This is a genomic window from Paraburkholderia fungorum (assembly GCF_003610895.1).
GTDB lineage: Bacteria > Pseudomonadota > Gammaproteobacteria > Burkholderiales > Burkholderiaceae > Paraburkholderia > Paraburkholderia fungorum_B.
Genome location: NZ_MCAS01000003.1, coordinates 1 through 114,085, shown reverse-complemented (window position 1 = coordinate 114,085; position 114,085 = coordinate 1). Strand labels below are relative to the sequence as shown.

The 114,085-nt window shown below is 63.1% G+C and carries 103 protein-coding genes and 1 pseudogene (1 of these 104 cut by a window edge); 62 read left to right on the top strand and 42 right to left on the bottom strand.

The annotated features are described in order from the left end of the window. The 3 genes from katG to BCY88_RS04530 all read right to left on the bottom strand — a co-directional run. A protein-coding gene (katG, locus tag BCY88_RS04540) for a catalase/peroxidase HPI (protein ID WP_120343094.1) crosses the window boundary here: on the bottom strand, window positions 1–1,394 show its 5' portion. It extends 868 nt beyond the left edge of the window; only the first 1,394 of its 2,262 coding nucleotides appear in the window; its start codon is at window positions 1,392–1,394; the stop codon falls past the left edge of the window. 295 nt (window positions 1,395–1,689) lie between these two features. Beyond that, the gene (locus tag BCY88_RS04535) at window positions 1,690–2,562 is read right to left on the bottom strand and encodes a protein-L-isoaspartate O-methyltransferase family protein (protein WP_120343093.1); all 873 of its coding nucleotides are present in this window, start codon (window positions 2,560–2,562) and stop codon (window positions 1,690–1,692) included. A 48-nt stretch (window positions 2,563–2,610) separates the two neighbouring features. After that, entirely contained in the window at window positions 2,611–4,482 is a 1,872-nt protein-coding gene (locus BCY88_RS04530; protein ID WP_120343092.1) for a cytochrome c biogenesis protein DipZ, read from the bottom strand. Between the two features lie 262 nt (window positions 4,483–4,744). On the opposite strand from BCY88_RS04530, the gene BCY88_RS04525 reads away from it, so the two are divergent. Next, window positions 4,745–5,518, top strand: a complete 774-nt coding sequence (locus tag BCY88_RS04525; protein ID WP_120343091.1) for a response regulator transcription factor — start codon at window positions 4,745–4,747, stop codon at window positions 5,516–5,518. After that, window positions 5,515–7,008 carry a sensor histidine kinase gene (locus BCY88_RS04520; protein ID WP_120343090.1) on the top strand — a complete coding sequence of 498 codons (1,494 nt, stop codon included), beginning with the start codon at window positions 5,515–5,517 and terminating at the stop codon, window positions 7,006–7,008. Before BCY88_RS04525 ends, BCY88_RS04520 begins: the two co-directional genes overlap by 4 nt. A 74-nt stretch (window positions 7,009–7,082) precedes the next feature. Here BCY88_RS04520 and BCY88_RS04515 read toward each other — a convergent pair whose 3' ends face one another. Beyond that, window positions 7,083–7,742 carry a M24 family metallopeptidase gene (locus BCY88_RS04515; RefSeq protein WP_120343089.1) on the bottom strand — a complete coding sequence of 220 codons (660 nt, stop codon included), beginning with the start codon at window positions 7,740–7,742 and terminating at the stop codon, window positions 7,083–7,085. A 193-nt stretch (window positions 7,743–7,935) separates the two neighbouring features. Here BCY88_RS04515 and BCY88_RS04510 point away from each other — a divergent pair, with 193 nt between their 5' ends. Together BCY88_RS04510 and BCY88_RS04505 are read left to right on the top strand one after the other, a co-directional pair. Then, window positions 7,936–8,157, top strand: a complete 222-nt coding sequence (locus tag BCY88_RS04510) for a hypothetical protein (protein ID WP_120343088.1) — start codon at window positions 7,936–7,938, stop codon at window positions 8,155–8,157. A 440-nt stretch (window positions 8,158–8,597) separates the two neighbouring features. Then, window positions 8,598–9,764 (top strand): porin, encoded by a 1,167-nt coding sequence (locus BCY88_RS04505; protein ID WP_120343087.1) that lies wholly within the window; start codon window positions 8,598–8,600, stop codon window positions 9,762–9,764. 115 nt (window positions 9,765–9,879) lie between these two features. Here BCY88_RS04505 and BCY88_RS04500 read toward each other — a convergent pair whose 3' ends face one another. Next, on the bottom strand, window positions 9,880–10,467 hold the full coding sequence (locus BCY88_RS04500; RefSeq protein ID WP_120343086.1) for a TetR/AcrR family transcriptional regulator: 588 nt from the start codon (window positions 10,465–10,467) through the stop codon (window positions 9,880–9,882). 153 nt (window positions 10,468–10,620) lie between these two features. On the opposite strand from BCY88_RS04500, the gene BCY88_RS04495 reads away from it, so the two are divergent. Beyond that, on the top strand, window positions 10,621–11,043 hold the full coding sequence (locus BCY88_RS04495) for a tautomerase family protein (protein WP_120343085.1): 423 nt from the start codon (window positions 10,621–10,623) through the stop codon (window positions 11,041–11,043). 461 nt (window positions 11,044–11,504) lie between these two features. Beyond that, the gene (locus BCY88_RS04490; RefSeq protein WP_120343084.1) at window positions 11,505–12,002 is read left to right on the top strand and encodes an acyl-CoA thioesterase; all 498 of its coding nucleotides are present in this window, start codon (window positions 11,505–11,507) and stop codon (window positions 12,000–12,002) included. A gap of 114 nt (window positions 12,003–12,116) precedes the next feature. Here BCY88_RS04490 and BCY88_RS40675 read toward each other — a convergent pair whose 3' ends face one another. From BCY88_RS40675 to BCY88_RS04470, 4 genes are all read right to left on the bottom strand, one after another. Further along, a complete protein-coding gene (locus BCY88_RS40675) occupies window positions 12,117–13,565 on the bottom strand; it encodes a sensor histidine kinase (RefSeq protein ID WP_120343083.1) in 1,449 nt (482 codons plus the stop codon). A gap of 88 nt (window positions 13,566–13,653) precedes the next feature. Further along, window positions 13,654–14,613 (bottom strand): response regulator, encoded by a 960-nt coding sequence (locus tag BCY88_RS04480; RefSeq protein WP_120343082.1) that lies wholly within the window; start codon window positions 14,611–14,613, stop codon window positions 13,654–13,656. 278 nt (window positions 14,614–14,891) lie between these two features. Next, a complete protein-coding gene (locus BCY88_RS04475; protein ID WP_120343081.1) occupies window positions 14,892–15,464 on the bottom strand; it encodes an energy transducer TonB in 573 nt (190 codons plus the stop codon). Between the two features lie 72 nt (window positions 15,465–15,536). Then, complete coding sequence (locus BCY88_RS04470; RefSeq protein ID WP_120343080.1) at window positions 15,537–16,175, bottom strand: CGNR zinc finger domain-containing protein; 639 nt, start codon at window positions 16,173–16,175, stop codon at window positions 15,537–15,539. A gap of 177 nt (window positions 16,176–16,352) precedes the next feature. Between BCY88_RS04470 and BCY88_RS04465 the strand changes: the two genes are divergently transcribed. From BCY88_RS04465 to pstS, 6 genes are all read left to right on the top strand, one after another. Continuing rightward, entirely contained in the window at window positions 16,353–17,060 is a 708-nt protein-coding gene (locus BCY88_RS04465; protein WP_120343079.1) for an alpha/beta fold hydrolase, read from the top strand. Window positions 17,061–17,126: 66 nt separating this feature from the next. Beyond that, entirely contained in the window at window positions 17,127–17,981 is an 855-nt protein-coding gene (locus tag BCY88_RS04460; RefSeq protein WP_120343078.1) for an alpha/beta fold hydrolase, read from the top strand. 100 nt (window positions 17,982–18,081) lie between these two features. Further along, window positions 18,082–18,852, top strand: a complete 771-nt coding sequence (locus tag BCY88_RS04455) for an SDR family oxidoreductase (protein ID WP_120343077.1) — start codon at window positions 18,082–18,084, stop codon at window positions 18,850–18,852. Window positions 18,853–19,021: 169 nt separating this feature from the next. Continuing rightward, the gene (locus BCY88_RS04450; protein WP_120343224.1) at window positions 19,022–19,405 is read left to right on the top strand and encodes a hypothetical protein; all 384 of its coding nucleotides are present in this window, start codon (window positions 19,022–19,024) and stop codon (window positions 19,403–19,405) included. 335 nt (window positions 19,406–19,740) lie between these two features. Next, a complete protein-coding gene (locus tag BCY88_RS04445; protein WP_120343076.1) occupies window positions 19,741–21,228 on the top strand; it encodes an MFS transporter in 1,488 nt (495 codons plus the stop codon). Between the two features lie 69 nt (window positions 21,229–21,297). Further along, on the top strand, window positions 21,298–22,389 hold the full coding sequence (pstS, locus tag BCY88_RS04440) for a phosphate ABC transporter substrate-binding protein PstS (protein WP_183081274.1): 1,092 nt from the start codon (window positions 21,298–21,300) through the stop codon (window positions 22,387–22,389). 156 nt (window positions 22,390–22,545) lie between these two features. Here the strand turns inward: pstS and BCY88_RS04435 are convergent, their stop codons facing one another. Further along, window positions 22,546–23,481 (bottom strand): LysR family transcriptional regulator, encoded by a 936-nt coding sequence (locus BCY88_RS04435; RefSeq protein WP_120343222.1) that lies wholly within the window; start codon window positions 23,479–23,481, stop codon window positions 22,546–22,548. A gap of 116 nt (window positions 23,482–23,597) precedes the next feature. Here BCY88_RS04435 and BCY88_RS04430 point away from each other — a divergent pair, with 116 nt between their 5' ends. Continuing rightward, window positions 23,598–24,455 carry an oxidoreductase gene (locus BCY88_RS04430; protein ID WP_120343075.1) on the top strand — a complete coding sequence of 286 codons (858 nt, stop codon included), beginning with the start codon at window positions 23,598–23,600 and terminating at the stop codon, window positions 24,453–24,455. A gap of 53 nt (window positions 24,456–24,508) precedes the next feature. Here BCY88_RS04430 and BCY88_RS04425 read toward each other — a convergent pair whose 3' ends face one another. After that, the gene (locus BCY88_RS04425; RefSeq protein ID WP_120343074.1) at window positions 24,509–25,168 is read right to left on the bottom strand and encodes an NADPH-dependent F420 reductase; all 660 of its coding nucleotides are present in this window, start codon (window positions 25,166–25,168) and stop codon (window positions 24,509–24,511) included. Window positions 25,169–25,300: 132 nt separating this feature from the next. Here BCY88_RS04425 and BCY88_RS04420 point away from each other — a divergent pair, with 132 nt between their 5' ends. The 7 genes from BCY88_RS04420 (at window position 25,301) to BCY88_RS04390 (ending at window position 35,620) form a co-directional block, all read left to right on the top strand. After that, window positions 25,301–26,197: a LysR family transcriptional regulator gene (locus BCY88_RS04420; protein WP_120343073.1), complete on the top strand. Its 897-nt coding sequence runs from the start codon at window positions 25,301–25,303 to the stop codon at window positions 26,195–26,197. Window positions 26,198–26,511: 314 nt separating this feature from the next. Beyond that, on the top strand, window positions 26,512–27,111 hold the full coding sequence (locus BCY88_RS04415; RefSeq protein WP_120343072.1) for a DUF2760 domain-containing protein: 600 nt from the start codon (window positions 26,512–26,514) through the stop codon (window positions 27,109–27,111). Continuing rightward, on the top strand, window positions 27,108–28,958 hold the full coding sequence (locus tag BCY88_RS04410; RefSeq protein WP_120343071.1) for an Hsp70 family protein: 1,851 nt from the start codon (window positions 27,108–27,110) through the stop codon (window positions 28,956–28,958). Before BCY88_RS04415 ends, BCY88_RS04410 begins: the two co-directional genes overlap by 4 nt. Further along, on the top strand, window positions 28,955–31,837 hold the full coding sequence (locus BCY88_RS04405; protein ID WP_183081273.1) for an Hsp70 family protein: 2,883 nt from the start codon (window positions 28,955–28,957) through the stop codon (window positions 31,835–31,837). The genes BCY88_RS04410 and BCY88_RS04405 overlap by 4 nt, the downstream gene beginning before the upstream one ends. A gap of 36 nt (window positions 31,838–31,873) precedes the next feature. Beyond that, the gene (locus BCY88_RS04400) at window positions 31,874–32,785 is read left to right on the top strand and encodes a LysR family transcriptional regulator (RefSeq protein ID WP_120343070.1); all 912 of its coding nucleotides are present in this window, start codon (window positions 31,874–31,876) and stop codon (window positions 32,783–32,785) included. A gap of 198 nt (window positions 32,786–32,983) precedes the next feature. Then, window positions 32,984–35,035: an alkyl/aryl-sulfatase gene (locus tag BCY88_RS04395; protein ID WP_120343069.1), complete on the top strand. Its 2,052-nt coding sequence runs from the start codon at window positions 32,984–32,986 to the stop codon at window positions 35,033–35,035. Between the two features lie 36 nt (window positions 35,036–35,071). Beyond that, complete coding sequence (locus tag BCY88_RS04390; protein WP_120343068.1) at window positions 35,072–35,620, top strand: hypothetical protein; 549 nt, start codon at window positions 35,072–35,074, stop codon at window positions 35,618–35,620. On the opposite strand, the gene BCY88_RS04385 is transcribed toward BCY88_RS04390, so the two are convergent. Together BCY88_RS04385 and BCY88_RS04380 are read right to left on the bottom strand one after the other, a co-directional pair. Beyond that, window positions 35,588–36,529, bottom strand: a complete 942-nt coding sequence (locus BCY88_RS04385) for a DMT family transporter (protein ID WP_183081272.1) — start codon at window positions 36,527–36,529, stop codon at window positions 35,588–35,590. The genes BCY88_RS04390 and BCY88_RS04385 overlap by 33 nt on opposite strands. Window positions 36,530–36,710: 181 nt before the next feature. Beyond that, window positions 36,711–37,910: a 2-aminoethylphosphonate--pyruvate transaminase gene (locus tag BCY88_RS04380; RefSeq protein ID WP_404935676.1), complete on the bottom strand. Its 1,200-nt coding sequence runs from the start codon at window positions 37,908–37,910 to the stop codon at window positions 36,711–36,713. Between the two features lie 147 nt (window positions 37,911–38,057). On the opposite strand from BCY88_RS04380, the gene BCY88_RS04375 reads away from it, so the two are divergent. Then, window positions 38,058–38,936 carry a LysR substrate-binding domain-containing protein gene (locus tag BCY88_RS04375; RefSeq protein ID WP_120343066.1) on the top strand — a complete coding sequence of 293 codons (879 nt, stop codon included), beginning with the start codon at window positions 38,058–38,060 and terminating at the stop codon, window positions 38,934–38,936. 41 nt (window positions 38,937–38,977) lie between these two features. Here the strand turns inward: BCY88_RS04375 and BCY88_RS04370 are convergent, their stop codons facing one another. The 3 genes from BCY88_RS04370 to BCY88_RS04360 all read right to left on the bottom strand — a co-directional run bounded on the left by BCY88_RS04370 (window position 38,978) and on the right by BCY88_RS04360 (window position 42,421). Continuing rightward, window positions 38,978–39,724, bottom strand: coding sequence for a glucose 1-dehydrogenase (locus BCY88_RS04370; protein WP_120343065.1), 747 nt, complete (start codon window positions 39,722–39,724; stop codon window positions 38,978–38,980). A gap of 283 nt (window positions 39,725–40,007) precedes the next feature. After that, window positions 40,008–41,030, bottom strand: coding sequence for a histone deacetylase family protein (locus BCY88_RS04365; protein ID WP_120343064.1), 1,023 nt, complete (start codon window positions 41,028–41,030; stop codon window positions 40,008–40,010). 80 nt (window positions 41,031–41,110) lie between these two features. Further along, window positions 41,111–42,421: an MFS transporter gene (locus BCY88_RS04360; protein WP_120343063.1), complete on the bottom strand. Its 1,311-nt coding sequence runs from the start codon at window positions 42,419–42,421 to the stop codon at window positions 41,111–41,113. Window positions 42,422–42,561: 140 nt separating this feature from the next. Here BCY88_RS04360 and BCY88_RS04355 point away from each other — a divergent pair, with 140 nt between their 5' ends. Next, window positions 42,562–43,521: a LysR family transcriptional regulator gene (locus BCY88_RS04355; RefSeq protein ID WP_120343219.1), complete on the top strand. Its 960-nt coding sequence runs from the start codon at window positions 42,562–42,564 to the stop codon at window positions 43,519–43,521. A gap of 153 nt (window positions 43,522–43,674) precedes the next feature. Here the strand turns inward: BCY88_RS04355 and BCY88_RS04350 are convergent, their stop codons facing one another. Then, a complete protein-coding gene (locus tag BCY88_RS04350; protein ID WP_259461235.1) occupies window positions 43,675–44,424 on the bottom strand; it encodes a sulfite exporter TauE/SafE family protein in 750 nt (249 codons plus the stop codon). Window positions 44,425–44,600: 176 nt separating this feature from the next. On the opposite strand from BCY88_RS04350, the gene BCY88_RS04345 reads away from it, so the two are divergent. Both BCY88_RS04345 and BCY88_RS04340 read left to right on the top strand, forming a co-directional pair. Further along, the gene (locus BCY88_RS04345) at window positions 44,601–45,491 is read left to right on the top strand and encodes a LysR family transcriptional regulator (protein ID WP_120343062.1); all 891 of its coding nucleotides are present in this window, start codon (window positions 44,601–44,603) and stop codon (window positions 45,489–45,491) included. Window positions 45,492–45,674: 183 nt separating this feature from the next. Next, window positions 45,675–46,652 (top strand): PDR/VanB family oxidoreductase, encoded by a 978-nt coding sequence (locus BCY88_RS04340; protein ID WP_120343061.1) that lies wholly within the window; start codon window positions 45,675–45,677, stop codon window positions 46,650–46,652. A gap of 73 nt (window positions 46,653–46,725) precedes the next feature. Here BCY88_RS04340 and catC read toward each other — a convergent pair whose 3' ends face one another. The 3 genes from catC to catB2 are packed head-to-tail and all read right to left on the bottom strand — an operon-like array spanning window position 46,726 to window position 49,161. Then, window positions 46,726–47,016, bottom strand: a complete 291-nt coding sequence (gene catC / locus BCY88_RS04335; protein ID WP_120343060.1) for a muconolactone Delta-isomerase — start codon at window positions 47,014–47,016, stop codon at window positions 46,726–46,728. 31 nt (window positions 47,017–47,047) lie between these two features. Continuing rightward, complete coding sequence (catA, locus tag BCY88_RS04330; protein ID WP_120343059.1) at window positions 47,048–47,956, bottom strand: catechol 1,2-dioxygenase; 909 nt, start codon at window positions 47,954–47,956, stop codon at window positions 47,048–47,050. 47 nt (window positions 47,957–48,003) lie between these two features. Then, window positions 48,004–49,161, bottom strand: coding sequence for a muconate cycloisomerase CatB2 (gene catB2, locus BCY88_RS04325; RefSeq protein ID WP_120343058.1), 1,158 nt, complete (start codon window positions 49,159–49,161; stop codon window positions 48,004–48,006). 102 nt (window positions 49,162–49,263) lie between these two features. Here catB2 and BCY88_RS04320 point away from each other — a divergent pair, with 102 nt between their 5' ends. Then, complete coding sequence (locus BCY88_RS04320) at window positions 49,264–50,151, top strand: LysR family transcriptional regulator (protein WP_120343057.1); 888 nt, start codon at window positions 49,264–49,266, stop codon at window positions 50,149–50,151. Between the two features lie 100 nt (window positions 50,152–50,251). Here the strand turns inward: BCY88_RS04320 and BCY88_RS04315 are convergent, their stop codons facing one another. Then, a complete protein-coding gene (locus BCY88_RS04315; protein WP_120343056.1) occupies window positions 50,252–51,172 on the bottom strand; it encodes a LysR family transcriptional regulator in 921 nt (306 codons plus the stop codon). Window positions 51,173–51,276: 104 nt separating this feature from the next. On the opposite strand from BCY88_RS04315, the gene BCY88_RS04310 reads away from it, so the two are divergent. Genes BCY88_RS04310 through BCY88_RS04300 form a run of 3 tightly spaced genes read left to right on the top strand, consistent with a single transcriptional unit; the run spans window position 51,277 to window position 54,410 of the window. Next, the gene (locus BCY88_RS04310; protein WP_120343055.1) at window positions 51,277–52,560 is read left to right on the top strand and encodes an aromatic ring-hydroxylating oxygenase subunit alpha; all 1,284 of its coding nucleotides are present in this window, start codon (window positions 51,277–51,279) and stop codon (window positions 52,558–52,560) included. Further along, window positions 52,557–53,057, top strand: coding sequence for an aromatic-ring-hydroxylating dioxygenase subunit beta (locus BCY88_RS04305; RefSeq protein WP_120343217.1), 501 nt, complete (start codon window positions 52,557–52,559; stop codon window positions 53,055–53,057). The genes BCY88_RS04310 and BCY88_RS04305 overlap by 4 nt, the downstream gene beginning before the upstream one ends. Before the next feature lie 27 nt (window positions 53,058–53,084). Continuing rightward, a complete protein-coding gene (locus BCY88_RS04300; protein ID WP_120343216.1) occupies window positions 53,085–54,410 on the top strand; it encodes an MFS transporter in 1,326 nt (441 codons plus the stop codon). A gap of 7 nt (window positions 54,411–54,417) precedes the next feature. On the opposite strand, the gene BCY88_RS04295 is transcribed toward BCY88_RS04300, so the two are convergent. After that, window positions 54,418–55,929, bottom strand: a complete 1,512-nt coding sequence (locus tag BCY88_RS04295) for a PAS domain-containing sensor histidine kinase (protein WP_120343054.1) — start codon at window positions 55,927–55,929, stop codon at window positions 54,418–54,420. A gap of 249 nt (window positions 55,930–56,178) precedes the next feature. Here BCY88_RS04295 and BCY88_RS04290 point away from each other — a divergent pair, with 249 nt between their 5' ends. From BCY88_RS04290 to BCY88_RS04270, 5 genes are all read left to right on the top strand, one after another. Continuing rightward, on the top strand, window positions 56,179–57,375 hold the full coding sequence (locus BCY88_RS04290; protein WP_120343053.1) for an acyl-CoA dehydrogenase family protein: 1,197 nt from the start codon (window positions 56,179–56,181) through the stop codon (window positions 57,373–57,375). Window positions 57,376–57,424: 49 nt separating this feature from the next. Next, complete coding sequence (locus BCY88_RS04285) at window positions 57,425–57,802, top strand: hypothetical protein (RefSeq protein WP_120343052.1); 378 nt, start codon at window positions 57,425–57,427, stop codon at window positions 57,800–57,802. Window positions 57,803–57,823: 21 nt separating this feature from the next. Then, window positions 57,824–58,339, top strand: a complete 516-nt coding sequence (locus tag BCY88_RS04280; RefSeq protein ID WP_120343215.1) for a nuclear transport factor 2 family protein — start codon at window positions 57,824–57,826, stop codon at window positions 58,337–58,339. After that, a complete protein-coding gene (locus BCY88_RS04275; protein ID WP_120343051.1) occupies window positions 58,336–59,463 on the top strand; it encodes an amidase in 1,128 nt (375 codons plus the stop codon). Before BCY88_RS04280 ends, BCY88_RS04275 begins: the two co-directional genes overlap by 4 nt. Window positions 59,464–59,534: 71 nt before the next feature. Beyond that, on the top strand, window positions 59,535–60,278 hold the full coding sequence (locus tag BCY88_RS04270; protein WP_120343050.1) for an SDR family NAD(P)-dependent oxidoreductase: 744 nt from the start codon (window positions 59,535–59,537) through the stop codon (window positions 60,276–60,278). Here the strand turns inward: BCY88_RS04270 and BCY88_RS04265 are convergent. Beyond that, on the bottom strand, window positions 60,268–60,918 hold the full coding sequence (locus BCY88_RS04265) for a response regulator transcription factor (RefSeq protein ID WP_120343049.1): 651 nt from the start codon (window positions 60,916–60,918) through the stop codon (window positions 60,268–60,270). The two genes, BCY88_RS04270 and BCY88_RS04265, sit on opposite strands and share 11 nt — an antisense overlap. A gap of 284 nt (window positions 60,919–61,202) precedes the next feature. Here BCY88_RS04265 and hpaC point away from each other — a divergent pair. Next, window positions 61,203–61,746: pseudogene (gene hpaC / locus BCY88_RS04260) on the top strand (4-hydroxyphenylacetate 3-monooxygenase, reductase component). Window positions 61,747–61,788: 42 nt separating this feature from the next. Here hpaC and BCY88_RS04255 read toward each other — a convergent pair. Continuing rightward, complete coding sequence (locus BCY88_RS04255) at window positions 61,789–62,721, bottom strand: LysR substrate-binding domain-containing protein (protein ID WP_120343214.1); 933 nt, start codon at window positions 62,719–62,721, stop codon at window positions 61,789–61,791. Between the two features lie 352 nt (window positions 62,722–63,073). Here BCY88_RS04255 and BCY88_RS04250 point away from each other — a divergent pair, with 352 nt between their 5' ends. The 3 genes from BCY88_RS04250 (at window position 63,074) to BCY88_RS04240 (ending at window position 67,259) form a co-directional block, all read left to right on the top strand. After that, entirely contained in the window at window positions 63,074–64,387 is a 1,314-nt protein-coding gene (locus BCY88_RS04250) for an MFS transporter (RefSeq protein ID WP_120343048.1), read from the top strand. Between the two features lie 53 nt (window positions 64,388–64,440). Then, window positions 64,441–65,904, top strand: coding sequence for an amidase family protein (locus tag BCY88_RS04245; RefSeq protein WP_120343047.1), 1,464 nt, complete (start codon window positions 64,441–64,443; stop codon window positions 65,902–65,904). A 152-nt stretch (window positions 65,905–66,056) separates the two neighbouring features. Further along, a complete protein-coding gene (locus BCY88_RS04240) occupies window positions 66,057–67,259 on the top strand; it encodes a porin (protein ID WP_120343046.1) in 1,203 nt (400 codons plus the stop codon). A 99-nt stretch (window positions 67,260–67,358) separates the two neighbouring features. Here the strand turns inward: BCY88_RS04240 and BCY88_RS04235 are convergent, their stop codons facing one another. The 3 genes from BCY88_RS04235 to BCY88_RS04225 form a co-directional block, all read right to left on the bottom strand. Then, window positions 67,359–67,739, bottom strand: a complete 381-nt coding sequence (locus BCY88_RS04235; protein ID WP_120343045.1) for a copper resistance CopC family protein — start codon at window positions 67,737–67,739, stop codon at window positions 67,359–67,361. 14 nt (window positions 67,740–67,753) lie between these two features. Then, window positions 67,754–68,650 carry a hypothetical protein gene (locus BCY88_RS04230; RefSeq protein ID WP_183081271.1) on the bottom strand — a complete coding sequence of 299 codons (897 nt, stop codon included), beginning with the start codon at window positions 68,648–68,650 and terminating at the stop codon, window positions 67,754–67,756. Between the two features lie 103 nt (window positions 68,651–68,753). Then, on the bottom strand, window positions 68,754–69,233 hold the full coding sequence (locus BCY88_RS04225; RefSeq protein ID WP_404935674.1) for a DUF2946 domain-containing protein: 480 nt from the start codon (window positions 69,231–69,233) through the stop codon (window positions 68,754–68,756). A gap of 131 nt (window positions 69,234–69,364) precedes the next feature. Between BCY88_RS04225 and BCY88_RS04220 the strand changes: the two genes are divergently transcribed. Further along, on the top strand, window positions 69,365–70,720 hold the full coding sequence (locus BCY88_RS04220; RefSeq protein WP_120343043.1) for a TAXI family TRAP transporter solute-binding subunit: 1,356 nt from the start codon (window positions 69,365–69,367) through the stop codon (window positions 70,718–70,720). An 18-nt stretch (window positions 70,721–70,738) separates the two neighbouring features. On the opposite strand, the gene BCY88_RS04215 is transcribed toward BCY88_RS04220, so the two are convergent. From BCY88_RS04215 to BCY88_RS04205, 3 genes are all read right to left on the bottom strand, one after another. Next, window positions 70,739–71,500, bottom strand: a complete 762-nt coding sequence (locus BCY88_RS04215; RefSeq protein ID WP_120343042.1) for a ProQ/FinO family protein — start codon at window positions 71,498–71,500, stop codon at window positions 70,739–70,741. A gap of 96 nt (window positions 71,501–71,596) precedes the next feature. Continuing rightward, window positions 71,597–72,961, bottom strand: coding sequence for an ATP-binding protein (locus BCY88_RS04210; protein ID WP_120343041.1), 1,365 nt, complete (start codon window positions 72,959–72,961; stop codon window positions 71,597–71,599). Continuing rightward, a complete protein-coding gene (locus BCY88_RS04205) occupies window positions 72,961–73,620 on the bottom strand; it encodes a response regulator (RefSeq protein WP_120343040.1) in 660 nt (219 codons plus the stop codon). Before BCY88_RS04205 ends, BCY88_RS04210 begins: the two co-directional genes overlap by 1 nt. 215 nt (window positions 73,621–73,835) lie before the next feature. Between BCY88_RS04205 and BCY88_RS04200 the strand changes: the two genes are divergently transcribed. From BCY88_RS04200 to BCY88_RS04190, 3 genes are read left to right on the top strand one after another with little or no spacing between them, the layout of a single operon-like run. Beyond that, window positions 73,836–75,314 carry a TolC family protein gene (locus BCY88_RS04200; RefSeq protein ID WP_404935673.1) on the top strand — a complete coding sequence of 493 codons (1,479 nt, stop codon included), beginning with the start codon at window positions 73,836–73,838 and terminating at the stop codon, window positions 75,312–75,314. Continuing rightward, window positions 75,304–76,449, top strand: a complete 1,146-nt coding sequence (locus BCY88_RS04195; RefSeq protein ID WP_120343039.1) for an efflux RND transporter periplasmic adaptor subunit — start codon at window positions 75,304–75,306, stop codon at window positions 76,447–76,449. Before BCY88_RS04200 ends, BCY88_RS04195 begins: the two co-directional genes overlap by 11 nt. Next, window positions 76,446–79,496 (top strand): efflux RND transporter permease subunit, encoded by a 3,051-nt coding sequence (locus BCY88_RS04190; RefSeq protein WP_120343038.1) that lies wholly within the window; start codon window positions 76,446–76,448, stop codon window positions 79,494–79,496. Before BCY88_RS04195 ends, BCY88_RS04190 begins: the two co-directional genes overlap by 4 nt. 214 nt (window positions 79,497–79,710) lie before the next feature. Here BCY88_RS04190 and hpnK read toward each other — a convergent pair whose 3' ends face one another. Genes hpnK through BCY88_RS04175 form a run of 3 tightly spaced genes read right to left on the bottom strand, consistent with a single transcriptional unit; the run spans window position 79,711 to window position 82,159 of the window. Continuing rightward, a complete protein-coding gene (gene hpnK / locus BCY88_RS04185) occupies window positions 79,711–80,535 on the bottom strand; it encodes a hopanoid biosynthesis-associated protein HpnK (RefSeq protein ID WP_120343037.1) in 825 nt (274 codons plus the stop codon). Beyond that, window positions 80,525–81,805: a bacteriohopanetetrol glucosamine biosynthesis glycosyltransferase HpnI gene (gene hpnI / locus BCY88_RS04180; RefSeq protein ID WP_120343036.1), complete on the bottom strand. Its 1,281-nt coding sequence runs from the start codon at window positions 81,803–81,805 to the stop codon at window positions 80,525–80,527. Before hpnI (BCY88_RS04180) ends, hpnK begins: the two co-directional genes overlap by 11 nt. 12 nt (window positions 81,806–81,817) lie before the next feature. Further along, on the bottom strand, window positions 81,818–82,159 hold the full coding sequence (locus BCY88_RS04175) for a hypothetical protein (protein ID WP_120343035.1): 342 nt from the start codon (window positions 82,157–82,159) through the stop codon (window positions 81,818–81,820). A 354-nt stretch (window positions 82,160–82,513) separates the two neighbouring features. On the opposite strand from BCY88_RS04175, the gene BCY88_RS04170 reads away from it, so the two are divergent. Together BCY88_RS04170 and BCY88_RS04165 are read left to right on the top strand one after the other, a co-directional pair. Continuing rightward, window positions 82,514–83,173, top strand: coding sequence for a response regulator (locus tag BCY88_RS04170; protein WP_120343034.1), 660 nt, complete (start codon window positions 82,514–82,516; stop codon window positions 83,171–83,173). Then, the gene (locus tag BCY88_RS04165) at window positions 83,173–84,573 is read left to right on the top strand and encodes an ATP-binding protein (protein ID WP_120343033.1); all 1,401 of its coding nucleotides are present in this window, start codon (window positions 83,173–83,175) and stop codon (window positions 84,571–84,573) included. Before BCY88_RS04170 ends, BCY88_RS04165 begins: the two co-directional genes overlap by 1 nt. On the opposite strand, the gene BCY88_RS04160 is transcribed toward BCY88_RS04165, so the two are convergent. The 3 genes from BCY88_RS04160 to hpnJ form a co-directional block, all read right to left on the bottom strand. Then, on the bottom strand, window positions 84,555–85,547 hold the full coding sequence (locus BCY88_RS04160) for a flippase-like domain-containing protein (protein WP_120343032.1): 993 nt from the start codon (window positions 85,545–85,547) through the stop codon (window positions 84,555–84,557). The two genes, BCY88_RS04165 and BCY88_RS04160, sit on opposite strands and share 19 nt — an antisense overlap. Window positions 85,548–85,627: 80 nt before the next feature. Beyond that, window positions 85,628–86,812: a bacteriohopanetetrol glucosamine biosynthesis glycosyltransferase HpnI gene (gene hpnI, locus BCY88_RS04155; RefSeq protein ID WP_120343031.1), complete on the bottom strand. Its 1,185-nt coding sequence runs from the start codon at window positions 86,810–86,812 to the stop codon at window positions 85,628–85,630. Continuing rightward, window positions 86,809–88,230, bottom strand: a complete 1,422-nt coding sequence (gene hpnJ, locus BCY88_RS04150; RefSeq protein ID WP_120343030.1) for a hopanoid biosynthesis associated radical SAM protein HpnJ — start codon at window positions 88,228–88,230, stop codon at window positions 86,809–86,811. The genes hpnI (BCY88_RS04155) and hpnJ overlap by 4 nt, the downstream gene beginning before the upstream one ends. 402 nt (window positions 88,231–88,632) lie before the next feature. On the opposite strand from hpnJ, the gene BCY88_RS04145 reads away from it, so the two are divergent. The 3 genes from BCY88_RS04145 to BCY88_RS04135 all read left to right on the top strand — a co-directional run bounded on the left by BCY88_RS04145 (window position 88,633) and on the right by BCY88_RS04135 (window position 91,493). Beyond that, entirely contained in the window at window positions 88,633–89,709 is a 1,077-nt protein-coding gene (locus tag BCY88_RS04145) for an aliphatic sulfonate ABC transporter substrate-binding protein (RefSeq protein ID WP_120343029.1), read from the top strand. A gap of 87 nt (window positions 89,710–89,796) precedes the next feature. Continuing rightward, window positions 89,797–90,699, top strand: coding sequence for an ABC transporter permease (locus BCY88_RS04140; protein ID WP_120343028.1), 903 nt, complete (start codon window positions 89,797–89,799; stop codon window positions 90,697–90,699). Further along, window positions 90,696–91,493: an ABC transporter ATP-binding protein gene (locus BCY88_RS04135; RefSeq protein ID WP_259461234.1), complete on the top strand. Its 798-nt coding sequence runs from the start codon at window positions 90,696–90,698 to the stop codon at window positions 91,491–91,493. The genes BCY88_RS04140 and BCY88_RS04135 overlap by 4 nt, the downstream gene beginning before the upstream one ends. A gap of 129 nt (window positions 91,494–91,622) precedes the next feature. On the opposite strand, the gene BCY88_RS04130 is transcribed toward BCY88_RS04135, so the two are convergent. After that, window positions 91,623–91,826 (bottom strand): cold-shock protein, encoded by a 204-nt coding sequence (locus BCY88_RS04130; protein WP_007181784.1) that lies wholly within the window; start codon window positions 91,824–91,826, stop codon window positions 91,623–91,625. A 373-nt stretch (window positions 91,827–92,199) separates the two neighbouring features. On the opposite strand from BCY88_RS04130, the gene BCY88_RS04125 reads away from it, so the two are divergent. Further along, entirely contained in the window at window positions 92,200–93,645 is a 1,446-nt protein-coding gene (locus BCY88_RS04125) for an NAD-dependent succinate-semialdehyde dehydrogenase (RefSeq protein ID WP_120343026.1), read from the top strand. Window positions 93,646–93,804: 159 nt separating this feature from the next. Then, window positions 93,805–94,404: a GNAT family N-acetyltransferase gene (locus tag BCY88_RS04120; RefSeq protein WP_120343025.1), complete on the top strand. Its 600-nt coding sequence runs from the start codon at window positions 93,805–93,807 to the stop codon at window positions 94,402–94,404. A 99-nt stretch (window positions 94,405–94,503) separates the two neighbouring features. Here BCY88_RS04120 and kdgT read toward each other — a convergent pair whose 3' ends face one another. Then, the gene (gene kdgT, locus BCY88_RS04115; RefSeq protein WP_120343024.1) at window positions 94,504–95,526 is read right to left on the bottom strand and encodes a 2-keto-3-deoxygluconate transporter; all 1,023 of its coding nucleotides are present in this window, start codon (window positions 95,524–95,526) and stop codon (window positions 94,504–94,506) included. Window positions 95,527–95,830: 304 nt separating this feature from the next. Here kdgT and kduI point away from each other — a divergent pair, with 304 nt between their 5' ends. From kduI to kdgR, 3 genes are all read left to right on the top strand, one after another. Next, a complete protein-coding gene (gene kduI, locus BCY88_RS04110; protein WP_120343023.1) occupies window positions 95,831–96,667 on the top strand; it encodes a 5-dehydro-4-deoxy-D-glucuronate isomerase in 837 nt (278 codons plus the stop codon). 67 nt (window positions 96,668–96,734) lie between these two features. Beyond that, on the top strand, window positions 96,735–97,490 hold the full coding sequence (kduD, locus tag BCY88_RS04105) for a 2-dehydro-3-deoxy-D-gluconate 5-dehydrogenase KduD (RefSeq protein WP_120343022.1): 756 nt from the start codon (window positions 96,735–96,737) through the stop codon (window positions 97,488–97,490). A gap of 135 nt (window positions 97,491–97,625) precedes the next feature. Further along, complete coding sequence (gene kdgR / locus BCY88_RS04100; protein WP_120343021.1) at window positions 97,626–98,507, top strand: DNA-binding transcriptional regulator KdgR; 882 nt, start codon at window positions 97,626–97,628, stop codon at window positions 98,505–98,507. A gap of 6 nt (window positions 98,508–98,513) precedes the next feature. On the opposite strand, the gene BCY88_RS04095 is transcribed toward kdgR, so the two are convergent. Further along, window positions 98,514–99,068 carry a cytochrome b gene (locus BCY88_RS04095; protein WP_259461233.1) on the bottom strand — a complete coding sequence of 185 codons (555 nt, stop codon included), beginning with the start codon at window positions 99,066–99,068 and terminating at the stop codon, window positions 98,514–98,516. A gap of 682 nt (window positions 99,069–99,750) precedes the next feature. Here BCY88_RS04095 and BCY88_RS04090 point away from each other — a divergent pair. Continuing rightward, the gene (locus tag BCY88_RS04090) at window positions 99,751–100,143 is read left to right on the top strand and encodes a hypothetical protein (RefSeq protein ID WP_120343020.1); all 393 of its coding nucleotides are present in this window, start codon (window positions 99,751–99,753) and stop codon (window positions 100,141–100,143) included. 78 nt (window positions 100,144–100,221) lie between these two features. Further along, entirely contained in the window at window positions 100,222–100,470 is a 249-nt protein-coding gene (locus BCY88_RS04085; protein ID WP_120343210.1) for a hypothetical protein, read from the top strand. A 127-nt stretch (window positions 100,471–100,597) separates the two neighbouring features. Here BCY88_RS04085 and BCY88_RS04080 read toward each other — a convergent pair whose 3' ends face one another. Next, window positions 100,598–100,846 carry a hypothetical protein gene (locus tag BCY88_RS04080; RefSeq protein ID WP_120343019.1) on the bottom strand — a complete coding sequence of 83 codons (249 nt, stop codon included), beginning with the start codon at window positions 100,844–100,846 and terminating at the stop codon, window positions 100,598–100,600. Between the two features lie 772 nt (window positions 100,847–101,618). Here BCY88_RS04080 and aceB point away from each other — a divergent pair. From aceB to moeB, 9 genes are read left to right on the top strand one after another with little or no spacing between them, the layout of a single operon-like run. Beyond that, on the top strand, window positions 101,619–104,132 hold the full coding sequence (aceB, locus tag BCY88_RS04075) for a malate synthase A (RefSeq protein WP_120343018.1): 2,514 nt from the start codon (window positions 101,619–101,621) through the stop codon (window positions 104,130–104,132). A 36-nt stretch (window positions 104,133–104,168) separates the two neighbouring features. Next, entirely contained in the window at window positions 104,169–104,432 is a 264-nt protein-coding gene (locus BCY88_RS04070; protein WP_120343017.1) for a MoaD/ThiS family protein, read from the top strand. Window positions 104,433–104,473: 41 nt separating this feature from the next. After that, a complete protein-coding gene (locus BCY88_RS04065) occupies window positions 104,474–104,713 on the top strand; it encodes an acyl carrier protein (protein ID WP_120343016.1) in 240 nt (79 codons plus the stop codon). 33 nt (window positions 104,714–104,746) lie between these two features. Further along, window positions 104,747–105,808, top strand: coding sequence for a LuxE/PaaK family acyltransferase (locus tag BCY88_RS04060; protein WP_220669653.1), 1,062 nt, complete (start codon window positions 104,747–104,749; stop codon window positions 105,806–105,808). Continuing rightward, window positions 105,805–106,572, top strand: coding sequence for an enoyl-ACP reductase FabI (gene fabI, locus BCY88_RS04055; protein ID WP_120343014.1), 768 nt, complete (start codon window positions 105,805–105,807; stop codon window positions 106,570–106,572). The genes BCY88_RS04060 and fabI overlap by 4 nt, the downstream gene beginning before the upstream one ends. A gap of 47 nt (window positions 106,573–106,619) precedes the next feature. Continuing rightward, window positions 106,620–107,381, top strand: coding sequence for an SDR family NAD(P)-dependent oxidoreductase (locus BCY88_RS04050; RefSeq protein ID WP_120343013.1), 762 nt, complete (start codon window positions 106,620–106,622; stop codon window positions 107,379–107,381). Then, a complete protein-coding gene (locus BCY88_RS04045) occupies window positions 107,378–108,799 on the top strand; it encodes an AMP-binding protein (protein WP_120343012.1) in 1,422 nt (473 codons plus the stop codon). The genes BCY88_RS04050 and BCY88_RS04045 overlap by 4 nt, the downstream gene beginning before the upstream one ends. Further along, window positions 108,796–110,031: an acyl-CoA reductase gene (locus BCY88_RS04040; protein WP_120343011.1), complete on the top strand. Its 1,236-nt coding sequence runs from the start codon at window positions 108,796–108,798 to the stop codon at window positions 110,029–110,031. Before BCY88_RS04045 ends, BCY88_RS04040 begins: the two co-directional genes overlap by 4 nt. 17 nt (window positions 110,032–110,048) lie before the next feature. Continuing rightward, window positions 110,049–111,155, top strand: a complete 1,107-nt coding sequence (gene moeB, locus BCY88_RS04035; RefSeq protein ID WP_120343010.1) for a molybdopterin-synthase adenylyltransferase MoeB — start codon at window positions 110,049–110,051, stop codon at window positions 111,153–111,155. On the opposite strand, the gene BCY88_RS04030 is transcribed toward moeB, so the two are convergent. Together BCY88_RS04030 and ilvA are read right to left on the bottom strand one after the other, a co-directional pair. Beyond that, window positions 111,131–112,303, bottom strand: a complete 1,173-nt coding sequence (locus BCY88_RS04030; RefSeq protein ID WP_120343009.1) for a 4-hydroxybenzoate 3-monooxygenase — start codon at window positions 112,301–112,303, stop codon at window positions 111,131–111,133. The two genes, moeB and BCY88_RS04030, sit on opposite strands and share 25 nt — an antisense overlap. A 267-nt stretch (window positions 112,304–112,570) precedes the next feature. After that, the coding region (ilvA, locus tag BCY88_RS04025) for a threonine ammonia-lyase, biosynthetic (protein WP_120343008.1) at window positions 112,571–114,085 on the bottom strand (1,515 nt) is incomplete at its 5' end.

The following is a 114,085-nucleotide window of genomic DNA, read 5'->3' as shown; positions in this document are numbered from 1 at the left end:
GCATCGATCAGCGGGTGGTCGACCGCCGGAATCGGGTCCTGCCACAGCAGCTCTTCGGCCGGCACTTCCGGACCGAGGTAGCGGGCGCGCGGTCCCATGTCGCGGTGGGTCAGCTTGAACCACGCACGGGCGAAGGCGTCGGCGAGCTGGTCGGGGTTCGCGAGGAAGCGCCGCGAAATCTTCTCGTAGACGGGGTCGAAGCGCAGCGAGAGATCGGTGGTGAGCATCGTCGGCCGCTGCTTTTTCGTGGCATCGAATGCATGCGGAATCGTTTCGCCGCCATTCTTGGCGACCCACTGGTTCGCACCGGCGGGGCTCTTCGTCAGTTCCCATTCGTGGCCGAACAGGTTCTCGAAGAATCCGTTACCCCACTTGGTCGGCGTGCTGGTCCAGGTGACTTCCAGACCGCTCGTGATCGCGTCGCGCCCGCTGCCGCTGCCGTAGCTGCTCTTCCAGCCCAGCCCCTGGTTCTCAAGTCCGGCGGACTCGGGTTCCGGCCCCACGTTGCTGGCGGGACCCGCGCCGTGCGTCTTGCCGAAGGTGTGGCCGCCGGCGATCAGCGCGACCGTCTCCTCGTCGTTCATGGCCATGCGTCCGAAGGTTTCGCGGATGTCATGAGCCGCGGCGAGCGGGTCGGGATTGCCGTCCGGACCTTCCGGGTTCACATAGATCAGGCCCATTTGCACGGCGCCCAGCGGATTTTCCAGATTACGTCCGTGGTCGTCGCGGCTGGTTTCGCTGCCGTGCAGTTCTTCGTCGGCGACGATCACGCCTTCGTCGTCGTCCTTACCGGCTGCGCCCTTGCCATAACGGACGTCACCGCCCAGCCAGGTCTTTTCGTTGCCCCAGTAGACGTCGAGATCCGGCTCCCACGTGTCCTCGCGGCCACCCGCGAAGCCGAAGGTCTTGAAACCCATGGTTTCGAGCGCGACGTTGCCGGTGAGGATCAACAGGTCGGCCCAGGAAATTTTCTGGCCGTACTTCTGCTTGATCGGCCACAGCAGACGGCGAGCCTTGTCGAGGCTGACGTTGTCCGGCCAGCTATTGAGCGGCGCAAACCGCTGCTGGCCGCGCCCGGCGCCGCCGCGGCCGTCGCCGGTACGGTACGTGCCCGCGCTGTGCCAGGCCATGCGAATGAATAACGGACCGTAGTGGCCGAAGTCGGCCGGCCACCAGTCCTGCGAATTCGTCATCAGCGCCGCGAGGTCCTTCTTCACCGCAGCGAGATCAAGGCTCCTGAAAGCCTCGGCGTAGTTGAAGCTGTTGTCCAGCGGGTTGGACTTGCTGGAGTGCTGGCTGAGCAGATCTAGCCGCAGTTGCTTTGGCCACCAGTCACGATTCGTCGTGCCGCCACCGGCGGTATGGTTGAACGGGCACTTTGCTTCGTTTGACATGCGCTATCTCCTTGAGAGGACATACCCACTTGGTCTGCTACCGCATCCGGCTCCTTGGGGTGCACCGCCGAACCGCGCCGGCGGGCTGGCCGGAAGTCACATAGTGGGCGCTTTTTGTGTACCACTGTTGACTACCCGACGCGCATGCTTTTCGTCCGATGACGCGCGTCGCGGCGTGCATTGGGCGAGTTGGACTCGCGTCGGCAAACGACTGCAACTTGAAATATACGTGCGACCGACCGTCAATTGAATGCGATTCTCGCAATGCCGTTGATAGGTCTCGACTATAACGTGATTAGTCGTAAGCAAGCGCCCAGCGTGCCGCACGCAACCAGCATCGCTCGTCCGGCAGGTCGCCGGTGCGGTACAAGCGCGTCACGCGACGCCAGCCGCCCTTTTGAAAGGCGGCGCCGAGCGCCGCTTCCGACGCGTCATCGCGCCCTCCTTCACCTTCGCACGGATAGAGGGCGACCGTGGAGATCCAGGCGGCGAGGTAATGATCGCCCTGGCGTTCGATTCGAAATACCGCGCCGTAGTTGGAAAGCCAGGCGGCGGCGCCAGGAGACCAGATATTCTCGGTGGTGAGGGGAAGAATCAACCTGCCGCCGTCGGTCAGGCGATCGAGCCAGATGTCGGCAGGATGGGTCACGCCCGCGTTGACGTAGATGACGTCCGCGGGATCAAAGGACATCGAGAAGCCATCGCCCTCAAGCACCTGAACATTTCCCGCATGCGAGAAATTCGCGGCCGCGCGGCTGGCTAAGCCTGCATCGAATTCGATGGCCGTGACCCTGCCCGCGGGGCCGGCGAGATGGGCCATGATGGCGGTGTAATAACCGACACCCGCGCCGATATGAACGACGTGGTCGCCGGCTCGAATCCCGGCGCTGGCGAGAAGCGGCACATGGTAGGACGGCATGCCGTTGTTGAGGCCGCGCTCCGGAACGATGCCGATCAGAACATCGGCGTAGACACGGACGGGGTCGCCGTCAGGCGTGGAAAAGTAGCCGGCGGGGCACAAGATCGGCCACGGCCCCGGACCCAGATAGCGTTCGCGTTCGACAGCGGCGAAGGCCGCCTCGATGCCCGGATTTGCAATGCCCGCTGACGCCATGAGCCGCCGGGCATACGCCCGGCGGACTGCGGCAAGCTCCTGCTGACGATCCATTTACCGACCTGTGGATGTGACGTGGCGATTCACGCCATCCCATTCAGGTTAGCCGAAAGTAAAGGCATACGCTTGCACGCCCGGGTCCAGAAACTCGATCGAGAACGTGTGATCCGCAACATCGCCGGATTGCCGCACGAGCTGGTAAAGACGCTGCTCGGTGACGGTGCCGGTGCCGTCGGCCGCGACGTCCGTGCCATGCGCGCTGCCTGGCGCCGCGCCGTCCACGCTGACACGGAAACGCACCGGTTTGCCGTCCTTGTCCGGACCGAGCACCAGATGCAGATCGCGTGCGTGGAAGCGATAGACGATCCGTCCGGACGCGGCCGTGAGCGTTGCGTGTTCGGCGCCCACCTTCCAGGCGCCGGCCAGTCCCCAGTCGTTGACGTCGAGCTGCGACGGCACCGCGTAGGTGTGAACCTTGTCCGGCGTTGCGCCGCCGGGCGACGCGAAATTCTCGGCACGCTGGTAGCCGATATAGGTTTCCGGCGATTGCATATCGGCGCTGTCGGCCGCTGCCTGCACACCTTGCGCGCTGGTGCCGGCAATCCCGAGTGCGATCTTCGACACGTTCGCGTGGCCGGCCTCGATCAGCAGTTGCTGAATCACCTTTTCCGATTCCGCATAGTCGCCTTCGCCAAAATGGTGATAGCGAATCTGGCCTTTGCCGTCGACGAAATAATGCGCCGGCCAGTACTGGTTGTTCAGGGCGCGCCAGATCGCATAGTTGTTGTCGATCGCGACGGGATAATCGACGCCGAGATCGTGGACGGCCTTCTTCACATTGTCGATATTGCGCTCGAAGGCGAATTCCGGTGCATGCACGCCGATGACGACGAGCCCCTGGTCCTTGTACTTCTGCGCCCACGCTTTCACGTACGGCAGCGACCGCAGGCAGTTGATGCACGAGTAGGTCCAGAAATCGACCAGCACGACTTTGCCGCGCAGGTCCTGAACCGTCAGCGGCGGGGAATTCAGCCACTGGACTGCGCCGTTCAAGGTCGGCAACACGCCTTCCACGGGCAATGCGGCCGCGCCGCCAGGCGCACCTGGCGCACCCTGCGAGGTCTGCATCATCGCGCCGGTATCGCTTGCATCCGCGGCCGCATTGGCCGTTATCACGCCATTGCTGCCCGCTCCATTGGCCGACGCGTTGACCTTGCTACCGCCCGCAGCGGGATTGCCTGGCGTCGCACCGGGCGACAGCCTGTCGACCAGTTTCTGTTCGATGCCGCCCGTGGCGATGGTCGATACACGCGCCAGCACACCGGTGTCGAGCCCGAGTGAAATCGCCACCACGCCGAGCAACATCGCCGCGCCGATCCCGCGGCGGATCCATTCGCCCGCGCCCAGCGAGCGCTTCATCGCCGTAAACACCCGGCCGCCGATCAGCAGCGCCACCGCGAGCGAGGTCGCGGCGCCGGCCGCATAGGCCACCAGCAACAGCGTGGTGCCGACGCTTGCGCCGCGCAATGCCGCGCCGGTCAGCACGAGGCCGAGAATCGGACCGGCGCACGGCGCCCACAGCAAGCCGGTCGCGATGCCCAGCAGAAAGGACGAACCCACGCGAACCTGCTGGCCGTCGCCCTGCGCGAAATTCGACAGGCGATTACCGGCGCTCACGAGCGGGCGCATCAGATGATCGGCGAAACGCGGCAACAGCAGCGTCAGGCCGAACACGGCGAGCAAGGCGATGGCGAGCCAGCGGCCGTACTGGTTGGCCTGCGCGACCCACCCGCCGCCCACGGCGGCGAGGGTCGCGACGACGGCGAAGGTCAGTGCCATGCCGGCCAGCAAGGGCAGGCCGCTGCGCACGAAGGGCTGGTCGGCGCGCGCGAAGACGAACGGCAGCACCGGCAGGATGCACGGGCTGAGGATCGTCAGAGCGCCGCCAAGATAGGCGAGAACGATGAGTAACATGTCGATTCCGGGCGTGGTTGTCAGTCGGTCAGGGTGGGTACGCAATGACGTACGGTCAGGTACGGTCGGGTACGGTACGAATCAGCGGAAAGTGCCCACATCCTATGGCGCGGGGGATATCGAAGTCCTCACGAAAAGTTAAATTAAATGTGATAACTCGCCGGCCGGAAATTTTGCACAATGGCGCAACGGCCCGCTTTTTGCGGGCGCCCTTTCCTTCCACCGCATTCACCCCCGCTCTTATCCGCGGCCAAAACCCTCCATGGACCAAGCAAAGCGCATCCTGATCGTCGAAGACGACGTCGACATCGCCAACGTGCTGAGCCTTCATCTGCGCGATGAGCGTTACGAGGTCGTGCACAGCGCCGACGGCAACGAAGGGCTGCGCCTGCTGGAGCAAGGCGGATGGGACGCGCTGATCCTCGATCTGATGCTGCCCGGCGTCGACGGTCTGGAAATCTGCCGGCGCGCCCGCGCGATGACCCGCTATACGCCCATCATCATCACCAGCGCGCGTTCGAGCGAAGTACACCGGATTCTCGGCCTCGAACTCGGCGCCGACGACTATCTGGCCAAACCGTTCTCGGTGCTCGAACTGGTTGCACGCGTCAAGGCTTTGCTGCGGCGCGTCGAAGCCATGGCGAAAGATTCGCGTATCGACGCGGGCAGTCTGCAGCTCGCCGGGCTGACGATCGACCCGCTGACGCGCGAGGCGGCGGTCGAGGGCAAGGCCATTGAACTGACGCCGCGCGAATTCGACCTGCTGTACTTCTTCGCGCAGCATCCCGGCAAAGTGTTCTCGCGCATGGACCTGCTCAACGCCGTGTGGGGCTATCAGCACGAGGGCTACGAACACACCGTCAACACCCACATCAACCGGCTGCGCGCCAAGATCGAGGCCGATCCCGCCCAACCCGAGCGCATCCTGACCGTCTGGGGACGCGGCTACAAACTGGCCGTGCCCGGCACGCCGGCTGAAGGAACCGGGGCCGGGACCGGGCCCGCGCCGGCCGGCACCCTGAAGGACGCGCCGTGAATCTGACCCTGACCCAACGGCTCTCGCTCGTCTTCTCCGCGCTGCTGCTCGCATGCTGCGGTGCGTCAGCATGGCTGCAGATCCGTTCGAACGATCTGCACGAAAAAGAGGTCGTGCAGAGTCTGTCGAAAGATCTCGCCGACCATATTGCGCATCGCACCACGCTGATGGACGCCAACGGTTTGCGGCCTGACGCGGTGCGTCAACTGTTCGGCCAGTTGATGCGCGTGAATCCGAGCGTCGAGGTGTATCTGCTCGACAACCAGGGGCGCATCAAGGGCGACGACGCCCCCGCGGGTCACGTCAAGCGCGCACAGGTCAATCTCGCGCCGATCCGCCAGTTCATCGCCGGGGACGCATTGCCGATTCTCGGCGACGACCCGCGCAGCGCCGACGGCAAGAAAGTGTTTAGCGCCGCGCCACTGCAATTGAATGGACAAGCACCCTCCGGCTATATCTATGTGGTGCTGCTCGGCGAGGAACACGACGCGCTCGCCGCGCGCGTCGACGCTAATTCGGTGCTGCGCACCACGCTCTGGTCGATGGCGCTGGTCGCCTTGTTGGGATTGCTCGCGGGTTTGACGGCATTCGGCCTGATCACGCGGCCGCTACGCCGCCTCACCGACGCCATGCGCCGCTTCGATGCCGATGGCGAACCCGCCCAGCAGCCGGCGGTGCCGCGCTCGTCGCCTGCCGGGCGGCGCGACGAAATCGCCGTGCTGGAAGCCACCTTCGCGCAGATGGCCAATCGCATCGGCGACCAGTGGCGTGCGCTGACGCGGCAGGATCAGCAGCGGCGCGAGCTGATCGCCAATATTTCGCACGATCTGCGCACGCCGCTGACCTCGCTGCACGGCTACCTCGAGACGCTGTCGCTGAAAGCCGACACACTCGGCGAAACGGAGCGCAAACGCTATCTGGCGATCGCGCTTGCACAGAGCGTCAAGGTCGGACGGCTCGCCCAAGCGCTATTCGAGCTGGCGCGGCTCGAACACGGCAATGTGCAACTCGCGCTCGAGTCTTTCTCGCTGGTCGATCTGGTCCAGGATGTCTTCCAGAAGTTCGAGTTGCCGGCGGAGGCGCGGCATATCCAGTTGCGCGCCGATTTCCCGCCGCGCCTGCCGGCCGTCAACGCCGACCTGGGAATGATCGAGCGCGTGCTGACGAACCTGCTCGACAACGCGATTCGCCACACCCCCGCCGACGGATCGATCAACGTCGATCTCGCGCACAAGGACGGCAAGGTGTCGGTCACCGTCAGCGACACCGGGCCCGGCATTCCCGCGGCACAGCGCGAGGGCCTGTTCGAGCGTCCGTTGAATTCTGGCGGCGCGCATCGTGGCGGCGGACTCGGACTGCTGATCGTGCAGCGCATGCTGCAATTGCATCACAGCCAGATACGCCTGCTCGAGCACCCGGGTACGGGCTCGGCATTCTGTTTCGAGCTGCCGATCGCCGAGAAATTGACTGTCGCCGGTATCCTGCTCTGAGCGATCATCCGGCTGCTTGCCCGGATGCGCCGCGGTACGCCACGGTACGCCACGGTGGCAATGACAAGACGTGATCAGACCAGCAAGTCCTCATAGAACGACCCAAACGGCCGGGTCGGATGGGCAAGCTGGATTTCAAGAATCCACAGGCCGGCGTCCGGACACTCCGCGAAATCGCCCAGGTTTCCTGCTTTGTAGATCGCGTGCGGAAAGTCGCTGACACGGTGGCCTTTGATATCCAGATTCAGACGCCACCCGAGCGCCTCCGCACGCTGCGCGGCGAAGTCATACAGCGCCTTGCCGCCCGCGCGCGTCGAGCGCCAGTGGTGCTCCACTTCGTCGAACACCGTTTTCGCCGCATCGGCGCAAGCTTTCATCCCAGCATCATGGCCGACGACAAACGTCGCGCCCGCATCGCCTTCGTGCTGATCCCAAACCACACCCAGGTCGACGAAGAAAATATCGTCTTCCTTCAGACGCGGGTCGCCCTCCGATTGCTGCTTGAACGTTTTCAGCGTGTTCTCGCCGAAGCGCACCAGCACCGGATGCCAGATACGATCCATGCCCAATTCGTTCAGCACGGTCTTGCATTCGGCCGCCGCCTCAGACTCGAGCATGCCCGGTTCGACCTTCTGCGCGAGCCGGTTCACCACTTCCCACGTTCGGCCTTGAGCATATTTCATCGACTCGAGCACGTACCTGCTTCCGACCGCCTGTTTCGCCGCTGCTTCCATGGTTCCTCTCCGGTTATATCCGTTCGAATATAACGGAAAGTGACCAAAGCCGCCGCCATGTGCGTATCGATGTGTAAACCAGGCTTTCTACAATAAACATACCGGTATGTGGGGCGCCAGATTGCCTGAAGAATCTCCCCCGCCGGTGATGGTCGACCGGAGGCTGCGCGCCCGTTGCGCGCAAGGATTCCACATGAAAACTGAACGTCTGGAAGCGAATGAAGACCCGCAGGAAACGACGGGCAGCAAGGTGTGCGTCGCGCTTGCGGCGATCGGCACTCTGGCCGCGGTTTTCGGCATCGCCATTTGCGTATTTGGTCTTGTCGAGTTCAATCAGACGAAGGTCCTCATCGGCGCGGGCGTCATCGTTGTGTCGACGATCTCCTACATTCTGATGCTGACGGGCGCCAAGTGACGATCGACGTGTGCCCTGCTCCCGCAACTTGCTCCAGAGCCGCTGCGAACGCGGCCATCGGGAAGTGTGCCGTGCTCCCCTGAGCCACGGGTATGTGTCATAAAGGCGACAATTTCCTTTGAAACTGTTTACGGATAGATGACGGCTCGATATATTCCGTCAAACACAACGGGACAGACGTTTCGCTTCACTCAAAGACGCCACACGCCAGATAGATACGCCGACGCTCCGGCGCCTCCGTCACCCGCTGGCGACAACCTCGTACAACGTGGTTTTCGCTGCGCACCCGTTTGATCGCACCCTCCCGACATTGATCTCACTCCTGCGCGGCCTCGCGCGGCTTTGTCGTGGGCGTCCGGTCCGCATCGCTTGCCAACCCGGGTCCACGCCGTGCTCTCGAATACACGCGGCATGGACACCTTAAAAAGAAGAAGGAAAAAATGAAGAAGACTATCCTCGCCACCGCCGTGCTCGGAAGCATCTCGCTCAACGCTCATGCACAAAGCAGCGTCACGCTGTATGGCCTGATCGACGCCGGTATCAGCTACGTGAACAACGCGAAGACCGCCACCGGTCACGACAGCCTCGTCAAGTACGACGACGGCGTGGCATCGGGCAGCCGTTGGGGTCTGCGCGGCACCGAAGACCTCGGTGGCGGCCTGAAGGCGCTGTTCGTGCTGGAAAACGGCTTTAACAGCGGCACGGGTGCCGCTGGCCAGGGCAATTCGATGTTCGGCCGTCAGGCATTCGTCGGTCTGTCGCAAAACGGCGTCGGCTCGCTGACGTTCGGTCGCCAGTACTCGTTTTCGACGGACTATCTGGGCGGCAACTACTCGACCGGTGGTCAAACCGTCGCGGGTAACTACGCTTACCACATCAACGACGTCGACCAGCTGACCTCGAGCCGCATCAACAATGCAATCAAGTTCAGCAGCGCGAACTTCTCGGGCTTCACGTTCGGCGCGTTGTACGGCTTCTCGAACCAGGCTGGCGCATTCGCCGGCGCACCGGCAAGCGGCACGGCCGCAGCACCGGTCGCAGGTTCGTCGCGCGCATACAGCTTCGGCGTGAACTACGCAAACGGCCCGTTCGGCGTGGGCGCTGCCTACACCGACATCCGTTACCCGAGCCAGGCTACGACGACGCAATCCTCGACGTCCATGGCCAATGTGACGACGGGCAATATCCGCGATCTGCGCACGTTCGGCATCGGCGGCCGTTACTCGATCGCCGCTGCAACCCTGTGGGCGTTGTACACGAACACGCGCTTCGCGCCGATCACAGGCGCTTCGACCACGTTCGCCGCGTACGAAGCAGGCGCGAAATACGCCTTCACGCCGGCGCTGACGGCAGGTGCGGGCTACACGTACATGCACCTGAGCGGCGCCAAAGCGGGCCATTGGAACCAGGGCGATCTGAGCGTCGACTACGCGCTGAGCAAGCGCACGGACGTGTACGCACTGGGTATCTACCAGGTCGCTGCAGGCCACAACGGCACGCAGGACGTGCAGGCACAGATCGGCTCCAGCGCGAGCTTCTTCGGACCGTCCGGTTCGGGCGCGGACAGCCAGCTGGCATTCCGTGTCGGCGTGCGCCACCGTTTCTGATGCAAGTGTGCGTGCGATAGCGATTAACGCTCGCACTTAAGCAATACGCCGATCCGTCGACACCCTGAAGCAAATCACGCCGAACGGGTGTCGGCGGCAATCGGTTGCCGCCTTTCTATCGCGGCAAAGACTCGACGCCCAGGTCGAGCGCGGCCTTGCGGACCGCCGCGGCAATCTCGTCGCTGAGCGCCGGATCCTTGACGGCTCGCGCGAGTGTCACTCCCCCCACCAGCAGCGCCAGCAGCGCGGTCGCTTCCTCGCGCCGGGCCGCCGGCTTGCCTTCGAGCCCTGCCGCCACGGCTTCGATAATCGAAGCCAACTCCGTCTCATAGGCCTGCCGGGTTTCGTCATCGGCACGAGCCACTTCGCTCGAGAGACTCTGCAAGGCGCAACTCTCGGCAATATCGCAGGTGCGGCGCTCTCCCAGGTAGAAGTCGATAAACCACGCGCGCCAGTTGCTTCCCATCTGTTCGCGGGCCTGCCCGACGCCTCGTCGCAGGTCATCGAGACCCACGACCACCGCCTCGCGAAAAGCCGCCGCTTTCGATTTGAAATGGGCGTAAAACGCGCCCGACGTCACGGCGGCGTCCTTCGCCAGGCCGTCCACGCCCGAACCGCCAAACCCGCGGCTACGAAATCCCCGGCCCGCGCTCGCGAGAATCCTTGCCCTGCCTTCTTCCTTCTTGCCAGCCCGATGTGCCATTGCGCACGTCTCCAGATAACGATCGCTATTTAGTTCTTGACGACATCACGATCGTTATGAAATTATCGCGACATCACGATCGTTATATCGCGGCCGTGATGCAGGCGCAACAACTCTGATTCGACTAACCCGTTTGATCCAGGAGTGACAGCAATGCCTATTTCAGTCCACATCACACAAGGTCTTCTCACCCCGCAGGGAGAACGTGAAGTGTTGCCGCTCGTCACCGATGCGCTACTCAGCGCGCACGGCTTGACCGGCAACAGTTTCATGACCCCGAACGTCATTGGTCATCTGATCGTCAGCCCGGAATCGCAGAGCTATGCCGGCGGCAAGCCTCAATCGCTGGCCGTGGTGGAAGTGAAGGTTCCGGCGGCCACCTTCCCGAACACGGAAGTCAAGCAGGCCTTCGTCAGTGCGGCCACGGACATCATCGACCGGCTCAGCGCAGGCTCTCATCCGCGTGAGCGAACCTTCGTCAATGTGACGTATGCGGTTGAGGGTGCATGGGGTATCGGCGGCAAAGCGTATACCGACGCCGAACTGGGTGAGGCCATACAACGCGGCGCCAGCTGACGGGCCGCTCAGGTACGACGGGAGACACGCCGGGCGTAGTGACGAGACAGGCGTCAAACGACCGGCACTTCACGATTGCCTGCGAACAAGCCTTCGATTGCCGCGCCTGATGCGATCTGGGTAAAGCGGTCGAAGGCTTGCGCTACGGCACAACTCGATCCCGGCGATCACAACGTCAGTGCTTTCATTGCGTTGTTTCGCCGAAGCTTCGGTACGCCGCCAGGGAGCTCGCCAGGCGCCCGCCGGGGGCCATTTCGCCGCGACCGTCGAACCTGATGGCAACGCGCTCCCAGCGTCGCCATGGAACGGCGCAATCACGAGCGCCCTGCTTTTTTCTGCACGACATGTTTGCCAGCCAATAGCCACGCAGCCCACATCCCCAAGAGAATGGGATGTGCCTGCCATATAGGGAGGCATGCGAGGTTGCCGCAAGCAGCCATTCCTGCATAAAGGAAAATCGTATGTTGATGCGTGAAGCAATCCCTACCGCCCTGACCCGAGGCTCCGCTCTTCTTTCGGAAGACCCGATCAGCCCGTCCTCGCTCAAGACCTTCCATCATTCGTTCGACATCTATCTGAAGGACTCGAACGCGTTCATGAATACCTATTTCTCGCGCTACTTCGAGTGGCAAGGTGTATGCCGCGAGCGGTGGTTTCATGAGTGCATACACAACGATCTGCTGGGCTCGGACGGCATGTTCGTGACCAAACGCGCGCACCAGGAGTATGTCCACGAAACCTTCCCTTTCCAGCGCGTGGATTGCTATCTGAACACGGTGCAGGTCAAGCAGTGCTCGGCCTACCTGCTGTTCCGCTTTTGCGTGGATGGCCGCGAGGTTTCGCAGGGCTATCAGCAGATCCTGTATGCCGGACGAGACCGGAAGATCAGGCGCTTCCCGCAAGGAATCGTTGAACGGGTCAAGGAATATGAACTGCCATGGACAGCGCTAGCCGCCTGATCACAACGACCGACTTCTCGCCGTTAAGTTTTTCCGCCGGGTTTTGTCGTGGGGGGTCACCGCTATCTTTCACCGCCAGCTTCCACGCCTGACCTTCACCCTTAACTTACAACCTTAGACTTTCACTTTTTGCCGCCGGCGCAAAGAACGCGCTGGCGGTTTGATCAGGGCGCGGTCCGCCGGCGAACCCGGCACCGGCAGGCGCACGGTAAAAGTAGTGTGCGCGCCGCGCGTCGAACTACATTCGATACTGCCGCCCAGAAGCTCCGCCGCGCGACGGCAGAATGCGAGTCCCATGCCCGCGCCGCTTCCGTGCCGCTTGGTCGAGAAGAAGGCGTCGAAAATATGCGGCAGCACGTCGGGCGCGATGCCCGGCCCGGTGTCGCGGAACCGCAGTACGCAGAAGCCTTGCTCGTGAAACGCACTGATCGCGATCTCGCCCTCGCCGCTCACGTGAATGGCGTGCAACGCGTTCTTCAACAGATTGAACAGGACAAAAACCGCCAGCGTGTCCGAACCCGAAAAGCACAACGCCGCGTCGATCGGCGCTACCGTGACGCGTGCGCGCTCGTCACCACGGAAGGGATAACGCTCGAGTGCCGATGCCACACATAGCTGCATGGAATGAGGGGTAAAGCGAGTGCGGTCCAGACGATCCAGCGTGAACGATGCGAGGGCCATTTCGACCATCGCGCTCGTGCCTGACACTTCCCTTCTGATCGCCGTGGCGAGCTGGCTGACGCGTTCGGTTTGCCCGGCGTGCACTTCCTGATCGTCGTAAAGCCCGTGTGTGACGGCCAGCCGGTAGCCTTTGAACACGTGCGACCACACGCTGGCGATTTCGTCGGCGTGCATGGCGATCGTCGCGAGCGGCGTGGCGATTTCGTGTGCGATTGTCGCTGCGATCGCATAGGGGTGAATCAGGTGATAGCGAACGATCGTGATCGCGAGAAGCCCCAGGCTGAGCGCGATAAACAGCACCCCTGGGGGATAGAACGTATAGCCGTAGTTGACCGCATAGTCGACTGCCGCGAGCGAATAGACGCAAAGGCTCGCGAGGCACAGATCGAGACGTCTGCGCGCTTCGGCGCCGGCCTGCTTGCGGGCGGCGAGCAGAAGCTGTCCGCTGCGGCCGGCAAGCAGCACGGTCTGCAGTACGTGCAAGGGATGCAACGGCCCGGCGCTCGGATAGTAGCCAAAGAAGTAGTGCCGGTAGCCGGCGACGACCTCGTCGCCGGGCAAGAGCACGGCGAAAACCAGACACAAACCGTAAGACGCGAGCAATATCGGCTGCTCACGGCGCCTCGCCGCCACCTCCGTGACGAAGTGATAGAACGTGGTTGGCAGGAAGAGAATGAACAGATAACCGACCCGCACCAGCACGCTCGCAATGTGGGGATCGTGCGTCTGGAACAGCAAGGTCCATGTGCCCTGCCACGCAAAGGTCGCCGCGCACATCAACAGGAATGGCGCGGACAGACGGGTCACCCCCTGGGTGATCAGTACGTAAAGGCCGAACACCACGAACAGCGCAGACACAAAGGCGGTCGGAATGGCGTACATGTGGCTCGATGTGTCTCGGAACGTGGGTCTATTACGGCATTTTCACAACAGCGTGGGCGTACAGGCTAATCCCTCGTCGATGGGCCTGCTAGTTCCTGCTACTGCGCCACTGTGAAAATGTCAGTGTATTCAGACCTACGTCGGTCGAATCTATTCTGGTCCAGCCATAAAACGCGTCGTCCCAACCCGGGATTGTTTGCGGCTTGACAGTCCTGAAATCCACGCCGGGACGAAACGCCAGGTGTGGCCAGAAAACCGGCATGGCCTCGCGTACCGCCATCTGCTTCAACAGATCCGCCGGCCCGTTCTCATCCGCCACGATCTCGGCCTGCGTGATCCAGTCGTTCTCTGCCCATGCGAGGAAAACGCTCGGGTTGCCCGCACGATCGAACATCAGGATCGAATTCTGCTCCGGACGCCAGTAGTATTCGACGATGCCTTCAGCGGCAACCACCGTATCGATCGCCTTTCTGGTTCGCGGGTCGCAATAGGTCATGCCGTTATCGCCCAGGCCCAACCAGCCCGCCTCTGAACAATGCCTGTTTCTGGCGTCTTTCAGAAAATGAACCAGGCGGTTGGCCGAATCGGCATCCGTCTTTCTCAGGTACAGATCGACGATGCCGGCGTTGAAAGCCTTTACCGCGACGGTCTCGTCCGCGACGCCGGTCAGCAGTACTTTCGCACAGCGTAAATTGGATATGGACGAAAGGAATTCGACACCGCTCAGTCCGGGCATGTCGTAATCGACCACAACCGCGGCCACCTCTGCAAAGCGTGAATCCCGGGCCAATACGTCTCGATCCGCCGAGCTTTCGACAAACCGCTCGAGACCTGTCTCCGTCAGACCGGCTGACGATGGTGCGAACGCCAGCGAATTCTCGCGCGCATTATTGCGGATGAAAGCGAGTGCGGTTTGAGCCCGCGTGAAAAACAGATTGGTGGAAATATCCGGAAAGAATCGGCGCAATGCATCGAGGTAGCTGTCGCTGTCGTCCACGAAAACGACAGATGCCGGATAGGAAACAGGGGGTCGAATAAAATTGTTCATGTTTTTTACGTGGAATATGTGGCGCGCCTCGCACCGGCTTACACGCCGGTTTCTCTCACATTGGCTCCCGGGCCGATTCCCGCTGAACCGTATAGTACAAGGGTCTTCGCATGAACAGTGCAAACTTGCGCGGCCTTTCTGCCATAGTATGCGAATGGAATAATTTGATTTCGCTCGAATCGGATCCAGTCGATTATTCTGCCGCAGTCGCGCAGAAGTTGCAGATGCCCGATTCGGGGATGGCCTTCGCTGTGCCCTTCACCACTCTTGCAACAGCACTAACGGCAAGCCGTGACGCCGTCCACTGTCGTGCAGTGACGTATCGACCAATGGCTTTCACCCGTAAGCGCCGGGATCCCCGAGCTGCCGCCAATGCCGGGCGCACGAGGCTGAGGCCTGAAATGAAGGTCGATTCTCGAGAAATCGTGCTTCGCCGGTGCCGCGGGTAACGGTGAGACAGCCGCTATCGCACGTTGCACGGCAGTGTCCCAGGACTGATTGCCGCTGGGGCGCAACGGCGCAATCGAATTGACCGAACCGTCCGCGTTGAGCCGGATAGAAATAACTGCCTCCGGGTTGTCGGCAACGCTGCCTGATTCGACCAGCAGATTGCTGGCCAAAGCACAGCCCACATAGCGGCGCCATTGCAATCCGGTTAGCTGATCGCGCGCAGGGGCCGGCTCGCCGCTGTCTGCCGCGCGCGCGAGGCAGCGACTGGATACATCCGCAGCCGATGGCAGCGTGGGCGCGTTCTCGCCTTCGGGACTGGTCGTCGTGCATGCCGCCAATAGACATAGCGGACACAGCACGAATGAGACAAGGGCAAGCAGCCAGCGATTGTTGTTATTCATCTGTGATTCCACTTGGCAGTCATTCAGGGCGCCGGCTCGCGATCCCCGGAATCCGCGCGCCGGCCCCGAAGCTTACACCTGACCGCCCTCCTGCTCCCTGAGGCGCTTGCGGTGAGCCGCAACCTTCGCGCGGTTGCCGCAGATCGCCATGCTGCACCAGCGGCGCGCGTGACCACGCGTGTGATCCGCAAACATCAACGTGCACTTCGGCCCTTCGCACGCTTTCACGTAGGTGAAATCCTCCTCGCATACCAGCCTCGCCAACACCTCGGCGACCGGCATCAATAGCGACTCGGGCGCTTGCCAGCGCCGGTTCGCGCGCAGTTCGAAACTCGTCACGCCGCCCGATGCGTTCGCCACGATTTCGCCGTGCTGCTGGTCCTGCGCGAGCAGTTGATTCAAGGGTGCGAGCTCACGCAAGTCTTTGGCGAGCAGAGGCCGCCCCTTCCTCTTCCTGACGAAAACCCTGAACCATTCGCGCAGTTCACGCGCGCGCGCCGCAATCTCGTCGAGTTCGGCCGCCGTCGACTGGACCCGCATCGCCTCGAGCACCGTGCGGGGCACGAGCGCCGCCTGGTCCAGCCAGGCAAGCAAGCCCTCCCCGTCACCGATCCAGTCGACTGGCTCGTCCACGGGCGTGGCAATCGAATTCAGGAAATCGAGGCCGGGTGCGTCGGCCACCAGTATCGCGGGCATCTGACGGTAGTCCATTTCTCGTGACGAATATGAAGTAACGATAATGACATAGTAACCACTAAAAACGCACTTGACAAGTTACACGACTCGTTTGTAACCTGTAAATACGAATTTATCAGGTTACAAAGAAGACAACGCATCGCGATACATCTGAATCGCAAGCGGCGTCCAGGTCCGTCAAAGGAGCGAGAAATGTCGATCGGCAATGTGAGCGTGGTGCTGGTGCACGGCGCGTGGGCAGACGGTTCGAGTTGGAGCAAGGTGATCGAACGTCTGAAGGCAAATGGCATTCGGGCAGTCGCTGCGCCCTTGCCGCTCAGCGCGCTGCATGACGACGTGGCCGCGCTCGATAGAACACTGGAACGCATCGACGGTCCGGTCGTTGTCGTGGGGCATGCCTACGCGGGCGCAGTAATCGGCGCGACGCGCGCCGACAACGTCAAGGCGCTGGTCTACGTCGCCGCTCTTGCGCCTGCCGAAGGCGAAACGGTGAGCGACGTGTTCTATCGCGGGGAAGCGCACCCGCTCGCGCCCAGGCTGGCGCCGGATCGGCATGGCCAGATATGGCTGCCCGAAGAAGCCTTTGCGGCGGCGTTCGCACAGCACGCGAGCGCACAGGAGTTGACCGTGCTCGGCGCGGTTCAACGGCCCATTTCGGCTGCATGCATTGGCGAAGTGCTTGGGCGCCCACTCTGGAAGAACCGGCCAAGCTGGTTCCTGATCGCCGGGCAGGACCGGATGATCAATCCTGACACGCAACGTTTCATGGCACAGCGCATGAACGCGCACGTGCATTCATACGAGGTCGATCACACACCGCTAGTCACAGCGCCTGACCTCGTCACCGATGTCATTGTCGAAGCGGTCCGTGCTGTCTCGACTTCATCTTCGACTAGTTAGCAATACGAAAAACCTGTCACACCAATCGGCACTCGCCGCCTGCCATTCCCTATCAGGAGTCAACTCATGTCCGCCATTGCCTATCGTTTTTCCGACGTCGACGGCGTCAAGGTGTTCTATCGCGAAGCGGGTCGTCCGAACGCACCGAAACTGCTGCTTCTCCACGGCTTTCCGAGTTCGAGCCACATGTTTCGAGACCTGATCCCCCTGCTTGCCGAGCGTTTTCATATCGTCGCACCCGATCTGCCGGGCTTTGGTCAGTCAGACATGCCGGAGCGCAGCGCTTTTGCGTACACCTTCGACAACATCGCCAACGTTATCGAACGCTTCACCGAACAGATCGGCTTCGATCGCTTTGCCATGTACGTATTCGACTACGGCGCGCCGACCGGGTTTCGGCTTGCACTCAGGCATCCTGAGCGGATCGCCGCAATCATCTCGCAGAACGGCAACGCGTACGAAGAAGGTTTGAGCGACGGCTGGAATCCGATCCGCGCGTACTGGCAGGATCCTTCACACGCCAATCGCGAGGCGCTTCGCGCCATGCTGACTCATGAGGCGACCGTGTGGCAGTACACGCATGGCGTACAGGACACGACTTCCGTGTCGCCAGACGGCTACTCACTCGACGAGTTCTATCTGAATCGGCCGGGTGCCGACGAGATCCAGCTCGATCTGTTCGGAGACTATCGGAACAATGTCGCTTTGTACCCGGCATTCCAGCAGTATTTCCGCAGTCACCGGCCGCCATTCCTTGCCGTGTGGGGCAAGAACGATCCGTTTTTCCTGCCACCCGGCGCCGAGGCATTCAAACGCGATATACCGGATGCCGAGGTGCGTTTCTTCGACACCGGCCACTTCGCGCTGGAGACTCACGCGGCCGAGATCGCCGCGGCGATATCCGGATTTCTTGTCCGCTGACCGGCAAACGCGGCATGGCGGCGGTTCGTTGAATCGCCGCTCGAGCGGCCAATCCACGTGTTAATTCACGCGTAAATCCACGTGTTAAAGGAGAAAGGAAATGTCCAGCAGGGTAGCTATCGTGACCGGCGCGAGCCAGGGTATCGGCCGTTCGACCGCCATCAGGTTAGCGCGGGATTTTGCGTCGGTCGTGCTGGTAGCGCGCAATCGCGAGAACCTCGCGCAGACCGCGAACGACGTCAAGCAGGCCGGCGCCGAACCGCTCGCCATCGACCTCGATCTGTCCGAACCGGAGGCCGCACAGCAGGTCGTCGATCAGGCGCTGGCGGCATTCGGGCAGATCGACGCGTTGCTCAACATCGCGGGCGCGGTGCCGCAGATCGATGTCTTCGACATGACCGACGATCAATGGGACCGTGGCCTCGCGCTCAAGCTGCATGGCGCGCGGCGCCTGACGATCGCGGCATGGCCATCGCTGAAGAAAACCGCGGGATCGGTGGTGCTGATGTCGGGTAACTCGGCCTTGTTTCCCAAGGCACCGTACGCAGCCGTTGGCACGATCAACGCAGCGATCGTGGCGCTGGCGAAAGCCTTCTCGGACCGGGGGATTGCCGACGGCGTACAGGTCAACAGCGTGCTGCCCGGCCCGGTGATGACCGGTCGGCGGCAATCCTATCTGGAGCACTGGGCGCCGCTGCACGACATGACAGTCGAAGAAGCCACCGCGCGGTTTCCTCTCGAAGCGGGAATCGCCCGATATGGTACGCCCGAGGAGATTGCCGAACTGATGGCGTTTATCGTGTCGCCAGCGGCTCACTGGATGACGGGCTCGACGTTGCGGATGGACGGTGGCGAGGTCAAGTCGATCTGAGGCTGGGGCGCGTTATGTCCGAGCGTGACGGGATCGGGTCGGCTGGAGCATTCGCCAGATGTCGCGCTCAAGAGAGAAATATCGCTTGACGACGGATTGACACCCACTGCCAAGGCCGGCGAATTTGTGTAAGCTCATCTTCGCTTTTATCGTCACGGACTTCGCGGCAATGCCCTCTTCCATCCGCAACTCGCTCCTCTGGATCTTCGACGCGTTCGAGCGCGATTCGACCTATATCTGCAAGCGGATGTTCGGCAGCGACGCCGCCTATATCGACGGCCTGCTGTGTCTGATCGCAGCCGATCGCGACAAGCCGTGGAATGGTCTGCTGGTGTGCACATCACAGGATCGGCACGCCGCGCTCATCGAGGAAATGCCCGCACTGCGGCCGCATCCGGTACTCGGCAAATGGCTCTATGTGCCGCAAGACGACCTAGCGTTCGAACCCGTCGTGGAACGGATGACTGCGCTCGTGCTCGCACGTGATCCGCGCATCGGCGTCGAGCCGAAGCCGCGCAAACGAAGCGGAAAGTCCACGTTGCCAAAGACGTAAGCATCGTTCGCTCGTACCGAACCTGTCAGCAGGTTGCACGGGGTGAATCCCCATCGGCGTCGCGAAAAGATCGCAATACGCGAGTATTGGACCGAATGTTTTACGACAGGTTTGTGTCATCCGAACGACACCCACGGGCGGCACCATGTCAGTGCTGGCTGCCCACGGGGTCGGTTCCCCCATCTCCCCGCCTGCCGTGCATCAGCCAGATGTCCGATTCCAGATTCGCGCGCCGCTGAGAGGCGCAGGATGCGCGGCGAACAACGCATGCGTGCCCGATTACGACATACTTTCGATCGCCCGTGCTACCGCTGCAGTTCCACAAGGAGCAAGTTATGCATGATGTGGCAGATTCCGAGGGTTTGCGGCAGGCCAATGTGAAGTCGGTCCAGCAGTACATTGACGAACGCCCAATCTGGCCCGACGGCACCCGTCTTCCGACCGTGCCGATGACAGGCATGCAATGGCGCATCTGGTCGCTCGCGGCAGCGGGTAAGTTCTTTGAGGGATTTGTCGTCTTCATGACCGGCGTGGCGCTCCCGCTGATCTCGCGGGAGTTCGGCATTGGCGCGGCACAGAACGGCCTCATCAGCGCCGCCAGCCTGATGGGCATTCTGGTCGGCGCGGTGGGTCTGGGCGGCATGTCCGATTACTTCGGGCGCAAGCGGATGTTCATTGTCGAGATGATCATCTTCGTCGCGTTTCTGGTGCTGCTGGTGCTGTGCACCAACTTCACCTCGCTCGTGATCTGTCTGTTCGGACTCGGCGTGGCGCTCGGCTGCGACTATCCGACCGCGCATATGATCATCTCCGAAAGCATCCCCAGCAGCGCACGCGGCAAACTGGTGCTGGCGGCGTTCGGCTTCCAGGCGCTCGGCGCACTGGGCGGCACGGCGGTCGGCTTTCTGGTCCTCTCGACCATCCCGACCCTCGACGCGTGGCGCTGGATGTACGGCACCGCGATTATCCCGGCGCTGGCGGTGACCATCGGCCGCTTCTTCATCACCGAAAGCCCGAGCTGGCTGCATATTCGCGGCGCGGTCGATCGCGCGGAAGCTGCTGCAAAACGCCTGCTGGTACGTACGCCGCAGTATCCGACCAGCATCGCGCTGTCGCGTGAACTCGACAATGCCGCCAGCGGCCACGGCGGCAAGCAAAGCTTTTTCGCGCTGTTCGCGAAGCGCAACCTGCGCGCCACGATTCTTGCCTCGATACCGTGGTTCCTGCAGGATCTCGGCACCTATGGCATCGGCATTTTCACGCCCACCATTCTCGCCGCGGCGTTCGGCAGCAAGCCGGATCATGTGCGCAGCATCACCGATCTGATTCTCAACGACATCCTTGCCGCCAAAGGTGCGGCCCTGATCACGATGCTGCTGATCGTCGGCATCATTTTCGCGGTCATCCTCGCGGACAGGGTCGGGCGGATCTGGCTGCAGGTGATCGGCTTTATCGGCTGCGCGGCAGGTTTGCTGATTGCTTCGTTCTCCGATGGTTTTGAAGGTTCCACCAAGACCGTGGTGATTTTCGCCGGCTTCATGCTGTTCAACTTCATGACCAACCTGGGGCCTAACGCGCAGACCTATCTGCTGGCGGGCGAAGTGTTTCCGACCGCCATTCGCGGCACGGGTGCGGGGTTCGCCGCAGCGGTCGGCAAGATCGGTGCGGTCGCAACGGCCTTCCTGTTCCCGATCCTGCTGACAGGTATCGGCACCGGTCCCCTGCTCTACATTCTCGTGGGCACGTCGATTCTCGGCGCGGTGGTCACATGGCTGTTCCGCATCGAAACAAACGGCGTGAGCCTTGACGAGATTGGACGCTAAGCGCGTTCACAGCCCGCCATGGCGCCTGCACACACCCGACGGATTCCCCGTATCGCGACGGAGACACGCATGACTGAGCAACACAAGAACCCGGTACTGCGCTCGCGCTGGCGGCATATCGCCGGCGCGCCGCTGTGCGTTGCCGCGCTCACCTTGATGACCGGCGCATTGGCCAATGCACAGGACCTCACGCTGAGCGAAACCGGCTCGACCTTGCTGTACCCCTTGTTCACGACCTGGGTGGATGCGTACACCAAATCGCACCCAGGCATTCACGTGAGCACCGGCGCGACCGGTTCGGAAGCCGGTATCCAGCAGGCCCTGACGGGCAAGGTGCAGATCGGTGCGTCCGACGCCTACATGTCGGATGCCGATATGAGGCAGCACCCGCAGATCATCAACGTCCCACTCGCCATCGCCGCGCAGACGGTCAACTACAACCTGCCGGGCCTCAACGCGACGCATCTGAAACTGGACGGCCCGGTGCTCGCCGGGATCTACACCGGCGCGATCCGCAACTGGGATGCGCCGCAGATCGCGGCGCTCAACCCCGGCGTGGCCTTGCCTCATCACCCGATCGTGCCGATCCATCGGGCCGACGGCTCCGGCGATACGTTCGTGTTCACGCAATTCCTGTCGTTCTCGACGCCCGCCTGGGAAAGCGACAAGGGCTACGGCACGAGCATCGCGTGGCCCGCGGTGCCGGGCAGTGCAAGCGCGGTGGGCAATGCCGGCATGGTGCAGGCGCTGCAGTCGACACCGTGGTCGCTCGGTTACGTCGGTGTCAGCTTCACCGACAAACTCGCCGAGGCAAAACTCGGTACCGCGGCGCTCAAGAACGGAGCGGGCGAGTTCGTCTTGCCCAGCAAGGACACGATCACGGCAGGTGCCGCCTCGCTCGGCCCGCGCACGCCGCCCGACGAACGGCTGAGCCTCGTGTTCGCGCCGGCATCGGGCGCCTATCCGCTCGTCAATTACGAGTACGCGGTGGTGTCGGCAAAACAACCCGACGCCGCGACCGCCGCCGCGCTGCGCAGGTTCCTGCTGTGGACCATCGTGCCGTCGGAGACGAACGAGGCCTACCTCGATACGGTGCACTTCATTCCACTGCCGCCGCATACGTGGGAGCTGAGCCAGGCGCAGATTCAGTCGATCAAATAGCGCTCTGCCGGCGGCGTGCCCCCCTCACATGGGGACGCCGCCACCCGGCGCTCATGGCCGCAATGCAGCGCGGACAAACACCGTCGTGCGTATTGATGTACCAAGGGTGTGCCAAGCGGAGTGTGCCAAGCGTGAACCTGAAAACCGGGCACCGGCTCAACGCGCCGCACGAAGCTCGGCCGGCTCGAAGTAGAAATTCGTGTTTCCCGCGAGGCGCCCGACCATGAAATCGATGAACGTCCTCACGCGCAGCGGCTGCTCGGTTCGGTGTCGGTAGTAGATGTAGATGGCTTCACGCTGCGTGACGTGCTCGACAAGCAGCGGAACAAGCTGGCCTCGCCTGATCGGCACGGTCGCCGAAAAGCTGCCGAGTTGACCGATTGCGAGCCCGGCCAGCACGGCCTGAGTCTCCGCGTCCGTATCGTTGACGCATAAGGTGGTCGCGATGTCGCGATAGACGATCTCCTCGCCGATGAGAAACTCCCACGGCGCCTGCTTGCCGGTATTCGCCCGCCGGTAGCCGGTGCAATGGTGGGCGTCGAGTTCGTCGATGGTCCGCGGCGCGCCATGCCGCTCGATATACGCGGGCGAGGCGCAGACGATCAGTTGAATCGGCAGGAGCCGGCGCGCGATCGTGCCGCCCGAAGGCGGCGAGCCGCCGCGAAATCCGACGTCGGCGCGATCGCCGACGAGGTCGGTGAAGAGATCGTCGAACTGCACGTCCAGTTGCACATTCGGATGCAGTTCGGCGAATTCCATGAAATACGGCCACAGCACGGTCTGCCCCATGGCTCTTGGCGCGCTCACCCGCAGCGGCCCGGCAATCTCGTCTTTCGCGCGCCGCGCGTCGTCGAGTGCCGAGGACAATACGGCCAACGCGGGTTTCACGCTTTCCAGCAGTCCCTGCCCCTCCTCAGTCAGGCTCAGCTTGCGCGTGGTTCGATGGAAAAGCCGAACCCCCAGCGCCTTTTCCAGTTGCATCACCGCGTGGCTCGCGGCCTGCGGCGAGATGCCCTGGTCCACGGCCGCCTTGCGCAGGCTACCCAGCGCCGCGGCCCGGACGAATATCGTGATCGCGCGAACTTCGTTCATGGCCATTCGGATTAGCAAATAAAAGTTGATTATCAGTCTACCAATCCATGGCTAGTTTGTGCCAATCGCCCCTCCTATGATTCGTTCACTTCCACTCGAAACGTAGGAGCAACATCATGGTCAACCCAGCCAACAACAGCTTCAAGCGCGTCTGGTTCATTACCGGCGCCTCGCGCGGCCTTGGCGCCCTGATCGCTCAGGCGGCGCTCGCCGACGGCAATGCGGTCGTTGCCACCGGCCGCAATACCGCGGCGATCGCCGAGCGCTTCGGCGACTCGCCGGCCCTCCTGCCGCTGGCGTTGGACGTGACCAACGAAACTCAGGCGAAAGCCGCGGTTCAAGCCGCGGTGGAACGATTCGGCCGCATCGACGTTCTGGTCAACAACGCGGGATTCGGTCTGCTTGGTGCAATCGAAGAGTCCAGCGACGCCGACGTGCGCCGTATGTACGACACGAACATTTTCGGCCTGCTGAACATCACGCGCGCCGTTTTGCCGGTGATGCGCGCGCAGCGGGCGGGTCACGTCATCAATATGTCGTCGATCGGCGGCTACCGGTCCGCCGCCGGCTTCGGCGCCTATTGCTCGACCAAGTTCGCGGTGGAAGGCCTGACCGAGGCATTGCACGCCGAACTCAAGCCGCTCGGCATTCACGCCACCGTCGTGGAGCCGGGATATTTCCGTACCGACTTCCTCGACGCGTCGTCGCTCGTGGTGGCCGGGAACGTGATCGCGGACTATGACGAGACATCGGGCAAGGTCCGCCGGCTCGCGACCAGCCTGAACCACAACCAGCCGGGCAACCCGGATAAGCTCGCGGCCGCCATGGTCGAACTGGTCGATGCGCAAACGCCGCCGCTGCGGCTGCCCCTTGGCACCGACACCCTGAAGGCCATCGCCGAGAAAAATGCCTACGTCACCGAGGAAACCGAAACGTGGAGGACGTTATCGGCATCGACTGATTTCCCTGCCTGACTTTCCTGCACGATAGCCGGCCGAGATCGAACGGGCCGGCGCTGAACGCCGGCTCAGCGCCGCCAGGACCCATGCGGCAGCTCGACGTCCCGTCGCGCCGCAGCCAGTCCTTCGACGATGCCCGCCCGATCCAGCGGAATGCAGTAAACCGGCTTCGCACGCTCGAAGCGCCAGCTGTCGGCGAGCGTCCCGGCATCGACCGGATCGAAGCCGAACTGGTCGACGAGTCCGCTCACCACCTCTCTGGCCTGCGCATCGTCGCCGGCCAGCGGCAGTGCCCGGCGGTCCCCCGCGCCGGCCGGCTTGCCGTGCGTTTCGAGATCCCTCGCCAGAATCGCATTGAAAGCCTTGACCACCTTCGCGCCTGGCAACGCGGCGGCCAGCATCTGGCTGGTGGTCGTCGAGCCGCTCTCCAGCGCCTCGATCCGGCCGTCACGATCGGGATAGTGATTGCACGTGTCGATCACGATCTTGCCGTCGAGCGCCGCAACCGGCAGCGCACCAAGACTTCCGAACGGCACGGCGACAATCACCACGTCGCCGAACTTCGCCGCCTCTTCTGCCGTGCCGAGCGCACAGCCAAGCGCCGCAGCCGTGCTGGTCAGTGTCTGCGGACCACGGGAATTGCTGATCATCACTTCGTGACCCGCGTTTCTGGCGAGCGCCGCCATCGCGCGGCCGATAAAGCCGGCGCCGAGAATGCCTATCTTCATGTTTCACACTCCATGTCTGTCTGAGGATCGCTCCGTTGAGCCACGCCCATCGGTGAGAAGCACTATGATTCAAAACTTCAACCGGATAAATTGGCAAAATTCGACGGCTGTCGAAACTGTGAGTGGGGAATAATGGATCGTTTGACCAGCATGGCCGTGTTCGTGAAAACCGCCGACAGTGGCTCGTTCGCCGCGGCCGCGCTCGCCTTCGGCATCTCCGCGCAGATGGCCGGCAAGCATGTCGGCACGCTGGAGGAACGTGTCGGCGCGCGTTTGCTCAACCGCACCACGCGCCGCCAGAGCCTCACCGAGATCGGCCAGATTTTCTACGAACGCTGCAAGGCGCTGCTGGCGGATGCCGAAGCGGCCGAATCGGTCGCGCAGGAACTGTCGGCCTCGCCGCGCGGGCGTTTGCGTATCACCGCACCGGTGACTTTCGGCACCTGCTGTCTGGCCCCCATGATCACGCGCTACCTGAAGGCGCATCCCGAGGTACGAGTCGAACTGGCGCTGACCGACCGCTTTGTCGACCTGGTCGACGAAGGGGTTGAAGCCGCGATCCGGCTCGGCTCGCTATCGGATTCGTCCTTGATCGCGCGGCCCTTGATGCCGTACCGGCTGGTCGCATGCGCATCGCCCGGCTATCTGGCCGAGCATGGCGAGCCGGCTACACCGCAAGCGCTGACGGCGCACGAGTGTCTGAGCTTCGTCTACACGAGCTTGCCGGTCGAGACCGAATGGCGTTTTGCCGATGCGCACGGCCAGCACGTGGTGCCGATTGCCGGCCGCTTTCAGGCCAACGACGTGAAAGCGCTGCTGGCCGCCGCCCTGCACGGCGGCGGCGTGATACTCGCGCCCGAAGTGGCGGTGAAAGACGAGCTCGCGGCAGGCCGGCTGGTGCGCCTGCTAAAGGGCTATCAGGCGCCCGCGCGCCCCATGCACCTGGTCTTTCCAGCGAGCCGCGTCACCCCGAAACTGCGCGCGTTTATCGACCAGGTGGTGGCCGAATTCGGACCTCACGCCGTATGAAGTCCGCCGCCGGACATTCCCGGCGACCACCCTGCACCACCCGCCAATCTCCGTCGATTGACCGCTAGAATTGCCGGCTTTGTCCGCTTTGGGCGCGCGACAAGGCAAAATACGGGTTTGCGCGCGCGAAATGCACTGCGATGCACCACGACGCACCGCAAATCCGGATGAATCAGACCTCGGCGGCTTGCCGGCCGCCGACCCTCGCCATCACGCATGACAACGGCCCAGCAAGCCAATCAGGCGCGCCGGGCCCGTCGCATGCGGCGCAGCCAGGACAGCTCGTCCTTTAACAGAGCCCCTCAGGAGCATTCATGACAGATTCGAACCCCTCTTTCCTCGGCAGGATTTCACTCGCCGTCGGTACCTTTTTCAGCATCCTCGGCGATGGTGAGTTCGCCGCCGGCGTGCTACGCCTGCGCAATGGTGGCTCCGGCGCCGTTGGCAGTGCCACTGCCGCGCGCCCCGCAGCCGCCCCCACGCCGGCCGCGGCGCCAGCCCCCGCGCCTCAGCCTGCGCCCACGCTGAAGGAAGCGAGCCCGGACGCCGCGCTCCAGTTGCTCGGCCTGCTGCAACGCGACGCGCGTTTCATCGATTTCGTGGAAGAGGACATCAAGAGCTATAGCGACGCCGACATCGGCGCCGCCGCCCGCCTCGTGCACGACGGCTGCCGCGCGACGCTGCGCGAGCATTTCAGCATCCGTCCGGTGCGCGACGAAGCCGAAGGCAGCCGCGTGACGCTGGCCGAAGGTTTCGACGCCAGCGCGATTCGCCTGACCGGCAACGTGGTCGGCAAGGCGCCGTTCAACGGCAGCATCAGCCATCGCGGCTGGCGTGTCGACGAAGTGCGTCTGCCGAAGCTGGCCGATAGCCATAACGCCAGGGTGATCGCACCGGCCGAGGTGGAGCTATGAGCGGCGCGCGTTTCTCTATCGGTATCGACCTGGGCACGACGCACTGCGCGCTCTCCTACGTGGACACCACAGCCAGCGACGGCGAAAAGACCACCCAGGGCGTGCTGCCGGTCGCTCAACTGACCGGCCCCGGCGCGATCGACAACCTCGATCTGCTGCCTTCGTTCCTCTACCTGCCGCATCCCGACGAACTCGCCTCAGGCGACCTGTACCTGCCCTGGACCGGCCAGCGCGAATTCGCCGTCGGCGAGTTCGCCCGCAGCCGCGGCGCGGCCACGCCGATCCGGCTCGTGTCGAGCGCCAAGAGCTGGCTGTGCCATCCGGGCGTCGACCGTCGCGCGGCGATTCTGCCGAACGACGCGCCGCGCGAAGTCGCGCGCGTGTCGCCGCTCGAAAGCTCGGTGCGCTATCTGACCCATCTGCGCGAAGCATGGGATCACGCGCATCCGGACGCGCCGTTCAGCCAGCAGGACATCACGGTGACGATCCCCGCGTCGTTCGATCCGGCCGCGCGCGAGCTGACCGCCGAAGCTGCGGAAGCCGCCGGTTACGGCCGCATGACGCTGCTCGAAGAACCGCAAGCCGCGTTGTACAGCTGGATTCAGAAGAGCGGCGGCCAGTGGCGCAAGCAGGTCAAGGTCGGCGACATCATTCTCGTGGTCGACGTGGGCGGCGGCACGACCGACCTCTCCCTGATCGCCGTGATCGAGCGTGAAGGCAATCTCGAACTGCATCGCGTCGCGGTCGGCGAGCACATTCTGCTGGGCGGCGACAACATGGACCTCGCGCTGGCTCACGTGGTCGCGCGCAAGCTCGCGGCCCTTGGCACCCAGGCCGACGCGTGGCAACTGCGCGCCCTCACTTACGCCTGCCGCGCGGCGAAGGAAACGCTGCTGAGCGACCCGTCGGCCGAGACCGTGCCGCTCGTCGTGCCGAGCCGCGGCTCGAAGCTGATCGGCGGTTCGATCCGCACCGAACTGACGCGCGCGGAGCTGACCCAGACGATCCTCGAAGGCTTCTTCCCGCAGGTGGAGAGCGCGGCGCGTCCGGTGAGCCGCGCGCGGGCCGGTCTGACGCAGCTCGGCCTGCCGTATGCGCAGGACGCGGGCATCACGCGGCATCTGGCGGCCTTCCTTGGCCGCCAGGTGGGTGCGCTCGCCGAACTCGAAGGTTTGCGCGATATCGCCACCGCCGAAGGCGCGAGCTTCCTGCACCCCACCGCGGTGCTCTTCAACGGCGGCGTGTTCAAGTCGCCGCTGCTGGTCGAGCGGATCATGGGCACGCTCAATGGCTGGCTCGGCGCAGAAGGCGCGCCGCAAGCCCGCCTGCTCGAAGGCGCCGATCTCGATCTCGCCGTGGCACGCGGTGCGGCGTATTACGGCTATGTGCGCCGCGGCCAGGGCGTGCGCATTCGCGGCGGCACGGCGCGCGCGTACTACATCGCGATCGAATCGGCGATGCCCGCCGTCCCCGGTCTCGAGCCGCCGGTGCAGGCACTCTGCGTCGCACCGTTCGGCATGGAAGAAGGTACGGAGGCCGAATTGCCGGCGCAGGAGTTCGGGCTGGTGGTCGGCGAGCCGGTGCACTTCCGCTTCTTCGGATCGTCGGTGCGTCGTCAGGATCAGGTCGGCACGCTCCTCGATTTCTGGGGTCCCGAGGAACTGCAGGAACTCGAAGAAATCCAGGCGACGCTGCCGTCGGCCGGCCGCACCGCCGGTGAAGTCGTGCCGGTGAAACTGCATGCGCGCGTGACGGAAGCCGGCACGCTCGAACTCGAAGCCGTACCGCGCGGCACCGACGAGCGCTGGAAGGTCGAGTTCGACGTGCGCGGCAGCGCCAATGCATGACGGCGATGAAGCGCTATAGCGTCGGCATTGATCTCGGCACCAGCAACACGGTGCTGGCATACGCTGCGGCGGGCGATCCCGAAGTGGGCTCGCAGGAGATTCACGTCTTCGAGATCGAGCAGCTGGTGAGTCTCGGCGAAGTCGCCGCGCGGCCGCTGCTGCCTTCGGTGCGGTATCACGCGGCGCCGGGCGAGCTGAGCGCGGGCGATCTGCCGTTGCCGTGGCGCGCGGCGGACGGTTCGGATAGCAGCACGCCCGGCCGGATGGATGAGGCCGGTCAAGCCGTCGTGATCGGCCGGCTCGCGCGCGCGCTCGGCGGCCAGGTGCCGGGACGGCTGGTGGCGAGCGCGAAGAGCTGGCTGTCGCACGCTTCGGTGGACCGGGTCGCGCCGATCCTGCCGTGGGGCGCCGCGGACGATGTCCGCAAGGTCTCGCCGGTCGAAGCCAGCGCGAGCTATCTGGCGCACGTACGGGCAGCCTGGAATCAGCGCTTTGCGCACGCGCCGCTCGAGGCGCAGGACGTCGTGCTGACGGTGCCCGCGTCATTCGACGAAGGCGCACGGGCGTTGACGGTGGAAGCGGCGCGCATGGCGGGCCTGCCCACGCTGAGGCTGCTGGAAGAGCCGCAGGCCGCGTTCTACGACTGGCTGTTTCATCACCGCGAGCAGCTTGCAACCGAACTCTCGGACACCCGGCTCGTGCTGATCTGCGACGTGGGCGGCGGCACCACCGACCTTACGCTGATCGAAGTCGGCATGCGCGACGGCGAGCCAGAACTCACGCGCATCGGCGTGGGCAACCATCTGATGCTGGGCGGCGACAACATGGACCTCGCGCTCGCGCACCGGGTCGAGGCGCGTTTGCCTCAGACCGGCAACGAGCGCACGCGTTTGTCGGCGGCGAGTCTGTCGCAACTGGTCGAACGTTGCCGTGGCGCGAAGGAACAACTGCTCGGCCCGCACGCACCGGAATCCGCTTCGATCACGCTGCTCGGCGCGGGCGCGAAGCTGATCGGCGGCGCACGCACGGTGCAGGTCACCCGTGAGGAAGTCGAGCAGATCATGGTCGACGGATTCTTTCCGGCGGTGGCATCGCATGAACGGCCCGGCAGGCCGCGCGGCGCGATCGTCGAGTTCGGCCTGCCCTATGCCACCGACGCGGCGGTCACGCGCCATATCGCGGCGTTTCTAAGCCGCTTCGCGGCGCAATCGCGCAAGGCGCTCGGTTCTGCTTCGGACTCCTCCGCGCATTGCTCCGATACTGGCGAAGCTCAGGACGAGCCTTTGCCGATTCCCGACACGCTGCTGCTGAACGGCGGCGTGTTTCGCGCCGAGGCGCTCACGCAGCGTCTCGCCAGCACCTTGGGCGCATGGCGCGGCGAGCCGCTCAACGTTCTGCACAACGACAATCCCGACGTCGCCGTGGCGCGCGGCGCGGTGGCATATGCCCTCGCCCGCAAAGGCCTGGCGCCGAAAATCGGTGGCGGCTCGGCACGCAGTTACTTCCTCGCGCTCGACGAAAGCGGTGAAGGCGAACGCGGCATCTGTCTGCTGCCACGCGGCACCGAAGAAGGCCACGAGATCCGCATCGAAGACCGTACGTTCGCGCTGCGTCTCGGGCACCCGGTGCGCTTTCACCTGGCCTCTTCAAGCGCGGACACGGTCTATCGTGCCGGTGAACTGGCCGATCTCACGCAAGGCGATTTCGTTCGACTGCCCCCCATCGCCACGATCGTGCAAACGCCCGGCGCGAGCACGGCGCGCGGCGAAACCGCGGTACAGATCGCCACGTCCCTGACCGAAGTGGGCACACTCGACGTGCACTGCATCGAACTCGACAATCCGGCGCAACGCTGGCTGCTCGAATTCCAGTTGCGTCGTGAAGACGCTCAGGTGAGCCTGAGCGCGGACCCGGCACACATCCGGCAGCCCGCCCTCGACGAAGCGATCGACCATATCGACCGGTGCTTCGGCTCGCGCGCACAGAAAGTGGACCCCAAGGAAGTCAAACGCCTGCGCTCGCAGCTCGAACAACTGCTCGGCCCGCGCGAAGGCTGGAACAGCGCGCTGCTGCGCGAGCTGTTCGGTGCGCTATGGGAACGCGCGCGCCGTCGGCGGCGCTCGGCGGACCACGAACGCCTGTGGCTGAATCTGGCCGGCTATTGCGTACGGCCGGGTTTCGGCTATCCGCTCGACGAATGGCGTGTCGAGCAACTCTGGTCGCTGTTCGACGACGGCATCCAGTATGTCAACGAAAGCCAGGTCTGGTCGGAATGGTGGACGCTATGGCGGCGCGCGGCGGGCGGTCTCGACGAAAGCGCGCAACTGCGCGTGCTCGACGCGATGGCCTATCTGCAAACGGCCGCGCAATCGCGCCACAAACTGCCGTTCGACGTGTCGAAAACCGGCTTCACCGACATGGTCCGGCTCGCCGCGTCGCTCGAACGGATTCCGGTCGAACGCAAGATCGAGCTCGGCGAGTCGGTGCTCACGCGGCTGAAGAAGCCTGCGGAAAATCATCAAAGCTGGTGGGCGGTCGGCCGCATCGGCGCACGGCGGCCGTTCTATGGCAGCGCGCATAGCGTCGTGCCACCGGACATCGCCGCACAATGGCTGAACGCCATCCTCGCGCTCGACTGGAAGAAGATCGACCCCGCCGCATTTGCCGCCGTGCAGATTGCCCGGATGACCGGCGACCGCTCGCGCGACCTGCCCGAAGCGCTGCGCCATACGGTGGTGCGCAGGCTCGAAGCGGCCAATGCGCCGCACGCGTGGATCACAATGGTCAGCGAGACCGTGGAGCTCGACGATGCCGATGAAGGTCGCGTGTTCGGCGAATCGCTACCCGCGGGGCTGAAGCTGATCGCGGCAACACCATGACGAACCTGTCTTAACGAATACGTATTTCGCATCATCATGATCAATCTGTTTCAGGCCATGCAGGCTTTCGTCAAGGTCGCCGACGCGGGCAGTTTCGCGCAAGCCGCAGAGCAGCTCAGTGTCTCGACCTCGGTCGTGACGCGCCATGTGTCGAGCCTTGAAAAGCACCTGGGCATCCGGCTGCTTCAGCGCACCACGCGCAAGGTCGTGCTGACCGAAGCCGGCGCCGACTATGCCGAAGGCTGCCGGGTCGTGCTGGCGGAACTCGAAGAGGTCGAATCACGTGCCACGACGACCTCGAAGGAAGTGGTGGGCGATCTGCGGATCGTGGCATTGGGCAGCTTCTCGCTGTTCCGGCTCACACCACTTTTTGCGGAGTACCAGGCAAAATTTCCCCACGTGAATCTGCGTGTCACGCTCACCGAAAAACGCGTCGATCTGCTGGAAGGCGGCTTCGACGTGGGTATCGTGACCGAGCATATGATCCGTTCCGAATCACTGGTGGTGCGCCGTCTCATCAACTCGCACGTGGTGCCGGTGGCAGCCGCCGCCTATCTGGCCGAAGCCGGTTGTCCCGCCACCCCCGCTGATCTCGCGCGACACCGGGTGATCGCCGCATCGCTCGACGCCAGTCCGCAGACCTGGATATTCAGGAACGGCCACAACGGCAATGACATTGGCAACGAGGAAAGCATCACGCTCGATGCGTCGTTCACGGTCAACAGCATGATCATGCAGAAGCAGGCGACGCTCGGCGCAATGGGTATCGCATTGCTTCCGCTCGAAATGGTCAGCGATGAGTTGCGCGCCGGCACCCTCGTACACATCCTCGGCGAATACACCGTGCTCAACGGTGATGTCGCGGTCTCACTCGTTTATCCAAGCCGCGAATTCGTGCCGCGCAAAATCCGCGAGTTCATCGATCTCGCGGTTAGCTATTTCGAATGACATTACATAAGTAAAAGTTCGGCAAATCAGATTGAAAGCCCGCGCACCGCTGCGCGCTTCGGCAAATTTTTCACGAGAACATTGCGCACCCTCTTTCCATTGACTACGATTACTCGCGCGAACAAACACTCGCGGAAAGTAAAAGCCCCCTAGGCGTTAATCGCCAATGGGACGTCTGGAAAACATGGAGGGTGATCTATGTCGGACGAAAATAATCAGGCTTCCGCATCAAAACGTCGAGGATTTCTGAAGGGTGTCGTTTCAGTAGGCATTGCAAGCGGAATTGGCACCGTTGCCGGAGAGACGCTGGCACAAACCGCGGCCGGTCCAACCGCTACCGGCATCGGCTCCAAGCCCCCCACGAAGGCTACCCGCGAGGCCAACGCGGTTTATGCGAATCAGCTGGCATTCAACGACACGCAAGACTTCCAGGACGCCAGCCGCGGGCTGATCGCGACCTTGCCCGAAGGCGTGATCCCCAGTTCAAAAGGCGGCGCGGCGTGGGATCTCGGGCAATTTTCTTTTGTTCAGGGCGGCCCCGAAAACAACTCGCCCGATTCCGTGAACCCCAGCTTGTGGCGTAACGCCAAGCTGAATATGAATCACGGTCTGTTCGAAGTAGTCGACGGCATCTGGCAGGTGCGCGGCTACGATCTTTCGGTGATGAGCATCATTCGCGGCGACACGGGCTGGATCGTGATCGACCCGCTGATGACAGCCGACGTATCAGGTGTAGTGTGGAAACAGTTAGTCATTCCGCATATCGGCGATAAACCGATCACTCACGTCATCTATACGCATAGCCACGCTGATCACTATGGCGGCATTCGTGGCATTGTCGACGAAGCCGATCTGAAATCAGGCAAGGTCAAGATCTACGCGCCGGCCGGTTTCACCGAGGCCGCGGTGGGCGAGAACGTGATTGCCGGCAATGCGATGAGCCGGCGCGCCGCCTACATGTACGGCAATCTGCTGCCGCGCGGTCCCGCGGGCGTGGTGGATGCCGGACTCGGCAAGACCACGTCGGTCGGCGCGATCACGCTGCTCACGCCAACCGACTTCGCCACCACGACCGGGCAGAAACTGGTGATGGACGGTGTCGAGATGACCGTCATCATGGCGCCTGAGTCCGAAGCGCCGTCGGAATTCATGTTCTACATTCCGAAGTACAAGGCGTTCTGCGCCGCCGAGGACGCGACCCATACGCTGCACAACCTCTACACGCTGCGTGGCGCCAAGGTGCGCGACGCGCTGTTGTGGTCGAAGTATCTGCAGGCCGCCATCGACATGTTCGGCAGCGACATGCAGGTGTTATTCGCTTCGCATTACTGGCCGACCTGGGGCAACGAGCGGATCATCGCGTTCCTGAAAGCGCAGCGCGACATGTATCGCTATCTGCACGACCAGACCATGCGTCTTGCCAACACGGGCTATACGCCGCTGGAAATTGCGGACTCGCTGCGCTTGCCCGATTCACTGGCGCGACAGTGGTATTGCCGCAGTTACTACGGCACGGTGTTTCACGACCTCGTGGCGCAATACAATTTGCGGCTCGGCTTCTTCGACGGCGTGCCGGCGAATCTGCATCGCCTGCCGCCGGTCGAGAACGGCAAGCGCTACGTCGAGTTCATGGGTGGCTCCGCCGCCGTGCTGCGCAAGGCGCAAGCGTATTACGACAAGGGCGAGTATCGCTGGGTGGCGGAAGTGGTGAACCATGTCGTGTTCGCCGAGCCGCAGAACGTGGCCGCCAAACATATGCTGGCCGACGCCTACGAACAGTTGGGTTACCAGTCGGAAGCGTCGAGCTGGCGCAACTTCTATCTGACCGGCGCCATGGAATTGCGCAACGGCGTGCACAAGGTGCCGTTCGGCAGTTCGCAAAGCCCCGACACGATCAAGGCGATGCCGCTCGAGATGTTTCTCGATTATCAGGGCGTCCGGCTGAACGCCGAACGGGCAGCCGGCAAGACCATTTCGTTTAACTTCGTCATGACCGATACGAAGGAAAACTATCTGGTCGGCGTCGAGAACTCCGCGCTTCACTATTCGAAGGGCCAGACTTCGAATAGCGCGGACGCCACCGTCACCATGACCCGCTCGGATCTGAACGACGTCATGATGGGCAACGCCACGATGGAGAAACTCGTCATGAGCGGCAAGGCGAAACTGAGTGGCGATACGAAGAAACTTGGCGAATTCGTGTCGTGGCTCGACAACTTCGACTTCTGGTTCAACATCGTCACGCCCTGAACCCACACCGCATCCGACTACAGGACGAATCCGGCCATGTGCGCTATCTGCGAACTGAAGCTCGAATTCAACGTCGACCATCCGCTGGCCCTCTCGGTGGCGGTGGCGACGCGCAACGCCATCGACGCGGGCACGCTGCCGGAAAGCCTGCTGGATGGCGCCTTGAGCAATGCGAAGATGCGCGCGGCCGCAGTCGACGCGCTACAGGGTTTGACCGCCCGGCTCGAAACATCGAAACCGGCCAGCGAGTTGCTGGCGCTGCCGGATTTCTACGTGCTGCTGATCGAAATCGGAACGTGGGGATTTTTTCACGCTACCGGGCGCGGCTTCGATCCGGACATCACGCCCGAGGCGCCCAACGTGACAGCGGACAATCAGGCTGACCGCGACATCGTCTTCGTGACGTCGGAAACGGCATTGCGAGCCGTGCTCGATGGACGGCTCTCGATCGACGCGGCGTTTGCCGGCGATCTGGTCATGCTCGATGCTGGGGTGGAGCACACCGCACAACTTCGCGCCGTGCTGAACGACGCCCTCGCTGCACCAGCAATCCTACTCGACCCGCTCCCATTGGTGCCCGGATGAGGGCGACAGCGCCGCGGATTGCGGCGAGCTGTCTGCCTGTACCCGTTGCCCGCCCAGACGCTGCGCGCGCTGCCCCGCCAGCGCGTCGAGAATAAGGCCACCCAGGACGATCGCCGCGCCCACGCCTTGCCACGCCGTCAGATGCTTGCCGAGCCACACGATGTCGACCGCGAGTCCCACCATGGGCACCAGCAGTAACAGCATCGAAGTGCGTTGCACGCCGAGCTCTTCGATACCGCGAAACCACAGACCATAGGCGACGATCGTCGCGGCGAGCACAAGATAGCCGAGTGCGAAGCCGTTACGCAGTCCCAACTGCGCGGGTAACGGCTCGAACTGTAACGTGGCCGCGGCGAGCAACACACCGCCTGCCAGCAACTGCCAGCCGGTGAACACAAGCAGCGTATCCGGCCGGTTCCACTTCTTGAACAGGACGATCCCGCACCCCATTGCGGACGACGCTCCGAGTCCCGCCAGTACGCCAATCGGATTGAGCGCGGCAGGCGATGCGCGAACCAGCAAGGCCACGCCCAGCACGCAGAACGCGATCAGCAGCAAACGCCCGGCACGCACCGGCTGGCCGAGCAGCGGCCAGCTCAGCAACGCGGCCCAGAACGGCGCGAGCGCCATGAAAATGGTGATCATGCCGCCGGGCAAATGCGCAGCCGAGACGAAAAACAACCCGAATGTCAGCGAGATATTGACCGTGCCGAGGACGACGATCCGCCCGAGCCACGCGCGTGGCGGCAGTCGGCGGAACAGCAGCAGAATCACGAGACCGGCACCAAGACTGCGCACGCTCGCGATGAAAAGCGGATGACCGGGCCCGGTGGCCTCGCTTGCCGTCAGTGGCATCGTGCCCCACAGCACCGGCGCCAGTGCCGTGATGAACCACCTGATCTTACCCATACCGCATACTCCGCTTCGCATCTGGAAGCGAATTTAGCCACGCCGCGCGCAATTCGAAGCGCACGCGGCGGTATGACGGGAATCACCGCATTAGCGTCGGAAAACGTGCTAAAGGTTCATGCGTCGATGAGCATGACGCAGATCGGATCAAGAATTGCCAAGCTCACGCGGCGCATGCAGTTCACGCCGCTTCAGCCAGCGTCTTGCGCTCTTTAAGCGCCGCCGCCGGTGGCGCGGCGTAATCGACGCCCATCGTCCGTAACGACTGCGCGCAGGCCCGCACCACGCGGCGCATCACCCGTTCGTCTACCTGACCGATGCAACCGATGCGAAAGCTCTCCACCACCGTGAGTTTGCCCGGATAGATGATGAAACCCTGCTCCTTCATCAATTCATAGAAGCGCTCGAATTTGAACGACGCATGCGCCGGCGAGAAAAACGTCACGATGATCGGCGAACGCCACCGCGCGTTCAGCAGCGGCTCGAAACCGAGTTCGCGCATGCCGGCGACCAGCACGTCACGATTGTTCGCATAACGCGCGAGACGTCCGGCCTGGCCGCCTTCGAGCTTGTGCAGACGCAATGCTTCGATAAATGCGGCCACGGTGTGCGTCGGCGGCGTGAAGCGCCATTGACCGGTGCGGTTCATCACGTCCCACTGGTCGTACACGTCGAGCGCGAGCGAATGGCTGCGGCCTCTCGCTTCCTGCAACGCGCGCTTGCGGGCAATCACGAAACCGAAACCGGGCACGCCCTCGATGCATTTGTTCGCCGACGACACGAAGGCCTCGCACGGAATCCGGTTGACGTCGAGCGGCACCGCGCCGAATGCGCTCATCGAATCGATCAGCAGCTTGCGGCCTTTTTTCGCGGTGGCGGCGGCGATTTCTTCGATCGGATTGAGAATCCCGGAGCTGGTTTCACAATGCACCGCGACCACGTGCGTGATACGCGGATCGGCGTCCAGCATGCTTTCGACTTCCACGCCACGCGGCGGCAGGTAGTCGCCCTTGTCGAGCACCGTGCAGGCACGGCCGAGATAGCCGAGCGTCGTCGCTATACGCTTGCCGTAAGCGCCGTTGGCCAGCACGAGCGCGTGACCGTCGCGTGGAATCAGGCTGCCGAGCATCGCCTCGACGCAATAACTGCCGCTGCCCTGGAGCGGCACGCAGTCGTACTCGCTCGCGGTGTCGCCCGCGATCTCCAGCAGGCGGCTGCGCAACTCGGCGGTCATGGCGCGGAAGTCGCCGTCCCACGAACCCCAGTCGCGCAACATGGCCTGCTTGGTCGAGAACGCGGTGGTCAGCGGTCCCGGCGTCAAGAGATACGGCTCGCCCATGGCCGGCTCGGCACACGTCACGCTCGAGGGCGTGGTGGACATTGTCAGGGCGTTGTCGAGCACGCTTTCCATGTTCGGAATCTCCGATATCGCTGTTTCGATGCGTGACACGGTACACAAAGGCCGTCCATTGGTAAAATCGATATAATCGATGTCGATATCGTAAAAACTTATTTCGTTGAGGCACACGTGCAATACGCGCAATTGCGGGCATTTCATGCGGTCGCGGAACATGGGGGATTTTCCCGGGCGGCACAGGCGCTGTCGCTCACGCAGCCGGCGGTGTCGGATCACGTGAAGCGGCTCGAGCAGGACTACGGCGTCAAGCTGTTCGAGCGCGGCCCGCGCGGCGTCGAAACCACCGAACTCGGTGTGCGCCTTTTTAGCGTCACGCGGCAGATGCTCAGTTGCGAACGCGAGGCGCGGCAGTTGCTCGAATCGGCGGGCGGGCTCGAATCCGGCTCGCTCTCGCTCGTCGCGGACGCACCCGATCTGGCGGTCGCGCTGATCGGCGCGTTTCGCAAGCTGCATCCGGGGATCGTCGTGACACTCTCGATCGCCAATGCCGCGGACTGCATGCAGCGGGTGCTGTCAAGTGCGGTCGATGCCGCGATTACCGCCGCCCCGCAGGTGCATAGCCGGCTCGAGTCGCGCGTGCTGCGGCGCGATCCGCTGGTGGCGATGGTGCCGGCCGGCTATCCGGTGGCGAAGAAACGCAAGCTGAGCTACACGGAACTCGTGCAGCAGCCAATGATTTTTCGCGAGCCGCAATCGGTCACGCAGCAGTTGCTGGAGATCGAACTGGTACGCGGGTCGTTACAGGTCGAACCGGTAATGTACGTGGACGGACGTGAGGCGCTGGAGGAAGCAGTCGCGCAAGGGATGGGCGTAGGCGTGATCGCGCGCGCCGAATTCAAGGAATCGCGGCGGATCAGGATGATTCCGCTCCAGGATTGCCAGGTGCGCATGACCGAGTCGCTCACGCGGCTCGCCGGGCGGCCGGGATCGAATCTGCTGGATGCGTTGTTTGCGGTGAAGTTGCCGGGCGCTACCGGGGCAACTCAGTAAAACGCCAGCCGCCGGGCAGGCACAACCCGGCGGCCACCCTGTTAGCGCGAACCGCCGCTTGCGATCAGGCTTTCGCCGGTCAACCAGCGCGAGTCGTCGGAGGCGAGGAACACGGCGACGTCCGCGATATCTTCAGGCTGACCGATGCGGCCAAGCGGGGTCGTGCTGACGGCCCACGCCTCGAAGTCTGAGCCGATAAAGCCGGCGCTATGCGTGCCTTCAGTTTCCACCATGCCGGGATTCACGGAGTTGACGCGAATCTTGCGCGGACCGAGTTCACGGGCGAGTACGCCGGTGATGGCGTCCACCGCGCCCTTGGTGGCGGTATAGACCGCGCTGCCCGGCGGCGTGATGCGGCTGACAACCGAGCTCACGTTCACGATGCTGCCGCCTTCGCCCAGATGCTTCGCCGCCGCCTGCGTGACCAATAGCAGACCCAGCACGTTCACATTGAAGTGCTTGTGGAAATGCGCTTCGGTGATCTCTTCGATCGGCGCCATCTCATACACGCCGGAATTATTGACGAGAATGTCGAGACGGCCATACGTTTCCACTGCCGTGCCGACGATGCCTTGCGCGTCGGCTGCCTTGGACACGTCGCCGGCCACCGCCACCGCCTTGCCGCCCGCCGCGGTGATGGCGGCAACCACGTCGTCCGCACCCGCTTTGCTGGACGCGTAGTTCACCACCACCGACGCGCCCTGCGCCGCCAATGCCTTCGCAATCGCGGCGCCGATACCTTTCGATGCGCCCGTTACAACCGCAACTTTACCTGTGAGCTTGCTCATGATCGTGTGTCCTTTGGATGGAGTGCGTGCGCGCCGACGCGCCGCCGCGAAGATTCGCGGCGCTGGCGTCGATGGAGCTGCAAATGCAGTGGCGCTGTCACTGGAGCCAATGTAGACACACAGCCGTTAGGGATAAAGCGGCTGAAGACGAATAGATACGTCGGATGAGCCGAACAATCGGCGCCACGCGGAATCAGCGGAACAATCGGAATCAATGAAACGGGCGGCAGGGTCCCGGCCCGGCGTTCCGAACCGGCGCCGGCGCTGCCCCCGCCCGCTCCCATCACCGCTTCGACGTAAATCCACCGAAGAATGATCGTGCGTTCGCGTCGAGTGTCTCGACGTGATAGCCGCCTTCCTGCACGATCAGCGTCGGCAGTTCCAGCGCGCCGAGCCGGCCGCCGAGTTGACCGAAACCCTCCGTCGTCACCGCGACCATGGATTGCGGATCGTCTTTGTAGATATCGAACCCCAGTGCCACAACCAGGGCGTCCGGCTGAAAACGGCTGACCACTCGCAGCGCCGCATCAAGCTGCTCGAAGAACACCGCTTCTGACGAACCATGCGGCATGGGCAGATTGACGTTGTAACCCTCGCCTTTCTCCGCGCCACGCTCGTCTTCGAACCCCGCGACTACGGGATAGAAATTGGTGGGGTCGCCGTGGATCGACACGTACAACACGTCGTCGCGGCCGTAGAAAATCTCCTGAATGCCCTGGCCGTGGTGCATGTCCGTATCGAGAATCGCCACGCGCCCATACTTTTGCCGCAGCGCTTGCGCCGCAACCGCTGCATTGTTCAGATAGCAGAAACCACCCGCCGCTTCGGCGCGCGCATGATGGCCCGGCGGGCGGCATAACGCATACGCCTCACCCGCGCCGTCGAGAATCGCCTGCGCGCCGGCCCGTGCGCTTTGCGCGGACCAGTATGCCGATTCGTACGTATCCGCACCGATCGGGCAGCTGCCGTCGGCGAGATAGCGGGCCGCTTGCGCAAGCACGCCGCGCAAGGGATTATTCTCGCGGATGTACACGTTCGACATCACCTCGTCACCCCATTCCGCGGGAATCTTCTTCCACTCGCGGTGCGCTTCTTCGAGAAAGCGCAGGTAGTTCATCCCATGCACCGCAGCGAGCGGCGCGGCGCCGAAGTCCGCCGGTTCCCGCACGTCAAAGCCGAGCTTCTTCACGGCTTCGACGAGTCGCAACGCGCGTTCGGGCACTTCCTGCGGCGTGCGCATCTGGCCACGCGACAGATAGCTGCGCGGATGGTGCTTTAACTGCGCCGGATGAAAAAAAGTCTGCATAGTCCAGTTCCTTGGCTTCAGGCGCAGGCCGGTGCGGCTATCGTCGCACGCGCCGGCCAGCGCTTGGGTCTTACGGTAATTCAGCGTGCCGGCAATGCTTCAGGCGCATCGGCACGACGGTGTTTCAGCGCATCCAGCGCGACGATGCACGACAATGAAATGCCCGCGAGGCACGTGTAAAACACCGCGAGCGGCCACCATTGTCCAACGAATCTGTGGGCGAGCCATGTCCCCGCCAGCGGCGTCAGGCCACCGGCAATCGCACCGCACACCTGGTACGAAAGCGAGATCGCGGAGTAACGCACACGCACCGGAAACACACCGCTGACAAAGCCTGCGATCACCGAATAGAAGCTCGCCATACACACCACGGCCAGTGCAATGCCGACAATCATCGACAACCGGCTGCCGCTTTGCACGAGCGTGAACATCGGATACGGCGAAAGCATCGCGGCAAACGCGGCCAACTTCAGGAACCGCGCGCCGCCGAGCTTTTCAGCGAGCCACGCGGCGAGCGGTTGCGACAGAAACTGGATGATCGCGACCGCGAACAGACAGTCGAGAATCAGCGATTTCGACACGCCGATGTTCTGCGTGGTGTACGAAATCATGAAGGTGTTGGTGAAATACACGCCCGCAATACCGATCGTATTCGCGCCGATGCACAGCGCCACGAGTGCGCCGGAAGAACGGAACACTTCGGCAATCGGCAATTCGACGGTGCGCTTCGCCTCTTTCTCGCGCTGGAATTCCGGCGATTCGTTCACCCCCATGCGGATAAAGACGCCGACCGCCAGCAGCACCGCGCTCGCCAGAAACGGCAGACGCCAGCCATAGGCGATGAAGTCGTCGTGCGGCATCGACGTGACAGCGCGAAATGCGATCAGCGAGAGAATCAATCCGGCCGGGCTGCCCAATTGCGCGAACGAAGCGAAGAAGGTGCGCCGCCCTTGTGGTGCATGTTCGCCGGCCATCAGCACGGCGCCGCCCCACTCGCCGCCCACGGCCACGCCTTGCACCACGCGCAGCAGAACCAGCAGCACGGGCGCCAGCAGGCCGACCTTCGTATAAGCCGGCAGCAAGCCGACACACACGGTGGCGACGCCCATCATCATCAGCGTGGTCATCAAGGCCTTCTTGCGGCCGATGCGGTCGCCCAGGTGGCCGAAAATCACCCCGCCCAGCGGCCGCGCAAAGAAGCCGACCGCGAAGGTCGCAAACGACGCCATCGTGCTGACAAACGGATCGTGCGAGGGAAAGTACAACTCGCCGAACACCAGCGCGGCGGCGGTGGCATAGATGTAAAAGTCGTACCACTCGATCATCGTGCCGATGAAAGCGGCGCTTGCCGCTCGCACGGGCTGACGGGTGGCGGGAGGTGAAGCGTTCATGGCGGCTCCTCAGTCGCGATGCCTGAGATCAGGGCATCTTGTTGAGGTGTTTTATCGCCAGCCATAAAACATTAGTCAAATTTCGGCTTATTATCTCAACTATAAATTCAGCTAATGTTGGAGGCGATGGTATGACTCAGTTGCGCGCGGACGTCACGCGCTTTTTGAATGACAGGCTCGACTGGAACCTGCTGCGCACGTTCCTCGTGATCATGCAGGAGCGCAGCGTGAGCCGTGCCGCGGCCCGTTTGCATCTCACGCAACCCGCGGTCAGCCAGGCGCTCAAGCGGCTCGAAGACACGCTCGGACGCAACCTGATCCAGCGTCGCGGGCCGCACTTCGAACCCACCCGCGCGGGCGAGGAGGTGTACCGGATCGCGAGCGATATTTACGGCCACATGTCGCGGCTCGAAACCGAACTCGACGACCGCAGCGACGACATTACCGGGTCGATCCGCCTCCTCACCGTGAGCCGGATCGACTCCGGCGTCTACGATGAATTCCTCGCGGAATTCCACAAGACCTATCCGCGCGTGGACTTGCAGATCGAAGTGATGCGCTCGTCGGACATCATCTCCTCGTTGCTGCAAAAAACCGCCACCGCCGGCCTCGGCCTATGCCGAACGCCCGTCGACAAACTCGAACAGCGCTGTTTCCTGCGCCAACGGTACGCGCTTTTCTGCGGACGGCATCATCGGCTGTTCGGGCGGCATGCGCTGTCTGTCGATCAGTTGCTGGCGGAAAACTTCGTGTCGTTCACGAGCGACCAGATCGGCGACAGCCTCTCGCCGCTCACCGTGTTTCGCGATCAACGCGGCTTTACCGGACGCATCGTGGCGGCCTCCCCGAGTCTCGACGAAGTGCGCCGGCTGATCTTCGCCGGATATGGCATCGGCTGCCTGCCCGAGCACATCGTGCGCGACGATCTCGCGCAACAACGGCTGTGGCGCCTGCCGCCCGAAGAGGGACTGGTCGACGTCGACATCGATCTGCTGTGGCTGCGCGCGCGCAAAATGAACGCTGCCGAGCAGGCGTTTCTCGACGGTATGGAACGCACGATGCAACGCTACGCGCTACCTGAACGGCTTGCGCCGCGCTGACCGAAGATGGCCCGCGCGGCTTGCCGACTGCCGCGTTTTGCATATGAAGGCGATTTGCGCAGCCACACTGGCCAGCACCGCCAGCGCGCCCAAGGTATCCAGAATAGTCGGCCACACGATGCAACCCTCCCCGGTCCGCGTTCGCCACGCTGATCAAACGAATGCACGCACCAGCAACTGAATGCCCAAGCCGAGCAGACAGACAAAGAACCAGCGCCGGAAGCTCGCCGGACTAATGTGCTCGCGCACCCGCTGCCCGATCCACATTCCGAGCAATGCGGGCACCACGGCGCACAGCGATTCGCCCAGTTCATCGATCGCAAATGCATGCTCGCGCGCCAATCCGAGGGCGAGCGCGATGGTGGATACGGTGAAAGACAGGCCGAGCGCCTGAACCAGATCCTCTTTCTTTAACGCCAACCCCTGCAGGTAAGGCACCGCCGGCACGACGAATACCCCCGTCCCACCTGTGATCGCGCCGGTGACCACGCCGACCGCCGGCGAGAGCCAGCGCTCGTGCCGCGCCGGCACCGAGAAGCGCCACGCCAGCAGTCCGGCCACTGCATACACGGTCAACGCCGCGCCCAAACCGGTCACGGCCCATTCGCCGCCACCACCGGCAATGAACGACGCGGCCGCGAGCGTACCCGCGACAATGCCCGCCATCATCAGCCACAGGCGCTTGACCAGCGCGCGCACGCTGGGCCCCGCGAACAGTTGCCAGACGTTCGTCACGAACGAGGGCAACAGCAGCATCGCGGCGGCCTGCGCCGGCAGCATCAGCGTGCCGAGCACACCCATGGCCACAGTCGGCAGACCCATGCCGGTCACGCCCTTGACGAAGCCGGCCACGACGAAGGTCACGGCAACCACGCTCGCGCGCATTGCAAAGGAAGAGATCATCGGGATGGTGTTCTGAATGTCATGTCCGGATTTTCGATTGCCGGAGCACCGCCCACAATGCGTAAGATACGTACTGTGACTTAGGCTATAACTAAGGCTGAAGCTGAGGCTCAAACCCGGCCGCGATAACTGCCCCAACTGCAGCGCCAACTACTGCGCCAACTCGAATCCACGCCATGCGCTTCGACCTGATCGACCTCCGCCTTTTTCTTCACATCCTTGAAACCGGCAGCATCACGCATGGCGCGGCCCGCGCGAACATGTCCCTGCCTTCGGCCAGCGCGCGTTTGCGCGGCATGGAAGAAGCCTTGGGCGTGCCGTTGCTGGAACGGGGCCGGCGCGGCGTGGAGTCGACGGCAACCGGCGATACGCTCGCCCATCATGCGCGGCTCGTGCTCGGCCAGATCGACCGGATGCAAGGCGAGCTCGGCGAACATCAGGCCGGGCGCAAAGCCTGCATCCGTCTGTGGACCAATACCGCCGCGATCACCGAGTTTCTGCCCGCTGCGGTCGGCCTGTTTTTGCGCGATCACCCCAACGTACAGATCGATCTGAAGGAACGGCAAAGCAGCGAAACCGTGAAAGCGGTGCTGGCCGGCGCGGCGGAGATCGGCATCATCTCGGATTCCGTCGAACACGGCACCTTGCAGACGCTGCCCTTCGCCATCGACAAACTCGTGCTGATCGCCAGCCGTGACGACCCGCTGGGCGCGCGCCGTCGCGTGACGCTTGCGGAAGTGGCCGACCGTGAATTCATTGGCTTGAGCACGGGCAGCGCCTTGCACGCATACCTTGGCGAACGTGCATTGCTGGCCGGGCAACCGCTCAGCGTCCGCGCGCATATGCGAACCTTCGAAAGCGTCTGCTGCATGGTCGAACAAGGCGCGGGCATCGCCATCGTGCCGGCTACGGCGGCGAAACGCTATCGCGGCACGCCGGGCATTCGCACGATCGAACTGACGGACACGTGGGCCACCCGGCAGTTGCTGATCTGCATGCGCGACCTGAATGCGCTGAAGCGGCCGGAAAAGGCGCTGGTGCGGCACCTGGCGGGTGTCCTGGAGTGACAGGTGGGCAAGGCTGACGCTGTATTATCAATCGCATTTATTTCATAACCGATTTTTAATCGATTTGCCTGATTGCCAGTGGTTTCTTATCCTTGATGCACAACCTGCACAACCGGACGCCGCGCAATGCATGGGGCGTCCGCTCTGCTTCTTCCCGTCCCCGCTCATACTGTCGGCAAGATCATGGATAAAACCACCTTAAGCGTGCGCGTCGAAAGCGTGCGTGACGAAGCGCACGGCGTGCGCTCTTTTAGCGTAGCGCGTCTGGACGGACAACCGTTCGAGCGCTACGAACCCGGCGCGCATATCGACGTCACCGGGCCCTCGGGCGTGACACGGCAATACTCTCTATGCGGCGACCCGGATCAACACGAAACGCACCTGTTTGCTGTCAAACGTGAAGCAGCGTCTCGCGGCGGCTCGCGCTCGCTGCACGATGACGTGACGGTGGGCTGCGAACTGACGATCGGCGCGCCGCGTAATCTGTTTCAACTCGCAAGCAGCGCGAGCGAACACATTCTGATTGCAGCCGGCATTGGCGTGACGCCGCTCTTAAGCATGGCATACCGCCTGCTCAGGCAGGAGCAGCGCTTCGTGCTGCATTACTTCGCGCGCAGCGCGGAGCACGCGGCGTTCCTGCCGTTAATGTCGCGCGCACCGTTCAGTCACTTCGTGCGCTTTCATTTCGGCGTCGAGCGGGAACAACTCGACGCGGTGCTGGCCGACTGCGTGGCAGATGCGCGCGAAGGTTCGCACCTCTACACGTGTGGGCCGGCGCCCTTCATGGAGCGTGTGGTGGCGATAGGCGAACAGCGCGTGGCTGCCGAGGCGATTCACCTCGAGCGCTTTGGCGCCGAGCCTGCTTCGGCGGCTAGCGGCGAATCGAGCGCGCTCGATTCATTCGACGTGCGCATCGCCAGCAGCGGCGCAACCGTCCACGTGGACAAACACACGACGATCGTCGCGGCGCTGGCGTCGATCGGCATCGAAGTGGATACGTCGTGCGGAGAAGGCGTATGCGGCACCTGCATGGTCGATGTAGTCAGCGGAACGCCCGAGCATCGCGATCATTGCCTGAGTAAAGCGGAGCGCGCGAGCGGCAAGGTGATCTGCTGCTGTGTCTCGCGCGCGGCCTCGCCGCTGCTGGTGCTCGATCTTTAAGAGCCGGGTTTTGATCGTTGAAAAAGCCGGTGCTGCATTCGCAACACCGGCTTTTTTGCACCCTTGGCGCACCTTAGCGGTCGTCGTCATGGATCGACGATGCATGCCGGCACAACGCGCGCACTTCGACGTCCATATACGGAAACAGCGGCAATTGGCTCAGCACGTCGTGCAGATGCGCGGGGCTTTCCACGTCGAACACGCTGATATTCGCGTAGCGGCCGGCAATGCGCCACAAATGCCGCCACACGCCCTCCTGCTGCAGCTTTTGCGACATCGCTTTCTCATCGGACTTCAGACGGGCGGCGCGTTCCGCGTCCATATCGGACGGCAGCTTGACCGTCATCTCTACGTGAAACAGCATGCTGGTTCTCCTTTTGCTATTTTTTCCTGTCTCAGGCTTCCGCGCGTACGCGTTCCACTTCCGCGCCCGGCAGATTGTCGCGCTCCCTGAACAGGGTGAAGTCGAAATCGATCAGCGCGAACTGGCCGTCCACGCCATACGGTTTGCCTTCCGCGCCTTCGGCCTGCCGGACGGCGGGCACGAGCCCGTCGCGCGTGGCGAAAGCGAAGTCGTCCCACAGATACGGATCGCCGTCGATGTTGATCTGCGTGGTCAGCTTGCGGCAACCCGGTGCCGAAACGAAGAAGTGAATATGCGCCGGACGATGCCCATGACGGCCCAGCTGATCGAGCAGCAATTGCGTCTGCCCCTGCGGCGGCACCGAGTAGCCCACCGGCACCACGCTGCGGAAGCTGTACTTGCCTTCGGCATCGGTACGGATCGAGCGGCGCAGATTGAAGGCCGGCTGCGATTTGTCGAAGTAAGAGTAGTTGCCAAGGTGATTCGCGTGCCACACCTCGACCAGCGCATTCGCGAGCGGCTTGCCGTCTTCGCCGAACACACGGCCGCGCATCACCAGCGTCTGACCAGGATCGGTGCCGTCATCCAGCCGCGCATGGCCGTCGGACACCGGCGCGCCCGCCACATACAGCGGTCCTTCGATGGTGCGCGGCGTGCCGCCTTCGATCCCGGCCTTGGCTTCGGCTTCGTCTATGCGCAGGTCGAGAAAATGCTCGAAACCGAGGCCCGCGGCCAGGAGGCCGAGCTCGCCGCTCTTACCTGCGTCGCCGAGATAATTCAGCGCGGTCCAGAACTCGTCCGGCTGCACGTCGAGGTCTTCGATCGTATAGAACAGGTCCTTGATGATGCGGTTGACGATCTGCTTCGTGCGCGGATTGCCTTCATGGGTGGCGCTGTCGTTGATTTTTTGCAGCAGCGCGTCGATGGCTTGCTTGTTCATGGGGTATCTCCTTCGTTTAATGTTCTGGGCGGTTAGCGAATGAACCGTCAGTTCGTGGTGATGCTTGCGCCCTTGCGCGTATCGCGCCGCAGGCGGTCGATCTTGTCCCAGTCCAGCGTGATGCCCAGACCCGGTCCCTGAGGAAGATGCAAAACAAAATTCTCGTAACGCAGCGGTTCGGTGAGAATCTCTTCGGTCAGCAGCAACGGCCCGAACAGTTCAGTACCCCACTTCAATGCGCCGAAGGTGCTGAAGAGTTGCGCCGAGGCAATCGTGCCCACCGCGCCTTCGAGCATCGTGCCGCCGTACAGGTCGAGGTTCGCAGCAAGCGCAATCGCCGCCACGTTCGCCGCGCCGCTCAGGCCACCCGATTGCGCGATCTTGACGGCGAAGACATCAGCCGCGCGCGCGCTGGCAAGCGCGAAGGCATCGGCCGGGCCGTGCAGGGCTTCGTCCGCCATGATCGGCACCAGCGCGAGATCCGTCAGACGTTTGAGGCCCGCGCGATTCTCCGCGGCAATCGGCTGCTCGATCAGAGCAACGCCCGCGTCGGCGAAACGTTTTGCGGCCCAGATCGCTTCGGATTCGGTCCACGCCTGGTTCACGTCGACCCGCACTTCACCGCGTCCTTCCAGTGCTTTCTGAATCGCCACAACGTGCGCCACGTCGTCGGCCAGCGCGCGCGAACCGATTTTCAGTTTGAATACGCGATGCCGCTTCGCTTCGAAAACACGCTCGGCTTCGTCGATATCGCGGGTCGTGTCGCCGCTCGCGAGCGTCCACGCCACGTCCACCGAATCGCGGATGCGGCCGCCGAACAGCTCCGACAACGGTACGCCGAGGCGCTGCGCCTGGGCGTCGAACAAGGCGGTTTCGAGCGCCGAGCGGGCAAAACGGTTGCCCTGGAACAGCGTGCGCAGTGTCGCCATCGCCGCGCCTGGGCGGGTCGCGTCCATACCTTTGAGCAGCGGCGCGAAATACGTATCGATGTTGGTCTTGATACTCTCCGGACTTTCCTCGCCGTACGCGAGGCCGCCGATGGTTGTGCCCTCGCCCACGCCGACCACGCCGTCGGCGCAGCGAACGCGCACCAGCACGAGCGTCTGGCAGTTCATCGTTGCGACCGAAAGCCGGTGTGGACGAATCGTCGGTACGTCGACGAGAATCGTCTCCACGCTCTCGATCTTCACGGGTGTTGCTATCATTCCTTGCCCTCCTGAACTGCTTTCCTGAGAGCCCCATAGTAGAAACAACCCGCGAAGCAGTCCAACACCGATTCCGACTACTTCCATACCTTAGAGGTATGCATGGAACTTCGCCAGCTCCGCTATTTCATCGCGGTCGCCGAAGAAATGAACATCACGCGGGCGGCTAACCGCCTGCATATGACCCAGCCGCCGCTCAGCCGCCAGATCCAGCAGATCGAGGAAAGCGTTGGCCTCGCGCTGTTCGAGCGCGGCGCCCGGCCGCTGCGCCTGACCGAAGCCGGGCGCATTTTCTATGCGCAGGCAAGGCGTCTCGTCGCTGAAGCCGACGAGCTCGCGCCGCTCACGCGGCGCCTCGCGCAACTGGCCGAGCGCATCGTGATCGGCTTCGTGCCGTCCACGCTGTATGGCGCGCTGCCCGCGGTGATCCGTGCGTTTCGCGAGGCCGCGCCGCATATCGAGTTGTCGCTGATTGAAATGTTCACGATCGAGCAACTCGGCGCCCTCAAAGGCGGCCGTATCGACGTCGGCTTCGGCCGCCTGCGTTTTGACGACGCGCAACTGGCGCGCGAGGTGCTCGTCGAAGAGCGGATGATTGCCGCACTGCCGCAAGATCATCCGCTCGCACGCCAGAAGAAGCCGCTGACGCTTGCCGCGCTCGCGCAGGAAACGCTGATCGTCTATCCGAGCACGCCGCGGCCAAGCTACGCGGACCAGCAGCTGTCGGCCATGCACGACCATGCGCTGGAGCCCAAGGCCATCCATGAGGTCAGGGAATTGCAAACCGCGCTGGGTCTGGTCGCGGCGCAGGTCGGCGTGTGTCTCGTGCCGGAAAGTGTGGAGGGTCTGCGCGCGCATGGCGTGGTGTACCGGCCGGTGCCGGCCGCCAATATCGCTTCGCCGATTATCATGAGCCGGCGCCTGCAGGATGAGTCGCCGGCTACCACGCTGTTGTGCTCACTCGCGCGGGAGCTGTTCAAACGGGTTTGAGGGGCGTGGCCTATCCACGCGGCGTTTTGAGCAGCGTTTTGGGCAGCATTCTGCACGCCCGCAAAGCCGCCCTGCGTCACGCTGACAGCCGAGGCCCTTCTCAACGCTCGTCGAAGCGCCGCACGATATCGCCCATCAGATTGCGCAACCACACGTTGCCCTCGTCCTGGTCGAAATGCTCGTGCCAATGCATCGTGACAGCGGCCATCGGCAACGTGACCGGCAATTCATACAGATGAAACCCGCCGTCCCGATTGAAAATCTGCGCCAGACGCCGCGGCAGGGTCGCGAACAGATCGGTCACGGCCAGTACGCTCGGCAAGGCGACGAAATGCGGCAGTTCGAGCGCGATATGCCGGCCCACCCCTTGCGCGCGAAACGCATCGTCGAGCGCATAGTGGCTATGCTCGACCGACGTGATCTGCACGTGCGACGCGTCCAGAAACGCCTTCATGCTCAGCTCTTTCGTGCGCGGCAAGCCGCGCCGCTTGCGCGTCATGCACACGTACGTCTCTTCGAACAGCGCTTGATGCCGCGTGCGCGCGGTCAGCGTCGGCAGATTGCCGATTGCGAAATCGAGCCGGCTGCCACGCAACGCATCTTCGATTTCTTCGACCGGCAAGGGCTCGATGCGCAATTTCACGCGCGGCGCCTGCCGGTGCAACGCTTCGCAAATCGGCGGCAGATACGCCAACTCCCCCGCATCGGAGAGCGATAAGCGGAACGTGCGTGTGCTCACCGCCGGATCGAAATGTTCCGCGTAACGCAGCGCTTCGCGCACCGTATCCAGCGCCCGCGCGACGATGCTCGACAGTTCGAGCGCGATCGGCGTGGGCTGCATGCCGGCGCGCGTGCGAATGAACAGCGGATCGTCGAACAGGGTTCGCAAACGCCCCAGCGAATAACTGATTGCCGGCTGTGACAGCGCAAGGCGCTGACCCGCCCGCGTAAGGCTGCGCTCCTCGACAATCGCCTGGAAAACGCGCAGCAGATTGAGGTCGACGTGATCCAGCGAATTCATCGAGATATCCATGAGATTGATCTTATATTTTATTTTAGATCAATTTGACGCATATCAGTCGCTCAGCGAGACTTGGCTCCATCGACCACCCACATACCACTCCAATGAGCGAATCCTCATATCAGACCGTCGATGCGAGCGCCTTGTACCAGCGCGCGCAGCCCGACCGCGTCGCCCCTTCGCTGTACTACGATCCGGCGGTTTTCGAAACCGAACTCGAGCGCATTTTCTACAAGACGTGGATCTGGGTCGCGCACGAAAGCGAATTGCCGAATCCGGGCGATTTCCGCACCACCACGATCGGCCGCCAGCCGGTGATCGTGGTGCGCGACAAAACGGGTGCTGTCAACGTGCTGCAGAACCGCTGCCGCCATCGCGGCGCGACGGTCTGCGAGCAGCACAAAGGCAATGCGAAAGGCTTCACCTGCCCGTATCACAGCTGGACCTATGGCCTCGACGGCGCATTGCGCGCGCTGCCCTATGGAGACGGTTATGAAGGCGTGATCGACAAGACCGAGTTGCCGCTCGCGAGTCTGCGCGTGGGCATCTATCAAGGCCTGATCTTCGCTAGCTTCAATCAGGAGATCGAACCGCTCGAAGATTTTCTCGGCGGCGCCAAACCGTGGATCGATCTGTTCATGAAACAGGGCGCGGGCTATCCGATCAAGGCGAACGGCGAGCATCGCTTCCGCTTCAACGGCAACTGGAAGATCCAGCTCGAAAACACCACCGACCTGTATCACTTTCCGGTCGTCCACAAATCGTGGATGAAATCGATCGACGACGAAACCGCCGCCGCGATCACGAGTTTCATGACCAGCGACGAAGCATTCTGCCGCTCGCTCGGCAACGGCCATAGCCTCGCCGTGCTGGTGCCGGAGCTCGTCGATCTCGACCGTGACGATGGCGCGCCGATCCCCGAGCGCTTCGAGGCACTTGCCGCCACGCTCGCAAAAAAGCACTCACCCGATGAAGTGCGCCGCATCGTGCGCTCGCTGATGGGCGTCGGCTTCAATCTGAATCTGTTCCCGAACCTCGCGCTGTCGATGGCGTTTTTCCGCGTGCTGCGGCCCATCTCCGCGAACGAAACCGAAATTCGCCACGTGGCGCTCGCGATGGACGGCGGTCCCGAAGAAGCGAACCGCGTACGCCTGCGTATTCACGAACACTTCCAGGGTCCGTTCGGCTTCGGCAGTCCGGACGATGCCGAAGCATGGGAACGCGTACAGCGCGGCTCGCACGCCGGCCCTGATCTGCCGATCCTCGTGAACCGCGGCCTGAATCGCGAAAGCACGGCGCCGAACGGCGAAAAGACCGCGCACGCCACCGACGAAACCGGGATGCGCGAAGCGTACGCGCAATGGCGCACGATGATGGAGCAAGCATAATGGACCAGAAGAACACCCTGTTCTCGCAGCAGACCTTTGCCGGCGCGATCGAACTGATCTGGCGCGAAGCCGAGTTGCTGGACCGCAAGGATTATCGCGAGTGGCTTTCGTTGTGGGACCCGGCAGGCTTTTACGTGGTGCCGATCGATCCCGCCACCACCGACTTCGCCGCCACGCTGAACTACGCGTACGACGATCAGGACATGCGCGAAAAACGCGTGCAACGCATGCTGTCCGGCTATTCGGCTTCGGCGAGCGATGCCGCCCGCACCGTGCGCACGGTCTCGCGTTTCACGTTGACGAGCGATGCGAGCGACGAGGTCGAGGTGAGCTCGGCGCAACTCATCGTCGCGTACAAACGCGGCAAGTCGACCCTGTTCGCAGCGGATCTTACGCATCGCATCAGTTTCGCGAGCGGCGAGGCGCGTATCGCCCAGAAGGTCATCCGCCTGATCGATTCGACCGAGGCGCTGAGCGCCATCGGCTTCCTGCTGTAAATGACGACACATCCAGCGAGCACGACGATGCAAAACGACACGTTTTCTCCCACGGCCAACTCGTCCGTTATGCCCGTCACGCCCGCGGTGCCGGCAACTTCGCGCGCACTGCGGCGGATCGTCGTTGCCTCCGTGCTCGGCAACGCACTCGAATGGTATGACTTCTTTCTGTACGGCACGGCTGCGGCCCTGATTTTCGGGCCGTTGTTCTTCCCGTTGCACGGCGATCCGCTGATGGGGACCCTCGCCGCCTTCGCCGGCTTCGCGATTGGTTTTGTGGCGCGACCGCTGGGCGGCGTGGTGTTCGGCCACATTGGCGACCGGCATGGCCGCAAAGGCGCGCTCGTCGTAACGCTGATGATGATGGGCGTGGCCACCTTCGGCATCGGCCTGTTGCCGACGTTCTCGCAGATCGGTTTCCTCGCCCCCATCGCGCTCGTCTGTCTGCGCGTCGTGCAAGGCATTGCGTCCGGCGGTGAATGGGGCGGCGGCGTGCTGCTGATCAGCGAGAGCGCGCCCCCTAATCGCCGTGGCTACTATGCGTCGTTCAGTCAGTTGGGCGTGGCGGGTGGCTTCGTGTTGTCGGCGGCCGCGTTTTATCTGGTGCAGCGGCTACCGGCGGAAAGTTTCATGTCCTGGGGATGGCGCGTGCCGTTTCTCGCCAGCGTGCTGATCTTCGGCGTGGGGGTGTACATTCGCCGGCGTCTGCCCGAGAGCCGCGACTTCGCCACGGCCAAGCCGAAGCACATGCCGGTGCTGACCGTGTTGCGCAATCACCCGAAACAGGTGTTGCAGGCCATGGGGTTGCGCGTGGCCGAAAACGGCGGCACGTATATCTTCCTGTCGTTCGTGCTGGTGTACGGCAAGACGATCGGCGTGCCGGTTTCGGTGATGCTCGGCGGCGTGATGCTCGCCATGCTCCTCGAACTTTTCACGATCGTGCTGTGGGGGCGGCTATCGGATGTGATCGGTCGCCGGCCGGTGTATATGATCGGCGCGCTCGGCCTCGTCGTGATCGCGTTTCCTGCGTTCTGGCTGATCGATACGCATGAACCCCTGCTCGTGTTCCTTTCGCTCGCGCTCGGCTTGCCCTTCTGCCACGCCGCGATGATCGGCACGCAGCCTGCGCTGATGGGCGAGCTTTTTCCCACTGAAGTCCGCTATTCAGGCATGGCCTTAGGGCACGAAATCGCGTCGGTCTTCTCCGGCGGACTGGCGCCTTTGGTCGCCATTGCGCTGTACTCGAAGATTCATGCGCCCTGGCCAGTTGCCCTGATGCTGATCGGCTTTGGTCTCATCACCGCGATCACGCTAGTGACCATTCCAAAGAACGTCCACACCACGCATGATTGAGATGCGCTCAGCGGCGAGGCGCGGCGGCGAACGGCAGCGTAAAGCTGCAATGAAGCCCGCCCTCGCGTGCCGGTTTGGCCCAGATTTCGCCACCGTGCCGCGTGACGATGTTCTTGCACAGCGACAAACCAATGCCGTTGCCGCCCGCCTTCGACGAAGAAAAACCGTCGAACAGCCGGCCATGCGCGTCGGCGGGCACGCCTGGGCCGTTATCGATCACCTGGACGAGCGCAAGCTTGCCGCGCAGACCGGTGACCAGGCGCAACTCACCGCGCCGTGCTGCCGCGTGAGAGGCATGAGTATCCGCCGTCGCACCTTCCGTCAGCGCCTCGATCGCATTGAACGCCAGATTCAGCACCACCTGACCGATCAGCACGCGCTCGCCATACACCGGCAAGGCTTCCGGTGCCTGCTCGATGGTGACCGTAATACCGGCATCTTTGGCACGCAACTCGATGAAGTACGCAACGTCCGCGACGATGTCGCGCAGATCGGCCTCAGTCTCGCTCGGCTCGCGCCGGACGATGTAATCGCGCACGCTCCTGATGATGAGCGCCGCGTGCTCGGCCTGGCGATCGGCGCTGCGCAGGCCCCACAACGCGTCTTCGAGTGTGCCGGGTTGGGCGAGCCGCAGGATCGCGCCTTCGATGAAATTACGCACCGCGGCGAGCGGCTGGCTCAACTCGTGCGCAATAGCGGTCGCCATTTCGCCCATCGCGTTGTAGCGTCCCGCGTATTCCAGCAACCGCGCCTCGTGACGGCGCGCCTCTTCGAGCGCGACTTCGTCCGTGATATCGCGAAAGTGCAGCAGGCGGCCGTTAAGGTCGTCTTCGATCTCGATCCGCCTGCAGGTGATGCGCAGCCAGCCTGGCGTGCCATCGCGGCGCGTGATGCGATAACGCTGTGGCGCCGAGGGCTGGATGCGCGGCGCACTGGCGAGTTGCTCAACCAGACGGTCGCGATCGGCTTCGCTGCAATAGTCGCGCACGTCGCCCATTGGCGCGCCCTCTTCCAGACCCAGCACACGCCGTCCGGATTCGCTGACGAATTCCACTTCGCCCTTCGGCGTCAGGACGGCGACGCCCTCGCCGAGATCCTGCATGAATTCCCGCAACCGCGATTCGTAGCGCCGCAGCGTCTGCTTGAGCGTGTCCTCGACGCTGATGTCGCGGAACTGCACCATCACCACCGCCAGCTCGCGCAGCGGCACGTAGGTGGCAATCGCCTCAGACAGCATATCGGCCCCGTTGCGCGAGCGGTAACACCACTCGTAAACCTGCGGGCCTTCGGTGATCGCACGGTCCATTGCGCCGACACCAATCTCACGCCGGTACTTCGGCACCGGGCGGGTCATGTCTTTCGCCTTGAGCGGCAGCAGTTCTTCGAGCGTAAAGCCGAGTGCCTCGCAAGCCGCGCGATTGGCCCACACAATCGCCTTGGTGTCGGCGTCGTGCAGCAGCACGCACAGCGTGAGCGCGTCGAGCAGGCGGTGGAAATCTTCTTCAGCGGGGAAGTTCATCTGACGGGACGGCGAAAAAATTCGATTGCGTATGGAATGGAACATAACACCAGTCCGCGGGATTCGCGTCTGAAGATTTCTTTAGATATCCCGGGCGGGTTACCTAAAAACACACCCCGCGTCCCAATTGAAGCGTTCTTTTTGCATTTCTAGACTGGCTTCACTCTGCATGCATCGTCAGTCACCTCATTCCCCGCGATCTGCATGCCTCGAGTTTCAGCCCACAACGAATCAAGGAGATGCCCCGCCATGTCAGACACCGCCACCGACACTGTTGCCGCCGTCGCGAACGCCAGCCGCGATGCCACGCGCTTGCCGCTTGCCGATGTCATCGCCGAAATCGCGCTACGGCGTGAGGAGTTCGAGCGCCTGTCGCATGTGCCGCGTGATCTGATCGCGAAACTCAAACGCGCGGGTGTATATCGCGCGGCCACACCGCGACGGTTCGGCGGCGATGCGCTCGCGCCCGGCGCGTTTCTCGACATGATCGAACGCATCGCGGTGGCGGATGGCTCGGCGGCATGGGTCGCGAGTTTCGGCTCGGCAAACGTGTATCTCGCGGCCTTGCCGCTGGCGACTCAGGCGCGGATCTACGCCGACGGTCCCGATCAGGTGTTCGCAGGCGGCCTCTTCCCGGTTCAACCCGCCCAGCCCGCCGAAGGCGGCTGGCGCGTGAACGGCACCTGGAAGTTCGCGAGCGGCTGCAAGGGCGCGGATTGGCTCGGCGTGGGCATCGGTGTGGCCGGTGCAGGTGCAGGTGCAGGCGCCCCGGGCCTGTCCGGCAAACCGCGCACCGCCGTGTTTCGTCCGCATCAGGTGGAAATCGTCGAGAACTGGGATGTGGTCGGCATGCAAGGCACCGGCAGCCACGATCTGCGCGTTGACGACCAGTTCGTCGCCGAAGACTGGACTTTCGTGCGCGGCGGCGAACCCTGCGTAGATGAACCGCTGTATCGCTACCCAACGATCGCCTACGCGGCGCAGGTGCTGGCCGTGGTCAATCTCGGTCTGGCGCGCGCGGCGCTCGATGTCGCCAACCAGATGGCCGGCGGCCGCAAGACCACCACCGGCGCGCCGCAACTCGCCGAGCGCGCGTACTACCGGATCGAACTGGCGAAAGCCGAAGCGCAACTGCGTTCGGCCCGCGCATTCTTCTACGACACCACCGACACGGTCTGGCAATCGATCCTCGCCGGCAACCCTGTCACACCCGAGCAGACCAGCCTGCTGCGCCTCGCTGCGACACAGATCGCCCGCGAAGGCGCCGAGGTCGTGCAGCGTGCCTACCGGCTCGGCGGCACCATGGCGATCTACCGTACGCATCCGTTGCAACGCCTGCTGCGCGATGCGATGGTGGTCACCCAGCACGCGTTTCTCGGCGAAGGCAACTACGACGGCGCCGGCGCCGTGTTCGTCGGCGTACCGCCGATTCCGGGTTACCTGTAAGCCATTTTTCCGCATTTGACCGTCAAACGATTTCATGGAGAACTACACAATGTCCGATACCCCGACGCTGCCCTTGCGCGTACTGTTCTGCTGCGGCGTAACGCAGAATTTCTTCGACTTGCCGCGCGAGAAGATCGGTGAAGTCTGGCAGGCTTACGGCAAGATGCTGGCCGCAGTCGAATCGATGGAGGGAGTTCAGGTGCTCGGCATCATGGACGACGACCGCCTCACCGTCGGCAGCGCCGACAACGCGCCGTGGACCTTCTACATCATGGCGGACGTGCGCGATTTCGACACCACGGTCGCAGTGTGCAATCTGTTTCGCACCACGCCGGTCGGCGAGTACAACCTGTGGCGCTACGGCAAGATCGAAGCACGCGTCGGCCGCGCGCTGGCCGTGCCGCCCCAGCACGCCAATGCGGCTTGAACCATGCCGGAGCATGATGCGATGAACGAAGCGCCTGATACGCTGCTCATGTTGAGCGAACGGCTCGCCGCGCTCGAAGCCGAATCCGCGGTGCGCCGCACCATGGCGCGCTATATGGCGCTATGCGATGTGCCCTCGGGTGCGCCCGAAGGCGAAACGCTCGCGGCGCTCTTTGCTGAAGACGCGATCTGGGAAGGCATCGGCCCGTTATACGCGAACAAGTTTGGCCGCCTTACCGGTCACGCACAGATTCTCGCGATGCTCATGCGCTACTTACCGCCGTCACCGCATTTTTCGGTGAATGTGCACTTTCTCACGTCGGAAAGCATCGAGGTGCGGGGCAAAAGCGCGACAGGACGTTGGATCATGCTGCAGGCATCCGGCTATGTCGAAGCGGCGGCCGAGTTGATCTCGGCACGGCTCGAAGTGGATTTCGCGCCCGCGGATAATGGCCGCGACTGGCTCATCACGCACTTTCGCACCGAACGTCTTTTCGATGCGCCCTGGCAAGTCAATGCAAGGAAACCGAACCCATGAACGAGTTTATCCAGACCTTGTCGCTCGGCGGCAGCGGCCCCAGCATCGCGATCAAGGACACGATCGATATCGCCGGTTACGCGACCACGGCCGCCAGCCGTGCGCTGGCCGATACCTCGCCCGCCACCGAACATGCGGATGTCGTAACCCGCTTACTCGACGCCGGCTGGCACATTGTCGGCAAGGCGAATATGCACGAACTGGCATTCGGCATGACTGGCATCAACGACTATGCCGGCACGCCGCAAAACCCTCAGGACGCCTCGAGAATTCCCGGCGGCTCGTCGAGCGGTTCGGCGGCGGCCGTCGGTCTGAAGCTCGCCGACGCCGCGCTTGGCACGGACACCGGCGGCTCGATCCGCGGCCCCGCTGCATGCTGCGGCGTGATCGGTTTGAAGCCGACTTACGGCCGCGTGTCCCGGCGCGGCGTGGCCCCGCGTGAATCGACGCTCGACTGTGTCGGGCCGTTCGCGCGCGAGATGCAAATGATCGTCGCCGCGATGCAGGCGATCACGGCCGACTTCGACCTGCACGCCGCTCAGACGCCACAAACGGGCGCGTGCAACGTCGGCATCGTGCAGGTCGACGCAACGCCGGCTATCCTCACCGCCGTTGCGCGTGCAGCAGACCAAGCAGATTGCAACGCCCGCACGATGGAACTCGCGGGTTTTGCAGCCGCTTTCGAAGCGGGCCTCGCGATCATCAACGTCGAAACCTCGCAGGCGTTCGGTCACCTCGTGGCCAGCGGCAAGCTCGGCGCCGATCTCGACGCACGCCTGCGCGCCGCTGCAAAAACGACGGCCGCGCAGCTCGATGCCGCGGAGTCGGTGCGCCGTCAATTCACCGCGGCCGTCGACCATGCGCTTGAAAGCGTGGACGTACTGATTCTCCCCACCCTGCCCGCGCTGCCCATCACGCTCGACGAGGCACGCAGCGGCACCTCGGTCATCGGCATGTCGTCGTTGATCCGGCCGTTCAATCTGAGCGGCCATCCGGCATTGAGCTTGCCCTTGCCGATTAACGGTTCGCCGCTCAAGGCCGGTTTGCAGATCGTTGGACGCAAAGGCGCGGATGAACAGGTCTGCGCAGTCGCGGCGCGCTTCGAAGCGGCACTCGCCACATGAAGTAGCCCACCGAAACCGGCAACGCACAAAACCGCTATAAAGGCGGTAGTTTTCTCAAGGAAGCGAAACAAATGCAAAACAGAGTTGTACTCGTCACCGGCGCCGCGCGCGGTCTCGGCGCAGCGATTGCCACGCGCTTTCATGCGGCGGGTTACATGGTTGCCATCGGCGATATCGCGTTCGATGCCGCCCACGCCCTCGCTCGCGAATTGAGCGCCGACGGCTCGAGCGCCTTCGCGTTGAATCTCGACGTGACCTCGAAAAGCGCGTTCGAATCCGCACGCGATGCAATCCTGCAACGCTGGGGCCGCATTGATGCCCTGATCAACAATGCGGGCGCATCCAAGGTCGTCCCCGTGATGGAGATCACCGCCGAGCAATTCAATCAGGTCATCGATGTAAATCTGCGCAGCGTGCTGTTCGGTTGCCAGGTGTTCGGGCAGCATTTCGCTGACGCCGGCACGGGCCGCATCGTCAACATTGCCTCGCTGGCGGGACAGAACGGTGGATCGGCCACCGGCGCGCACTATGCCGCAGCCAAAGGCGGCGTAATCACGTTGACCAAGGTATTCGCGCGCGACCTCGGTGCGGCGGGCGTGACCGTCAATGCGATTTCACCCGGGCCGATGGATCTGCCGATCGTGCATGAAAGCGTCGCACCGGACAAACTGAGAGCGGTCATCGCGAATATCCCCGCGGGACGTCTTGGCTCAGCCGATTATGTCGCGGACGTCGCGATCATGCTGGCAGCGGAGAATGCTTACTTCGCGAACGGCGCGTGCTGGGACGTGAACGGCGGTTTGTTCATGCGTTGAATCCGTCCTGGTCCCATACCGCCATCACGTCGCGCACCAGCATCGCGATCGACGCTGCACCGAGCTTGTCCTTGATGCTCGCGCGGTGTACGTCGACGGTTTTCACGCTGATCGACAGATCGGAGGCGATACGCTTGCTGCCCTTGCCGTCGATCACGCCGCGCAGCACCTCTTTCTCGCGCGCCGTTAGCGACGCCAGGCGCTTTTTCAAGTCGCGCTGCTTCTGATCGGCGGCATGACGAAGCTCGGCCAGTTTCAACGCACGCTGCACGCGGTCGAGCATCTGCTGCGAGTTATACGGCTTCTCGACAAAGTCGATCGCGCCGTTCTGCAACGCACGCACCGACATTGGAATATCGCCATGTCCGCTGACGAAAATGATCGGCAGCGTTGCGCCTTGACGGTTCAACTCCGCTTGCACGTCGAAGCCGCTTTGCTGCGGCATGCGCACATCGAGCACCAGACACGCGGGCACGTCAGGATCAAAAGCGCTCAGAAATTCGCCCGCATTGGCAAAACCCGCCGACTTCACGCCGACCGATTCGAGCAGCCATGCGAGCGACGTACGCATGCCGTTGTCGTCGTCGACGATGTAGACGATCGGTGCGAGGGGCGGTGCGGACTGGGACGGGTGGGACATGGAGTAAGCCGGCGCGGTTCGGGAGTGTGCGTTGTCGAAGCGTCTTGCCGGTTCATGATAACCAGTGGAAAAACCGCTGCAAAGCGATAGTTACCCTGTAGCACGGATTAATTTCGCTCGGGCCGCTCCTTCAGGCATGGGCCGTTCAGACACACATTGGGGAAAGCTTTAGACGGATGGGGAAAGACGCTCTCCTCGCCACCGCTCACGCGGATTTTTTTCCGCACATGGATTGATTACGCTTGAATCGAGATCCCCACCGCGCTTTCCGAGGAACCGAGAACATGAAGCCGAACCCGCAATCGAGCACTGCCGCTGACACTGATCTGCCGGCAAAACAGCAATTCCGTCAGGCCATGGCGCACTTGTCCGCAGCCGTGAACGTCATCACGACGGCGGGCCCCCATGGACGTTGCGGCGTGACTGCGAGCGCCGTGTGCTCTGTTACCGATACGCCGCCTACACTGCTCGTCTGTCTGAACCGCTCGAGTGCGATGCACGCCACCTTCGAACACAACCGGCACGTTTGCATCAACGTGCTGCCCGGCGAGCACGAATTGCTCGCACGCCACTTCGCAGGCATGACACAGGTACCGATGGAGGAACGCTTTGGCTGGCCGATCTGGGACGAAGGCACGCACGGGCGTGCCGGTATTACGCGACGCACTCGCGAGCCTGCAGGGAGAGATTGTCGATCTGAAGGAAGTGGGCTCGCACTCGGTGATGTTCGTCAAAACCACCTGCATTAGCGTGCGCACGGACGGCGATGGGTTGATTTACTTCGATCGCAACTTCCACCGCATCAAGCGCGTTGCATCGCAGCAGTGAGCGCACCGGGGTCATCGCGCGAAACCGCAGCGCGCGGTTTGCTCAAACAACGCCCGCGTTATCCGTATCGAACTGAAACGACGGCACAGCCGCGACGGCCTCGACGAAACAGTCGATCAGATAATCGCAGGCCGACGTATTCAGCGCGTCACGCCGCGAGATGATGCCCACCGACACGCGCGGCAATGCCTCACGCACGGGGACCGATATGATCCGCTCGCGAATCCAGTCCGTTTCCAGAAAGCTTTTCGGACAACATGACAGCAGATTGCTTTTCACCGACAGCGAAAAACTCGCGCTGAACGAACTGCACTCCACCACCACGTTCGGCGCCTTGGCGCCATGCCGCACAAAAAAGTCCTGGAGTGACTGACCGATGCTTTCGGGCGTGGTGTTCAGCATCCACTCCGCGCCCTCCAGATCCGCAATCGATCCGGCATTCGCCAATGGGTGGCCTTTGCGGGCCGAAATGATCAACTCACCTTCGAGCAACGAGCGGAACACGAATTCCGGCGCGAGCTTTTTTTCATCGACGATAGCGATCACGAAATCGAGCGAGCCATCGCGCAGCCGGGCCAGCGCCGCCGTCAGAAAACCCTCCTGAACCGAGAGGCGCGTCTTCGGCATGCGCTGCCGGAAAGAGTGAATCGCGCGCGACAGAAACTTCAGCGACACCAGCGGTGTAACCGCACACGACACGGTACCGCCCGCCTGACCGGACAGTTGTATCACGTCGTCTTTGGCGTGCTGCATCTCGGCGAGGATGAGCCTTGCACGCGCACACACGGCCTGGCCGAACTGGGTGAGTTGCGCGCCACGCGCGCTGCGCGACACCAACGGCACGCCCAATTCCTGTTCGAGCTCGCGAATCGCCTTGGTCAACGCGGGCTGGGACAGACACACCGTTTTGGCGGCAGCGCGAATGCTGCCGTGCTGGGCTATCGCCACTAAAGCGCGTAACTGGTTGTATTTCACGGATGAGCGGCCGGATAAGCGTTTTAGAGAAAGACTGCCAATGCTTGGCGTCAGGCAGCGGCTGATAGCGGCTGACAGCGTGAATCGATGGTACACCGCGAGTAAAACGCCGGCCATGCTCCCAAATACTCATTGCTGCACGGACCCCGTGCGTCAAACGCCGCTCCAGCCGGACGCGATAACCCAGCGTTATCACAATAAGAAAAAGCAAATCCGGAACACTTTTTTGACTCCCTAGACTTTTCCTGTCGCCGTCATTGAAAGCGCCCTGCTCGAGCAAAACGCTCTCGAACCGGCTATGCAGCGCTACCGAAGCATCACGGATTGATTCACCTCCAGAGGGATCCCGTCAATGAAGTCATCTTCACTCAGTTCTTCGCTGCACGACGTCGGTCAAAGCGCAAGGCATGGCGCATCGACCCGCGGGCTGATCGTCGCGACGACGATCGGCAACGCATTCGAATTCTTCGATCTCACGGTCTACAGTTTCTTTGCGGTATTGCTCGGCAAGCTGTTCTTCCCGCTCGCCTCGTCGCAACAGCAGCTATTGCTCTCCGTCGGCACGTTCGGCATCGGCTTCATCGCACGGCCGCTCGGCGGGGTGCTGTTCGGCGTGCTAGCCGACCGCTTCGGCCGCATCGCGGCAATGAACCTCACGCTCGTGACGATGGCACTCGGCACCGGCCTGATCGGCGTGATGCCCACCTACGCACAGATCGGCATCGCGGCGCCGCTCGCGATCGTCGCCGCGCGTTTGCTGCAAGGGTTTTCCGCCGGCGGCGAAGTCGGCGTCGCGACCACGCTGCTCGCGGAACGCGCCCCTTGCGCGCAGCGCGGCTACATCACGAGCTGGCAGTTCGCGAGTCAGGGTGCAGCGGCGCTGGCCGGCTCGCTGGTGGGCTTTCTGCTGTCGCATTACCTCGACAAGGCAGCGCTCGAAGCGTGGGGATGGCGCATTCCGTTCCTTGCGGGTGTGCTGATCGCCCCGCTCGGTCTTTATCTGCGTTCGCGCCTGGGCGGTGAAGCCGACGCGCCCGCCGATGCCGCGCGCGATTCCGCCGGCGTGCTGAAAACTGTTCTGCAACGCGACTGGCGCCACGTTCTGGTTGCCCTTCTGCTGGTGGTCGGGGGCACCTCGGCGCATTTCATCGTGATCTATTACATGTCGACGTATGCGATCAAGGTGCTGCATCTGCCCATGGATGCCGCGCTCTGGTGCGGAATTCTCGCGGGCGCGGTCATGCTGGTGATGTCCCCGGTGGGCGGCATCTGGTCCGACACGTTCGGCCGCAAACGCGTCGCCTTCATTTCGCGCGTACTGCTTACCGTGCTCATTCTGCCGGGGTTCTATCTGATCCAGCATTTGCCTTCGATCGGTACCTTGTATCTGGTGGTCTGCGTGCTTGCAGCGCTGCATTCCGTCAACGCAGGCGCGAACGGCGCGATGCTGCCGGAGATGTTCCCGCGCAGCACGCGCGCAACAGGGCTTTCTCTTGCCTACGCCGCGGGCGTGTCCATCTTCGGCGGCTTTGCCCAATTCATCGTGACGTGGCTGATACAGGCGACCGGCAATCCGGCCGCGCCTGCCTGGTACGTCATCGTCTGCGGGGTGCTCTCGCTGGTCGCGCTGCTGTTCGTGACCGACCGCACCCGTCAGGACATCTAGGCAAGCGCACGCCCGTACGTTCGCCATTCACTTTTCAATACCGCGAAATTCTCATGTCAGACACTCTTCATGCCGATACCCCGCTCGCCGCAGGCAGCGAACTTTGCGACCTGTCCGCGCTCACCTTGCTCGATCTGCAACGAAAAAAGGACGTGAGCGCCGTCGAGATATTGAACGCGCACCTCTCGCGCATCGATGCCGTGAATCCGCAAGTCAATGCACTGGTCACCGTCGCCGACGAAACCGCCTTAAGGAGCCGTGCCGCGGAAATCGACGCGCTATGGGCACGCGGCGTCTGGCAGGGCCCGCTCCATGGTCTGCCGGTTTCACAGAAGGACCTGACCGCGACCTGCGGCGTGCGCACCACGTTTGGTTCGAAGGTCTTCGAGCATCACGTGCCTCGCCACAGTGCATTGATCGCGCGCCGCTGCGATGCAGCCGGCGCACTGATGATCGGCAAGTCGAACACGCCTGAATTCGGCTCGGGTTCGCACACCTTCAACGACGTGTTTGGCGTGACGCGCAATCCGTGGAACCTGGGCAAATCCGCTGGCGGCAGCAGCGGCGGCGCAGCCGCATCCGTCGCGTGCGGCATGAATCCGCTCGCCTGCGGCAGCGACATGGGCGGTTCGCTGCGCAATCCGGCCGCGTGGAATGCAGTGGTGGGTTTGCGCCCGTCGCCGGGACGCGTGCCGCGCGCGCCAGATTCGAACGGCTGGGCGACGCTCGGCGTAGACGGTCCGATGGCCCGCGATGTCGCCGACACCGCCTTGCTGCTCAGCGCGATTGCCGGACCGTCCGGCGAAACCGCGACCGAGATCAGCGAACCCGGTTCACGTTTCGCGCAGCCATTGCAACGCGACTTTCGCGGCATGCGTATCGCCATGTCGGTCCAGCTTGCCGGTCTTGCTGTCGACCCCGAGATTCAGCGTGCCGTTCAGGCACAGGCTGCGGTCTTCGAGTCGATGGGCTGCCAGGTGGAATTTGCCGACCCCGATCTCGCCGATGCCGAGGAGGTGTTTCGCATCGAGCGTGCGTGGATGATCGGCAGCCTTGTCGATCGGCTCGATGCCGAAGCACGCGCCCAACTGAAGCCGGAAATCGAAGCGGAGTGCCGCTTGCACCGCTCGCTGTCCGCGGCGGATCTGGGTGACATGTTCGTGCGCAAGACAGCGTTGTTCGAGCGCATGCGCCGTTTCATGGACGACCACGCGTACTACGTGCTGCCCGCCACGCAGATGCTGCCTTTCGATGCCGACTTGCGCTGGCCTACTGAATTCATGGGCACACGGTACGACTCGTACATCGACTGGATGCGCATCTGCTGGTATCTGTCCTCCACCGAATCGCCAGTACTCGCTTTGCCGTGCGGTTTTAGCGCATCTGGCTTGCCGATCGGCTTGCAGATCGCCGGACGTTTTCGCGACGACTGGGGCCTGCTGCAGTTCGGCCACGCCTACGAGGCCGCCGCGGCACACGAGAGGATCCGGCCGCCGCTCGTCGCCGGGCGTCACTAAGAACCATTAAGAAGCACTAAGCGCCGCTCACTCCGAAGCTCTTCCAGTAGCCGGCCTCACCTCCGGCTGCTTGCAGGCAAGCAACGCGTGGCTCGCGGGAGCCGACACGTCCGTCACTTTTTGCACTTTCTCCAACTTGAGCGTCAGACCACATGAAAAAAACGATACTGGCAGTATGTCTCGCGGCACCTTTTCCGGCCTTGGTTCATGCACAGAGTGCCGTCACGCTGTACGGCATTATCGATGAAGGGGTGAGTTATACGAGCAACGCGGCAACGGCCAACGCCAACGGCAGCGTCTCCGGCCACAGCGCGGTTCGCCTGCTGAGCGGCGTGATGCAGCAAAGCCGCTGGGGCATGCGCGGCGTGGAAGACCTTGGCGGCGGCTTGAAAGCGATCTTCATGCTGGAGAACGGCTTTGACGCCAGTACCGGCAAGCTCGGCCAAGGCGGGCTGCTGTTCGGCAAGAAGGCCTGGGTAGGCCTGTCGGGTCCGTTTGGCACGGTAACGCTCGGCCGTCAGTACGACACGAACGTCGATATCCTCGGCCCGTTCGAAGTCGGCGATCAATGGGGTGGCTATACGGCCGCGCATCCCGGCGATCTCGACAACATCAACAACACGAACTCGACGAACAACGCGATCAAGTTCACCAGCAACACATATGGCGGTTTGACGGTTGAAGGCATGGTCAGCCTGGGCGGCGTGGCGGGTGACTTCTCGCGCAACCGGATCTGGTCGGTATCGGCCGGGTATGTGAATGGACCGCTGGCACTGGGCGCAGGTTATCTCGACGTCGCCAACCCGAATACATCGTTCTTCGGCAGTACCGGCAGTCCCGCGGTTACCGTGAACGGTGTACCTGGCAGCAATATGGTTTCGCCGGTTTATTCCGGGTATGCATCGGCGAAATCGCTGCATGTGATTGGCGCGGGGGCGTCGTATCTTTTCGGCGCCGCGACATTCGGCGCGACGTATTCGAATACGAGTTTTCGCGATCTCGGGGATCTTTCTTCCGGGCCGAATCCTGCCGGACTGAGTGGCAATGCCACGTTGAACAATGCGGAAGTGAGCTTCAAGTATCAGATCACGCCTGATCTGCTGTGCGGGGTGGCGTATGACTATACGAAGGGCAGCTCAGTCAAGGGTGCGACGGGCGCGACCTATCAGCAGGTCGCGTCTGGGATCGACTACTTTGTTTCGAAGCGAACCGACGTGTATCTGATCGGGGTTTATCAGAAAGCCTCCGGGACGGATTCGACGGGCAAGCAGGCCGTGGCCGCCATTAATGGGCCTTCTGCGTCGGCCGATGACAAGCAGGCGGTTGTGAGGATCGGGATGCGGCATAAGTTCTGATTTTCTTGCCTGCGCGGCGCCCGGTTTGTGTCTGCCCCGCCACGCTCCGGCGCGCTGCATCATCGCTCACACGATGATGCAGCACGTCACTATTTCGGCCTACTTTACATCGAACGCATAATCCCCGTGCGTGCGATGCCCATCGGAGGCGACCGCTACCCAGTGCACGGTGTAGTGACCAGCGCTCAGTGCGGGCAGCGGCACCGCGATCGCTGCCGCTTCATGCGCGTCGACCACGGCCTTTTCCGTGTTGACCTGTTTGCCGCTCGCGTCGGTAACCGTGAGCGAACTGAAGGCCGGCTCGAGCGGTCCATCGAAGACAATCCTGACCTGCGCGGGCGAGGCCACCGTCGCACCCGCTCCCGGCTCCTGCTTCTGCGGAAACACATGCGCAAAAGCGGCGCCTGCAACAACAAGCCCGGCAATCAGCACCGGCAACTTCACGGTAACCCGCATCCAGTTTTGAAGAACGTTATTCATCGTCAGCTCCTGCTTTACTGAAAGAGAGGTTTGCCGATCGTAGTCGGCGCAACGTCGTCGAAGAAGACATGAGCCTGCACCAGAATCCCCACGTGCGAGCCGCTCGCACGATTGATCGGCACTTGCGCTTCAACACCGAACTGCCCATAGCGATTGATCCAGATAAACCCCGGATTGACCGTGCCGGTTGTCTGCCCCTGGCTCCTCGATAGCGGTATCTCCACCAAGGGAATGACGTTGGCCAACGGCTGCGGCAAGCCGAGGTCGTGCACGTGCTGCTGCAGATACGGCAAGCTGTATTGCACAGTGAAGCCGTAGTTGAACGCGTTCGGCTGTCCCGCGCCGGTGGTCAGCGCCGGCCCGGCTTCACCCGTGATTGCGATCGGCCGCAGATAGGCGAGCGCCGCAGGCAGATCGCCCATGCCCTTGCCCGCATAGACCGTCGGCGAGATCGTCGAGAAGTTGTCCGCGATCGCACGGCTACCGGTGCCGCCGAGTTCGGCATTCACGCCGACCGAGGTCATGAACTCGTGTTCGTCGTTGACATACAGCAGGTACTTCAAGCCGACGCCGAAATTGTCGAAACCACGCGCCTTCGGATTGTTCTGCATCGTATAAGTGCCGTCGATGGAGACCGCCAGTCTCGGCGTGATCAGCTTGTCGTATTCGAAATCGAAGGTGTTGATGCTTTGATCGCCGTTGTCGCCGGGCACGCGCACGTGGCCGTATTGCAGGTTGGCTTCGTCGCCGACACCGGGGTCGTCGACGGCCAGCGTCGACGGAAAGACGCGATCGCCTGCAATGGCATGGGCGCTGGCGAGAGAAGGCGCGACCAGAAGTACGCCGGCGGCCGCCGCGGCGAGCGACGCCGCGCGCAACGGCAGCCCGTTGCGCGTGATTGGGGTTTGCATGGTTCATCCTGTTCATGGGTCGTGACAATACCGGCACGCGTCGACAGACGGACGTGCAACGGCATCGCGATGCGGTCGTTGCATCGCAGCGATGTGACTCGAATCAGGATGTAAGCGGTGGCGCGCGCGGCTGCGCAAAGGTGAGCGGCTCGACGCGCTCGACGCTCTCGAAGCGTGTGGCGACGGTGTGCTGCAACGCGCGCACGGTGACGGAGAACAGTGCCTCGACGCTCGGCACCACGGGCATATGAGCAAGCAGGCTGCAGTAGCCGCAGGCGTCACCGTCGGACATCACCGTGTGCTGGGCGTGCTTGCCGGTGGCGGGGTTCGATGCGTCGTGCTGCATTGCGGGCATGGCGGACATCGACGCCATGGAATCCATGGAATCCATGGACTCCATCGCCGGCGCGGAAGCCATTGAAGGCATCGAAGGCATCGAAGGCATTGGACAGCGCGCGCCTTGCATTTCGCTTTCGTCGCCGCTGCGAGCGGCGAGCGAATGCGAGATCGTGGGCGCGAGCGTGGCCATCAGGATCGCCAACAATCCCAGCCAACTGCCGATCTTCTGATAGGAACGACTCAAGATGCGCCCGGCGACACGATTGGAAACTGCCGTGGATTATGCCATGGCCTATCGTGTGCCTTGGCGAGGCAATGGACAATGCGTGGAGAATGCGGACAATGCCTCATCCCCGCTTCGAGAACGGAGTGTCCATGAAAGTGCATCGCCCGCATCGCCCACGCCTCCCGCATCTGGCGGGCGACCCCGCGCATGCGGAATGGCGCGATCACACCGTGACTTACATCGCCGTGGCCGCGCTTGTCGTGCTGATGGTCACCCTGGTCGTCTGGCTGGTCGATCCGGCGCCACCGAAAACCATCACGATGAGCGCGGGTCCGCACGACAGCTCGTTCCTCGTCACCGCGAATCAGTACAGGAAGATCCTCGCCCGCAACGGCATCACGCTGAAGGTGCTGGAATCCGATGGCTCGGTGCAGAACCTGCGTCGGCTGCTGGATCCGAAACAGCATGTCGATCTCGCACTCGTGCAAGGCGGCGTGGCCGACGGGCTCGATACATCGTCGCTCATGTCTCTCGGCAGCGTGTTTTATGTTCCCGTGGTGGTGTTCTATCGCGGCACGGGCCTGAGCGAGCTTTCAGAACTGGAAGGCAAACGGATTGCCATCGGCCGCGAAGGCAGCGGCACGCGCCTGCTCTCGCTCAAACTGCTGGAAGCAAACGGCATTGCGCCGGGCGGCGACACGGTGCTGGTACCGAGCGACGGCATGCAGGCCGCGACGCAACTCGTGGCGGGCGAGGTCGACGCGGCGATCCTGAACGGCGATTCGGCCACGCGCGGCCTGATGCTGCGGCTCCTGAAAGTGCCGGGCATCTCCGTGATGAATTTCGACGAGGCGAGCGCCTATACGCGTCTCTTTCCCTATCTCGACGAGATCGACTTGCCGCCCGGCGTGCTGGATCTCAAGCGCAAAATTCCGCCCGACACGATTCATCTGATCAGCCCGACGGCCGAACTCGTGGCGCGCAGCGATCTGCATCCGGCCATTTCCGACCTGTTGATCGAGGCCGCGCAGGAGGTGCACGGCATGCCGGGGCTGCTGCAGCACGCCGGCGAATTCCCGAGCCCGGTTGCCCATGAATATCAGATCAGTGAAGACGCGCAGCGCTACTACAAGACCGGCAAGAGTTTTCTATATCGCACCCTGCCGTTCTGGCTCGCAAGCATCGGCGATCGCACGCTGGTGCTGCTATTGCCGATGGCGGTGCTGCTGTTTCCCGCAATGCGGCTGATTCCGGCGCTCTACCGGTGGCGGATTCGCTCGCGCATTTATCGTTATTACGGGGCGCTGATCGCGATCGAACGCGATGCACTCGCCGACTCGACCGAGGAGGAGCGCAAGCGGCTTTTCGTGGAACTCGACGATATCGAGGCATCGCTTAACCGCTTGCGTATGCCGCTTGCATATGCTGACGCGTTCTATGTGCTGCGCGAGCATGTCGGCTTTGTGCGCAGCCGGCTGACGGCGGCACAAGACGGCCGCCCCTAGCCGGGGCGGCGGGTTTCTTTACGCTTCGGTGGAGGCCGAAGGTGCTGCCGGCGGTGTTGCCGACGGGCTTGCCAACGGTGTTGCCAGCTCGACGGCCGGGGTGTCCGTCGACGTGGCCGGCTGCGGGCTTTGCGCGTCAGCTTCCGGAGCAGCCGCGGCTTGCGCTGCCGTATCGGAAGAAGCCGCTGCGACAGAGGCATCGGCCGACGTTTCTGCCGACGCAGCCGCTGCTTTCGCCGCGCCCCTGCCTGCACGATGCGCCTGCAGACGCTGCGCGCCGGCCGCTTCCTGCGCCGTCACCTTGCCGGCTTCACCGCCCGTCAGATCGATCCGCGCGGCGCCTTCGACCAGGCACTTCCAGTAACGGCTGCCACGGCACCACGTCTTGATCGCGTCGCGCAATTCCGCTTCGCTCAGCGACAACTCCTTCGCGTGAACCACGAGGTCCTCGAAGATGCCGACCTTGAGCGGGAGCTTGGGCGCCGGGTTCTTCGGGAACACGTTGGGGAAACGCTTTTGCAGTCTGCCGATCGATTTCACCACCGGGTCCACCGGCCTCGCGTCGGCCGCGGGCCTGGCGTCAGCCGCGGGCTTTGCATCGGCTGCCGGCTTGTGAGCGGGCGCGCCGCGGCGCGGCGACGACGGCTTGCGAGCAGGCTTCGCGCCGGGCTTCGCAACCGGCTTGGCGACCGGCTTGGCGACCGGCTTGACAGCGGGCGCAGCTTCGGCGCGTGCCGCAGCCAGTTGCTTCTTCAGTTCAGCAAGTTGTTCGAAACCCATAGCGCACAATCAATCGAGAAAGAGGGGATTGTAGCAGCGTGTTGCACCCCGGTCCCGACAGCCGGCGAAGCGTTGCACGCCAGTGGCGGCAAACAATCAGCTTTTGACCGCAACTGACGCTACGGGCTCGTGCGCCGCCAGCCCAGAAACCGACACGCACAGGCCAGGCCGCCCTACGTTATTGCGTAGGGAAAGTCCAAGCTGATGCCGCGCGGCGATCCGCGCCACGATCGCGAGACCAAGCCCACTGCCCTCGCCCTGGGCGTCCTCCCCTCGATAGAAGCGATCGAAAACCCGCTCGATTTCGGCCTCCGGTATCCCCGAGCCGCTATCGACCACATCGAACCCCACACGCTCGCCCGCGCGCTTCAGAATCACGTCCACACGGCCACCTGGCGGCGTGTGCCGGATCGCGTTATTGATCAGATTGCCCAGCAACACGCTCATGCCATGCGGTTCCGCCAGCACCGTGTACGTGTCGTAGCCGGCGCGAGCATCTTCACATTCGAGCCCGAGATCGATTTCCGCCGATTCCGCCAGCAGCGACAAATCCCCCACCGCCTGCTCGCCGATCCGGCGCAGGCTCACCGGCACCATCGACGTCACGGGATGCGCGTCTTCGCGCGCGAGCGCCAACAATTGCTGCACCAGATGAATGATCCGGTTGACCCTCTCCTCGACGCGCTCCAGCGTTTGTCCCTCGCCCTTTAACGAACCGTCGCGGGCAGCCGCCTGCAGTTGCAGCTTCAATGCGGCAAGCGGCGAGCGCAATTCATGCGCGGCGTCGGCGATAAACGTGCGCTGCGCCTGCGAAGCGACGTAGAGGCGCTGCAGCAGATCGTTGAGTGAGCCCACCAGCGGTTTGATTTCGACCGGCACGCTGCCGTCCAGACGCAACGGCTCCAGTGAATCGAGCGAGCGGGTGGTGAGCGCGCGCGTCAGCCCGCCGAGCGGCGCGAGCCCTCTTGCCACCACCAGCAGCACCAGCAGGATCGTCACCGGCACCAGCACGGCGAGCGGCCACAGCGTATGCAGCGCCAGTTGCAGCGCAAGGTCCTCGCGCACGGAGATCGGCTGCGCAACCTGGATATAGCGCTCGCGCTGCTGCACGCCGAACGCGCGCCAATGACTCTCGCCGTGCTCGACCGTGCTGAAGCCCTCAGGCAGGCGTGCGAATACCGGCGCCTGCCTCGAGTGATAAATGAGCGTGCCGGAACGGTCCCAGATTTCGATCACGACCCGATCGTCGGCCAGATCGCCCAGGTCGGGGCTGCGATGCTCGCCGTCGCCCGTGCCGGCCAGACTCGACGGCAGCGATAGCGCTATCGTGCGCAATTCGTAGTCGAACAGTTCGCTCGCTTCTTCGCGCGCAGTGTGAAATATGCCGAAGGCGGCCACGCCCGAGGCCGCGGCCAGCCCGAAAATCAGCCAGCCGAGCAGCCAGCGGCGAATCGACGTCATCAGCACCTCTTCAGACGGTAACCCACGCCGCGCACGGTCACCACCTGCTCCGCGCCGATCTTGCGCCGCAAGCTGTGCACGTGCACCTCGATGGTGTTACTGCCCACCTCCTCACCCCAGCCGTAGAGCTTTTCCTCCAGCTCGGCCTTGGTGAACACGCGCGTGGGCTCTTCGATCAACGCCTGCAACAAGCCGAACTCGCGCGGCACGAGCGGCAATACGACGCCGTCTTTGGTGACTTCGTGCGCGGCGGGATCGAGCGTGAGCTCGCCGTGGGCGTAGATGGGCTGCTTCTGGCCGGTGCGCCGCCGCAATAGCGCGCGCACCCGCGCGGCCAGTTCGTCGAGATCGAAGGGTTTGATCAGGTAATCGTCCGCGCCCGCATCGAGGCCGCGAATCCGGTCTTCGACCGCGTCCCGCGCGGTCAGGATGATCACCGGCGCGGCGCCGCCGCTCCTGCGGTAGGCGCTCAGTACTTCGATACCGTCCTTCTTCGGCAAGCCGAGATCGAGCAGTACGAGATCGTATACGCCGTTGCCCAGCGACAGTTCCGCCGCGCGGCCGTCATCGGCCCAGTCGATCGCGTAGCCCGAACGGCGCATCGCGCCCAATACCGTTTCCGCGATCATGTCGTCGTCTTCGACGAGTAGCAGACGCATGGCCTCTCCTCTCTCCAGTTTGCCTGCATTGTCCGGCCCCTTAGCTTAACGCTTCCTTAAGCCCTCCTTAGGGGAAGCTTAGGCGACGCTGAAGGGAGGCTGATGGGACGCTTAAATCTGCGTTAAGCGTGCCTTAAGCTCCCGATCCGCAGAATCGGCACCTGTTCCGGGACATTCGTTCGCGGCTGTCTCACCCTTTGTTCAGGAGCCGGATTTTGCCCGTTTTCAACGCCGCTGCAACAGCCATTTCGGCCGCTGGTTCAGCAACACGACAAGCAGCCTCGGCAGCCGCCTCGTTCACGGCTATTCCCGCAGCACGGTTGCGCGCGCTGGTGCCGCTCTGCGCGATGCTGCTTGGCGGGTGCGCGTGGTATCACCGCGAGCCGCTCGCGCCGCAAGATACGTCGACCTCCGCGCGCGCGCTCGAACGCATCCAGATCGATCCGTCCACCATGCCGTTGCCCGAGTTGGCCGCGCATCGTTTCGACCCCTCCGACGGACTCGATATCGACGAAGTCGCGATGCTTGCGGTGGCGAACAATCCAGACCTGAAACTGACCCGCGACGATCTCGGCATCGCCCGCGCACAGGCCTATTCAGCCGGACTGCTGCCCGACCCGCAACTGAGCGTCTCGAGCGATTACCCGGGCGCGGCCGGCACCACGCGCGCGTTCAATTACGGTCTGAGCATCGACGTGATGGCGATCGTGCTGCGCAGCGCGAACCGGCAATCCGCCGACGCGACGGTCGCCAAAACCGATCTCGGCCTGCTGTGGCAGGAATGGCAGATCGTCGCCCAGGCGCGGCAGTTGTTTATCAAGGCGCGCTTCCAGCAGGACACGCTGCCCTTGCTGCAACAGCAGCGCGATCTCACGCGCACGCGCTACGAACGCATGGCGCAGGCACGCCGCGACGGCAATCTGACCGACGACACACTGAGCGCCGCGCTCACCGCCTACAGCGACGCACGCAAGCAATATACCGATGCCGAACGGGCCGCGGAACAGACTCATCACGATCTGAACGCGCTGCTCGGCCTCGCGCCCGACGTGCAACTGCCACTTGCCGGCAGCGAAGACACGACCGACTTACCCGACGCAACGCTCGATGCCGCGCTTGCGAAACTCGCACAGCGACGCCCGGATCTGATTGCGCTGCAAGCGGGCTATGAGGCGCAGGAGCAGAAATATCGCGCGGCGATTCTCAGCCAGTTCCCGAGCCTCTCCGTGGGTTTCGTGCGAGCGCGAGATACGTCGAACATCTACACCAGCGGCTTCCAGATCAATCTGAGCCTGCCGATCTTCAACCGTAATCAGGGCAATGTCGCGATCGAAAAAGCAACGCGTCAACGCCTGCGCGACGAGTATCAATCGCGCCTGAACCAGGCTTATGCCGATGTCGCTCATTTGCGCGCGGACAGCGTGATTCTCGCGCGGCAGCTGCAACAGACCGAGGCTGCGTTGCCCGACGCCGAGCTCGCCGCGCAGCACGCGGCCGCGGCCTACGCGCAGCACAATCTCGCGCTCGGCGCCTACACCGATGCGCAAAGCGCGGCGCTCACCAAACGTGTCGACGTGGCCACGCTGCGCGAATCGCTCGCCGAACAACGCGTCGGCTTGCAGGTGCTGCTGGGCAGCGCGATCCCCGACGCCTTTTCCTCAGATCAATCCTTTACCGGAACTCATGCGAAATAGCCTACTTTCGGCGTGGCGGCCGCGTATTGCCGCTTGTGCGAGCGCGCTTGCCTGTCTCGCGGTGGCGAGCGCCGCCGTTCATGCAGCTGGTGCGTCCAGCGCAGCCAATACAGCCGATGCGCCGGCCGGCGGCGATGCAGCCGACCAGGCCGTCGTATCCGTGCAAACCGTCCGGGCGCAGCGCGCCGTCATTGCGCAACCGGTTCGTGCATATGGCATCGTCGCGGCGTCCGCGTCGAACCTGACCACGGTGAATCTGCCGTACCTCGCGCGTATCGTGCAGATGCGCGTCCAGGCCGGCCAACGTGTGATGCGCGGCGCGCCGCTTTTTGTCGTGCAAGCCGATCCTGCCGCCGCACTCGCTGCCACGCAGGCGAAAAGCGCCGTGACGCTGGCGCAAGGCGAACTCACACGCACGCAATCGCTGTACGACAACGGACTCGCCACGCAATCGCAACTCGCCACCGCCCGCAAGGCTGCCGACGATGCGCAGCAAGCGCTCGCCGCGCAGAACCAGACGGGCGTCGCATCCGGCAACAAGCTCATCACGGCACCGTTCGACGGCGTGGTTCTGCAGATCTCGGCGGCACAGGGCGATCAGCTGCAAGCCGGCGCAGCAATCCTGCAACTGGCCAGCGGCAACGGCCACGATGCGCGTGCAAACGTGATGCTTGGCGTTGAGCCATCGGACGTCCCCGCTATCCATGCCGGCGACACGGTCACGCTGCACGGCCTGTCCACCTCGCTCGCGAAGGCTGCGGTGGACGGCCGCGTGGTGCTGGTCGGCGCATCGGTCGATCAACAAAGCCAGCTCGTCAACGTCGGCGCAAACGTTCCGCTCGAACAGAGCGCGTTCATTCCCGGCACGCGTGTCAGCGCCGATATCGCGACGCGCAGCGGCACGCATTGGATCGTTCCGCGCGCCGCCGTGCTGAAAGACGGCACGGGCGCGTACGTGTTCCAGATTACGCCGCAAAACAGGGCGCGCCGCGTGGCGGTGGCGATCCAGGTCGAGAACGGCGAGCGCTACGGTGTGGACGGCCCGCTCGACGGCGCGCAAGGTCTCGTCGTCAGCGGCAACTATGAGTTGAAGGACGGCATGGCGGTGCGACCCGACGGAGGCGCGCCGCGATGAATTTTGGTCAATGGATGCAGAAGCACCGGCGCTCACTGCTGTTCGTGATTGCGTTGCTGGCGATCGCGGGCGCCCTGACCGCGTTTCGCCTGCCGATCTCGCTGTTCCCGAACGTCGCGTTTCCGCGCGCCGTCGTCTCGCTCGACGCCGGCGACCGCCCCGCCGAACAGATGGCCACGCTCGTCACGATGCCGGTCGAAGAGGCGCTGCGGCGTGTGCCGAATGTACGCGATGTCGAATCGACCACGAGCCGCGGAGCAGCGGAAATTTCGATCAATTTCGACTGGGGCACCGACATGGCGCAAGCCACGCTGCAGGCTCAGTCGGCAATCAGCGAGATCCTCGCCACGCTTCCCCAGGGCACCGCGATGCAGGTCAGGCGGATGGACCCGACCGTGTTCCCGGTGCTCGCCTATAGCCTGACGTCGAAACAGCAATCGCTGTCGGCGCTGCGCGACCTCGCGCAGTTCCAGATGCGGCCGCTGCTGTCGTCAGTGGAGGGCGTCGCGCGCGTGGAAGTGACCGGTGGCGCGCAGGACGAACTTGAAGTCGCGATCGATCCGGCGCGTCTCGCCGCGTACAAGGTGTCGCTCTCCGACGTGTCGAAAGCGATTGGTGCGAGCAACGTATTGATGGCCACCGGCCGTATTGAGGATCACTACAAGTTGTACCTCGTGATTGCCAACGCCACGATTACGCAACTCGACGAACTGCGCAACGTGGTGGTGTCGGCCAACGGCGCCACGCAAATCCGCCTCGGCGACATCGCGACCGTCAGTCAGGGCGTCGTGCCGCTATGGATGCGTGTCACGGCCGACGGTCAGGACGCCGTGCTGCTCAACGTCTATCAGCAGCCAGGCGCGAACAGCGTGGCGATGGCCAAGGCGATCCGTGCAAAACTCGCTGACTTCCAGCATCAGATGCCGGCGGGCGTGCATCTTTCGAACTGGTACGACCAGAGCGAACTGGTGATCGCCTCGGCCACCAGTGTGCGCGACGCGATCATGATCGGCGTGGTGCTGGCCGCATTCACACTGTTCGCCTTCCTGCGTAACTGGAAGATCACCGCGATCGCGGTCGCGCTGGTGCCGGTCGTGATGGCCGCCACGATCCTGCTGCTCGACGTGTTCGGCATGGGCTTCAACATCATGACGCTCGGCGGGATGGCGGCCGCGGTCGGCCTCGTGATCGACGACGCCATCGTGATGATCGAACACATCGTGCGACGCATGCGCGAAGGCGGGGCACAGAAATTCCATGGCCGCGTGATGGCGGCGGCGCTCGAATTCACGCGGCCGCTTGCCGGATCGTCGGCCGCGACGCTGATCATTTTCGTGCCGCTCGCGTTTCTATCGGGTGTCACGGGCGCGTTCTTCAAGGCCCTCTCGGTGACGATGGCAAGCGCCCTGTTCATTTCGTTTCTCGTCACGTGGCTTGCGGTGCCGATTCTGTGCGACCGTTGGCTCACGCCCAAAGACGCCGAAGAGCACAAGGAAACGCGCTTCGCCTCATGGATGAACCGGCGCTACGGCTTTCTGATCGAGCGCGTGACGGCGCGCCCGCCTCTCGTGCTGCTTGGCCTGTTGCCGCTCATTGTGGTGGCTGCGTTCGCATTCACCCGCGTGGGCAGCGGGTTCATGCCGGGCATGGACGAAGGCGGCTTCGTGCTCGACTATCACACCGAAGCGGGCACCTCCGTGACCGAGACCGACCGGCTGATGAAGCAGATCGAGAGCATCATCCGCGCGAATCCGAACGTCGCCACTTACTCGCGACGCACCGGCGCCGGTCTTGGCGGCGATCTGAACGAGCCCAACAAGGGCGACTTCTTCATACGGCTGAAATCGGGTGGCCGTGAGCCGATCGAAACGGTGATGGAGGAAATCCGTTCGTCAATCGAAACGCAGGTGCCCGGTGTGAGCATCGAGCTTGCACAACTGATGGAGGACCTGATCGGCGACCTGACCGCGGTGCCACAGCCGGTCCAGATCAAGATTTATTCCGACGACCAGACCACGCTCGACACCACTGCCCGCAGGGTCGCCGCACAGATCGGCAAGATTCAGGGCGTGGTGGACGTGAACGACGGTATCAACCCGGCGGGCGACGCACTCGAGCTGCATATCCGGCCGGAGGCGGCAGCGGCTGAGGGCATGGATCCACAATCGATTGCGCAGGCCGTGTCCGACATGGTCGAAGGCAACGTGGCGACGCAATTCCAGCGCGGGCCGAAGACGGTGGGCGTGCGGGTACGTGTGGCCGGCGCACTGAAGCTGACCGATACGCAACTGGGGCAGTTGCAGATTCGCGCACCGGACGGCCATCTGTTCGCGCTGGATCGTGTCGCCGATCAGGTGACGGTGACGGGGCAACCGGAAATCAGCCGCGACAATCTCAAGCGGATGGTGGCGGTGACCGCGCGCATCGACGGCCGCGATCTGGGCTCGACGATTGCGGACGTACAGCGTGTGCTGAGCGATGGGGGCGTATTGCCGGCTGGCGTGTATTACGAACTGGGTGGGTTGTACCAGCAACAGCAGATTGCCTTCAAGGGTTTGCTGACCGTGTTCGGTGCGGCGATTGCGTTGGTGTTTGGGTTGTTGTTGTTTTTGTACGAGCGCTTGCGCGTTGCGCTGGCGGTGATGGCGATGCCCTTGCTGGCCGCGGGTGCCGTATTTATCGGCTTGTGGGTGACGGGTATCGAGTTGAACATCTCCGCGATGATGGGGATGACGATGATTCTCGGCATTGTGACTGAGGTGGCGATTTTTTATGTCTCGGAGTTGCAGGGGTTGATTCGGGACGAAGGTGTTGGGTTTGAGGAGGCGCTTGTCGCAGCGGGGCGGAATCGGTTGCGGCCGATTGCCATGACGACTATTGCGGCGATTCTTGCACTGCTGCCGCTTGCGTTTGCTCTTGGGCAAGGGGCGGCTATGCAGCAGCCTTTGGCGGTTGCCATTATTTCTGGATTGATTGTGCAGTTGCCGTTGGTTTTGTTGCTTTTGCCGGTGTTGTTGAAGTTGTTGATGAAGGAGGGGGGCATTTGAAAATGCTGGGTTTTTTGCCTGCGCGGCGCTTTTTTGTCTGTATGCCTACGGCGTTGGCCTTTTCTTGCTCTGGTTTCTTTGGCCTTTCCTTGCTGTGTTCGTGGTTTATTAGTGTTGCCCCTGTGCGGGGCAACACTAATAAACCATTAACAATTCAAGGAAAGGCCAAAGCCATAAAACCACAACCCAAGCACCGCGCAGGCAAAAAACCACCTCACTTCTTCAAAACATCCCCAAACCCACCAACCCGCCCCCCCAACTTCCGAACCGCCTCGGCGACTCTCGGCGACAACAACGCCTGCAATTCATCCGCATGCCGATAATCCCGCATCCCATGACTCAAAACGCGATCGCCGGCAAGCGCAGGATGACAATAAATCTCCCCCACCCCGTGGGGCAAATCAGCAAGCGCGGTCAACCACGCCGCCTCATCCATCCGTCCACTATCAGCAATCCCAACCACATAATCGTTGTGCACGACCCCAGCCCGATCCAACCTCGCCCGTACCTGCGAAATCCACGGCCGCAACCACAGCGGCGCGCTCACTTCGAATGGCAAACGCATCGCCCGCATCCCGTACTCGCGGCCAATCTCGAGAATCAACCCAAGCACCGTCGGATGCAAATGAAAATGCTTGTGCGTGTTGACATGATCGAGCGTCAACCCCGTCTTCGCAAACGCCTCGAATTGCGCGCGAATCTCCCGCGCCAGCTGCTTGCGAACATGCGGCAGAAAGAAAAACCGCACGCCATCGCGCACCATGTTGTCGCCAAACCGTCCATGCTCGTCAACGAGCGCCGCAATCCCGGCCCGCGGCGTGACGGCGGCGCCGTCGGCCAGCACCAGATGCAGGCCAACCCGCAACCCCGGCAGCGCACGCGCACGTGCTACCGCATCGTCCGCGGCAGGCGCGCCGATCATCAGGCTCGCAGCCGTCAACACACCGTGCCGGTGTGCCTGCTCGACCGCCAGATTCACCCGTTCATGCAAACCGAAATCGTCGGCCGTGACAATCAGCCCGCGTGGCTTAGCCGCCATCCGACGTCTCCATGACATCCATCACACGCAATGCCGCAGGTCGCGTGGTCGCCGTGGCGGCGTCGACCGGCACGCGTTTGCCGCGCCACACCACATGCGAGCCAAACGCGCCCGCGAGCCACTGGAAGGCCAGCAGGACATCTCGCAGCGGCACCAGCAACAGGTCGCGCCAGAACGTGCGCTCGTGACGCGCGGCACGCAAATGCAACAGCATGCGCGCGGCAAAACCGGCCGCCGTGCACGCGCCGCTCATCAGCGCCGCCCACAGATGCAGTCCGTCGAACGGACCGTTCGCGAGGCTATGGGTCAGCCATGCGCCAGCAAGTAGCCACGGGGTCTGGAATGTGATGATCAAGGACGCAAAGCCCAGCGGGTTCACCGAGCGGATCGTGCGCAGCCAGCGCGTCTCACGCTGCCACAGGGCGGAGAAGGTCGGCTCGATCACGTCGGTGGCCACCATCACGCGCGAAAGCACCGTGCGAAGCCCAAGCGTGCGCACGTGTTCAGCGAGCCAGTAATCGTCCGCGAGACAGTCTTTCAACGCGTCGAAACCGCCAATCTGCTCGAGCGTCGCGCGCCGCAACGCCAGCGTTGCGCCAAAACCGAAGCGGCGCGAGCCGACCGCATGCGCGACGCGCACCGACGGGGCGAACCACTCGTTGATGAACAACGCACCCACGCGCGGCCAGAATCCGCCTACGCCTTGCGCCGAGTAAAGACAGGTCACGACCCCCACGCGCGGATCGGCGAGCGGCGCCGCCACACTGTCGAGATAATCGGCTTCGACCGCGATGTCGCTGTCGGCAATCACGATCAACTCATGACGCGCCCGCTCCGCCATGTTGATCAGATTGCTGACCTTGAGATTGCTGCCATGCACACGCGTATCGACCGCAAGCTCGATGTCGTGCCGCGGGTACGCCGCCTGCAAACGCCGCACCACGGCAATGGCGGGATCGTCCGGCGAAGACACGCCCAGCACGAGCTGAAATTTCCCGTGACGCTGGTCGCAAAAGGTTCTGAGATTCTCGTAGAGACGCGGCTCGGCGCCGCACAACGGCTTGAGCACGCTCACGCCGACACCGGCAAAAGGCGCTTGAATCTCAGGGGTCCCGGTGGTGGCACGTGCAGCCGCTACGGCCTTTGCCGTCCGTGCACGGCGCGTCGCGAAAAACGGCATCGCGACCGCTGCCAGCATCGCATAAAGTGATGCCGACATGCAGCCGAATAACAGGACCCATTGATATGTTGTCAATGTGTGCGCTGCCATCGCGTGCGTCCGTCAATGCCCGGCCAGCACGAACGGTCTGCCCGTGAAGCGCAGATGAAGCACGACAAACCAGCGCCGCGGACAATCCGCTTCGATCAACACTGGCCGGCCGCCCTGCGTTGCGTGCTGCCCCTGAAAAGCGAGATTGAAAGCCGCCTGGGCGAGCTGGCGCATCGCGACGACGCCGCTCGCGATCAGCGCGAGCGCGAGGAACTGGAAGCTCGTGGAACTGAAGACCTGTTGGGAACCCGGCGTGACCAGCAGTACCAGCAAGACGAACACCTGGGTACCCATGGCCGTGAGCGAAGCCACCATCAGATGGGCTCGCAACATGTCGATCGTGGCTGGCTTCATGGCGTGATCCCGTGGCCCGAAGAAACGCAGGTCGACGTGGGGTGGCGCCATTCGCCGGAAAAAGCGCTGACGAAAGCGCCCACCGAAGCGCCGGCCGTACTTTCGGTCGATGTTCTTACGATTAAGTTGCAATGTTCTGACAACTCGGCGTAATGCCGCGCGCGCGTGACGGCCACACGACAGTAACAATTCAGGGGCGATAGTAGCGATTCTAGCTGAAGGAAACCTTAAGGAATAACGAGGTATAAAGCGTGTCGTGGACATGATCGTTACACTTCGAATACGCGGCTTGACGCTTACATAAACGAAAAGCGCTTGCCGCGATGCAATAAACATCGAACGGAATCTTTCCCCATGCGTGTACTCCTCGTAGAAGACGACGACCTGATCGGCTGCGGTATTGAAGCGGGGCTACGTCAAGCCGGTTTCACGGTGGATTGGGCACGCGACGGTCACAAAGCCAGTCTCGCGCTCGATACTACCGCCTATGCGCTGGTTTTGCTTGATCTGGGTCTACCCAGGGTATCGGGTATGGACCTGCTGAAGCGCTTGCGCGACGCCGGCAAGGACGTACCGGTGCTGGTGCTGACCGCGCGAGGCACCGTGGTGGATCGTGTCGGCGGCCTCGAAGCCGGCGCCGACGACTACCTCGGCAAACCCTTCGATCTCACCGAATTGATTGCCCGCTGCCGGGCCCTGCTGCGCCGCGCGCAAGGGCGCAGCGTCGAGGTGATCCGCTATCAGGATCTGACGGTCAACCCCGCCGCGCAAACCGTCGAGATCGGCCATACACGCGTGCCCCTCACGTCGCGTGAATGGGCGATCCTGATGCAGTTGCTGACCAACCAGGGCATTCCGCAGTCGCGCTCGCGTCTGGAAGAAAGTCTGTATGGCTGGCAGGAAGAAATCGAGAGCAATGCAATCGAAGTCCACGTGTCCAACCTGCGCAAAAAGCTCGGCGCGAAGCTGATCCGAACCGTGCGCAATATCGGCTACGTGGTGGAGAAAGCGTAATGCCGGCCTCGATACGCCGCCGCCTGATGCTGCTGATCCTCACCAGTATCGTGCTGATCTGGGGCATCGCGCTGATCTCGAGCTATCGTCAGGCCAAGCACGAAGTCAGCGAATGGGAAGAGGCGCGCCTCGCGGAGATCGCGCAAATCCTTGCGCTGCTCGACCAGCGCAATCTGACCACGCTGGCCAACGCGCGCATCGATTTGCGCGAGGAAGAACAAGGCGGCGAAGCCGGCGCGAATGATAGCGACGACGACGATGCGCTGCCGCGCGACGCGCTATTTCAGGTGCGCAGCGCCAACGGCGACGTGCTGGCGGGCAGCCCGCAATTGCACACCCTGCAGGCCTGGGATTTGCCCGTGCCGCCCGTCAGCGGTGCGCAAAACATGACGCTCGGCGCCCAGGCATGGCACACGTTCACCTTGCGCGACACCGCGCTTGGCCACACGGTACGGGTGTTCGAACCGGCCAATACGCGCAGCGACCTGGTAAGCGGCGTCGCGAGCCGGATTGCGCGCCCCACGCTCCTCGCGCTGCCGGTGCTGGCGCTGCTGGTCTGGTTCAGCATCGGCTGGAGTCTCGCACCGCTCAAGGTGCTCTCGGGCGCTATTCGCGCACGCGACATCAACCGCCTGGAGCCGGTGGACATTGGCCGGGCGCCGACCGAGGTACGGCCGCTCGTCGACGCGATCAATCTCGTGCTGTCGCGCCTGCAACACTCCATCGAACGCGAACGGGCGTTTACCGCCGACGCCGCTCATGAACTGAAAACACCGCTGGCCGCCATCAAGGTTCAGGCGCAAGTCGCGCTCGCCGAACCGGACGCCGCGTTGCAGCGCGTGGCGATGGAGCGTGTGGTGCAAGGCGTCGACCGCAGCGCGCGGCTCGCGGAGCAATTGCTGCTGCTCGCGCGTCTGGACGTGCACGAGAAACTCTCCACCGCGCCGCTCAAACCCGCCGCAGTGGCAAAAGACGCGCTGCTCGCCAACGAACGCAATGCGCAACAGAAAGACATTCAGGTCACGCTGACGGGCGATATGCGCGCGGAGATCAACGCGGAACCTGTGCTAATGGGCATCCTGCTCGACAATCTGCTCGATAACGCCATCAAGTACGGAAGCGCCGGCGGCAGCGTCGAAGTGGCCGTGCATTATGAGGTCGGCCGGGTCGAGCTCATCGTTCGCGACGACGGCCCCGGCGTCGCACCCGGCGATCTCACGCGTCTCACCAACCGGTTCTTCCGCGCCACCGGCAATCAGGCTACCGGCAGCGGATTGGGCCTCTCGATCGTCGCGCGAATCGCCGAGCATTTCGGGGCGACCCTGCACCTGGGTTCGGGTATTGGCGAGCGCGGCCTCGCGGTGAGGGTATCGTTTCCCGCTTATGCGCGAGACGACTGAATCGGCTCGCGATTCGACGACTCGGCAAACTGCCACGCAATGAGTCCGGGCACGAAGATCAGCAGATCGCGAATGCGGCGCGCGCCGGCGAGCGCGAGACAGATGGAAGGATCGAGGCCCAGCGCGCCGCCGATCAGAATAAAACCGCCCTCCTGCACCCCCAGGCCGCCCGGCACGAAGAAAGCCGCGCTGCTGATCGCCTGGATCAGCGATTCGATCACCACCGCTTCGACCAGGGTGATGTGAACGCCGAGAAAATACAGTGCGAGCCAGATTTCGAGCGACGTCAGGAAACATTGCAGCGGCTGCCAGAAGAACAGATAGCGCAGCACCACGCCGCGCCGGCGCCAGATCAGCTTGATGGCCTGATCGATCTGCGCCGATTGTCCGACCAGCGTGGCCAGCTTGCCGCTCGTCATACGATTGAGCACGCGCGTCATGCGCTCGAACGGACTGGCATGCTGCACGAGTGCGAACAGCACCAGCAGCGGCGTCAGCACCACCACGCCCCACGCCAGCTGCCCGGCGAGCCGCAGCGTGTCGGAATGTGCATGCGCGAACAGAAACCCGATGCCGACCATCGTGAACAGCAACTGGCTGATCACCGTGAGCTGCATGTCCACAATGATGCTGCCCACCGCCGTGGAGGGCCGCACGCCCCAGCGCCTGAGCATTCTGAACGACACGACTTCGCCGCCGATACGCGCCACCGGCAACATGCTATTCACGGATTCGCGCACCCAGACCAGATGCAGCATATTGGCGATGCCCGGCCGGTTCGCCCCCCGTATCAGCGAGCGCCAGTCGCAGGCATTGGCGATCATCGGCAGCACGTGTGCGAGCGCCGCCACGAGGAGCCCGGCCCCCGCCGCGCGCAGTGCCGAGAACACGGCGCCGGGATTGTCCTGCCAGATGAGCCACAGCGACACCAGCAGGCCCGCCAGCGCGGCAATGCGGCCGAGATGCTTCATCATCGCGCGGCCGCCCCTGGCGCGCGCCTCAGGCACGCCGAACTGTCCTCGCCACCCGCTTCCAGATACCTGTGCATCATTGCTTATCCAACCTGCTGTTCATCCGTCATTCCGTCCTGCACGGCCGACAACAGGCCGTCGCCGTCCACCTTGAAACTGAAGCCGCGCCAGATCACGTGCGAGGACCAGAAGCTCGCCACAAAAATGCAAAACGATACGATATCCCATAACGGCAACAACCACAGGTCACGGCGCGTCTGCCGCAACGCGCGATCGGACAGCAGTTTCAGCGCGAGCCGCGCGCATACGGCGCTCAGCGCGAGCGGCCACGACCACGGCGCGCCGCCCGAGAAGGCGATGGCCAGCACGGCGAAAGCGAGCGGATGAATCAGCGCCGAGCCGAGATGGCCGAGCGGATCGATGCGGCGAATCGTGCGGCTCCAGCGCAGTTCGTGCGCGATCAGTTGTGTCGCGCTCGATTCCACACAGGCATGCGAGATCGTGAACGGCGGAATCACCACCTTCTCGCCAATCATGCGTACCGCTTCGCCGATGGCATGATCTTCGGCCAGATGCTTCACGAACGGTGTGAAACCGCCGATTTTTTCGAGGGTGTCGCGTCGCATCGCGATGCTCTGCCCGAAGCACGGACGCGCGAGGCCGAGCGCGAGTCCGGTCACCACGCTGGGCAGGAACTGATAGTTGGTGGCCTTGGCCGACATGCGCGGCCAGAAGCCGGGATCGGGCGCGCCGCGGTAGAGACAGGTGACGAGACCGACGCCTGGCTTCTGCAATTCACCGATCACATTGCGCAGATAATCCGGCTCGACGCTCACGTCGCTGTCGGCGAATACCAGCACGTCGTGGCGGGCCTGCGGCAGCATATTGAGGATGTTGCTGATCTTGCGGTTCGGACCATACAGGCGCGCGTCCGCGACCACGGTGATGTCCGCTTCCGGATACAGCCGGCGCAGCTCGTCGACGGTTTGCAAGGCGGGGTCGGCCGAATCGTGCACACCGAAGATGAATTGCACGGGACCTGGATAGTCCTGCCGGCAGAAGCTCGACAGATTGGCCAGCAACGCCCACTCGTTGCCGTGTAACGGTTTGACGATCGTGACCGGGGGGAAACTGGTCGGCTCGGACACCGCTCTCGCGAAGAACCGGCCGATCAGCGCGCTAGTCAGCACCGTGTAGGCGATGCCGAAAACCGCACCCGCCGCACACGCATAGGCAAGCGTGACGGCGAGCAGATGCAAGGCGCTCACGCTTGGTGAGCGCGCAGGAAGCGGAAGAATTCGACGCCTTCCCGCAGACGCCGTTTCATCATGTCCCAGCTCGTGAGCATCTCACGCAGAATTTCCCAGATCTTCGACGGCCGGAAATAGAAGCGCTTATAGAAGTTTTCGAGCTGGTGGTAGATCTCGTCGCGCGACAGATGCGGATAGCCGATCGCCGCGAGCTGCACCCCGGATTTGCTGACGAGGTTGATGACCTTGTTCTCTTCCAGCCAACCGTTCTCGACCGCCTGGTTGTAGAGCGTCGTGCCGGGATACGGTGCGGCGAGCGACACCTGGATCGTATGCGGATTGATTTCCTTCGCATACTCGATGGTCTTCTGGATCGTGTCCTGCGTCTCGCCGGGCAGCCCCAGAATGAAGGTGCCGTGAATCTTGATGCCGAGCTTGCGGCAATCCTCGCTGAAACGGCGCGCGATGTCGGTGCGCAGGCCCTTCTTGATGTTCAGCAGGATCTGGTCGTCGCCGGACTCGTAGCCGACCAGCAGCAGGCGCAGGCCGTTTTCCTTCATGATCTTCAGCGTCGCGTAAGGCACGTTCGCCTTGGCGTTGCACGACCACGTCACACCCAGTTTGCCGAGACCGCGGGCGATTTCCTCGACGCGCGGCTTGAAGTCGGTGAAGGTGTCGTCGTCGAACATGATCTCCTTGACTTCAGGCATGTTGTCGCGAATCCACTTCACTTCTTCCAGCACGTTCTCGGTCGAACGCGTGCGGTAACGATGCCCGCCCACCGTTTGCGGCCACAGGCAGAACGTGCATTTCGAACGGCAGCCGCGGCCCGTGTAGATCGACACATACGGGTGCTTCAGATAGCCGATGAAGTAGTTGTCGATCTTCAGATCGCGCTTGTACACAGGCGCCACGAATGGCAGCTCGTCCATGTTCTCGAGGATCGGGCGCGCTTCGTTGTGTTCGATCGAGCCGTCGGCGGCGCGATAGCTCAGACCTTTGATGCCGGCGAACGGCTTGCCTTCGGCGACTTCCTGGCAGGTGAAGTCGAACTCCTCCCGGCAGACGAAATCGATCGCTTCGCTCGCGGTCAGCGAATTGTGCGGATCGACCGCGACCTTCGCGCCGACCATGCCGATCAGCACCGAAGGCTTGCGCTTCTTCAGGTCTTCGGCAAACAGTGCGTCGGTGGGAAAGGACGGCGTGCTGGTGTGAATCACCACCAGGTCATATTGCTGTGCTATGTCGAGCGACGCTTCGACGGACAGGCCGTCGGCAGGGGCGTCGAGTACACGGCTGTCGGGGACGAGCGCAGCGGGCTGCGCGAGCCAGGTCGGATACCAGAACGAGCGCACTTCGCGCTTGGCCTGGTAGCGCGAACCCGCGCCACCGTCGAAGCCGTCGTACGACGGCGCCTGTAAGAACAGGGTTTTCATGAGTGCTCCAGCAAGCCTTTGATCGGCGCTTTCAGTTTTCTGTCGGAAAACTATCGGAACGATTGCCCGCCACAACGTAAGCGGGCACATGGAATCGCGCAAATACTACGGAGCAAAGCTGAAGGAAACCTTAAGAAACATATCCTGGCCCAGGCTGTTCTAAACGGTTAATCCTGGACTTCACCCCAGCTGCGCCTGTGTACTTTATCGCGAAACAATGATTTCGCCACAACCGCGACGTATGGCCGCCCGCACAAGGCCAATAGCCCGTCAGGCAGAAAAGAACCACGCGCCTCCATAGCGCCCGATCTGCTTTGATTGTGAGTTTTTATTCGTTCAGTTCGGCACGCGCATTGACTACATTGACCGGTCAAAACCAAACGACCATCTCAGGATCAGTCAATGAACATCCCGCGGGGCGCGGCGCGCTTTGTCCTTTCTTCGCTTTTTTCGATTCCGTCATACCCGCGACATGCGAAACGCCGGCAAACCGGCCGCCTCGCGCTGCTGACAGCGGCAACGGCCACGCTCGCCCTCGCCTTCCTCACGCCGGGCATCGCGCGCGCCGCGCCGCCTGCCGAACTGAAACTCGATTACGCCTATTACTCGCCGGAAAGCCTCGTCATCAAACGCAACGGCTGGCTCGAGCAGGAACTCGCGCCGCAGCACACCCAGGTCAAATGGGTGCTGAGTCTCGGCAGCAATCGCGCGCTCGAATATCTGAACAGCGGCGCGATCGATATTGGCTCGACAGCGGGTCTGGCCGCCGTGCTCGCCAAAGCCAACGGCAATCCGATCCGCGCGGTATACGTTTTCTCGCGGCCTGAGTGGACCGCGCTTGTCGTGCGCAAGGATTCGCCGATCAAAACCCTCGCGGACCTGAAGGGCAAGAAGATCGCCGCCACCAAGGGCACGGACCCTTTCCTCTTCACCTTGCGCGCCCTGCACACCGCGGGCCTCTCGCGCGACGACGTGGAAATCGTCAATCTTCAGCACCCGGATGGGCGCACCGCGCTCGCCAACGCCCAGGTGGATGCCTGGGCCGGGCTCGACCCGCACATGGCCGCCGCACAGATCGACGACGGCGCGAAGCTGTTGTATCGCAACGTCGACTTCAACACGTGGGGCCTGCTCGACGCTCGCGAGGACTTTATTCGCGACCATCCCGAAACGCTCGCGCAGGTGCTCAAGGTCTACGAAAAGGCGCGCGTGTGGATCGCTGCGCATCCGGACGAAACTGCGAAGATCGTCGCGGAAGAATCTAAGCTGTCGCTGCCGGTCGCCAGACTGCAACTGAGCCGCAACGATTTCAGCCGTCCGCAGCCGGGCGCGCAGCAACTGGCCGCGCTCAAGGCAGCTGCGCCGATTCTCGTGCAGGAGCAATTGGTGAAACCGGGCACGGATCTGAATCAGGTGATCGACGCCTTGATCGACGTGAAGACGGCACAGCCGGTTATCGCCGCAAATAGCGGCCAGTGAGTGGTCGATAAGCGCTCAATGCATGCCCGATGAGTGGCCAGCCAGTGACCAATACGCCAACGCTTGCGAACCATTCGACCGACTCCCATGGCTAACGACGAATCGTTCGCGCTTCATCACCGATCGCAGGCGGCCGACGACCGCGCGCTGCGTCACGCTCAGCCAGCCGCCGACCCGCGGCGCGCCGCCGCGCCACGGCCACGTGATCCGCTCAGGCGCTGGCGCATCGCCGGCCTGATTCTGCCGCTGGTCTTTCTTGCAGCGATCGAAGCGCTGGTGCGTGCTGCGGTGCTGCCGGAGCACCTGGTGCCGGCGCCGAGCACGATCGCTCAGACGCTGTGGCAACTGGGCGGCGAGCGCCTGGGCCGCCACGTGGGAGCAAGCGCGATGCGCGTGCTCGCGGGTTTCGGCATCGGCTCCGCGCTCGCGCTCGTGTTCGGCGCGGCAATGGGCTTGAGCCGCCGCCTCGACGCACTGCTCGACCCCGCGTTTCAGGCACTGCGCGCGATTCCGTCGCTCGCCTGGGTGCCGATCCTGTTGCTCTGGATGGGCATTGACGAAGCACCGAAAATCACGCTCATCGCCATCGGGGCGTTTTTCCCGGTGCAATTGAGTGTCGTGGCCGGCATTCGCGGCGTCGACAGAAAACTGATCGAACTCGGCGAAGTCAACCGTTTGAGCCGGCGGGCGCTGTTCACACGCATCCTGTTGCCCGCCTCCTTGCCGCACATCTTCACCGGACTGCGTACGGGCCTGAGTCTCGCCTGGATGTTCATGGTCGCCGCCGAACTGATCGCCGCTACCCGCGGCCTCGGTTATCTGCTGAGCGATGGCCGCGAAACCGGCCGGCCCGATCTCGTGTTCGGCGCGATCCTGTTGCTCGCCCTGCTCGGCAAGCTCAGCGACAGCATCCTGAAAGCGTTCGAAGCGCATGTGCTGTCATGGCGCGATACCGCGAACGAGCCCTCTGCCGCACGAGGTGTGCGTTGAGTACGGCCAGCTTTTCCGGTCAGCCGCCGCTGCTCCAGGTTCGCGCCGTAAGCAAGCGCTACGAAACGCGTGCGGTACTCGAACGCGTGGCGTTCGATATGGCGCGTGGGGAGATTGTGAGCCTGGTCGGCCCGAGCGGCTGCGGCAAGAGCACGCTGTTACGCGTGCTGGCGGGTCTCGATCGCGATTTCGAGGGTGAAATTATGCTCGACGGGCACGCGCAGCGCGGCCCCTCGCCGCGCCTCGGTGTGATCTTTCAGGAACCTCGCCTGCTGCCATGGCTCAGCGTGGCCGACAACATCGCGTTTTCCGCCGGTCCACGGCAAGGGGCGAGTCTGCCCGTGAAGCAGCGCGTCATCCAATTGCTCGACGAGGTCGCTCTGGCCGGCACCGGCGCGGCGCTGCCCAAGCAGCTTTCGGGCGGCATGGCGCAACGCGTGGCACTCGCGCGTGGCCTGTTCTCCCAGCCCGACCTGTTGCTGCTCGACGAACCGTTCAGCGCCGTCGACGCCATGACGCGCATGCGTCTGCAGGACCTGTTGCTGACGCTCACGCGCGCCCACGGCACGGCGGCGCTGATCGTCACACACGATCTGGATGAGGCGCTCTATCTGTCTGATCGCGTCCTGCTGCTCAACACGTCGGGCCGGCATGGCGCGGGGCGGCTGGTGCGCGACATTGGCGTTGCCGCGCCGCATCCGCGCGACCGGCGCGACAGCGCACTCGCCAGCGTGCGAAACGAATTGCTCGATGGGATTGGCGCGGCGCCAGACACCTCCGCCGCGTGGGCCTAGCCGGACATTCACGTTTTATGCGAGTCGGCGTAAGCCCGAGTGGCGAGCACGACTGCATCGCCCTCGCCCCTTGGAAATTCTGCCGGCCCGCACCCCTGGGCGTGCGGACCGGCTACTGCTGCTACGACCTCACACCGGCTTGATATCGGCCGCCTGCTTGCCCTTCGGTCCCTGCTTGATTTCGAAACTGACCTTCTGGTTTTCCTGCAGCGACTTGAAACCTTCGCTGCGAATTTCCGAGAAATGGGCAAACAGATCCTCGCCACCGTCGTCCGGTGTAATAAAACCAAAGCCCTTCGCATCATTGAACCACTTCACTGTACCGGTTGGCATGTCGATTCCTCGTTTGCACCTTGGTTGATCGGGTTGCATTCACCGTCTATGACCTGCTGCTTTCGACCGTTGCATCGAGTGCCGCTTTCTGCGCACTCGCCGCACCATTCCCTGCTGCTGGCTCCCGCCGGTTCCTGCGACTGCTGCTTGACTTTACGCCTGTTTGCGCGGCACCGCTCAGGCAGGCGTTTGTCCGCTGCGGCAACCAAGGCAGCAAGGCCCATGCCGCGCACTGTCCCAGCACAGCGCGCCGATGCGATCGCGTGCAATCAGATAAGATGTTTGCTATCGGCAGTCCATCCCTGGCCGCGCAGGTTCAGCCCAGTACCCCCGACCGCGCGGCCTGTCGTTTTCCCACTTACAGGAACCCAGCATGGCCACCTCGAGCTATACCGATACCCGTCTTCTGATTAACGGCGAGTGGTGCGACGCCGCCAGCGGCAAAACCCTCGACGTCATCAACCCTGCCACCGGCAAGGCTATCGGCAAGGTGGCGCATGCCGGCATTGCCGATCTCGACCGGGCGCTGGCCGCCGCGCAACGCGGTTTCGAAGTCTGGCGCAAGATTCCGGCCAACGAACGGGCCACCACGATGCGCAAAGCCGCCGCGCTGGTGCGCGAACGCGCCTCCGACATCGCCCGGCTGATGACCCAGGAACAGGGCAAGCCGTTCGCCGAGGCGCGCATCGAAATGCTCTCGGCAGCGGACATCATCGAATGGTTCGCCGACGAAGGCCGCCGCGTCTACGGCCGGGTCGTGCCGTCGCGCAATCTGGCAGCGCAGCAAACGGTGCTCAAGGAGCCGATCGGCCCGGTGGCCGCCTTCACGCCGTGGAATTTCCCGGTCAACCAGGTCGTGCGCAAGCTGAGCGCGGCGCTCGCGTGCGGCTGCTCGTTCCTCGTGAAGGCGCCGGAAGAAACCCCGGCGTCGCCGGCGGCGCTGCTGCAGGCGTTCGTCGAAGCCGGCGTGCCGGCCGGCACGGTCGGCCTCGTGTTCGGCGACCCGGCTGAGATTTCCAGCTACCTGATTGCGCACCCGGTGATCCGCAAGGTCACTTTCACCGGTTCGACCCCGGTCGGCAAGCAACTGGCCGCCCTCGCCGGCGCGCACATGAAGCGCGCGACGATGGAGTTGGGCGGTCATGCGCCCGTCATCGTGGCCGAAGACGCCGACGTGGCGCTGGCCATCAAGGCCGCGGGTGCCGCGAAGTTCCGCAATGCCGGCCAGGTCTGCATCTCGCCGACGCGCTTTCTGGTGCACAACAGCATCCGCGAAGAATTCGCCGCGGCGCTCGTCAAGCATGCTGAAGGCCTCAAGCTCGGCGACGGTCTGGCGGAAGGCACGACCATCGGACCGCTCGCCAATGCACGCCGCCTCACCGCGATGAGCAAGGTGCTCGACGATGCGCGCAAGACCGGCGCGAAGGTCGAAACGGGCGGTGAACGCGTGGGCTCGGAGGGCAACTTCTTCGCGCCGACCGTGCTGACCAACGTGTCGCTCGAATCGGACGTGTTCAACAACGAGCCGTTCGGCCCGATCGCCGCGATCCGCGGTTTCGACACGCTCGAAGAAGCGATCGCCGAGGCCAATCGCCTGCCGTACGGTCTCGCGGGCTACGCGTTCACGAAATCGTTCAGCAACGTGCACCTGCTGTCGCAACAGATGGAAGTCGGCATGTTGTGGATCAACCAGCCCGCCACGCCCTGGCCGGAAATGCCGTTTGGCGGCGTGAAGGATTCGGGCTATGGGTCGGAAGGCGGTCCGGAAGCCATGGAAGGCTATCTGGTCACCAAGTCGGTTTCGGTGATGTCGGCTTAAGACGCTAAAGGCCGTCGCGGCCGTCGAGCCCGTCGAGTCCATCGGGCTCGCGAGGCTTGATGGGCGAGGCTGCCGCCTCGTCCGCCGGTTTGACACAATGCCAGGTCCGCGAGCGCTCGTTCGCGGACTTTTTTTCTTGCAACAAAGATCCGCCTCACCATGAACGACATCCGCCCTCACCTCGTGCAACCCACGCTGACCGGACAAAGCGTCGAACTCCGGCCGCTCGAGCAGGAACACACGCAGGGCCTGCTCGACGCCGCCGCGGACGGGCAGCTATGGAACATGAAGCTGACCGTCGTGCCGGGACCGCAAACCATAGGCGGCTACATTGCAACCGCACTCGACGGGCGCGCGGCCGGCACGGTGATGCCGTTCGTGATCGTGAGGCGCGATACCGGCGCGATTGTCGGCAGCACGCGGTTCTGGAAGGTCGACCGGGTGAACCGGAAGCTGGAAATTGGGCACACGTGGCTGAGTGAGTCGATGCAACGCTCGGTGGTGAATACCGAAGCGAAGTACCTTCTGCTGACGCATGCGTTCGAAGCCATGCAGTGCGTGCGCGTGCAGTTCACCACAGACGAACTCAACGAGAAATCAAGAGCGGCGATTCTGCGGATTGGCGCGAAACAGGAAGGCATTGTCCGGCATGAACGGATCATGCCGGACGGACGCAAGCGCAACTCGGTGCGCTTTAGCATCATCGATGACGAATGGGCGGAAGTGAAAGCGATGCTGGAGAGAAAGCTGGGGCGGTGAGAATCGGCTCACCTCACATTGCTCGCTTCTCGTTTCTGGTTTCTCACTTCGCGCCCCCCGCTCCGTTGCGTTCAGGCGCAAAGCAGCCGCCCCGCCCCCTCAAACGTGCACGTCCCGCTCGCCCAGCGGCTGCGGTGGCGTCGTCGCTGCGGCAAACTCCTCACGCAACGCATCGCGCGCATGATGCCGGCGCACCCATAGCGCGGTGAGAATCGGCACGAGAATCGCCGTCACGAGACAAGCCGTCGCGACCATCGCGGTCGCCGCCGGCACCAGCGGCTTGAAGCGCGGAATCATCTCGCCGATGATCGCCGGATTCGCCACCGCGGCCCCGGCCGTCGACGAAGCCGCCAACCCCGCCGCGCCATTGCCGCCCGCGATCCAGCGGTCCGCGAGGATCAGCGGAATACCCGTCACGACGATCACCCCGAGGCCCAGCACGATGCCCGGCAAGCCGCTTGTGACGATCACATTCAGATCGATGCCGTTGCCGAGCGCGAAACCAAAAAATGGAATCAGCGGATGCACGCAGCGGCCAAAGAACTCGCGCAGGTCGCTGTCGAGATTGCCCAGCGCGAAGCCAATCAGAAATGGCAGCACCGCGCCGACGAACAGCCGCGGCTCGAAGAACGCCACACCGGTCGCGCCGAGAATGATCATGCTGACGAGCGGCCCCGATTCGATCGACATCAGGACGAACGCGCCCGCCTCCTCCTTGCTGCCGTATTGCTGCATCACAGCCGCATAGAGACCGCCGTTGGTCATGTCCATCGACGTGGTGATCGCAAGCACCGACAGGCCGGCAAACAGGCCGGCCTTGACGCCGTCAATCGGTATGAAGTGCGAAGCAACGATCGTTGCAATCCACGCCACCACCATTTTGGTCACGAGCAGCGTGCCCGACTTGCGCAGCACCACGCCGGTCGCTCGCAGGTCGATTGTCGCGCCCATGCAGAAGAACCACACCGCCAGAATCGGCACGGTGCCGCTGATCAAGCCATTCGTAAACGACCCGAGGTATTTCCCCGCGCCCGGTGCAAACGTGTGAACACAGGCGCCGAGCAGCAACGGCACCAGCATCAGGCCGCCTGGAATGCGGTCGATGGCCTTCTTGAGCTTCATGCCTCCTCCATGGACTTTGCGTCCAGTTGTCGGGTGGATCACCCGGGGTAATGTCCCGTTCTTGCGCCGGTCAACTCCCTTTCCGGCGCAATATAGCATCGTGATAGGAACAACGTTCCGATTTTGATAGACTTCCCGCTCATCGTTTACCCGCTGTCCACCTGAAAGCCTTGCCAGTCTTGATGTGGCGTTGCAATATTTTCGGACCGATGTTCCAGATTCCAGAATTTGCGCTACAGTCCAGAGCAGACCGGCGCCGCCATACCGCACGGCAGGGCGCCCAATCCGACCGGAGAAAAGAACAATGGAAGTGAGACAGAGCATCAATAGCGAGTACGCCAGGACGCTGGATACCGCGGGATTGCGCAAGCAGTTTCTCGTCGATCACGTGTTCGAGCGCGACGCGCTGCAACTCACCTACAGTCACATCGACCGTATCATCGTCGGCGGCGTGTGGCCGGCCACGCGCGCGGTCGAACTGCCCGCCTCGCTTGGCAAGGCAATCGGGGTCAATTATTTGCTGGAGCGCCGCGAGTTGGGCGCGATCAACATCGGCGGCGACGGCTGGGTCGACGTGAACGGCACGCGCTACACGGTGCGCAATGAAGAAGCCATCTACATCGGCAGGGGCGCACAGGCCGTCGCGTTCGGCAGCGACGACGCCGCGCACCCCGCGAAGTTCTACCTGAACTGCGCGCCCGCACACGAGTCGTATCCCACCCGCACGATTTCACTCGCGCAAGCCTCGCCCGAAACGCTCGGCGCGCCCGAAACAAGTAATCGCCGCACCATCTACAAGTTCATCGTCCCCGAGGTGCTGCCCACTTGCCAGCTCTCGATGGGTATGACCAAGCTCGAACCGGGCAACCTCTGGAACACGATGCCGTGCCACACCCACGAGCGCCGCATGGAGGTGTATTTCTATTTCAACGTCGCCGACGATGCCGCCGTCTTTCACATGATGGGCGAGCCAGGCGAAACGCGGCACATTCTCGTGCACAACGAACAGGCCGTGATTTCGCCGAGCTGGTCGATTCACTCCGGCGTCGGTACGCGCGCGTACACGTTCATCTGGGGCATGGTTGGCGAGAATCAGGTGTTCAGCGATATGGATCACATTGCAGTGCGTGATCTACGTTGAGCTGCATTGACCTGCAGCACGTGCTGGCCAAGCAGAACATCATCGGCACCATAGGAGCCCACGCATAGTGAACACCTTCGATCTGACCGGCAAGGTCGCCATCGTCACCGGCAGCAACGCGGGCCTCGGCGCCGGCATGGCCGTCGCGCTCGCCACGGCCGGCTGCGACATCGTCGGCGTGAGCCGCGCGGACGCCGGCGAAACGCCCGCACAGGTCAAAGCGGCCGGCCGCCGTTTCGCGGATGTGCGCGCGGACCTCGGCTCGATCGCTCCGGTCGAGGACATCGTGCACGCCGCCGTCGAAGCGTTCGGCCGCGTCGACGTGCTCGTGAACAACGCAGGCATCATCCGCCGCGAAGACGCGCTCGAGTTCAGCGAAGCCGATTGGGACGCCGTCATGGACGTCAACCTGAAGAGCGTGTTCTTTCTTTCGCAGGCCGTGGCGCGGCAGTTCGTGAAGCAGCAAAGCGGCGGCAAAATCATCAACGTCGCGTCGATGCTGTCGTTCCAGGGCGGCATACGCGTGGCGTCCTATACCGCATCGAAAAGCGGCGTGCTCGGTCTCACGCGGCTGCTCGCGAACGAATGGGCCGCGCACGGCATCAACGTGAATGCGATCGCGCCGGGTTACATGGCAACCGCGAACACGGCGGCGCTGCGCGGCGACGTGCAACGTAACGAAGAAATTCTCGGCCGCGTTCCGGCCGGCCGCTGGGGCACGCCGGACGATCTCGCCGGACCGGTCGTATTCCTCGCCTCGCCGGCATCGGACTACGTGCACGGCCATACGCTTGCAGTAGACGGCGGGTGGCTCGCACGCTAGCCTGACGCAAACAAAGGCCGGGCGGATCGCGGGACACGGTATCCTCCCGGCTTCGAACGGCGGTGAGTGGCAGGCGGCAGGCAACGGGCCGCGATCGTGTTTCGATCGGGCCGGCATCAACAGGGAAATACGGAAATGGCAGCAATGGGCAAACAGCGCAAAAGCGACGACAGCGCACACGTGCCGGAAGCGGATAGCACGGGTGGCATGGCCAGCGACAAGGGCGAATCGGCTTCGTCGATCGGCCGGGTTTTCGCGATTCTCGGTGCGATCGGCGATAGCGGACAGATCGGCATCAGCGAGTTGTCACAACGGCTCGATATGTCGAAGACCACCGTACACCGCGTAATCCAGACGCTAAAAGCGCTCGGCTATGTAACCCAGGAAGTCGAAACCGAACGCTACCGGCTCACCATCCGCCTGTTCGAACTCGGCGCGAAGGCGCTCGAGAGCGTCGATCTCGTGCGCGAGGCCGACATCGAGATGCGCCGCATCGGTCAGGCCACGCGCGAGGCGGTCCACCTCGGCGCGTTCGACGAAGATGCCATCATCTACATCCACAAGATCGACGCCGACTACGGGCTGCGCATGCAGTCCCGGATCGGCCGCCGCAATCCACTGCACAGCACCGCGATCGGCAAGGTGCTGCTCGCGTGGATGCAGCCGGCCGAAGCGCGCGACGTTCTCTCGCATGTGGAATTCCGCAAGTCGACGCAAAAGACGCTCGTCTCCGCCGAGGCCGTGCTCAGCATCCTGCCGCATGTGCGCGAGCAGGGCTATGGCGAGGACAACGAGGAACAGGAAGAAGGTTTGCGGTGTCTCGCGGTGCCGGTGTTCGATCGCTTCGGCCGCGTGATCGCCGGTCTGTCGATTTCGTTTCCGACCATGCGCTGCGGCGCCGATACGAAATCGCACTACGTCGCGCTACTCAAGCAAGCGGGTCTCGCGATCTCGACGCGGCTCGGTTATCGCGAGGCAACGGCAAATGAACAGGCCGTGGTCGAAGGGTTGAGCTGACAACGGCTACGGCAACATCCGCTGCAATGTCTGATCCTTGAGCACGAAGCGATGAAACAACGCCGCCGCGATGTGCAATGCGATCAACGCGAACAACACCCAGGCCAGATAGCCGTGAATATCGCCCATCTCATGCCCGACTGACGAACCCACCGGTGAAATGGCCGGATATGGCAATACGCCAAGCAGCTTGACAGACCACCCGCGCGAAGACGCATTGGCCCACCCAAGCAAGGGCACCACCAGCAGCGCGAGATAAAGAAGACCGTGCGTGACGTGCGAAACGACACGGAAAAAAGGCGAAACCGATGCAGGCGCCGGCGCGTGCGTAAAACGCCAGATGATTCTCACCACCACCGCCGCAATCAGCGTTGCACCCACACCGAGGTGCCACGCGATCAAGCCGTCGGGCCGCGTGCCCTTATGAATATCCGGCATGGTCCAGCCGATCACGAACTGCGCGGCAATCAACAAGACCACCAGCCAGTGAAGAAACCTGGCTACGCCGTCATAGCCTGATGCGTAGCGCGAGAAACTGGCGGGATCCGATCGCATGGTCATGAAAATGTTGTAGCCGCAGTGAAGCCATAGAATGGAAAGTGCACTCACGCGGGATGCTACGGGTCAAATCTTAAGAGAAGCTGATGCCATGCCTGGCGATCTCTTTCAGGAACATGAAACGGCGAAGCATCGGCAGCGCATCAGCGATCAGGCGGTTCGCTTGGTGATGCGTGAGGCCGACACGCATCGCGAGTCTGCAACCGAATGTATCCGTTCTGCATGCACGCGGAAGCCGGCCACGTCGCGCCCGTTCCGATTGTTCATACGCACACGCATTGACCCGCCCGGGACCATACGATGCGCGCGGCTTCAGCAATTTTCATAGTGCGCTCAACGGGTTGGCCGCCGACATCTCGTCATCAGAATGGCCGATCGCCATGCTGAACCCGATCCCCGCACCCTGTCGTGAAGGCAGCCGGCAAGCGAAGAAATCGACACGTCCTGTTACACACGAACACATCGGTAATCCAGTCGCTCAGTAGAGTTCGCTCATACGTAAAAGGGAGCACAACATCATGAAACGAATTCTCGCGCTGGTCCTGCTGGCTGTCACCCTCGGCAGCGCATTGGGCGGTTGCATTGTCGTCCCCGAGGGCGGTTATCACGACCACTACCACGACCATTACTAAGCGCCGACGGCGCGGCGCACTCCACACTCAATAGCAAAACCCGAGAATAAAACATGAGCAATTCACGAAGCCGCTGGCTGTCCCTCGCCATCGTTGCAGGTCTGGGGATCGGGGCATCTTCTGCCGCGCTGGCGCACGTCGACGTAGGCGTGAACATCGGCATTCCGGGCGTGGCCTATGCGCCCGCGCCGGTCTATGCCCCGCCTCCTCCCGTCTACGCGCCCGCGCCGCCGGTCGTCGTGGTGAGTCCTGGCTGGTACGGCGAGCGCTATTACGACGGCCACCGCTATTGGGAACGACGCGAGTGGGAAGAGCGCCACCACGAGCGCGAATGGCACGACGCACGCGGCTATCGTGATGGTCCACGCGGTGATTGGCACGACCACGGTGGCGATCACGGCGACTGGCACGGCCATGGCGACGATCACGGCCGGGGCGATCACTAAGGCATGGGCCGTAGCGGCGTCGCTGACGCGACTGGCCCACGCCGGCATTCGCGCCACATCTTTTGCAGGAGCGACGATTTGCTACGCAACGATCCACGGCGCGTAACCGCGCACATCGACGGCGCGGTCATCTCCGCCGAATACAGCGAACAGACCGGCCAGTTGTGTTTGCGTCAGGACGGCGCCGTCCTTCGTGAATGGTTTCCACCACACTCGTGGATCGCGATTGCATCGGTGGCCGGCGCGCGGCACTGGGGTACGCGACCCACCGACGACGACCTTCGGGCCTTGCTACGCAACGAGATGACCCTCCTGCGCACGCAATAAGCGCACGACGAACATAAAAAGAGGCCGGTCATCGAAACATGTTTCGATGACCGGCCTCTTTTAGTCGACTCATGAATATCGAACCAGCCCAGCAGCGCTGCGCTGAACCGGATACTGCGTTTTTCCCTTAACGCGCGTTATAAATCGGCGGCGAATAGGAACTGAGCGTCGTATCGTTGCCGTGACCGGCTTGCCATGTACCGTGGCTGCCTGAACCGTAACCACTGGTATCGGCTTGACGAACGCCTTGCTGTCCGGAAACCTGTGCCTGCGCACCCTGTGCGTTTTGCGGGGCCGGCTGATTCGATTGCGCAAACGAAGCGATCGGGGCGCCAAGAACCAGGGCGAAAGCAACAGCTTTAATGAGCGATTTCATGAAACCACCTCCAGAGATTGACTTGCACGCGCTGCAGTTGCGATGGGTGCTGCAGCCGATGAAGCTAGTCTAGAAGCGGATCAGGCGCGGATAAATCCTCCATTCCTGAATTCACTGTTGCTTTTGAGACGACAATGTCAGAAGCCCGTCCATCAAGGGTTTGCCGGCGTATACCGGGCCGGCGGGGCCTGGCGGATTGAAAAAATGTCGAAGTACATTCTATAAACGCTCGGCTACAAGCAGATTCCCGCGACAATCCATGCGCAATATTGCGGCGCAACAATCGTCGCCGCTCCATCACGATCCCGGCGTTCATTGAATTGATGGCACGCCACAAATACGTAAGCCCGTGCAAGTCGACTTGCCTGATCCACGATCATTTAAGGATTACCACATGCCATCGAATTCAATTTGCATATAATTTTTATCAAATATTTTTAAATAATAATCAATGAAATTTTCCAATTTCAATCAGATATAGCGGGTTTTAATTTGCGAATTTAATTGACTTGTACGCACTGCATTTCTAGCATTACTTTGCACATCAGAATGCGCAAGTGGGTTAAAGATATTCATAAAGTCTTTGGATGACTGCCGAGGGCCGCAATACCGGGGAAATTCCGTTCATCCACGTTGCGCTATTGAAAGCGGCGCGCGGATGCGGCGTCTGGATAAAGCACGCTTCGCGTAGGCGCGAATCACTGGCAACGAACGTATAGAACACCCCGGTGTGGAGTCTCATTTGATCAACAGAACGCACTCGGCCTGTGCCATGGAAGGTGACGCATTGGCGCAGTTCCCTGACCTCTTTTGCGCCGGCGCTGCGGATTTTGTCGCGGCGTTGAATCGCGAATTCGCGCAGCCGCGACAACGCATTCTCGTGGCCCGCAAGGAGAACGCTCATCGCCGCCGTCGCGGCAGTCGCTTCGAATTCCTCAGCAATACAGAAAACATCCGCAACGATCCGGATTGGCGCGTTGCACCGCCTCCCGACGATCTGCTCGACCGCCGCGTGGAAATCGCGGGCCCGGCGAACAGCCGCAAGCTTGTCATCAATGCGCTCAATGCCCATGCGCAGGTCTGGATAGCCGACCTGGAAGATGCGCTATCGCCCACTTGCCGAAACGTCATGGTGAGTCAGCGCAACCTGCGCCACGCGGTCTCCGGCGAGATCAGCTACGAGGACGCGACAGGCAAGCAATACCGCCTTAGGGATAGATCGACTGCGATTGTGGTCCGGCCCCGCGGCTGGCATTTGCCGGAAGCACACGTGCTCGTCGACGGGCAAGCGGCATCGGCCAGTCTGGTCGACTTTGGACTGTATTTCTTCCACTGCGCGCGCAAGCAGATCGAGCGCGGCAGCGGCCCCTATTTCTACTTGCCCAAACTGGAAAATCACCTCGAAGCGCGGCTCTGGAACGATGTGTTCGAGTTTGCTCAGGACTGGATCGGCATCGCGCGCGGCAGCATCCGTGCCACCGTGATTGTCGAGCATATCGGCGCCGCGTACGAGATGGACGAAATACTGCACGCGCTGGGTCCGCACGCAGCCGGACTCACAGCTGGACGCTGGGATTATCTATTCAGTATCGCGAGGGAATTCCGCCACCGGCCTGACTTCGTTCTCCCCGATCGATCGGAATTGACGATGGGTTTGCCGTTCATGCAGGCCTACACCGAGTTGTTGCTGCGGACCTGTCATCGCCGCGGCACGCATGCGTTGGGCGGCGTCGCCACGCAGATTCCGGATCGGCACGATCCCGCGGCGCGCGCTCGCGCGATCGAAGCGGTACGCCGCGACAAGGAACGCGAAGCGGCTGAAGGTTTCGACGGCACCTGGGTCGTTCACCCCGACCTGGTTGAGGTCTGTCACGCCGCCTTCGCCCCCGTCCTCGCCGCACGCGCGCATCAGATCGGCCGGGTCCATGACGGCGCCGCGATAACAGCCGCGCAACTCGGGGCCGCCAACCAGATCGGCGGCCACATCACCGAACACGGCTTACGCTCCAACATCGCCGTCTCGATCCGCTATCTGGATGCCTGGTTGCGCGGCAACGGATCGGTCAGACTGTTTGGCCTTATGGAAGGCGTCGCGACTGTCGAGATTGCGCGCGCGCAGATCTGGCAATGGCTGCACCATGGCGCGCGCCTGCACGACGGACGCCGCGTGACGCTTGAACTGGTGCGCGCCCTGCTTCGCGAGGAAATCGGCAAATACAGTGCCGAGTCGAGCGAAGGTTTTTCGGAGCAAGGTATCGAACAGGCGCAAGCCCTGTTCGACGAGGTGGCTCTGCAAGAAGATTTCCCCGATTTCCTGACGATCTCCGGCTACGCCCGGCTCAACCAGACACATTCCGCCTCGCATGACGCCGCAACCACTGCAACCGCTGCAATCGCTGCAGCCACGCCCGGAACAGGAACCGGCCAACCCGCGCGGCATATCAAAGCGGAGCGCGAAACGCGCTTCACCCTGACCTGCAGCAGCGGCATGTTCACGCATTTGCAACTCAAGCCGCGAGTCGCGTTTTCATTTGGTTTCATGGGCTGGTCAGCCTGGCTGGCCGAACACGCCGTCTCTCACGCCGCGCTCATTCGCGATCACGCGACCGGTTTCGTGCCGATCGGCCTCGAGATCGAGTACCTGCATCCGGCCACGTTCTACGACTGCCAAGCGCTCTCTGTCACCACCCGGGTCAGAACCTGGAACCCAAAACGCTTTCACAGCCTGCAGGACGTGGACGTGCTGCTGATCGCCGATCACGGTGCACCATTGGCCAGCCTCCACTTGCAGGAGGTATGCGTTCGCATCGAGTCGCCCGACACACTCGCGGCGGCGCCAGGGCGAGTGCCCGCTGAACTGGCCCAGACGCTGCTGGACTGTCCGGACGACATCGACAGTCGGCCTGTGCTGTTGAACCGCGGTGCTGCACGCGTGCCGGCGGACGCGCAGGCCATTGCTGAATCCAGACACGAATTCACCGTCTATCGCCACGCGTGCGAAGTGGCCGACCAATGGTATTCGGAGCACGTGTGCGACTACGTCGGCGACAGCCGCGAGGCCATGGTGATCGAGCTTCTGCAGGCGCACCCAGCTCTCGTTGCAGGCCTGAGCAAGCGGATCGAGCGCATCAGCATCGGTTTGCGGCGGCCATACATGCTGTTCGACCGCGGTCAGGTCGTGACTCGCGCATACCGCGTGGGCACCGAAGCGCACTTCGTTCATCAACTGCTGAGCGCCTCAGGCGAACTCGCCGGCGACGCGCTCGAAGTATTCGCCCAGGCATGACGCCGGCGCGAAAAAGACCCGAAAGAGGAGCTGACCATGACGTTCGTGTTTTCCGGATCTCTACTTAGGCACGTGGGTTACCAGCGCCGGATCGGCTATGAAACGGACACCCTTGCCGGCGCCTTTCGCGCGCTATTCGCCGACTATCCCGACCTGGAGCAACTGCTGAGTGCTCCAGACGGCGCGCTGCGCCGTACGCTGCGGCTCGCGATCAACAGTGAAGTGGTTCGCAGCGACCTGTCACGGCCGCTCTCGGCCGGCGATTCGGTCGAGATCATGACGGCTATTGCCGGCGGTTGAACTATGCGGCTCGGCAACAACCCATCCAGAAAGGAAACCCCATGTCGCTCGACACCAGATTGCGGTCGGTATTCGATACGGTACTGGAACTGGACACCAAGGTACCCGATTCGGCGCTGCGTTATCAGGAGACACCGGGCTGGGATTCGCTCGGCGCCGTATTGCTGATTTCGGCGATCGAAGACGAGTTTCACGTCGAGATCGATACCGGACGCGCGTTGAAAATGGATACCTTCATCGCTGCCGTGGATCTGCTGCGCGATCTCGGCGCGCGAGACTGAGCCCACGGCAGGCACCAGAGCGTGGAACCCGCAATGGAACCTGATTCATCCCTCAGCCACCCCATGCGTCAGAACGTGCTCCTCGCGCGCCTGATCGAACTGATCGGCCATCATCGCCGGGCTTGTCCGGCCTATGCGCGCGTGCTGGATGCGATTGGGCACTCGCCGCAGCGGCGCTACGCTCAAGCAGGCGAGCTGCCATGGTTGCCGGTGCGACTTTTCAAGGAACATCCGTTGATCAGCACCGGGCACGAACAGGTAGCAATACTCACTTCCTCCGGCACCACGGGTACAGGCGTCAGCCGGATCGCACTGGATCGCGACGCCGCGGAACACCAGCGCCGCATGCTCGCGGCGACGCTCGAGAAGCTCACTGGGCCGCGCCGTCTGCCGCTGCTGATTGTCGACTCGCCTTCGGCGGTACGCGAGGAGCGCTCGTCGATCCGCGGCGCGACGGTGCTGGGCGTGATGAACGTCGGCCGCGAGCACGTTTTCGCGCTGAACGCCGAGCAACGCATCGACGCGGCCGCGGTCGAACATTTCCTGCAACGGCACGCTCACGCAAGCTTCCTGATCTTCGGTTTCACGTCTCTCGTGTGGACCCAGCTCTTCGAACTGGCACAAGCGCGCGCGCTCGATCTGAGCAACGCCCTGCTGCTGCACACAGGCGGCTGGAAAAAACTCGCCGACAAGTCGGTGTCGCCGCAGGAATTCCGCACGCGCTTTCGTGAGGCAACGGGCCTTCGCCGCTGCCACAACTTCTACGGGATGGTCGAGCAAGGCGGCACCATCCATGTCGAATCCCCCTCGGGCGACGGGCTCTATTGCCCGGATTTTGCCGACGTCATCATCCGCGATCCGCTCACCTGGGAAGAGGCGGCGACAGGCACCCCAGGGGTCATCGAGGTGCTGAGCGCCGCACCGCGCGCGCATCCCGGCCACGTGCTGCTGACCGAAGACATGGGGGTCGTGCACGGCATCGATGACGGCGAATGGCCGGGCAAGCGCTTCGCCGTGCTGGGCCGGCTGCCGCGCGCCGAGCCTCGCGGTTGTGCGGACACCCTGCCTGAAGGCAGTGCCGGAGCGCGGCCATGAGTGGCCTGCTCGAAGGCAAGCACCTGCTGATTACCGGCGTCATCGATCACGCTTCGATTGCTTTCGCTGTTGCCAAACTGGCCCAGGAGCAAGGTGCGCGAATCGTGCTAACCGGCCACGGCCGGCTGCACATGGTCGAACACACGGCCAGACGGCTGCCGCTGACGCCGCCGATCGTTGAACTCGATGTCACGCGCCCCGAGCAACTGGCCACTCTCGCCGAGCGTGTGCGTCCGCATATATCGCGGCTGGACGGTATCGTGCATTCGATCGCTTACGCGCCGCACGCGGCCATCGGCGGCGATTTTCTGGCAACAACGTGGGCCGATGTCGCGACCACCTTGCACGTGTCGGCCTATTCGCTCCAGGCGCTGACTGCTGCCGTATTGCCGTTGATGGATCGCGGTGGTGCGATCGTGGGGCTCGATTTCGACGCCTCGGTCAGTTGGCCCGGCTACAACTGGATGGGTGTGGCAAAGGCCGGGCTGGAATCGAGTGCACGCTATCTGGCCCGTGAGCTGGGCGCGCGCGGAATACGCGTCAACCTGGTCGCGGCAGGTCCTTTACGCACCGCTGCCGCACACGGTGAGCCGCGTTTCGACGACATCGTCGCGGCATGGCGGTCGCGCGCGCCGTTGGGTTGGAATCCGGCGGACGCCAGTGGCGTCGCACGAGCCTGCGTCGCCCTGCTATCTGACTGGTTTCCCGCCACCACCGGAGAGATCGTGCATGCCGATGGCGGCTTCCATGCAGTAGGCGCCTGAATGAACGGCGTGCGGCTTCGAGGGCAGCGATGAATACGACAGCGACAATGTCAGCGTCAGAGGGTCTGCTTTTCAGCAATCGGGTTGCGGTGGTGATCGGCGGCACGCGCGGCATCGGCGAGGCCTGCGCGCGCATGCTGGCCGCGGCCGGAGCCACGGTCGTTCTCACCGGCACGGACCGCGCAAGAGCAGAACACGAGGCGCGCCAGCTTGCGGCCGACTATGGCATCAGGTCGGCAGGCCTCGCGCTGGACCTGCGCGAGTATGGTTCGATCAGCCCGGTCATCAAGTCCATCGCCACCGAATACAACAGCATCGATGCGCTGGTGCTCAGCGCGGGCGTGCTGCAGAACACCCCGCTGGGTTTGACCGGCGAGCCCGTTGCGCGCCATCTGCTCGACGTCAACCTGCTCGGCGCCATCGAAGTGCTGCAAGTCACGGCAAAGGTAATGATGCGCCGCCGCCGCGGCGCTATCGTCCTGCTCGCTTCGCTGGTTGGAGAGCGCGGCGCCGCGGGTCAGGCGGTCTACGCGGCAAGCAAAGCCGGAATCGCCGCGCTGGCCCGCTCGGCGGCCAAAGAACTCGGGCCACTCGGTATCCGCGTGAATGCGGTGGCGCCAGGCCTGATCGATACCGATCTGCTGGCGAACGTTCCCGCCGACGTGATCACGGCACGTTGCGCACAAACCTCGCTGCGCAGACTGGGCAACGCCACCGAGGTGGCCGCCACGATCCGCTTCCTGCTCAGCGACGATGCGTCCTTTATCACCGGCCAGGTGCTGGGTGTCGACGGAGGTTTGACCCTATGAAAGCATTCGGTACTCACGCCCGTCTGATCGATGTGGCTCACGACCGGACCTGGAACGGGTCTGAACTCGAGGCGCGCATTCAGACGATGGAAGACGAATTGCACACGATGCCCGCCGGCCTGCTCCTGCTGCCCGCGCCCTGGACGATCGATACCGTGTGCCGTTATCTCGCCGCGCTGCGCCAACGCCGACCGCTCGCGCTGCTCGACCCGCAAATTGCGCCGGATACGCTCGCGGAACTCGTCGAGCGATTCGAGCCGGCCGGTCTCTGGCAGCCCGGAACCGCGGAGCCTGCGCCAGACGGTTATCGCCATGCCGGCACCGGCTGGATCAGGTCGACCGCCGCGGCGGCTGTCCATCCCGATCTGGCGTTGCTGCTGACGACTTCCGGTTCGACCGGCGCGGCACGCATGGTGCGCCTCTCACGTCAGGGCGTGTTCGCCAATGCCGATGCGATCGTGCAAGCGCTCGGCATCGGCCCGGAGGACATCGCGCCGACCAGCTTGCCGTTTCACCTCGGTTATGGCTTGTCGGTGCTGAACAGCCACCTGGCAGCCGACGCCACACTCCTCGTAACAACGCACCCCGTGATCGGCGCGGACTTCTGGACGGCCGTCGATATCCATCGCGCCACGTCGTTGGCCGCGGTGTCGCACACTTATGAGCTGCTGGCGCGCTTGCGCTGGACGCCCTCGGCGCATCCCAGTCTGCGTACGTTGACCCAATCCGGCAGCCGCATGCGTCCGGAGCTGATCACGCATCTGGCCGCGGACATCGGCCGGGTGGGCGGACGCTTCTTTCTCATGTACGGGCAAACCGAGGCCACGGCCCGTATGGCGGTTCTGCCCGCACAGCGGGTTGCGGACAAGTCCACGTCGGTCGGACTGGCCGTGCCCGGGGGACGCCTGTCGATCCTCGACGAAACCGGCGCAGAAACGCGCCAGCCCGGCGTCGCCGGTGAAGTCATCTTCCGCGGGCCGAGTGTCATGATGGGATATGCGGACAGTGCTGCCGAACTTGCCCATGGCGACGTTCAGGGCGGCGTCCTGCATACAGGCGACATCGGCCGGTTCGACGAGGACGGTTACCTCTATCTCGAAGGCCGCCTCAAACGAATGGCCAAGCTGTTCGGTCTACGTATCAATCTCGACGCCGTCGAACGCCTTGCTGCCGAAGCCGGCGCCGAAGGCATCAGCGCCGCCGTATCGGTCGACGACGAGGCAATCGTGTTGTGGTGCGAAGGCGAAACTGAGCCCACCCGTCTGGAATCGATTTCCCGGCACATTGCCGAACTTCTGCGCGTGAACCGCCATGGCGTACGCGCGCGCAGCATTGAGAGACTGCCCTTGCTGCGCAACGGCAAGATCGATTACCGGTCGCTCATTCGCGCTGCGGCCGACGGTGGGGCACCGGGATGATCCAGCCGCTATTCCCGCCGGCCGCGCCGAACGCGGCGACAGCCTTGCTCGAAGCGTTGGCTGATCCGCAAGACGGGCCGGCCTTGCACGTGGGCGACGAGCGCATGCTCGATTTTCTCGATGCGGTGGGCCACCGCCTGCGCACACCGGCGTATGCCCGCCGTCACCCCGAGCTGGGGCCGCTCGGCGCTTACCTGCGTCGCAGCCACCTGCGCGCGGAACTGGCGCGGCTCGATGCGGAAAGCCGCTCGATGCGCTTCGTGCGTCGTCCGCTGGGTCTGGTGTTTCACGTTGCACCCGGCAATGCCGATACGGTGTTCGTCTACTCCTGGGCATTGGCCGCGCTTGCCGGAAACCGCAACGTCGTGCGCCTGTCGGAGCGCGGCGGAGAGGTCACGCAGGCGGTGCTGTTCGCGCTGGTCGAGAGTCTGGATCAGGCCGATCCGGTCATCGCCGCCACGCAGCGAATCGTGAGCTACAGTCACCATGACGAAGCCGCCACCGCGGCATTTTCCGCCGCTTGTGACTTGCGTGTGCTGTGGGGCGGCGATCAGGCCATCCGCGAGATTCGCCGCGCACCGCTGCGGCCATCGGCACGCGAACTCACCTTCCCCAACCGATCCTCGTTCGCGACGATTTCCGCGTCTGCGTTTCTCGCAGCCGGGCCGCTGGAGCGCCGGCGAGCAGTGGAAGCGTTTCACTCCGACGCTTACCTGTTCGGTCAGGCCGCTTGCGCGTCGCCCGGCGCCATTTTCTGGATCGGCGCAGCGTCCGCGGTGGAAGACGCGCAGGCCGTGTTCACGACCTTGCTCCGGCAAATCGTGGACGCCCGTGGACCGCGCATCGACGCCGCCATGGCGATTCAAAAACACGCTGCCACCTATGGTCTCGCGGCTGAAGGCGTCGCCGATGCGGTGCGCTTCATCGGCAATGAAATCTCTACCGTGCAACTCACCACGCCCGTGCGTCTGCCGCGCAGGTGGCTCGGTACCGGCACCTTTGCCCAGTTGCGTGTGGACTCCCTCGACGAACTGACGCCCCTGTTGCTGCGCCAGGACCAGACGCTGACCTATTTCGGCTTCAGCGCCGACGACATGTTGTCGTTCGCCCAGCGCCTGGGTGGGCGTGGTCTTGATCGCATTGTGCCGATGGGCCGCGCGCTGGAATTCTCGACGATCTGGGACGGCTATGACCTCCTGCGCGAGTTCACTCGCCTCGTCACGATAAGCTGAACCCTTGGAGTACCGCCATGAAAGCCGTTGTCGAACTCGCGCCTGGTCAGGCCTTTGAGCGCCAGCAGTCGGGCGCACTGCTCGTGGATGTGCGCGAAGACGGAGAACGGGCAGCCGGCATGGCACAAGGCGCGACAGGCGTCAGCAAGTCGCAGCTGGAGGCCAGCCTGAGTGCCTGGCTGCCAGATCTCGCTGCCGAAATCATCCTGATCTGCGCGACAGGCATTCGCTCACGACAATGCGCGGGCGTGCTGCAAACCGCGGGCTATCTTCACATCTACTCGGTCAGCGGTGGAACCGGCGCATGGGAAGCCGCCGGCTTGCCGATGAGCGAGGCCACCGCGGATGCGGACTTCCTGGAACGCTACTCGCGTCATCTGCGCTTGCCCGAAGTAGGACTCGACGGGCAGCGCAAGCTCGCTAACGCCCGGGTCGCGCTGGTCGGCGCGGGCGGCCTCGGTTCGCCGGTCGCAATGTATCTGGCCGCGGCCGGGATCGGACATATCAGGCTGATCGACGACGATGTTGTCGATCGCAGCAACTTGCAACGGCAGGTACTGCATCGCGATTCCGACGTCGGCAGGCCGAAAGTCGAATCGGCTTGCCGGACCTTGCAGGCGCTGAATCCTCACGTGATGGTCGAACAGCAGCGCACCCGCCTGCTCGCGGACAATGTGGAGAGTCTGCTGGACGGGCACGACGTCGTGATTGACGGCTCGGATAATTTTTCCACCCGCTACCTCGTGAACGATGCATGCGTGCGCCTCGGCTTGCCGATGGTGTACGGCGCCGTGCAAGGTTTCGATGGACAGGTCAGCGTGTTCTGGCCCGCGCGGGAAGGCGGCAGTTGCTATCGCTGCCTGTTCGCTGAACCACCGCCGCCGGAGTTCGCCCCCAACTGCGCCGAGGCCGGTGTACTCGGCGTGTTGCCCGGCGTGATCGGACTGTTGCAGGCCACCGAAGCGATCAAACTGATTCTGGGTATCGGCGAATCCTTGTCCGGCGTCCTGTTGCAATTCGACGCGCTAGGCATGCGCTTCAATCGCCTGCAACTGCAACGCGATCCCGCCTGCCCGCGTTGCAGCCACAACGTCAGGCCTTATACCGCCGCGACGCCCACATAGTTTTCCGCCATCGCGGTAGCGGCCGCGCGCGACGTGGTCACATATTCGAGCTCGGCCACCTGCAACTGCTGCTCGAACGGCGATGCGCCTTCAATGCGGTGCATCATGCTCGTCATCCAGTACGAGAAATGCTCGGCACGCCAGATGCGCTTGAGCGCGGTTTCGCTGTAACCGTCAAGCAGATCGGTGCGATTCTCGACGTAGAATGCACTCAGCGCCTGAGTCAGGACACGCACGTCGGCGACGGCGAGATTCATGCCCTTCGCGCCGGTAGGCGGCACGATATGCGCTGCATCGCCGGCAAGAAAGAGCCGGCCATGTTGCATGGTGGCCGACACGAAACTGCGCATGCCGACAATATTCTTCTGGAAGATCTTGCCGTCCACGATTTTCTGCCCGTCATGCGAATCGGCGCGTGCGTGCAGTTCGGCCCAGATGCGATCGTCGGACCAGTTGTCGACAGAATCCTTAGGATTACATTGGAAATACATGCGCTGCACATTCGGCGAGCGCGTGCTGATCAGCGCAAAACCGCGGTCGTGCCGTGCATAGATCAACTCATCCGAAGAAGGCGGCCCCTCGCACAGAATGCCGAACCAGCCGAACGGATAGACGCGTTCGAAGTCTTTACGCAGGGCCTGCGGAATCGATGCACGCGAGACACCTTGCGAGCCGTCGCAACCGATCACGAAGTCGCATTGCAGTTCGCATGCAACGCCCTCATGCCGATAGCGGATCGACGGCTGGTCGGTCTCGATGCCGTGCAGCGAGGTATCGGTCACGCCGAAATGCAAGGCGCCGCCGGCCGCGACGCGCGCGGCGACCAGGTCCTTGATGACCTCGTGCTGCGCATAGACCGTGATCGAATGACCCGTGAGTCCGGTCAGGTCGATACGACGGCGCTTGCCTTCGAAGGCCAGTTCGAAGCCGTGATGCAGCGCGCCCTCAGCCTTCATGCGCGCCCCGACGCCGGCTTCGGTAAGCAGGTCCATCGTGCCCTGTTCGAGCACACCGGCGCGTATCGTGGATTCGATCTGTTCGCGGCTGCGCGATTCGAGCACGACGGAGTCGATGCCGCGCAAATGAAGAAGATGGGAAAGAAGCAGGCCCGCAGGCCCGGCACCGATGATGCCAACTTGGGTGCGCATGAGTTGTCTCCTGAATGCGGCCATTGATTTGCACGCAGTTTGACAATCATGCGCTGTATCGCGCAACGCGATATCGTGGATATGCGTTATCTATTTTTGAGATAGTTGAGAGATCGGCACGGAGCGTCCCACCACACGCAAATGCGCCATATCGTTGCCCAGACGGCGATTGCGCGTAGTCGACCCGGTGTCGAGCCTCGCCATGGTTTTGCGAGGCCTCGATGTAAACCCTGATTGGTTTGCCCTGCCGCCTCGCCAATGCCCTGGTTACACGAGAAACAGGCGGTACACCGGGTTCTGCGTCTCTTCCCAGTTCGGATAGCCGAGCGTAGCGAGAAAGCGCTCGAACTCGCGGTTCTCGCTCTCCGGCACCTGGATGCCGACCAGAATCGAACTGTAGTCCGCGCCCTGGTTGCGGTAGTGGAACAGGCTGATATTCCAGTTCGGCGCCATCGACGAGAGGAACTTCATCAGCGCGCCCGGCCGCTCTGGAAACTCGAAGCGGAACAGGCGTTCGTCATGCGCCAGCGGCGAGCGGCCGCCCACCATGTAGCGGATGTGCTGCTTCGACAGTTCGTCGAAGGTCAGATCGACGGTGGCAAAGCCGTGCGCTTCAAAGGCGCCCGCGATCTGCGCCGATTCGCTGCGATTCCTGATCTGCACGCCGACGAAGATATGCGCTGAATTCGCGTCCGCAATCCGGTAGTTGAACTCGGTGACGCTGCGCGTGCCCACCAGTTCGCAGAAGCGGCGGAAGCTGCCGCGCTCCTCGGGAATCGTCACGGCGAACACCGCCTCACGCGCTTCACCGACTTCGGCGCGCTCGGCCACGAAACGCATGCGGTCGAAGTTCATGTTCGCGCCGGACGTGATCGCAATCAACGTCTGGCCTTCGAGACCTTCGCGCTCGGCATACTGTTTGGCGCCCGCCACGGCCAGCGCGCCGGCCGGCTCCAGCACGCTGCGGGTGTCCTGGAAGACGTCCTTGATCGCCGCGCATAGCGCGTCGGTGTTCACGAGCAGCACGTCGTCGAGATAATCGCTGCACAGGCGGAAGGTTTCCTCGCCCACCAGCTTGACCGCGGTGCCGTCCGAGAACAGCCCGACCTCGTTCAGGGTGACGCGTTCACCCGCCTTCAGCGAGGCGGCCATCGCGCACGAGTCATCGGTCTGCACGCCAATCACCCTGATCTCCGGGCGCACCGATTTCACATACGCCGCCACGCCTGCCGCGAGACCACCGCCGCCGATCGGCACGAAGATCGCATGGATCGGACCCTGATGCTGGCTGAGAATCTCCATCGCGACCGTGCCCTGGCCGGCGATCACGTACGGATCGTCGAACGGGTGCACGAACGTCAGGCCGCGTTCTTCCTGCAGCTTCACGGCATGTCCGTACGCGTCGCTATAGGACTCGCCAAACTGCACGACCTCGACCGTCGCCCCGCCATGCGCGCGCACCGCATCGACCTTCACCTGCGGTGTAGTCACCGGCACGACGATGATCGCCTTCACGCCCATGCGGGCCGCCGAGAGCGCCACGCCCTGCGCGTGATTGCCTGCCGAGGCGGTAATCACGCCCCGCTCCAGCGCGTCCGCCGGGATATGCGCCATCTTGTTGTACGCGCCGCGCACCTTGAACGAGAACACCGGCTGGTTGTCCTCGCGCTTCAGATAGACCGGATTGGACAGCCGCGCCGACAGGTTCGGCGCACGTTCGAGCTCGGTCTCGCGGGCCACGTCGTAGACGCGCGCGGTCAGGATTTTCTTCAGGTAGTCGTG

Excerpts from the sequence above, each read along its gene's own strand:
- BCY88_RS04535 (WP_120343093.1), bottom strand. The coding sequence starts at position 2,562 with ATGGATCGTCAGCAGGAGCTTGCCGCAGTCCGCCGGGCGTATGCCCGG.
- BCY88_RS04530 (WP_120343092.1), bottom strand. The coding sequence starts at position 4,482 with ATGTTACTCATCGTTCTCGCCTATCTTGGCGGCGCTCTGACGATCCTC.
- BCY88_RS04525 (WP_120343091.1), top strand. The coding sequence starts at position 4,745 with ATGGACCAAGCAAAGCGCATCCTGATCGTCGAAGACGACGTCGACATC.
- BCY88_RS04515 (WP_120343089.1), bottom strand. The coding sequence starts at position 7,742 with ATGGAAGCAGCGGCGAAACAGGCGGTCGGAAGCAGGTACGTGCTCGAG.
- BCY88_RS04510 (WP_120343088.1), top strand. The coding sequence starts at position 7,936 with ATGAAAACTGAACGTCTGGAAGCGAATGAAGACCCGCAGGAAACGACG.
- BCY88_RS04505 (WP_120343087.1), top strand. The coding sequence starts at position 8,598 with ATGAAGAAGACTATCCTCGCCACCGCCGTGCTCGGAAGCATCTCGCTC.
- BCY88_RS04500 (WP_120343086.1), bottom strand. The coding sequence starts at position 10,467 with ATGGCACATCGGGCTGGCAAGAAGGAAGAAGGCAGGGCAAGGATTCTC.
- BCY88_RS04495 (WP_120343085.1), top strand. The coding sequence starts at position 10,621 with ATGCCTATTTCAGTCCACATCACACAAGGTCTTCTCACCCCGCAGGGA.
- BCY88_RS04490 (WP_120343084.1), top strand. The coding sequence starts at position 11,505 with ATGTTGATGCGTGAAGCAATCCCTACCGCCCTGACCCGAGGCTCCGCT.
- BCY88_RS40675 (WP_120343083.1), bottom strand. The coding sequence starts at position 13,565 with ATGTACGCCATTCCGACCGCCTTTGTGTCTGCGCTGTTCGTGGTGTTC.
- BCY88_RS04480 (WP_120343082.1), bottom strand. The coding sequence starts at position 14,613 with ATGAACAATTTTATTCGACCCCCTGTTTCCTATCCGGCATCTGTCGTT.
- BCY88_RS04475 (WP_120343081.1), bottom strand. The coding sequence starts at position 15,464 with ATGAATAACAACAATCGCTGGCTGCTTGCCCTTGTCTCATTCGTGCTG.
- BCY88_RS04470 (WP_120343080.1), bottom strand. The coding sequence starts at position 16,175 with ATGGACTACCGTCAGATGCCCGCGATACTGGTGGCCGACGCACCCGGC.
- BCY88_RS04465 (WP_120343079.1), top strand. The coding sequence starts at position 16,353 with ATGTCGATCGGCAATGTGAGCGTGGTGCTGGTGCACGGCGCGTGGGCA.
- BCY88_RS04460 (WP_120343078.1), top strand. The coding sequence starts at position 17,127 with ATGTCCGCCATTGCCTATCGTTTTTCCGACGTCGACGGCGTCAAGGTG.
- BCY88_RS04455 (WP_120343077.1), top strand. The coding sequence starts at position 18,082 with ATGTCCAGCAGGGTAGCTATCGTGACCGGCGCGAGCCAGGGTATCGGC.
- BCY88_RS04450 (WP_120343224.1), top strand. The coding sequence starts at position 19,022 with ATGCCCTCTTCCATCCGCAACTCGCTCCTCTGGATCTTCGACGCGTTC.
- BCY88_RS04445 (WP_120343076.1), top strand. The coding sequence starts at position 19,741 with ATGCATGATGTGGCAGATTCCGAGGGTTTGCGGCAGGCCAATGTGAAG.
- pstS (WP_183081274.1), top strand. The coding sequence starts at position 21,298 with ATGACTGAGCAACACAAGAACCCGGTACTGCGCTCGCGCTGGCGGCAT.
- BCY88_RS04435 (WP_120343222.1), bottom strand. The coding sequence starts at position 23,481 with ATGAACGAAGTTCGCGCGATCACGATATTCGTCCGGGCCGCGGCGCTG.
- BCY88_RS04430 (WP_120343075.1), top strand. The coding sequence starts at position 23,598 with ATGGTCAACCCAGCCAACAACAGCTTCAAGCGCGTCTGGTTCATTACC.
- BCY88_RS04425 (WP_120343074.1), bottom strand. The coding sequence starts at position 25,168 with ATGAAGATAGGCATTCTCGGCGCCGGCTTTATCGGCCGCGCGATGGCG.
- BCY88_RS04420 (WP_120343073.1), top strand. The coding sequence starts at position 25,301 with ATGGATCGTTTGACCAGCATGGCCGTGTTCGTGAAAACCGCCGACAGT.
- BCY88_RS04415 (WP_120343072.1), top strand. The coding sequence starts at position 26,512 with ATGACAGATTCGAACCCCTCTTTCCTCGGCAGGATTTCACTCGCCGTC.
- BCY88_RS04410 (WP_120343071.1), top strand. The coding sequence starts at position 27,108 with ATGAGCGGCGCGCGTTTCTCTATCGGTATCGACCTGGGCACGACGCAC.
- BCY88_RS04405 (WP_183081273.1), top strand. The coding sequence starts at position 28,955 with ATGACGGCGATGAAGCGCTATAGCGTCGGCATTGATCTCGGCACCAGC.
- BCY88_RS04400 (WP_120343070.1), top strand. The coding sequence starts at position 31,874 with ATGATCAATCTGTTTCAGGCCATGCAGGCTTTCGTCAAGGTCGCCGAC.
- BCY88_RS04395 (WP_120343069.1), top strand. The coding sequence starts at position 32,984 with ATGTCGGACGAAAATAATCAGGCTTCCGCATCAAAACGTCGAGGATTT.
- BCY88_RS04390 (WP_120343068.1), top strand. The coding sequence starts at position 35,072 with ATGTGCGCTATCTGCGAACTGAAGCTCGAATTCAACGTCGACCATCCG.
- BCY88_RS04385 (WP_183081272.1), bottom strand. The coding sequence starts at position 36,529 with ATGGGTAAGATCAGGTGGTTCATCACGGCACTGGCGCCGGTGCTGTGG.
- BCY88_RS04380 (WP_404935676.1), bottom strand. The coding sequence starts at position 37,910 with ATGTCCACCACGCCCTCGAGCGTGACGTGTGCCGAGCCGGCCATGGGC.
- BCY88_RS04370 (WP_120343065.1), bottom strand. The coding sequence starts at position 39,724 with ATGAGCAAGCTCACAGGTAAAGTTGCGGTTGTAACGGGCGCATCGAAA.
- BCY88_RS04365 (WP_120343064.1), bottom strand. The coding sequence starts at position 41,030 with ATGCAGACTTTTTTTCATCCGGCGCAGTTAAAGCACCATCCGCGCAGC.
- BCY88_RS04360 (WP_120343063.1), bottom strand. The coding sequence starts at position 42,421 with ATGAACGCTTCACCTCCCGCCACCCGTCAGCCCGTGCGAGCGGCAAGC.
- BCY88_RS04350 (WP_259461235.1), bottom strand. The coding sequence starts at position 44,424 with ATGATCTCTTCCTTTGCAATGCGCGCGAGCGTGGTTGCCGTGACCTTC.
- BCY88_RS04345 (WP_120343062.1), top strand. The coding sequence starts at position 44,601 with ATGCGCTTCGACCTGATCGACCTCCGCCTTTTTCTTCACATCCTTGAA.
- BCY88_RS04340 (WP_120343061.1), top strand. The coding sequence starts at position 45,675 with ATGGATAAAACCACCTTAAGCGTGCGCGTCGAAAGCGTGCGTGACGAA.
- catC (WP_120343060.1), bottom strand. The coding sequence starts at position 47,016 with ATGCTGTTTCACGTAGAGATGACGGTCAAGCTGCCGTCCGATATGGAC.
- catA (WP_120343059.1), bottom strand. The coding sequence starts at position 47,956 with ATGAACAAGCAAGCCATCGACGCGCTGCTGCAAAAAATCAACGACAGC.
- catB2 (WP_120343058.1), bottom strand. The coding sequence starts at position 49,161 with ATGATAGCAACACCCGTGAAGATCGAGAGCGTGGAGACGATTCTCGTC.
- BCY88_RS04320 (WP_120343057.1), top strand. The coding sequence starts at position 49,264 with ATGGAACTTCGCCAGCTCCGCTATTTCATCGCGGTCGCCGAAGAAATG.
- BCY88_RS04315 (WP_120343056.1), bottom strand. The coding sequence starts at position 51,172 with ATGAATTCGCTGGATCACGTCGACCTCAATCTGCTGCGCGTTTTCCAG.
- BCY88_RS04310 (WP_120343055.1), top strand. The coding sequence starts at position 51,277 with ATGAGCGAATCCTCATATCAGACCGTCGATGCGAGCGCCTTGTACCAG.
- BCY88_RS04300 (WP_120343216.1), top strand. The coding sequence starts at position 53,085 with ATGCAAAACGACACGTTTTCTCCCACGGCCAACTCGTCCGTTATGCCC.
- BCY88_RS04295 (WP_120343054.1), bottom strand. The coding sequence starts at position 55,929 with ATGAACTTCCCCGCTGAAGAAGATTTCCACCGCCTGCTCGACGCGCTC.
- BCY88_RS04290 (WP_120343053.1), top strand. The coding sequence starts at position 56,179 with ATGTCAGACACCGCCACCGACACTGTTGCCGCCGTCGCGAACGCCAGC.
- BCY88_RS04285 (WP_120343052.1), top strand. The coding sequence starts at position 57,425 with ATGTCCGATACCCCGACGCTGCCCTTGCGCGTACTGTTCTGCTGCGGC.
- BCY88_RS04280 (WP_120343215.1), top strand. The coding sequence starts at position 57,824 with ATGAACGAAGCGCCTGATACGCTGCTCATGTTGAGCGAACGGCTCGCC.
- BCY88_RS04275 (WP_120343051.1), top strand. The coding sequence starts at position 58,336 with ATGAACGAGTTTATCCAGACCTTGTCGCTCGGCGGCAGCGGCCCCAGC.
- BCY88_RS04270 (WP_120343050.1), top strand. The coding sequence starts at position 59,535 with ATGCAAAACAGAGTTGTACTCGTCACCGGCGCCGCGCGCGGTCTCGGC.
- BCY88_RS04265 (WP_120343049.1), bottom strand. The coding sequence starts at position 60,918 with ATGTCCCACCCGTCCCAGTCCGCACCGCCCCTCGCACCGATCGTCTAC.
- BCY88_RS04250 (WP_120343048.1), top strand. The coding sequence starts at position 63,074 with ATGAAGTCATCTTCACTCAGTTCTTCGCTGCACGACGTCGGTCAAAGC.
- BCY88_RS04245 (WP_120343047.1), top strand. The coding sequence starts at position 64,441 with ATGTCAGACACTCTTCATGCCGATACCCCGCTCGCCGCAGGCAGCGAA.
- BCY88_RS04240 (WP_120343046.1), top strand. The coding sequence starts at position 66,057 with ATGAAAAAAACGATACTGGCAGTATGTCTCGCGGCACCTTTTCCGGCC.
- BCY88_RS04235 (WP_120343045.1), bottom strand. The coding sequence starts at position 67,739 with ATGAATAACGTTCTTCAAAACTGGATGCGGGTTACCGTGAAGTTGCCG.
- BCY88_RS04230 (WP_183081271.1), bottom strand. The coding sequence starts at position 68,650 with ATGCAAACCCCAATCACGCGCAACGGGCTGCCGTTGCGCGCGGCGTCG.
- BCY88_RS04220 (WP_120343043.1), top strand. The coding sequence starts at position 69,365 with ATGAAAGTGCATCGCCCGCATCGCCCACGCCTCCCGCATCTGGCGGGC.
- BCY88_RS04215 (WP_120343042.1), bottom strand. The coding sequence starts at position 71,500 with ATGGGTTTCGAACAACTTGCTGAACTGAAGAAGCAACTGGCTGCGGCA.
- BCY88_RS04210 (WP_120343041.1), bottom strand. The coding sequence starts at position 72,961 with ATGACGTCGATTCGCCGCTGGCTGCTCGGCTGGCTGATTTTCGGGCTG.
- BCY88_RS04205 (WP_120343040.1), bottom strand. The coding sequence starts at position 73,620 with ATGCGTCTGCTACTCGTCGAAGACGACGACATGATCGCGGAAACGGTA.
- BCY88_RS04195 (WP_120343039.1), top strand. The coding sequence starts at position 75,304 with ATGCGAAATAGCCTACTTTCGGCGTGGCGGCCGCGTATTGCCGCTTGT.
- BCY88_RS04190 (WP_120343038.1), top strand. The coding sequence starts at position 76,446 with ATGAATTTTGGTCAATGGATGCAGAAGCACCGGCGCTCACTGCTGTTC.
- hpnK (WP_120343037.1), bottom strand. The coding sequence starts at position 80,535 with ATGGCGGCTAAGCCACGCGGGCTGATTGTCACGGCCGACGATTTCGGT.
- hpnI (WP_120343036.1), bottom strand. The coding sequence starts at position 81,805 with ATGGCAGCGCACACATTGACAACATATCAATGGGTCCTGTTATTCGGC.
- BCY88_RS04175 (WP_120343035.1), bottom strand. The coding sequence starts at position 82,159 with ATGAAGCCAGCCACGATCGACATGTTGCGAGCCCATCTGATGGTGGCT.
- BCY88_RS04170 (WP_120343034.1), top strand. The coding sequence starts at position 82,514 with ATGCGTGTACTCCTCGTAGAAGACGACGACCTGATCGGCTGCGGTATT.
- BCY88_RS04165 (WP_120343033.1), top strand. The coding sequence starts at position 83,173 with ATGCCGGCCTCGATACGCCGCCGCCTGATGCTGCTGATCCTCACCAGT.
- BCY88_RS04160 (WP_120343032.1), bottom strand. The coding sequence starts at position 85,547 with ATGATGAAGCATCTCGGCCGCATTGCCGCGCTGGCGGGCCTGCTGGTG.
- hpnJ (WP_120343030.1), bottom strand. The coding sequence starts at position 88,230 with ATGAAAACCCTGTTCTTACAGGCGCCGTCGTACGACGGCTTCGACGGT.
- BCY88_RS04145 (WP_120343029.1), top strand. The coding sequence starts at position 88,633 with ATGAACATCCCGCGGGGCGCGGCGCGCTTTGTCCTTTCTTCGCTTTTT.
- BCY88_RS04140 (WP_120343028.1), top strand. The coding sequence starts at position 89,797 with ATGGCTAACGACGAATCGTTCGCGCTTCATCACCGATCGCAGGCGGCC.
- BCY88_RS04130 (WP_007181784.1), bottom strand. The coding sequence starts at position 91,826 with ATGCCAACCGGTACAGTGAAGTGGTTCAATGATGCGAAGGGCTTTGGT.
- BCY88_RS04125 (WP_120343026.1), top strand. The coding sequence starts at position 92,200 with ATGGCCACCTCGAGCTATACCGATACCCGTCTTCTGATTAACGGCGAG.
- BCY88_RS04120 (WP_120343025.1), top strand. The coding sequence starts at position 93,805 with ATGAACGACATCCGCCCTCACCTCGTGCAACCCACGCTGACCGGACAA.
- kdgT (WP_120343024.1), bottom strand. The coding sequence starts at position 95,526 with ATGAAGCTCAAGAAGGCCATCGACCGCATTCCAGGCGGCCTGATGCTG.
- kduI (WP_120343023.1), top strand. The coding sequence starts at position 95,831 with ATGGAAGTGAGACAGAGCATCAATAGCGAGTACGCCAGGACGCTGGAT.
- kdgR (WP_120343021.1), top strand. The coding sequence starts at position 97,626 with ATGGCAGCAATGGGCAAACAGCGCAAAAGCGACGACAGCGCACACGTG.
- BCY88_RS04095 (WP_259461233.1), bottom strand. The coding sequence starts at position 99,068 with ATGACCATGCGATCGGATCCCGCCAGTTTCTCGCGCTACGCATCAGGC.
- BCY88_RS04090 (WP_120343020.1), top strand. The coding sequence starts at position 99,751 with ATGAGCAATTCACGAAGCCGCTGGCTGTCCCTCGCCATCGTTGCAGGT.
- BCY88_RS04080 (WP_120343019.1), bottom strand. The coding sequence starts at position 100,846 with ATGAAATCGCTCATTAAAGCTGTTGCTTTCGCCCTGGTTCTTGGCGCC.
- aceB (WP_120343018.1), top strand. The coding sequence starts at position 101,619 with ATGGAAGGTGACGCATTGGCGCAGTTCCCTGACCTCTTTTGCGCCGGC.
- BCY88_RS04070 (WP_120343017.1), top strand. The coding sequence starts at position 104,169 with ATGACGTTCGTGTTTTCCGGATCTCTACTTAGGCACGTGGGTTACCAG.
- BCY88_RS04065 (WP_120343016.1), top strand. The coding sequence starts at position 104,474 with ATGTCGCTCGACACCAGATTGCGGTCGGTATTCGATACGGTACTGGAA.
- BCY88_RS04060 (WP_220669653.1), top strand. The coding sequence starts at position 104,747 with ATGGAACCTGATTCATCCCTCAGCCACCCCATGCGTCAGAACGTGCTC.
- fabI (WP_120343014.1), top strand. The coding sequence starts at position 105,805 with ATGAGTGGCCTGCTCGAAGGCAAGCACCTGCTGATTACCGGCGTCATC.
- BCY88_RS04050 (WP_120343013.1), top strand. The coding sequence starts at position 106,620 with ATGTCAGCGTCAGAGGGTCTGCTTTTCAGCAATCGGGTTGCGGTGGTG.
- BCY88_RS04045 (WP_120343012.1), top strand. The coding sequence starts at position 107,378 with ATGAAAGCATTCGGTACTCACGCCCGTCTGATCGATGTGGCTCACGAC.
- BCY88_RS04040 (WP_120343011.1), top strand. The coding sequence starts at position 108,796 with ATGATCCAGCCGCTATTCCCGCCGGCCGCGCCGAACGCGGCGACAGCC.
- moeB (WP_120343010.1), top strand. The coding sequence starts at position 110,049 with ATGAAAGCCGTTGTCGAACTCGCGCCTGGTCAGGCCTTTGAGCGCCAG.
- BCY88_RS04030 (WP_120343009.1), bottom strand. The coding sequence starts at position 112,303 with ATGCGCACCCAAGTTGGCATCATCGGTGCCGGGCCTGCGGGCCTGCTT.